We start from the raw sequence: 114,638 nt of genomic DNA, 5'->3' as shown, positions 1-114,638 counted from the left end.
CCATCGGCTATATGTTCTGGGGGGGCGATGAACAGCAGCAAGGTTGGGGCTGGTTCGGCCTGATCTTGCTGGGGGCGTTGAGCGTGGTGGCTTGGCAGGTCAACCGGCTGATCGATCGCGGCTTGTTGCGACGCTTCCAGAACCAGGCGCTGATCGAGCATTTGCAGCTCGCCCAGACCAAGAGTGACCAGCTTAATTTCGAACTGGCCAAGGAAATCGACCAGCGCCGCCACGCCGAAGAAGAACTGCGCGAAGCCCAGGTCGAACTGGAAAATCGCGTGGCCGAGCGCAGCCAGGAACTGAGCGCCGCCACCCAAGCCTTGAGCAAGAGCGAAGCGCGCCTGGCGCTGGCGCTGAAGGCCAGTGAACTCGGACTGTGGGACTGGAACCTGCAAACCGATGAGGTCCATCACACCCAGATTCAGGAGCTGTTCGGCCTGGCGCCGGAGTATGTGACTGCCATGCTCAGTCACCTGCGGCCGCGGCTGCATCCGGACGACGTGCCGTCTCTCAAGCGCGCGTTGGTCGAGCATTTGAAGGGCCGCAGCGAGGATTACCAGATCGAATACCGCGTGCGCCACGGCGACGGCCACTGGGTCTGGATCGAAGACCGTGGCCGGGCGGTGGAGCGCAGTGAAAATGGCCGGGTGATTCGCATGGTCGGCACCCGCCGCGACATCAGCGCCAGCAAAGGCCAGGAAGAACAGCGACAACTGGCTGCGACGGTGTTCGAAGCGGCGAGCGAAGGCATCGTCATTTTCGACCCGAATTACGCGCTGATCGCCGTAAACCAAGCCTTCAGCCGGGTGACCGGCTACGACATCGAGGACATGCTCGGGCGCAACGTTGTCGAGCTGCCTTGCAGTCGGGATGCCCGTCGGCACTACGCAGTGATTCATCAATCACTGGAGCAGCACGGCAGTTGGCAAGGCGAACTGGTGGAAACCCGCAAGAACGGCGAACTCTACCCGCAGTGGCTGCAACTGAACGCGGTGCGCGATTCCCGGGGAAAGGTCAGTCATATTGTCGGCTTCTTCGCCGATCTTTCCGCCCGGCGCGAATCCGAAGAGCGCATGCGCTACCTGACCCACTACGATGAGCTCACCGGCCTGGCCAACCGCTCGCTGTTCCACGAACGGCTGCGCGAGGCTCATCAGCGGGTGCGTCAGGGCGGCCGGCGCAGCCTGGCCTTGCTGCACATCAACCTGGATCGTTTCAAGCTACTCAATGACAGCCTCGGCCATGAAATCGCCGACCAGTTATTGCAGAAAATGGCACGGCGGCTGGTCAATGCGTTGCCTGAGGCGGACACCATTGCGCGGCTGTCCGGCGATGAATTCGCGGTGTTGTTTGATGCTTACGGCAACCTGTCGAGCCTGGCACGGGTGGCGACACGCTTATCGACCAAACTGCGCTTGCCGGTGACGGTGGATGGGCATGAATTGGTGGTCAGCGCGTCCATGGGCATCAGCATGTTGCCAGACAACGCGCGGGAGATTTCAGCGTTGGTCAGCCAGTCGAACATGGCCATGCAACACGCCAAACACCTGGGCGGCAACAATTTCCAGTTCTACACCGACAGCCTGCAAGCCAGCACGCTTGAGCGGTTGCAGCTCGAAAACCAACTGCGCAAAGCCATCGAAGAAAAGCAGTTGAAGGTGTTCTACCAACCGAAACTCTGCCTCGCCACTGGCCGGCTGAACGCGGCCGAAGCCTTGGTACGCTGGGATCATCCGACCATGGGCCGGGTGCCGCCAAACGATTTCATTGGCTTGGCCGAGGAAACGGGGCTGATTGGTCCGATCGGCGAGTTCGTGTTGCGCCAGGCCTGTTGGCAAGCCTGCGAATGGCAGCGGCAAGGTCTGGCGCCGATTCGGGTGTCGGTCAACCTGTCAGTGCATCAATTGCGTCAGGGCAAACTGGTCAGTCTGGTGCGTCAGGTGCTGGAGGAAACCGGTCTGGCGCCGCATTACCTGGAACTGGAACTGACCGAAAGCCAGTTGCTGGACAGCGTCGAACACATCATCGCGACCTTCCAGCAGTTGCGTGATCTGGGCGTGAAACTGGCGATCGACGATTTTGGCACCGGGTATTCGTCGCTGAGCTATCTCAAACGCATTCCCGTGGATTACGTGAAGATCGATCAGGCGTTTATCCGTGGTTTGGGGGAGGGCAGCGAGGATGCGGCGATCACCCGGGCAATCATCGCCATGGCCCACGGCTTGTCGCTGAAAGTCGTGGCGGAAGGCGTGGAGCGGGAAGAGCAATTGGAGTTTTTGAAAACCGAAAGCTGCGATGAAGTGCAGGGGTATTTGATCAGTCGTCCCGTGGAGGCGGTTGATCTGGCCGAGCTGTTGCTCAAGGACGTAAACCCTTTGTAGCAACTGCCGAAGGCTGCGTTCGGCTGCCAAGCAGTCGTGAATAGGCGTTATGCGGTTTAACAGGAAAATTTGGTATTCAGGTTTCACGATTGCTTCGCAGCCGAACGCAGGCTGCGCCAGCTGCTACAAAGGCCAAAGGTGCTACATGGAGCGCATAACGCGTGGAATGGGGATATCGAGTTACGCATTGAGCAGGCAAAAAGCCGATTCATGTAGTATAACTACAAGCGTGCTACATCCCCGGCACCTGCCAATAACAAAGAGTCGACCCCTTTGAATCTGCTGCAACACATCGCCCAGTCACGCCACCTGTTACGCAAGTCGGAGCTCAAGGTCGCTGACCACGTGCTGCTTGATCCTGCGGCGGTGATGCACAGTTCCATGGCCGACCTGGCCCACAGCGTGGGCATCAGCGAGCCGACCATCGTGCGCTTTTGCCGCGCCATCGGTTGCTCCGGTTTCCAGGATTTGAAGCTGAAGCTGGCGCAGAGCCTGGCGGCTGGTGCGAGTTTCGGGCAGTTCGCGATTCATGAAGACGATTCGGTCGCTGACTACAGCCTGAAAATCTTCGACACCACGTTGCACACGTTGATGGAGGTTCGCGAGAAGCTCGATCCGGTGGAGTTGCAGCGGGCGGTGTCGTTGATGTCGCAGGCCCAGCGGGTCGAGTTCTATGGCTTTGGCGCGTCGGGCGCAGTGGCGGCAGATGCGCAGCACAAATTCTTCCGTTTGCTGCTGACGGCGGCGGCGTATTCCGACCCGCACATGCAGGCGATGTCGGCGGTGACCCTGAAGCCGACCGATGTGGCGATCTGTATTTCCCAGTCCGGGCGTTCCAAGGATTTGTTGATCACCGCGAACCTGGTCCGTGAAAGCGGCGCCTCGCTGATCACCTTGTGCCCGAGCCAGACGCCGTTGGCCGAGTTGTCGACCGTCAACCTGGCGATCGATGTGCACGAAGACACTGAAATCTATACGCCGCTGACCTCGCGAATCGCCCACCTGGTGGTGATCGACGTGTTGGCGATGGGCGTGGCCATGGCCCGCGGGCCGAGCCTGGTCAACCACCTCAAGAGCGTCAAGCGCAGCCTGCGCAGCTTGCGGTTGTCGCCTAAATCGGTGAAAGCGCTGGACGACTGAAGTCGTCGTAAGGTCGTTCCGACCTTAATCGCGAGCAGGCTCGCTCCCACATTGGAATGCGAGCCCCTGTGGGAGCGGGCTTGCTCGCGAAGACTGACTCAAAAACGCCACATCTCCCGGCAATATTCACACCTCTGTAACCCACCCGCAGCCAAACCGTCATCCCCCTCGTTCATCGTGTAACTCCCGTACTCGCCTTGGGAGACCCGAAATGGCCCAGCCCTACGAAGAACGCAACAGCGCCCTGAAAACCCGTCGCCAGCAAGAAGACCAGCGCCGCATGGAATTTCGCCGCGCTATCGAAGATCGCTGCGAACGCCGCCAGCTTCTGGCCGAGATCGGTGATTTCCCCGAGGATCTGGAACTCAACTACTGGCAGGCAGCACCGGCAACTTCCCGTCGAAACGCTCAACCAGCGCGCTGATCTGCACCCGTTCGCTGCGAATAAACGCAAGGAATGCGTGCGCTACCGGTGACAGGCGTTTTGCCTTGGCCTGCACCAGGCACCAGCTGCGATACAACGGCAGCTCTTCGACCGGCAACTCAATGAGTGCGCCGGTCGCCAACTCAAGGTTCAGGGCGTGGCGCGTCAACAAGGCCAGGCCCAGACCCGCCAACACACACTCACGCTGAGCTTCCGCCGACGCGACCTCCTGGGTCTGGGTGAAGTGCACGCGCTTCTCCTTGAAATACTCTTCGCAGGCCATCCGCGTACCGGAGCCCGGCTCGCGCATCAATAGCGTGTAAGGCTCCAGATCCTGCAAACGCAGGGGCCCCATGTGGCACAGCGGATGATCCGGCGGCGCCACGGCCACGATCGGGTTATTGAGGAATGGCAGGAATTCCAGGCCCATGTCCTGCGGCACCATCGACATGATCACCAGGTCATCGCGGTTGTCCGACAGGCGCCGGATGACTTGGCCACGGTTGACCACCGTCAGGTGCAGGTTCACTTCCGGGTGCTGGCGCTTGAATGCGGCAAACAGATGCGGCACGAAATACTTGGCGCTGGATTCCACCGCGAGTTTCAGCTGGCCCTGCAGTGAACCCTGCATGTCCGACAGCTGCATATCGAGGTTTTCCAAACGCCCGAAAATATCCCGGCTGGCGCGCTGAAGCGCTTCCGCCGCCTCGGTCATGTAGAGTTTTTTGCCGACATAATCGAACAAAGGTTGACCAATCAGCTCCTCAAGTTGACGAATCTGTAGGCTCACGGCAGGTTGTGTGAGGGACATTTCGTCAGCCGCACGGCTGTAGGACCTCAAATCACAGACTTCATTGAAAATCTGCAATTGACGCAATGTCATACGCATCAATGACTTACGCATTATTAAAGGGCTCCGGCCGCAGGCTGATGCGCCAACTATAAGTCTTTACTTATGCCTGACCCAATTATTAATCATTTTTGTTAATCCCTTGTGGGGGCTAGTGTGGGGCTGCGACTAAATTGAAACATTTAGTCACGCGTCGACCTGGTCTAGCAGGTCGTGGGTACCACCGGCTCAAGGGAACCTCCAAGTGATAACAAAGATCCTGATCGCCAACCGTGGTGAGATTGCCGTACGAATCGTGCGTGCCTGCGCCGAGATGGGCATTCGCTCGGTCGCGATCTATTCCGACGCCGACCGCCATGCCTTGCATGTGAAGCGTGCGGACGAGGCCCACAGCATCGGTGCCGAGCCATTGGCCGGTTACCTGAATGCGCGCAAGCTGGTTAACCTGGCTGTGGAAACCGGTTGTGATGCGTTGCATCCCGGCTACGGATTCCTCTCGGAAAACGCTGAGCTGGCCGACATCTGCGCCGAGCGCGGCATCAAATTCATTGGTCCGTCGGCTGAAGTCATTCGCCGCATGGGCGACAAGACTGAAGCCCGCCGCAGCATGATCAAGGCCGGCGTGCCAGTCACGCCGGGCACCGAAGGCAACGTCGCGGATATCGCCGAAGCCTTGGTCGAAGGTGACCGTATCGGTTATCCGGTCATGCTCAAGGCAACCTCCGGTGGCGGTGGTCGTGGTATCCGTCGTTGCGACAGTCGCGAAGAACTCGAACAAGCATTCCCACGGGTGATTTCCGAAGCGACCAAGGCCTTTGGTTCGGCGGAAGTGTTCCTGGAAAAATGCATCGTCAACCCGAAACACATCGAAGCGCAGATCCTCGGCGACAGCTTTGGCAACGTGGTGCACCTGTTCGAGCGTGATTGCTCGATCCAGCGTCGCAACCAGAAGCTGATCGAGATCGCCCCGAGCCCGCAACTGACCCCGGAACAGCGCGCTTACATCGGCGACCTGTCGGTGCGTGCGGCCAAGGCCGTGGGTTACGAGAACGCCGGTACCGTGGAGTTCCTGCTCGCCGAGGGCGAGGTGTACTTCATGGAGATGAACACCCGGGTGCAGGTGGAACACACCATCACCGAAGAAATCACCGGCATCGACATCGTGCGTGAGCAGATCCGCATTGCGTCCGGCCTGCCGCTTTCGGTGAAACAGGAAGACATCCAGCATCGCGGTTTCGCGCTGCAATTCCGGATCAACGCCGAAGACCCGAAAAACAACTTCCTGCCAAGCTTCGGCAAGATCACCCGTTACTACGCGCCCGGCGGCCCCGGCGTGCGCACCGACACGGCGATCTATACCGGCTACACCATTCCGCCGTTCTACGACTCCATGTGCCTGAAACTGGTGGTGTGGGCGTTGACCTGGGAAGAGGCGATGGACCGTGGCTTGCGCGCCCTCGACGACATGCGTCTGCAAGGGGTCAAGACCACCGCCGCGTATTACCAGGAAATCCTGCGTAACCCGGAATTCCGTAGCGGCCAGTTCAATACCAGCTTCGTTGAAGCCCACCCTGAACTGACCAACTACTCGATCAAGCGCAAACCCGAAGAGCTGGCCCTGGCCATCGCCGCCGCCATCGCCGCCCACGCAGGCCTGTGAGGAACAGAACAATGAGCAAGAAAATCCATGTAACAGACACAATCCTGCGCGACGCCCACCAATCGCTGCTCGCCACCCGCATGCGCACCGAAGATATGCTGCCGATTTGCGACAAGCTCGACAAAGTCGGCTACTGGTCGCTGGAATGCTGGGGCGGCGCGACCTTCGACGCCTGCGTACGTTTCCTGAAAGAAGACCCGTGGGAGCGCCTGCGCCAACTGCGCGCGGCGTTGCCTAACACGCGTCTGCAAATGCTGTTGCGTGGTCAGAACCTGCTGGGCTACCGCCACTACAGCGACGACGTGGTCAAAGCCTTCGTCGCCAAGGCTGCAGTCAACGGCATCGACGTGTTCCGCATCTTCGACGCCATGAACGATGTGCGTAACCTGCGCGTGGCCATCGAAGCGGTGAAAGCCGCCGGCAAACATGCCCAGGGCACCATCGCCTACACCACCAGCCCGGTGCACACCATCGAGGCGTTCGTGGCCCAAGCCAAGCAAATGGAATCCATGGGCTGCGACTCGGTGGCGATCAAGGACATGGCCGGTCTGCTGACCCCGTACGCCACCGGCGAACTGGTCAAGGCGTTGAAATCCGAGCAGTCGCTGCCAGTGTTCATTCACTCCCACGACACCGCTGGTCTTGCCGCGATGTGCCAACTCAAGGCCATCGAAAACGGCGCCGACCACATCGACACCGCAATCTCCAGCTTCGCCTGGGGCACCAGCCACCCGGGCACCGAATCGATGGTCGCCGCCCTTAAAGGCAGCGAGTTCGATACCGGCCTGAACCTGGAGCTGCTGCAAGAGATCGGTCTGTACTTCTACGCCGTGCGCAAGAAGTACCACCAGTTCGAAAGCGAATTCACTGCCGTCGACACCCGCGTTCAAGTCAACCAGGTGCCGGGCGGGATGATTTCCAACCTGGCTAACCAGTTGAAAGAGCAGGGCGCTCTGAACCGCATGGCCGAAGTGCTGGCCGAAATTCCGCGTGTTCGCGAAGACCTTGGCTTCCCGCCGCTGGTGACCCCGACCTCGCAAATCGTCGGCACCCAGGCGTTCTTTAACGTGCTGGCCGGCGAGCGCTACAAAACCATCACCAACGAAGTGAAGCTCTACCTGCAAGGCGGCTACGGCAAGGCACCGGGCACCGTGAACGAGAAGCTGCGTCGTCAGGCCATCGGCAGCGAAGAGGTGATCGACGTTCGTCCGGCGGACCTGCTCAAGCCGGAAATGACCAAGTTGCGTGCTGAAATCGGTGCAGTGGCCAAGTCGGAAGAGGACGTGCTGACCTACGCCATGTTCCCGGACATCGGCCGCAAGTTCCTCGAAGAACGCAACGCTGGCACCCTGACGCCTGAAGTGCTGTTGCCGATCCCAGAAGCGGGTGGCGTGACCTCGGCCGGTGGCGAAGGTGTGCCGACCGAGTTCGTCATCGACGTCCACGGCGAAACCTACCGCGTCGACATCACCGGTGTCGGCGTCAAGGCCGAAGGCAAGCGTCACTTCTACCTGTCCATCGACGGCATGCCGGAAGAAGTGGTGTTCGAACCGCTCAACGAGTTCGTCAGCGGCGGCAGCAGCAAACGCAAACAAGCCACGGCGCCAGGCCACGTCAGCACCACCATGCCGGGCAACATCGTCGATGTGCTGGTCAAGGAAGGCGACACCGTGAAAGCGGGCCAAGCCGTTCTGATCACCGAAGCGATGAAGATGGAAACCGAAGTCCAGGCTGCCATCGCCGGTAAGGTCACCGCCATCCATGTAGCCAAGGGCGACCGGGTGAACCCGGGCGAAATCCTGATCGAGATCGAAGGCTGAGTTAACAGCCTCGATACACCGCTTTAAACCTCGGGGGGGCATGTGCTCCCCTTTTTTTTGCGCGGTATTCAGGAGGTATCACAATCCTTGTGGGAGCGGGCTTGCTCGCGAAGGGGCCGTATCAGTCGACATCCATGTTGACTGACAAACCGCTTTCGCGAGCAAGCCCGCTCCCACAGGTTCCACGGTGTGTCAGCGGTTGGTTAGAACGCCATCCGCCACTGCCCTGTTACGCCGTGATTGCGGCTATCACTGCCGATTTCGCCGTTGAGGCCGACGCCCACGGTATGGTTGGCCGAAAGCCCAAGATCCAGGCCTGCATCCACCAGCAGGCTGTTGCGATCCAGCTCCGCACCGTAAACGGTGTAGTTGCTACCGCCAGTGACCAGTCGTTGGCGGGTGTGGGTGTAGATGTCGCCGTACGTGTGCTTCCAGCCGGCACTGAATCGCGGCGTCAGTCGCATGCCGTTATCCAGGGTGTCGACCTTCGTCAGACGCAGGCCAACGGTGGTGTTTACATTGCTTTGGGATTGCTCATGGACCTTCAGCGCCGCAGCCCCACCTTTTTCGGTATAGCCGTCGCGCTGGTAGCGTTGATAGCCAAGGCTGGCGAACGGTTCGATGCTGACGTTGGCGCGTCCCAGGTTGTATCCCACTTCGGCGAAGGCTTGTTGGGTACTGGAGTCGTAGCTGCCTTTGGGACGATCGCTGAAACCGGTGAACGCTACCCGGCGTGCAGTGCTGCCGTCGTGGCTGCTGTAAGTCGCGCCGAGACGAAGTGACATCGGACCGTTTTGACGCAACGCATAAGCGCCCAGGTGCCAGCTGTCGAGGTTGCCGTCGAGTTCGCGGCTGTCCAGCTGAGTCCGGGATTTGCCGCCCATTAACCCCAGTCGCCACTCTTCATCAATGCTCCAGTCGGCGCCAAGTAGCAGGCCTTTGGTCGAGTGTTGCAGGGGGGTAACGTCGCGATCCAGTTTCCCGCCGTGGCCAAGTGCTTGCAGCCAGACTCTGCCATTGTCCTCGCTGCCGGCTGCCAGACGCGGCGAGTTGTTTCGTTGATTGAGGTTGTCGGTGCCCAACTGATGCATGGCCGAGAGCATGCTTCCGTTGACCGGATCAACACTGCTCAGGGTGGCTTTGGCGAGGTTGGCGTTGCTGGAGCCGGCGAGTTGCTCGAGGGCGTAGGAGGCTGTTTCTTGGTCAGCGGCAAGCAAGGCAGTGATGGCGGAGTTGGTCGGGGTGGATGATTGCGGCACCGTGCCGGAAGTATTTTTGACAGTGGTTGATTGTGGCGCTGCGTTGGAAGTGTCGGCGACAGTGGCTGGTTGTGGCGCTGTGCTGAAAGTACCCACGTAGTTAGATGGTTCCGGAGCTGAAGCTGGAGTGTCGGTGTTAATGGATGGCGTCACGTCTGCGACGACGGGATTTACGATGTCGGAGGGGACTTGAGCTTCCGGGACGCGTTGCGGCTCGGTGATATTTTTGCCGAACTCCCGTCCGTTGTCGGAAGTGGCAAGGCTCTCAAAAGGCACATCGTTACGGGCGTAGGTCAGGCCAACACTCTTTTTGTTGTACCTAAGCGCCGGTGCCATAAACGCCAGGTCATTGAGAACTTCACCGAATTTGCCTTCGACCTCATTGGCTTCGATGATGGTGTAGCGATTGCTTTGCAGGTATTCACCCGGCATCGCGACGATTTTCAGCGTGGAGCCGCCGAGGCTGGCAGTGCCGTCGACCTTGATCGTTTGGCCTTTGCCATCGGGATTGACCTCATAGGCCAATACACCTGTCTTGGAAAGGCTTAAGTCCCCTTTGACCCGTGGGGCGCCGTGTAATTTATTAACGTCGACGCGACCGTGTACTTGCAAGCTGCCGACGGTCCCGGAACCCGCGAAAGTGCCGCTTTCCATGACATCGATGCGGCCATCTATGTTGCCTTTGTTGAAGAGCTGTCCCACCGCAATCGCACGGCCGAGGATTTTCCCGTCGTTGGTCAGGATGCCGTCATTCAACACAACCACGCCGTCTTTGAAATCGCCCTTACTGGTCAGCGTCCACGAGCCCTGCTGACTGATCAGGCCGGTGATGTTTTTTGTTTCGCCCAGAACACCACCGTCAGAGGCATCAAGGTGTATGACGTTGATTCCTCCTCCTCCTCCATCAGCCGGGCCTTTGATGCTGCCACCGTTCTTCATGATGATGAGGTCGTTGGCGTCTGTTCCTTTCACAAGTCTCTCAGGTGAATCGATCACATTCTGAACGGCGTTGTGAACCTGGATGAAGGTCGGAAGAAGAGCCTCCAGATCGCTTCTCAACTCGGACTCCTGCCGCTCTATTATCTTGGCGTCGACTGGTGGTTCGGTGTTGTTGGACAGCTCTTGAGCGTTCGAAAATTCAGCGCATCCCAAGGCCAGCGTAATGGCCAAGGCGAGGTGCTGTGGTCGGAATTTGTGTTGATCGAGCATCGGGTTCAGCCTCTTTAGGGTGAGGCCAAACTGTAAAATTCGATGCGATTTCAGGATGCCGGGCATTTCCGGGCGTTGTGAAGGGCGCAGAGACACCGCTTGTAGCCGAATCAACATCGAGCTTCGACCGCGAGCGATTTCACCCGGTTACCAAGCGTCTTTCCCTACAACAATCCCGGAAGCTTCGATTGGCGAAAACTCAGAAACTCATCTGCCACTGCCCAATCAACCCATGATTGTGGCTGTTACTCCCGATCTCGCCGCTATAACCAACACCCACGGAATGCCGCGCTGAAATCCCCAGGTCCAGCCCGGCCTCAAGCACCATGCTGTCACGATCCAGCGAACTGCCATCGACGCTGAACGCGGTGCCGCCGACCACAAAGGCCTGGCGAGTCGAGCTGCTGACATCGCCATACGTATGCTTCCAGCCCGCACTCATGCGTGGGGTCAGGCTCATGCCGTTGTCCAGGGTGCTGAGGTGCGCCAGGCGTACGCCGAAGGTGCTGCTGAAGTTGTCCTGGGTTTGTTCGTCGACCTGCAAGGCAGCGGCGCCGCCCTTTTCCTTGTAGCTGTCGCGGTGGTAGCGCTGGTAGCCGAGGTTAGCGAAGGGTTCGGCGCTGAGGCGACCGCTGCCCATCGCGTAACCCAGTTCAGCGAAGGCTTGCTGGCTGTCGGCGTCGTAGTCGCCTTTGGGCCGATCACTGAAACCATTGAACGCGACGGTGCGTTTGCTTTCCCCTTGGTGGCCGCTGTAGGCCGCGCCGAGGCGCAGGGCGAACGGGCCGCTTTGGCGCAGGGCGTAGACGCCGGCGTGCCAGCTCTCGACATTGCCGTCGACGCCGGTGGCATCCAGATCGGTTTTCGAATAACCGCCAAGCACACCCAGGCGCCATTGCGGATTCAGTGCCCAGTCGGCACCGAGCACGCTGCCTTTGGTGCGCTGTTCCAGACCGCTGTTGCCGTGCTCGCCATCGAGCTTGCCGTAGCCGCCGATGGCTTGCAGCCAGAGTCGGCCTTGGGCATTCGGGTCGTTGAGGTTGCGCGCTTCGGACGGTACGCCGGTGGACGCGAGGGCTGGCGTATCCCGTTGATCGAGGCCCACCAGCAAACCTGAACTGCCGCCCATGTGCTGCATCGCCGACAGCATGCTGCCACCGATCTGGCTGCTCGCGCCAAGCGTGGCACTGGTCAGGTTGGCGTTGCTCGCGCCGGCCAGTTGCTCGATGGCCGCGCCAGCTGTGGCGTTGGTGGTGTTGAGCAGTGCGTTGTAGAGCGCGTTGTTTTTGCCGATCGAGGCCAAGCTGTTGGCGGCGTTGCTGCCGTTGCCGGTGGCGGCGAATTCGTTGAAGGCGATGTCGTTTCGGGTGTAGGTCAGATCGACCTGGGTCGAGGTGTACGCGAGGGTTGGCGTGAGGAACGCGTAATCACTGGTGACCTTGCCGAACGTGCCGTTGACGCTCGCGGCTTGCAGCACGGTGTACTGACTTTGCCACGGGTAGGTGCCGCTGCCGGGGTTCACCGCCAGGGTCGCGCCATTCAGGTTGGCGATGCCACCGACCATCACTGGCGCGCTGGTGCCGTCGGCGTTGACACCATAGGCCAGGGTGCCGCCGCTGCCGAAGGTCAAATCGTGAACGACGGCCGCGGTGCCGAGTTGCGTGTTGGTTTGCATCGTACCGTTGACCAACAAATTGCCCACCGAACCACCGCCGGCATACACACCGCCCTGGTCCACCGTGAGCGTGCCGGCAATCCCGCCCTGGTTGATAAGCGTCGCACCGTTGCGCACCGCGCCGCCGTCACTGAAATCACCGCTGCCGGTCAGCGTCCAGGCGCCTTGCTTGACCTCCAGCCATTCGAAATTGCGACTGGCGCCAAAACTGCCGCCCGCCACATCGTCCATCACCACCCGGTCGTAACCGGTCCCGCCATCGACCACGCCAACGAAGCGGCTGCCGTTGCGCAAGGTCAGGCTGTCGTTGCCGCCGCCCAGATCCAGGGCCAGGCCGTTGCTGCCGCTGATTGTGCCGCCGTTGATCACGCTGTCGGCGAATTCCCCGACGAATTTCACACCGAAGCCGTCGAGGCCCTGGATGGTGCCGTAGTTTTCCAGCGTAGTCGCTGCCACACCCGAACCGCCGCTGCCGTCGTCGACCAGGATTGCTCTGTTGGCGCCGCTGATCAGCGCACCTTTGGCGTTCAAAATAGTGCCGCCGCCCAACGCGATACCTTCGCTGCCGTTGGCGAAACCACCCTTGTCCACGCCACCCGCGCCGACGCCCTGAATGGTGCCGTAGTTTTCGATGTGGGCGATGTTGTCGATGTCCACGCCATCGCCGTCACCGTTGGGTTGCAGCCCCGAGTAGGCGCCGGTGATCGTGCCGTGGTTGATCACGGTGCCGTCGCCATCGGAGCCGAAGCCCGAACCGTTACGGCCGGTGATCTGCCCGTAGTTGACCAGCGTGGCGCCAAGGTCGGTGGTGATGCCGTGGCGTCCGCCGGAAATGGTGCCGTAGTTGGTCACCGTCACGCCGGTTGCGGTATCAATGTCGATGCCATCGAACTTCTGGTCGGCGTTGTGAGAATCGCCCGTCGAAATCTCGCCATAGTTGGTGATGGTCGCATTGGCCCCGGTCTTCATGCCGTCGCTGGCGTCCCCACGAATCAGCCCGCCCGCGCGGTTGATGATCGTGGTTTTGACGCCGTCGCTGCGCAAGGCATCCAGGTCCAGCCCCTGGCCGGTCGTGGAGCGAATGATGCCGCTGTTATCGATCAGCAAACTGCCGCTGGCGAAGTTGCTGTCGATGCGCAACGCGTCGTTGAACCCGAGGATCTGCCCGCCGCTGCGGTTATAGAGGCTGTAGTTGCGCGCCTGGGTCAGATTGCCGCTGCTGTCGATCGCCCGGCCACCGGTGGAAACGATCTTGCCCGCGTTATCGATCACCACACCGGCGCCGCTGGTGCTGTCTTTCAGGGTCACGGCCTTGCCGCTGTTGGTAATGCTGCCCGGCGCCGAGATCGTCAACGTGTCGCTGCCACCCAGGGTTTGCGCGGCGGTGGTGGCGGTGTCGATCTGTACGGTTTTAGCGTGGGCGGCGGAGGTGCTGATCAGCAGGGCGATGGTCAGGGCGAGACGCTGGGGCGAGAAGGGCATGGGTGGACAGCCTTTTTGTTATAAGCGGGCCGTCTGGTATAGCGGAGGGTTTTTACAGAATGATGTATGTATCGCATTTAAATCTGCATTGTTTTGCGTTTTCTTGGCAATGAATGGCCTTGTATCTGCATTTTAATGCGTATTTAGATCTGCCCAAGCCAATAAATTGCACTATATTGCATGTGTGGTTTAAAAAAGCTCTCAAGAAATGCATTTAAATGCAGGTGGTGGAATGTACAACCTGACTTTACAGATATTCAGGGCAGGAAAATGGCACGACGCCATGGTCTTAAGCTTCGATAGTCCTGAAAAAGGTTTCGAAAGTCGATGTAACTTCGGCTACGAAACTCCCTACCTCGTTGAGAATATTGAGGACCTTGGATCACCTTTTGCCAAGGCAGTGAGCGCTAGGTTTCCGTTGGACTGGGAGGGTAAGCGATCCAATGCCCCAGCATTTGTACATGACATTGCCCCTGCTGGTGCCGCCAAGAAATTTCTGCTGGCACGCATAGGTCAGGACAAGCCTGCAGAAATCAGTGCCGATCTTTACTTACTGGCCCAAAGCACCCCAGCACCGATTGGCAATATGCGCATAAAGGAATCCGCTGAAGCACTAGATCAGCGTGAGCCAATAGGGTTTAAACGCCAGGATGTCATCAGTCGTGATAACCGGTTTCTTGAATATGCCTATGAGCAGGGCGCTGCAATTGGCGGGGCAACGGGCGCCGGTGGCGAGGCACCGAAGCTTTTGCTGGCTCAGGGCAAGGACGACAATCTATATCCCGATGCAGTACTGGACGACGCAGACGTTGCCCAGCATTGGTTTGTGAAGTTCTCTCGCAATAAAGGAAACAGGAACGATCAGGACATCCTTAGAAGCGAGTACCACTACTACAAAGCATTACAAACGTTAGGCATCGACACGGTAGCTGCACAGGGTTTGGCCTTGGAGGAAGCTACCAAACCCAGCTTGTGGATGCAGCGTTTTGACCGTCAGGTAACCCCTCAGGGTGTTGAGCGTTTTGCCGTGGAATCGATCTACTCTTTGGCTCAAATAACCACACCCGGTAGCTCAATGGACCACATGGAGGTTATCCGGCTGCTTGCGGGACTTTGGCGTGATGCTGGGCAGGCAGATCAAATCCCGGATCTTGTTGCTGATTACCTGCGACGGGACCTGATCAATAAAATCCTCGGCAATTCGGATAACCACGGGCGAAACACCGCAATCATTCGTGGCACGGCCTCTTTTCGTTTGGCACCCATTTACGATTTGGCACCGATGGTAATGGACGAAGAAGGCGTTACAAGAACGACCAAGTGGCCGAGAGAGTTGGAGAGGGCGGGGGATGTAAATTGGCGTGGTGTTTGCCAGGCATTGGCCGATATCGCTGATCCAAATGACCCGCTGGCAGCATTGGGTGACTGGCCGGGTTCTTTTGAGCGCCTGCGCGAAGATGCCAAACGCCTGCTGGCACTCCCGGACATCTTGACCGCCAGTGGCTTACCCGACACAACAATGAATCACCCGCAAATTGCTTTGAAAAATCTGGGACAGCGTTTGAAAGAATGGGATCTGAAATGAGCATGACCGTTGCCGAGCGCACTGTGCTCATAGAAAACATTCAGGATGGGCTTGCCCAAGGCACTCTTGAAATAGGCGAAGCAGTCCGTCGATTACGGGTAGAGGTCACCGGCCTGCACCAAACCCAGTTCGCGAAGATGTGCAAAATCTCTGTGCGCACACTCGTGCATATCGAGCATGGAGAAGGAAATCAGACGCTGAAGTCGCTCAATTCTGTGTTCAAACCGTTTGGCTTGAAGATGGGCGTGGTGCGGATTCGACGGGATTTCAGCTAAGTCGGTAGCAAGGCATTACCGAAGGCGAATGCGTTCAAGATCAAAAGATCGCAGCCTTCGGCAGCTCCTACCGGGAGTCGTATTCCAACCTAGCTACGACTCAAATACGCCTTGCCGTAATGCCGCTCCATCCTCGCCTGAATCAGCTCCAGCCCAATCGACATCACCCAATAAATAATCGCCGCGGTCGTCAGCATCTCGATGTAGCGATAGCTCGAGCGCCCATACGATTGCGCCAGAAACATCACTTCCCAAACCCCCATCACCGAGATCAGCGACGAGTCCTTGAGCATGGAGATGAATTGGTTGGTGGTTGGCGGGATGATGGTGCGCATGGCCTGGGGCAGGGTGACGCGCCAGAAGATTACGGTTTCGCGCATGCCCAGGGCCAGGGAGGCTTCGCGTTGGCCGTGGGGGACGCCGAGGATGCCGGCGCGGAAGATTTCGCTCAGGTAAGCGCCGTAGTTCAGTGACAGGGCGATGATCCCGGCGGCGATGGCGCCCGGTACGACACCGAGTTGTGGCAGGCCGAGGTAGATCAGCAGAATCTGGATCAGCAGCGGTGTGCCACGAAAGAATGACGCGTAGAAACTCGCAATGCCGAACGCCACCGCGCTTTTCGACAGCCGTCCCAGGGCGGTGATGAAGCCCAGCAGCGACGACGCGATTATCGAGCAGGCGCAGAGAAACAACGTCAGCGCCGCGCCTTGCAGGAAGCCGTTGGGCGCCAGGTGCAGGCCGACGAGGTTGGGCAATTTGTCGAGGATGATCGAGAACTTCAGGTCGAAGCTCAGGAAGAAACTGGCGAACAAGCCAAGCATCGCCGCCCAGGTCAGGTACAGCCGCGTGCGGAATCCGAAGATCCGTTGCAGTCGCGACTCAGTCACCGGTTGCGGCGGCTGGGGAGGTGTCGGGAAAGAAGTCATTTGCTGATGTCGGCGCCGATCCATTTTTGCGAGAGCTTGCTCAGGGTGCCGTCCTGTTTCAGCTGGGCGAAGACTTCACGCACTTTGCCGTCCCACTGTGCATCGCCCTTTTCGATGGCCACCGAATTCGGCTCGGAGTACAGCGGGTCGCCCGCCAGTTTGAAGCGTTTGTCCTCGTTCAGGCGCGGTTGCGCGGTCACCAGATTGGTGAGGATCGCGTCCAGTCGAACCCCGGCGCCGAGGCCCAGGTCCTGAAACGCCACGTTATCGGTGTCATACGGGGCGATCTGCACGTCCTCGAACGGGTACTGCAATTGCGTGTCTTCGGCGCCTTCGATCACCAGGTTTTTGTTCAGGTAACTTTCGTAGCTGGAGGCGCTGGTGAGGCCGACTTTTTTGCCACTCAGGTCCTTGGCGTTGTGGATGCGGTCATCCTTGGCGTTGACCACGATCACCGCCGGCGAAGCGTAGTACTCCACCGGAAAATCGAACACTTCGGCGCGGGCCTTGCTCGGGGTCATGGAGCAGATGCAGATGTCGTAACGACCGCTCCAGCGGCCAGCGGCAATCACGTCCCATGACGGGGTTTCAAGACGCAGTTTCACGCCGAGTTTCTCGGCCACGGCTTTGGCCACATCGACGTCGAAACCATCGAGTTGGTTCTGGTCGTTGAGGAACGAGAACGGCGGATAACTTTCCATCAGCACGCCCACCAGTTCTTTCTTTTGTTCGACGCGATCCAGCGTGGCGCCGCCGAAGGCTTGTGTCGAGGCAGCCAAAATCGTCAGGCCCAGGGCCAATAGCGGTTGGAATTTCACAGTCGATCCCTGATAAAAAAGTGGTTGTTATTAACCATATGTTACGTATTAAATAGTTATAAGAACGACTCTGGTAGTGAGTTATTTTCATAAGCATATGAGTGAAAAGCATATGGGCGCAGGAAGCACAGTGATTCTGGACGGCGGCATGGGCCGTGAGCTGCAACGCCGAAGGGCGCCGTTCAGGCAGCCCGAGTGGTCGGCCTTGGCCTTGAGCGAGGCGCCGCAAGCGGTAGAAGCGGTGCACGCGGCTTATATCGAAAGCGGTGCCAACGTCATCACCAGCAACAGTTATGCGGTGGTGCCGTTTCATATTGGCGAGGAGCGTTTTGCCGCAGAGGGTCAGGCCCTGGCAGCACTGGCCGGTGAACTGGCGCGGCGCGCGGTGGACGCGGCAGGCAAACCGGTGCGTGTGGCCGGCTCGTTGCCGCCGCTGTTTGGTTCCTACCGACCGGACTTGTTCGACGCTGCGCGGGTGACAGAATTGCTGACACCACTGGTGAAAGGCCTCGCGCCGCACGTTGACCTGTGGCTGGCGGAAACCCAGAGCTCAATCGTCGAGGCGCGGGCGATCCACGCCGGTCTGCCGAAGGATGGCAAGCCGTTCTGGCTGTCGTTTACCTTGAAGGATGAAGACACCGACGACGTGCCGCGTTTGCGTTCTGGTGAGCCGGTGGCTGAAGCGGCGGCAGTGGCGGCAGAGCTGGGCGTCGAGACCTTGCTGTTCAACTGCAGCCAGCCAGAAGTGATCGGCGCGGCCATCGATGCGGCGCGGGCAACGTTCGAGCGATTGGGTGTGAGTATTCACATCGGCGCGTACGCCAATGCCTTCCCGCCGCAGCCGAAAGAGGCCACGGCCAACGACGGGCTCGACCCGTTGCGCGAGGATCTCGATCCGCCGGGTTACCTGCATTGGGCGGCAGATTGGCAGAAGCGTGGGGCCAGTCATTTGGGCGGGTGCTGCGGGATTGGGCCGGAGCATATTGCGGTGCTGGCTCAAAAACTCGTGTGAAGCCCATCGCGAGCAAGCTCGCTCCCACAGGGTTTTGGGTTGACCACAAAATTGTGATCACCCGCTATCCAATGTGGGAGCGAGCTTGCTCGCGAAGGCGTCCGTCCAGGCGCCGCTAATTTACCCGCGGCACTCAGCCAACGTTTTCACCTGCCCCGAATCGGTCTGGTTTTCATCAGAAAGCCACTGCTCAAACCCCGCCCCAATCGCCGGCCATTCCGAATCCAGAATCGAATACCACGCCGTATCGCGGTTCTGTCCCTTCACGACCATGTGCTGGCGGAACACCCCTTCAAAACTGAAGCCCAAACGCTCAGCCGCATATTTGGAGCGGGCGTTGCCGTTGTTGCACTTCCACTCCAGACGCCGGTAGCCCATGGCGAACGACTCTTTGGCCAGCAGGTAAACCGCCTCGGTGCTTTTCGGCGAACGCTGCATAGGTGCGCCGAAAGTGACGTGGCCGATTTCGATTCGGCCCTGGGCCGGGACGATCGACATCAGGCTGAGGATGCCCTGCACATCACCGCTGGCACGATCGATCACTGCGAAGAAGTACGGGTCGCTGTTGGCCGCGTGGTTGTTCAGCCAATCGTTGAACACGCTGCGCTCCGGGAACGGGCCGTAAGGCAAGTAATCCCAGAGTTTCGGGTCGGCGCCGGGGCCTTGCAGGGCTTTGAACAAACCCTCGGCGTGACGCGCCGGGTCGAGTTTTTCCAGGCGAATAAAGCGCCCTTCGATCAGTTGGACCGTGGGGGCCGGGGCGCCTTTCCAGTCCGCGAGTGAAGTCGACATTGTTGTTCTCCTTGAACCTTAAAGGGCTTTGCGAAACTGGATGAAACCGGGGCGTTCGGCGATGCGCTCGTAGAGCTGGATCGCGGTGGCGTTGGTTTCGTGGGTCAGCCAGTGAACCTTGCAGCAACCGTCCGCCTTGGCGGTGGCGTAGACGAACTCGATCAGCTTGCGACCGACGCCGGTGCCACGGGTTTGCGGCTCTACCAGCAAGTCTTGCAGGTAGCAGGAGTTTTCGATGCTCCAGTTCGAGCGATGGTAGATGAAGTTGACCATGCCCACCGCTTTGCCATCGGCCCAGGCCAGGGCCGAGTGGGTGGTTTCATTCGGGTCGAGCAGGCGTTGCCAGGTGCTTTGACTCACGGCTTCGGGTAGCTCGGTGTTGTAGAAGCGCAGGTAGGCTTGCCACAACGGCAACCATGCGGCGTGGTCGTCGGCGCTGACCTGGCGGATCTCGATCTGACTCATGTTCATTCCTTAACGCATCAAGTGGGCGAGGGCCTGGTCTTGCGCGTCGGGGCTGGCGGCCAGCCCTTCGCGCACACCGGCGATGTCTGCGGCGCTGCGGTTCTGGCTCAGCTTGCGTTTGCCTTCCAGTCGCTCGATCGGCAGGGCAAAACCGACGATGGCCCTGAGCATGCCGTCGATGTAGTCGGCGGGGGCGTCAGCGACTTTCCATGGCTGAGTACGATCCGCTTCGTGGCGATCGGTGAGGGCGCTGACCAGATTGAGCAGGCGATCGGCGTCGGTGAAGACTTCAGCCACGCCATAAGCGTGCACAGCAACGTAGTTCCAGGTCGGCACGACTTTGCCGTGCTCGGTTTTGGCCGGGTAGAACCCTGGGCTCACGTAAGCGTCAGCACCGGCAAAAATCACCAGCGCCTCGGCGCCGTTTTGCAATTCCTTCCATTGCGGGTTGGCCTTGGCCAAGTGTCCGTAAAGAGTGCCATTGGGGCCTTGTTCGGCATCCAGTAGCAACGGGATATGGCTGGCTTGCAGGCCTTGCTCTCCATGGGTGACCAGCACGGCGAGGCGGGTAGCGAGTATCTGCTGATGCAGGTCCTGCAAATCGTCGATGGCAAAGCTGCTTGGCGTGTACATGGAAATTTCCCTTGGCGAATGGCTTCATCCTAGGCAGGCTATTGGTCTGTTGTAAGAGCCATTCAAGACCAATTTCATAGGTCCATTGTTATGAAGGATGCGCCGCTTTCCTTGTCCTTCAACCCGGCCGGCATCGAACTCGATCCGCGCCAGGGGTTGAGTCGTCAGCTCTATCAGGCGTTGCGGGTGCGCGTACTCGACGGCCGACTGGCCAGCGGCACGCGATTACCGGCCAGTCGCGACTTGGCGGCGGCGCTGTCGATTTCCCGTAACAGCGTGGTCCGCGCCTACGATCAGCTGTATGCCGAAGGCTTTATCGAAGGTCGGGTTGGCGACGGCACATACGTCGCGCAATTGCCGCAAACCGCGATACCGGCCAAAAAACTATCCACAAAAGTATCCACAGGGTTGTCAACAGGGTTACCCACAGCCTTATCCACAAATTGGCTGGATTTACCTGTGATTCCATCCAGTAAAGTTATCCACAGCGGTGCGTTGGAGCGGGTTGAAAAGAACCATTTGGCCCTGCCGCCGAGTGGTCCGCCGAAGGCTTTTCGGGTGGGCGTGCCGGCGTTCGATCTGTTTCCGTTCGAGGTTTGGGCCAAGCTGAATGCGGCTTTCTGGCGCAAACCGGATTTGCAGCAGTTGTGTTATGGCGACCCGGCGGGCGATGAAAGATTGCGCGGAATGATTGCCGCGTATTTGCGCAGTTCCCGGGGTATGCAGTGCACGGCTGAGCAAATTGTGATCACCAGTGGCGCGCAACAGGGAATTAGCCTTTGTGCACAGCTGCTGGTGGAGCCGGGCGATGGCGTGGCGATCGAGAATCCGGGGTATCGCGCGGCGGGTCATGCCTTTGCGGTGGCCGGTGGCAAATTGCACGGCGTATCGGTGGACAGCGAGGGGATCAATTGCGCCGAGCTGGAAGGGCTGGAGGATTGCCGACTGGCCTACGTCACGCCATCTCATCAGTACCCGACCGGGGTGATCATGAGCCTGGCCCGGCGCCTGGAATTGTTGGCGTGGGCCGAGCGCACCCAAGGCTGGATTGTCGAAGACGACTACGACGGCGAGTACCGCTACAGCGGCGCGCCGTTGGCACCGTTGGCGGCACTGGATCGGCAGGGGCGGGTGTTGTATGTCGGGACGTTTGGCAAAGTGGCGTTTCCGGCGTTGCGCCTGGGTTATCTGGTATTGCCGCCGGGTTTGGTGGATGCGTTTTCCCGTCGGCGTGCGGTGGATGTGCGGCACTCGGAAGTCAGTACTCAGGCCGTGATGGCCGAGTTCATCGCCGCCGGGCATTTTCAGCGACATATTCGGCGTATGCGTCGTGCGGCACTGAGTCGGCGTAATACGTTGCTGGCCGGTTGGCCGAAAGACATTCCCGGCGTGGGCAACCTGCCCAGTGTGGCGGCGGGGTTGCATTTGACGGTTTCGGTCGAGAGCGTGGCGCGTGAGTCTGAACTGGTGGCGCAAGCGGAAGCGGTGGGGGTCGAGATCAATGCGTTGAGTGGTTATTGGCTGCCGGATTCGACCCGGCCAGCGGATCAGCGTGCGGGGTTGGTGCTGGGGTTTGCTGCGGTGCCGGAGGCTGATATCGAGTCGGCGTTGATGCGGTTGCGTTCTGCTTGGTGTCGCTGATCAGCCAATCACCGAAATCCTTGTGGGAGCGGGCTTGCTCGCGAAGACGGTGTGTCAGTCGACATTTTCGTTGACTGACACACCGTCTTCGCGAGCAAGCCCGCTCCCACAGGTGCTGTGTCTTCCACAGGTTTTCTACGGATCAAGTCCCCGACTTGATCTTGGTCCAGGCCCGGGTCCGTGCCCGCTCGGCATCACGCGGCAGCGGTTGCAGGGTGTAGAGCGTGCTCATCGCCGACTCGGTCGGGTACAGGTTCGGGTTGTTGCGGATCGCCGGGTCGACCAGTTCCGTGGCGTCCTTGTTCGGGTTCGGGTAGCCGACAAAGTCGCTGACCGGCGCAATCACCTGGGGTTGCAGCAGGTAGTTGATGAAGGTGTAGGCGTCTTCCGTGTTCTTCGCGCCTTTCGGAATTGCGAGCATGTCGAACCAGATCGGCGCGCCTTCTTTCGGCAGGCGCATATCCACGACCACGCCGTTCTTGGCTTCTTTGGCGCGGTTGGCGGCCTGGGAGAAGCTGCCGGAATAACCGACCGCGACGCAGATGTCACCGTTGGCGATATCGGCCATGTACTTGGACGAGTGGAAGTACGTGACGTACGGCCGGATCTTCATCAGCAGCGCTTCAGCCTTGTCGTAGTCCGCAGGTTTTTTACTGTTCGGGTCCAGGCCGAGGTGTTGCAGGGCCAGCGGCAGGATCTCCGACGGCGAGTCGAGCAGGGCGACGCCGCACTGCTTGAGTTTGCTGATGTTCTCTTCCTTGAAGATCAGGTCCCAACTGTCCACCGGCGCGTTGGCGCCCAATGCAGCCTTGACCTTGTCCGGGTTGAAGCCGATCAGGATGGTGCCGTACATGTACGGCACGGCGAATTTGTTGCCCGGGTCGTTGGCTTCGATCAGCTTCATCAGCTTGGGATCGAGGTGGTTCCAGTTCGGCAGTTTGCTGCGGTCCAGCGGCTGGAACACCCCGGCTTCGATCTGCTTGGCGAGGAACACGTTGGACGGCACCACCACGTCATAGCCGGAGTTGCCGGTCAGCAGCTTGGCTTCCAGCGCTTCGTTGGTGTCGAAGATGTCGTAGACCAGTTTGGTCTGGGTGTTCTGCGCCTTGAAATCTTCGAGGGCTTTGGGGGTGATGTAGTCGAACCAGTTGTAGACGCGCAACGTTCGTTCTTCGGCGTGAACGGCACCGCTAAGTACCGTCGCGCATAGCGCTGGAGCGATAAAACGCTTGAGTCTGTTCATTCTTCTAATTCCTCATTGGGCGCTTTCAAAACCTTCGAGAACGTTCACGGCATTGATGCCGATTTCCTCTACCGCGTAACCGCCTTCCATCACGAACAGCGTCGGCTTGCCGAGCTTCGCGATGCGCTCGCCCATGGCCAGGTAATCCGGGCTGTCGAGCTTGAATTGGGAGATGGGGTCGTCCTTGAAGGTGTCGACGCCCAGGGACACGACGACGATGTCGGCGCCGTACTTCTCGATCTCTTTACAGGCCTGATCCAGCGCTGCGCTCCAGGTATCCCAGCCCGAGCCGGCGGGCAACGGGTAGTTGAAGTTGAAACCTTCACCGGCGCCTTCACCCAGCTCATCTTCGTAGCCGAGGAAGAACGGGAATTCGGCTTCCGGGTGGCCGTGGATCGAGGTGAACAGCACGTCGCTGCGTTCGTAGAAAATCGACTGGGTGCCATTGCCGTGGTGGTAATCGACGTCGAGGATCGCGACTTTTTTATGGCCCTGATCGAGGAATGCCTGAGCGGCGATGGCGGCGTTGTTGAGGTAGCAATAACCGCCCATCAAATCGCTGGCGGCATGGTGTCCCGGCGGGCGGCACAACGCGAAGGCACTGCGGGCGCCGCGCTGGATGGCGGCTTGGGCAGTCAACGCCACTTGCGCGGCGCTGTACGCTGCTTGCCAGGTGCCGGCAGTGATCGGCGCGCCGCCGTCGAAGCTGTAATAGCCGAGCTGACCATGCAGGCTGGTGGGTTTGATCCGACGCAGAGTCCGCGCCGGCCAGGTGTAGGGCAGCAAGTCACCGTCGGTATTGAACTCGGTCCAGCGCGCCCAGGCACCTTTGAAGAAGTCGAGATAGTCGCGGTCGTGAATGCGCTGGATCGGCCCCAGGCCAAAATCCTGCGGCGCTTCCACCGGACCGAGGTCGCGGTCTTGCACGCGCTGTAGAACGTGGTCGGCACGCGAAGGCATTTCGAAGCAGGGCATCAATTGCCCGTCCATCAATTCACAACGGCCGTGGTGCAGGTGGTGGTCGTCCGAGTAGATCGTCAGCATTTCTTATTCTCCGCAGGCTGATTCGGTTGAACACAGTCTTGCGGGGCGAGGCGTTTGGGAGAACGGCAGGAAAGGCCAAAAGGGGATCGATATGGCCAAAAGGTTTGACCGAAATTCGCCCCTTATTGGCGCGAGAGTGCCCCGGACTTGGGCATGGAATACAAACCCCTGTGGGAGCGGGCTTGCTCGCGAAAGCGGAGTGTCAGTCAAATCAATGTCAACTGACACACCGTCTTCGCGAGCAAGCCCGCTCCCACATTGGGATATCAGTGGGGCCGGAACTGGCTGGGCGCCACGCCACTCCAGCGCACAAACGCGTGGCGGAAACTCGCGGTCTCGCTGAACCCCAGCGCTTCGGCGATTTGATAGATCGGCAATTGATCCTCGCAGAGCATCTGCTTGGCCTGCTCGAACCGCAGCTCATCCAGCAACTCTTGATAGCTGCAGCCCAAATCCTTGAGATGCCGGCGCAACGTCCGCGCCGAGCACTTCATCTGTTCCGCCAGCCCCTCAAGCCCCGGCGCCGCATGTAACTGCGCGCTAAGCAACTGGCGAATCCGCCCCAGCCACGCCTGACGTCCGGTGAACTCGGTGTTCTGCTTGCGGCAGCGTTCGGCCATCGCCTGATGGGTGATCACATCGGCTAGCGGCAGCGGTTGTTCGAGCCACTGTCGGTCGAAGGCAAACGCGTTGTCCCGCGCCTCGAAGCTCAGCGGGCAATCGAAATGTTCGGCGTAGGTTGCCTGATAGTCCGGCGCCGCATGTTCGAACCGTGCGGCCAGCAGCGGCAACGGGTGGCCGAGCAGGTCGTCGCAGATGACTTTCAGCGATACGAGGCAGAACTCGGCATTGAACACGGCCAGTGCCGGGTTCTCCCGGTAATCGGCAGCGACGAACCAGATCCGTTCGCCGTCGTCTTCCAGGCTCAGTTCGAAAAGTGTTCCCAACAGCGCCGGATAACGTATCGCCAAGCGCAAAGCGTCACCGAAGGTGGCACTGGTGAGCAGCGCATAACCGAGCATGCCGTAGGACGAAACGTGCATTCGCCGGCCCAGCTCCAGGCCAATGTCACGCTTGAGCGCGACCGCGTTGGCGCAGACCTGCATCTCTTGATTAGTGGTAATGCGCGTGTCCGCCCGGTTCAGATCCGCGGCGCTGATGCCGCTGCCGGCCAACAATGCCTCGCTGGACAAGCCTTCAGCCTTGAAGGTATTGAGCACCAGTGAGACGGCGTTGAGGGTGGTGAGGTGGGAGTGGAGCATGCTCGCGTCCGTTCATGAGGTCTGCTTGAAGGGAGCAAGTTGCATGCCGCTGCGGCTGGCGCCGGCTTGCCGATGATTGCCGTTTGGTGCAACCTGCCTGCCATTCACCCTCCGGGTGGTGTCGCAAAAAACCATAAAGGACTAGGTATGACATTCACTCCAACGCGTTGCATTCTCCTTGCTTCCAGTTTGTTGCTCAGCTCGCTGTGCTTCGCCGAGGGCGAGCCGGCTAACGACAGCAGCATCAAGGACTCGGCCAAGGCTGCGGTCTCCTCGGCGATTTCAGCCGGCAAGAACCTGTTGGGCGGGGTCAGTGAAGGGGTGCTCGATGGGCGTCAGTCGGCGCAGGGCGTTGACGGTGCTTCGATCGTTTCCTCGCGTGAGCAAATGAAGGACCGCATCGATGTTCAGGTACTCAAGACCGAAGCTGCCGGCGACACCTTCAATGTGACCTTGGGCTTCAAGAACAGCAGCGACAGCCAATTGCGCTTGATCAACCTCAAGCAGACCGGCGCCTTGCTGGCGATTGATCAGGACGGTTACGCCAATGGGCTGACGACCAGTCTGGAAAACCCTGATCAGGTCACCGTGCCGCCGAAAGCAGCGGTGCGGCAGAAATTCATTTTTGAAGGACCGATCGAGACGTCCACCGCGGTACGGGTGTGGGGTCAGGACTATCAGGTCAAGAAGTAATCCACGCGGCCAGCTGACTCCTGCAAAAAATGCAGGAGCCGGCTCGGTGGATCAGCTCAGCTCACCGCACAGGTCCAGCTCGACCAGACGCCGCACTTCAGCGCGATCAAGCCCGGCACCCAACAACGCATGCAACTTGCCGAACGCCGCCTCGCGAGTCATTCCGCCGCCCGAAAGCACGCCGACACCGCGCAAGCGACTGCCCGCCTCGTAAATATCCAGCTCGACGCCGCCTTCATGGCACTGCGTCACCGCGACCACTACCACGCCGTTGTCTCGCGCACGCGACAGAGCGGCGAGAAACTCAGGATTGTCGCTCGGTCCGGTGCCGCTGCCGTAGCATTCCAGCACCAGGCCCTGAATGCCACTGTTCAGAACGCCATCCAGCACCTCGGCGCCAATGCCGGGGAACAGCGGCAGTACAGCGACTTTCGCCAATTGTTTAGGCTGGTTGTAGGTCAGCGGCGCCGGCAGCGAAGTTGCTTTCACGCCTCCACCCTGACGCTCCAGACGCTTGAACGGATGACGACCGAAACTGCGCACCTTCGCGCAATGGGTCGGGTCCAGCAGTTCGCCGTGGAAGTACAGGTGCACGCCAGGCGCCAAGCCATGGCCGAGAGCAACCAGCGCGCCGCTGAGGTTTTCCCAGGCGTCACTGTCAGTCACGCCGGCCGGTAGCATCGAGCCGGTAAAGCAGACGCGGGCATGCAGACCGAGCAATTGAAAGCTCATGGCCGCCGCACTGTAGGCCAGGGTGTCGGTGCCGTGCAGGATCAGCACGCTGTCGCAGCCCTGGACATCAACCGCGTCGACCACCGCTTCGCGCAATTGCTGCCAGTAGTTCGGGGTCATGTTGGCGCTGTCGATCAGCGGGCTCATCTCGCGAAAGCGCCACTGCGGCACTACGAGTTCAGGCTGGCTGTGCAGGTAGTCGCGCATCCGCGCTTCGAAACCGGACGCCGGGGCCAGGCCATTGGCGCTGGCTTGCATGCCGATGGTGCCGCCGGTGTAGAGCACCATGACGTGCTGGGCGGCAGGGTAGGTCGAGGAATTCATGGAGACTCTCCGAGAACAATGAGTTCCTGTGGGAGCGAGCCTGCTCGCGAAAGGGCCAGCACATTCAACATCAATGTTGACTGGGCAACCGCTTTCGCGAGCAGGCTCGCTCCTACATGGTATTGCGAACTTTAACCGATCAGCGTTGCGCTGCGGTCACGCCTTGCGGCTCAGCTTCAGCCTTGGTGGCGGCAGCTGGCGGGTTGGCAGGCCAGGCTTTCAGGTCCAGGTCCAGATCCGGGAACTTGCTCGAATCGAACACCGGGGTCTTGATGCCGGCAGCGCGCTGGTCATCGTAGTCACGCAGGATGCGCATGCCGATCTTGAACAGCAGGAACAGCGCGATCAGGTTCACGAAGGCCAGCATGGTCATGGTGATGTCGGCGAAGGCGAACACTGTGCCGAGGTTTTCGATGGCACCCCAGAAGATCAGCACCAGTACCAGGGCACGGTAGCCGATCAGCGCTGCGCGGTTTTCACCGATCATGAAGCGCAGGTTGCTCTCGCCCAGGTAGTAGTTGTAGAGGATCGAGGTGAACACGAACAACGACAGGGCCACGGAGATGAAGCTGCGGCCCCAGTCACCGACCACAGCGGCCAGGGAGTTCTGGGTCAGGGCAATGCCGTCGCCTTCGAAGCCCGGGGTGTAGAAGCCCGAGAGCAGGATCAGCAACGCGGTGCAGGTGCAGATCACGAAGGTGTCGAGGAACACGCTGAACGCCTGAACCACGCCCTGAGCAACCGGGTGCTCGACCGAAGCGACTGCCGCCACGTTTGGCGCACTGCCCAGGCCGGCTTCGTTGGCGAACACGCCACGCTTCACGCCCATGACGATGGCGCTGCCGATCAGGCCGCCGAAGGCCTGGTCGAGACCAAAGGCGCTTTTGACGATGGTCATCAACATGCCTGGCACGTGGTCGAATTGCAGCACGATCACGTAGATGGTCACGCCGATGTACACCAGGGTTTTCACCGGTACCAGCAGGTCAGCGACCTTGGCGATGCGCTTGATGCCACCAATGAACACCAGGCCCAGCAATACGGCCAGCGCCGCGCCGGTGTACGTCGGGTCAAGGTCGAAGGCGTTTTTCAGCGAGTGGGTCACGGCGTGGGATTGCAGACCGTTGAAGGCGAAGCCGAAGGTGATCAGCAGCAGGAACGCCATGATCATCCCCAACCAGCGTTTCTGCAGACCGTGCTGGATGTAATAGGACGGGCCGCCACGGTAGGTGCCGTCGGAATCGCAGCGCTTGTAGAGCTGGCCGAGGGAACATTCGAAGAAGCTGCTGGACATGCCGACCAGCGCGGTCACCCACATCCAGAACACCGCACCTGGCCCACCGAGGGTCACGGCGATGCCGACACCGGCGATGTTGCCCGCACCAACGCGGCCAGCAAGGCTGAGCATCAGGGCCTGGAACGAACTGAGTTGACCGGCGCTGCTTTTGAGGCTGTCGCGGAACACCGCGAACATATGGAAGAAGTGGCGCAATTGTACGAAACGCGAGCGGATCGTGAAGTAGCTACCGAGCCCGACAATGAGCACGATCAGTACTTTCCCGGAGAGGAAGTCGTTGATGACTTCGAGCATGGATTATTCCTCGCTGTTTTTTGTTTAAGCAAATGCTGGAGGGATAGAAACATCGCGTTACACCGGTGCACGCAGGGCACGGTAAGTGAGGCGAAGGTTCGTCTTGGTTCCAGATTGCGGGTTTGTTATTAGTTCGGGTTTCGCATGGGTTTGGGCCTCGTTACCGACGACCGCTCACGCGAAGAGGGGCGGCACTATACCTATCAGTGCGTTGCCCGTCTGCACGATTGTGGTGCAAGCGATGAAACGAAGCTTTGAAACACCCGACGTTACCGGCGTCGGGCTTATGTGAAAGCTGTTTCATGTGGGAGCGAGCCTGCTCGCGAATGCGGAGTGTCAGTCACATCGATGCTGGATGTAACACCGCTTTCGCGAGCAGGCTCGCTCCCACATTTCTCAGCTTTCAAGCATTCTGTTGTTGCCGCAAAAGAGTTAAAAAAAAGGGCTTGGAGAGTGAATCCCCAAGCCCTCAAAAGGTGAGAGGTGTCTAGTCCCTCGACCTGGTGAGCGTGTGCAACGTTCGATCAAGCCTTCAGCGGGACCAGACGCGGAGCAATCATGTTTTCCGGGCGCAGGATGTCGGCGAGCATTTCGTCGTCGAGCAAGCCTTCTTCGCGCACCAGTTCCAGCACGCCGCGGCCGCTTTCGAGGGCGATACGGGCGATGCGGGTGGCGTTTTCATAGCCGATGTACGGGTTCAGCGCGGTGACCAGGCCGATCGAATGCTCGACCAGTTCGCGGCAGCGCTCTTCGTTGGCGGTGATGCCGACGATGCAGTGCTCGCGCAGCATGTCCATGGCGCGTTGCAGCAGGCGGATCGAGTCGAAGATCTTGAACGCGATCAGCGGCTCCATCACGTTCAGTTGCAGTTGGCCGCCTTCGGCTGCGATGGTCAGGGCCAGGTCGTTGCCGATGATCTGGAACGCCACCTGGTTAACCGCTTCCGGGATGACCGGGTTGACCTTGCCGGGCATGATCGAGCTGCCTGGCTGACGCGCCGGCAGGTTGATTTCATTGATGCCGGTGCGTGGGCCGCTGGACAGCAGGCGCAGGTCGTTGCAGATCTTCGACAGCTTGACCGCGGTGCGCTTGAGCATGCCGGAGAACAGCACGAAGGCGCCCATGTCGGAAGTGGCTTCGATCAGGTCGGCGGCTGGCACCAGCGGTTGACCGCTGATCAGGGCCAGGCGCTGAACGGCCAGGTGCTGGTAACGCGGGTCGGCGTTGATGCCGGTGCCGATCGCGGTGCCGCCCAGGTTCACTTCAGTCAGCAGTTCCGGGGCCAGCGTCTTCAGACGGGCCAGGTCTTCGCCCAGAGTAGTGGCGAAAGCGCGGAATTCCTGGCCGAGGGTCATCGGCACGGCGTCTTGCAGTTGGGTGCGGCCCATTTTCAGGACGTGAGCGAATTCCTGACCTTTGACAGCGAACGCCTGGATCAGGCTGTCGAGGCTGGCCAGCAGCGCGTCGTGACCCAACAACAGACCCAGGCGGATCGCCGTCGGGTAGGCGTCGTTGGTCGACTGCGCCATGTTCACGTCGTTGTTCGGGTGCAGGTATTGGTATTCGCCTTTCTGGTGACCCATGGCCTCCAGCGCGATGTTGGCGATGACTTCGTTGGCATTCATGTTGGTCGAAGTGCCAGCGCCGCCTTGAATCATGTCTACCACGAACTCTTCGTGGAAATCGCCGCGGATCAGTCGTGCACAGGCTTCGCTGATGGCAGCGTGCTTGGCTTCGCTCAGATGACCCAGCTCGCGGTTGGCGTCAGCAGCGGCTTGTTTAACCATGGCCAGGCCGACAACCAGCTTCGGGTAATGCGAAATCGGAACGCCGGAGAGACGGAAGTTGTTCACCGCTCGCAGGGTCTGGATGCCGTAATACGCTTGAGCGGGTACTTCGAGTACGCCAAGCAGGTCTTTTTCTGTGCGGAAAGATGCAGCGGAGGACATGATAGAAATCATCTCGATATGGACCCGGTCTGTGCCGGAACGCTGTGAATGCTAGGCTTGTGGAGAATTTTGGGCCAATGCTGTTAAGCGCTGGCCTATGCACATTCGGCATAATGCCCATGTGACGCCGCGCGTGCGGCGAGCGTGTGACCTAATTTGGTGCGTGTCCGGGAGGACGTGATGAATCTGGAAAGCAAATGGCTGGAGGACTTTAGTGCCCTGGCCGCCACCCGCAGCTTCTCCCAGGCTGCCGAACGCCGCTTCGTGACCCAGCCTGCATTTAGCCGGCGAATCCGTAGCCTGGAGGCTGCGCTGGGGCTGCAATTGGTCAACCGATCGCGCACGCCGGTGGAGCTGACGGCGGCCGGGCAGTTGTTTCTGGTGACTGCACGAACGGTGGTCGAGCAACTGGGCGAAGTGCTGCGTCATCTCCATCATCTGGAAGGCGGGCAGGGCGAAGTGATGCAGGTTGCGGCTGCTCACTCCTTGGCGCTGGGATTTTTCCCGCGCTGGATCGCGCAATTGCGCAACGAAGGTCTGAACATTGCCACGCGTCTGGTGGCGACCAACGTCGGCGACGCCGTGCACGCGCTGCGCGAGGGCGGTTGCGACTTGATGCTGGCGTTCTACGACCCGGACGCGGCGATGCAGATGGACCCGGAAATTTTCCCGTCGCTGCATTTGGGTCAGACTGAAATGCTGCCGGTGTGCGCAGCGGACGCCGACGGTAAGCCGCTGTTCGACCTGGAAGGCGAGGCCAGCGTGCCGTTGCTCGCCTACAGCGCCGGGGCGTTTCTCGGGCGTTCGGTGAACATGCTGCTGCGCCAGCGTGCCCTGAGGTTTACCACCATCTATGAGACCGCCATGGCCGACAGCCTGAAAAGCATGGCGCTGGAGGGGTTGGGCATTGCCTGGGTGCCGCAATTGAGCGTGCGCGCCGAACTGGCTCGCGGTGAATTGGTGGTGTGCGGCGGCCCGCAGTGGCATGTGCCGCTGGAGATTCGTTTGTATCGCTGCGCGCTGGTGCGCAAGGCGAACGTGCGGTTGCTGTGGCGCAAGCTGGAAGGTGGTGCGGCGCAGGGTTCTTAGCCACACCAACTAACCCCTGTGGGAGCGGGCTTGCTCGCGAATGCGGTGGGTCAGTCGACATTGATGTTGCCTGACACGGCCCCTTCGCGAGCAAGCCCGCTCCCACAAGGAAATGGTGGTGTAGTTGACTGACTCTTAAGTCAATAAAACCGGTACTTTGCGCCGTATGACAGATGGTCGTTTCGGGGGCTGTTTATCTGCTTCATTGAGGTATACTGCGCGGCCTTCGGCCGGTTCGTCCGGCCATTTTTCGTACAATCAAGCCACGCAAATTGCGTGGCTTGTTGTTTTTTGACGCGCCTGCGGGCGCCCAGAGAGAAGAGGCACGACGATGAGTGCACTGGTTGGCGTGATCATGGGCTCCAAGTCCGATTGGTCCACCCTTAGCCACACCGCCGATATGCTGGAAAAGCTCGGCATTCCTTACGAGGTGAAAGTGGTCTCTGCCCACCGCACCCCGGACCTGCTGTTCCAGTACGCCGAAGAGGCTGAGGCGCGTGGCATCGAGGTGATCATTGCCGGTGCCGGTGGCGCAGCCCACCTGCCTGGCATGTGTGCGGCCAAGACCCACTTGCCGGTGCTGGGCGTTCCCGTGCAGTCGTCGATGCTTTCGGGCGTCGATTCGCTGCTGTCGATCGTGCAGATGCCTGCGGGCATCCCGGTTGCCACCCTGGCCATCGGCAAGGCGGGTGCGATCAACGCAGCCCTGCTGTCGGCAAGTATCCTGGGCGCCAAGCACCCGCAGTTCCATGCGGTGCTGAAAACTTTCCGTGCTGAGCAGACAGACAGCGTCCTGGACAATCCAGACCCACGCATCGCCTGAGGTTGTTGACGATGAAGATCGGTGTAATCGGTGGCGGCCAGTTGGGTCGCATGTTGGCGCTGGCGGGTACTCCGCTGGGCATGAACTTCGCTTTCCTGGACCCGGCTCCGGATGCCTGTGCCGCCGCATTGGGCGAGCATTTGCGGGCCGATTACGGCGATCAGGATCACCTGCGTCAGCTGGCCGATGAAGTCGATCTGGTGACTTTCGAGTTCGAAAGCGTCCCGGCCGAAACCGTGGCCTTCCTGTCGCAGTTCGTCCCGGTCTACCCGAGCGCCGAAGCCCTGCGCATCGCTCGTGATCGCTGGTTCGAGAAGAGCATGTTCAAGGACCTGGGGATTCCCACCCCGGCGTTCGCCGACATTCAGTCGCAAGCGGATCTGGACGCTGCCGTGGCGTCGATCGGTCTTCCGGCCGTGTTGAAAACCCGCACCCTGGGTTACGACGGCAAGGGCCAGAAAGTCCTGCGCAAACCGGAAGACGTGGTCGGCACCTTCGCCGAACTGGGTAGCGTGGCCTGCCTGCTGGAAGGTTTTGTGCCATTCACCGGTGAAGTCTCGCTGATTGCCGTGCGTGCCCGCGATGGCGAAACCCGCTTCTATCCGCTGGTTCACAACACCCACGACAGCGGCATCCTCAAGCTGTCCGTGGCAAGCACCGATCACCCGCTGCAAGCCCTGGCTGAAGATTATTCCAGCCGGGTGCTCAAGCAACTGGAGTACGTCGGCGTGATGGCGTTCGAATTCTTTGAAGTCGACGGTGGTCTCAAGGCCAACGAAATCGCCCCGCGCGTGCACAACTCCGGGCACTGGACCACCGAAGGCGCCGAGTGCAGCCAGTTCGAAAACCACCTGCGGGCCGTTGCCGGTCTGCCGCTGGGTTCGACGGCCAAGATCGGCGAGAGCGCGATGCTCAACTTCATCGGCGTTGTTCCGCCGGTAGAGAAAGTCATCGCCATCGACGATTGCCATTTGCACCACTATGGCAAGGCGTTCAAGGTCGGCCGCAAGGTCGGTCACGCCAATCTGCGTTGTGCAGATCGCGAGACGCTGGCGGCGCAGATCCTTAAGGTCGAAGCCCTCATCGCCGAATAGTTTCATGTGGCAGCGGCGGAACCTTCAGTGTCCGCCGTTCTCTGATGGCAGGATGCCAAAGTCTGACTAGGCTTTCGCATAACCAACCAATCAGAGGGAAATGCCATGGGAATTATCGGAACCATCTTTATCGGCTTGATCGTCGGCCTGCTGGCTCGGTTCCTGAAACCGGGCGATGACAGCATGGGTTGGATCATGACCATCCTGCTCGGTATCGGCGGTTCGCTGGCGGCCACCTATGGCGGCCAGGCGCTGGGCATTTACCAGGCTGGCCAAGGCGCAGGCTTCATCGGTGCACTGGTCGGTGCGATCGTGTTGCTGGTGATCTACGGCCTGATCAAAAGAAACTGATTCAAGCGACAAAGTCCTCTCGGCTGCGCAGGCCGAGAGGGCTAGAATGCTCGCCGTTGCACCGTCCTTTTCTTTGTCGAGCACCTCCATGCGCCGTCTTCTGCTGACTTTCCTTTTACTGGGTGCGGGACTTGCCCATGCCGGCGAACTGCCGGAAACCGATTGGCTTGAACTGATGCCCAAGTCGGACCAGAAAGCCCTCGAAGCCATGCCCGAAATCGACCACAACACCCCCGAAGGCGATGGCACCTTTACTTCAAAAGGTGGCATGAAGCAGAGCAAGGGTTTGCCCGCGGTGATGTATTCGACCAAAACCGTGCCGTCGATGAACGACAAGAACATCCGCATCGGTGGTTATCCGGTGCCGCTGGAATCCGACGCCAAGGGCCGCAGCACGCTGTTCTTCCTCGTGCCCTACCCGGGCGCCTGCATCCACGTGCCGCCACCGCCGCCCAACCAATTGGTGCTGGTGCGTTATCCGAAAGGTTTGAAGCTGGACGATATCTACACACCGCTGTGGGTGACGGGCACGCTGAAGATCGAGAAGGTCAACAACGACCTGGCTGATGCGGCGTATGCGCTGGATGCGGCGAAGGTTCGTGTAGTGAAAGAGTCGGATTTGTAAGCGCCAGTCAGCCTGGCAAAGATCAAATGTGAGAGCGGGCTTGCTCGCGAAAGCGGTGTATCAGTCAACGATGATGTTGAATGTTACGCCCTCTTCGCGAGCAAGCCCGCTCCCACAATTGTTTTGCGGTGTTGCTTACAGCGGTTTGCTGGCGATGCTCACGCCGAGCGTATGACTGGCACCCGCCGCCAGGTTCACTACATCATCCATCACATTCGCCGTCTCAATGCATAGCATGCGTTGCCAGCCATCGTCGGCCATGTCGCTGAACGCCGCTGCGCGATCAATCCACGGGTTCCAGATCACCGCCGTGCGCGAACCGCTGCTGGTCAGCTCGATGCGCCGCTCCCAGGCCGGGTCGACAATGCTCAGCTTGGCCGGGGTATTGAGGTAGATACGATCCGTCTCGCCGGTGAAAGCCAGATCGCCGGTCTGCGTGGCCGTGGCCCAGTCCTTCGTCGTATCGATGTAACTCAAGCCATCAAGCCCCTCGACCTGCACGTTGCGCACATCGCTGACGGCGAAATAACTGTGCAGCGCCTGGCTGATCGATACGGTTTCGGTGCCGCGGTTATGGCTGGTCAGGCTGATGTGCAATTGCTCATCCAGGCGAATGCTCAACGTCAGATCCACCTGATGTGGCCAGCCCGGGAAGCCGCCTTCGGGGTAGGGCAGGACGAAGTCCACCTTCAGGCTCTCGCCTTCGGCTTCGATGCCACCCAATTCCCAATCCGTCGCCCGGACAAAACCGTGAGCGCCGGCCGGTTCGTTGCTGACGCGCATCGCCTGAACGCTCGGCGGGTTGCGTGCAAAGTTACCAAACCACGGCCAGCACACCGGCACACCAGCGCGGATGCTCTTGCCGGTCTTGAACACAGCCTCGTCGTTGAGCCAGATCAACGGCGGTTGCCCGGCCAATTGATAACTGAGGATGTGCGCGCCTTGCTGGGCCACCAGCAATTCGGCCTGATCGTGGCGAATGCGCCAGCAGTTCAGTTCATCCAGTTTGACGGCTTCAACGTTTGGCGTGCTCATGGGGACAACTCTCAATTTGGAACAGGACTGCAATGGACCGCAAAATGCGCGCTGTGTTTAACGCGCTCTTGGCGGGCACGAACGGGTCCGACCGCTGCCGTCGATGGCCACGAACACAAATACCGCCTCAGTCACTTTACGCCACTCACTGGACAACGGATCGTCGCTCCAGACCTCGACCATCATCTGGATCGAGCTGCGGCCGATTTCCAGCGCCTGGGTATAGAAGGAGAGCTGAGCGCCCACCGCCACCGGAACCAGGAACGCCATGCGGTCGATCGCAACGGTCGCCACGCGGCCACCGGCGACTTTGCTGGCCATTGCGGTACCGGCCAAATCCATCTGCGCCACCAGCCAGCCGCCGAAAATATCGCCAAAGCCGTTGGTTTCGCGTGGGAGCGCGGTGATTTGCAGGGCCAGGTCGCCTTGCGGGATTGGATCTTCTTGTTCGAGCTCTATCATGCCGGGGGTGCCTCTGACCCGTGACTCTACGTTGGTCTTTCAGGTGAATAGCCGTCTTCAAGAAAAACGATTCAGCCCGAACATACTACGTTCGTTACGTTTTTCGTAAGGCGCCTAAAGGGAAACTCTGCGAAATCGCCTGTGGAGCCTGGCAGGCGTTTTCGCACAGCAACCCTTACAAACTGTTGCAAGATTGCGAGTATATCGGTCGGTAGACTCCGAGACGACCGTCCGGTTCTCATTTCGACCGTCAAATACGCACCTCTATGTGCTTTTTCGAACAATTTGCTATCGTGCCGGACCTGCCCAAGCCTCCGCCAGCGTTGTTGGGGTTGCAGATCCGACTATAAGAGAAGCCCTTGCCATGACCACAGCGCCCTCGAGCACTGCGCAGCCAACGCAATCCGCACGTCCGTTGACCCGCAACGATTACAAGACCCTGTCGCTGTCTGCCCTGGGCGGTGCGCTGGAGTTCTACGACTTCATCATCTTCGTATTCTTCGCCACGGTGGTCGGCAAGCTGTTCTTCCCGGCCGACATGCCCGAGTGGTTGCGCCTGATGCAGACCTTCGGCATCTTCGCAGCCGGCTACCTGGCGCGGCCGCTGGGCGGCATCGTCATGGCGCACTTCGGCGACCTGCTGGGGCGCAAGAAGATGTTCACCCTGAGCATTTTTATGATGGCCGTGCCGACCCTGATCATGGGCCTGCTGCCAACCTACGCGCAGATCGGCATGTGGGCGCCGATCCTGTTGCTGCTGATGCGGGTGATCCAGGGCGCGGCGATTGGCGGTGAAGTGCCGGGCGCCTGGGTCTTCGTTTCCGAACACGTGCCGCAGCGGCACATTGGCTATGCCTGCGGCACCCTGACCAGCGGTCTGACGGCTGGCATCCTGCTGGGCTCATTGGTGGCCACGGCAATCAACAGTATTTACACCCCGGTGGAAGTGGCGGATTACGCTTGGCGGATCCCGTTCCTGCTGGGCGGCGTATTCGGTCTGTTCTCGGTCTACCTGCGCCGCTGGCTCCACGAAACCCCGGTGTTCGCCGAACTGCAACTGCGCAAGGCCCTGGCCGAAGAAGTGCCGCTGCGCGCGGTGTTGCGTGACCATCGCGGGGCGATCCTGATTTCCATGCTGCTGACCTGGCTGCTGTCCGCCGGCATCATCGTGGTCATCCTGATGACCCCGACCGTGCTGCAAACCGTCTACCACTTCTCGCCGACCACCGCGTTGCAGGCCAATAGCCTGGCGATCGTGTTCCTGAGCCTGGGTTGCGTGGCGTCGGGCGCGCTGGCGGATCGCTTCGGCGCGGGCCGGGTGTTCGTGTTCGGCAGTGCATTGCTGTTGCTGAGTTCGTGGACCTTCTACCACAGCCTGTTCAACCACCCCGATTGGTTGTACCCGATGTACGCCGTGACTGGCCTGCTGGTCGGCACCATCGGCGCTGTGCCGTACGTGATGGTCAAAGCCTTCCCGGCGGTGGTGCGCTTTAGCGGCCTGTCGTTCTCCTACAACCTGGCCTACGCGATATTCGGCGGGTTGACCCCGATGATCGTGACGTTGCTGCTCAAGGAAAGCCCGATGGGGCCTGCCTACTACGTGGCGATTATTTGTGGGGTGGGGATTTTGGTGGGTGCTTATCTTTGGAAGAAGGGGCGTTAAGCCGACTTCTCGTATTGGCTGTACCGACGCCTTCGCGGGCAAGCCTCGCTCCTACAGATCACACGGACTTGTAGGAGCGAGGCTTGCCCGCGAAGAACGATGACGCGAATCATCTTGTAATAGTCGATGCTGGCCTTTCATCCAATTGTCATATTTCAGCCATAGAGTGTTCACACGGCCTGCTGATACTTGGCCCCGACTTAACACACCCTATCTGCTAGGAGTAAGGCATGAAACTGAAGCGTTTGATGGCGGCAATGACTTTTGTCGCTGCTGGCGTTGCGACTGCCAACGCGTTCGCCGCTGTTGACCCGTCGATCCCGAGCTACACCAAGACCACTGGTGTGTCGGGCAACTTGTCCAGCGTCGGCTCCGATACCCTGGCCAACCTCATGACCCTGTGGGCTGAGAACTACAAAAAAGAATACCCGAACGTAAACATCCAGATTCAGGCCGCTGGCTCCGCCACTGCGCCACCTGCGTTGACTGAAGGCACCTCTAACCTGGGCCCGATGAGCCGCAAAATGAAGGACACCGAACTGGCTGCCTTCGAGCAGAAGTACGGCTACAAGCCAACCGCAATCCCGGTTGCCGTGGACGCCCTGGCGGTGTTCGTGCACAAAGACAACCCAATCCAGCACCTGACCATGGAACAAGTCGACGCGATCTTCTCCTCGACTCGTCTGTGCGGCGCTAAATCCGAAGTCAAAACCTGGGGCGACCTGGGCGTGACTGGCGACCTGGCCAACAAGCCGGTTCAACTGTTCGGTCGTAACTCGGTTTCCGGCACCTACGGCTACTTCAAAGAAGAAGCCCTGTGCAAAGGCGACTACAAGCCAAACGTCAACGAACAACCAGGCTCGGCTTCGGTCGTGCAGTCGATCAGCTCCTCGCTGAACGGTATCGGTTACTCGGGCATCGGCTACAAGACTGCTAGCGTGAAAACCGTAGCCCTGTCGAAGAAAGGCAGCACCGAGTTCATCGAAGACACCGAAGAAAACGCACTGAACGGCAAATACCCGCTGTCGCGTTTCCTCTACGTTTACGTCAACAAAGCCCCGAACAAGCCTCTGGCCCCGCTGGAAGCCGAGTTCGTGAAACTGGTTCTGTCCAAACAGGGCCAGGAAGTTGTAGTGAAAGACGGCTACATCCCACTGCCGGCCAAAGTTGCTGCAAAAGCACTGGCTGACCTGGGTCTGGCGGAAGGCGGCGCTGAAGTCGCAAAGAAGTAACACCCTAGGTCCGGGGCACGCCCCGGACCTGTGTAGGAGCTGACGAGTGAAACGAGGCTGCGATCTTTTGATCTTGCAGTTAAAAGCCAGATCAAAAGATCGCAGCCTCGGTGCCCTCGACAGCTCCTACGCCCTCCAAAATTTCCGGTCCTCTGCCAGTACCCTCTGGCGGCGGATTTGTTGCGTCACTGCATTGTCATCTTTCTGTCATACAGGATCGCTAGGGTGTGCGCATGAATGATCTGGCCAATTCCACCATGACTACTAATCCCCCCAAGCGAATTGACTTCAATACGCCTGAGCTAAAACGCAAGCGCCGTATCCGTGCGCTCAAAGATCGCCTGACCCGCTGGTACGTCCTCGTCGGCGGCCTCGCCGTTCTTGGCGCGATCACGCTGATCTTTTTCTTCCTTGCCTACGTCGTCGCGCCGCTATTCCAGGGTGCCAGCCTGACCGCCAAGGACGCCATCACGCCTGCCTGGATGCAAGACGCCGGCAAACCGCTGATGATTTCCCTGGAAGAACAGAACCAGGTCGCCATGCGAGTTTCCGACAAGGGCCAGGCGCTGTTTTTCGACATCGACAGTGGCGCTGAACTCAAGCGCGTCGATCTGCCGATCCCGGCCGGCACCACCGTAACTTCCATCGGGGAAGACCAGCCAGGTCATCCGCTGGTTGCGGTAGGTCTGTCCAACGGTCAGGCGCTGGTGTTCCGTCACACGTATAAAGTCAGCTACCCGGACAATAAGAAAACCATCTCGCCGGCCATCGATTTCCCGTACGGCGACACCCCAATTGCGCTGAACGAGGCGGGCGGTGTGCTGGAACACGTCAGCCTCAACGCCACCGACACCACGCTGATGCTGGTTGGTTCCACCGGTTCGCAACTCAATGTGCTGTCGCTGACCAGCGAAGAAAACATGATGACCGGCGAAGTCACCACCGAGCAGAAGCGCATCGATCTGCCGCAAATGACCGAGCCGGTGAAGAACATCTTCGTCGACCCGCGCCAGCAGTGGCTGTACGTGATCAACGGTCGCGCCCAGGCCGACGTATTCAGCCTGCGCGACAAGAGCCTCAATGGTCGCTACAAATTGCTTGAAGACGGTGAAGCGCAAATCACCGCCAGTACGCAACTGGTGGGCGGCATCTCGCTGATCATGGGCGACTCCAAAGGTGGCCTGGCCCAGTGGTTCATGGCCCGCGACCCGGATGGCGAGCTGCGTCTGAAGCAGATCCGTACCTTTCAGATGGGCACCACGCCCATCGTTGAAATCACCGCCGAAGAACGTCGCAAAGGCTTCATCGCCCTCGACGCCTCCGGCAAGCTCGGCGTGTTCCACAGCACCGCCCACCGCACTTTGCTGGTGGATCAGGTGGTCGAAGGCCAAGGTATTTTTGGTCTGTCGCCACGGGCTAACCGTGTGATCGTGGAAGCAGGCGGCAAAATTCAACCGCTGCTGCTCGATAACCCGCACCCGGAAGTGTCCTGGAGCGCGCTGTGGAGCAAGGTCTGGTACGAGAACTACGACGAGCCTAAATACGTCTGGCAATCGACCGCCGCCAACACCGACTTCGAACCCAAGCTGAGCTTGTCGCCGCTGACCTTCGGTACCCTGAAAGCCGCGTTCTACGCCATGCTGCTGGCTGCACCACTGGCCGTCGCTGCGGCGATCTACACCGCGTACTTCATGGCCCCGGGCATGCGCCGCAAGGTCAAACCGGTGATCGAACTGATGGAAGCGATGCCGACGGTAATCCTCGGCTTCTTCGCCGGCCTGTTCCTCGCACCGTATGTAGAAGGGCATTTGCCGGGCATCTTCAGCCTGCTGATGCTCTTGCCGGTCGGCATTCTGGTGGCCGGTTTCATCTTCAGCCGCCTGCCTGAGTCGATCCGCCTGAAAGTGCCGGACGGCTGGGAAGCCGCGATTCTGATCCCGGTGATCCTGTTTGTGGGCTGGTTGTCGTTGTACATGAGCCCGTACATGGAAACCTGGTTCTTCGGCGGCGACATGCGCATGTGGATCTCCCACGACCTGGGCATCACCTACGACCAGCGCAACGCATTGGTAGTCGGTCTGGCCATGGGTTTTGCGGTGATCCCGAACATCTACTCCATCGCCGAAGACGCCGTGTTCAGCGTACCCCGTGGCCTGACCCTCGGTTCGCTGGCCCTCGGTGCCACGCCGTGGCAGACCATGACTCGTGTGGTGATCCTCACCGCCAGCCCGGGCATCTTCTCGGCGCTGATGATCGGCATGGGCCGCGCGGTCGGTGAAACGATGATCGTGCTGATGGCCACGGGTAACACCCCGGTCATGGAAATGAACCTGTTCGAAGGCCTGCGCACACTGGCGGCCAACGTCGCGGTGGAAATGCCCGAATCGGAAGTCGGCGGCAGCCACTACCGCGTGCTGTTCCTCTCGGCGCTGGTGCTGCTGTTGTTCACCTTCGTCATGAACACCCTCGCGGAACTGATTCGTCAGCGTCTGCGCAAGAAATACTCGTCGCTTTAAGAAAGGTAGAAGTCTGTGAAACAGAACTCCCTGAAAGGATGGTTCAAGAGCGGCGCCCCCGGCGTCTGGATCAGCGGTGGCGCGGTGTCCATCGCGGTCATCATGACCATTGGCTTGCTGGCAGTGATTGCCGTGCGCGGTCTGGGCCACTTCTGGCCGGCGGACCTGATTCACGCCAATTACGACGTGCCGGGCCAGGCCAATCACCTGGTCATCGGTGAAGTGGTGCAGAAAGAAGAAGTGCCCCGCGAGCGCCTGAAAAGCGCTGGCCTGCCGGTGCCCGATGTGGGTCCGGAGTTCATGACCCGCGAGCTGATCAAGGTCGGCAACCGTGACTTGAACGGCAACGACTTCACCTGGATCGTCGGCGAGTGGCTGACTAACCAGACGACGCCGCCAGAGCTGATGACCATCGAGCGTCGCGAGTGGGGCAACTTCTACGGTTACCTGGTCAACGTCAAACAGGACGGCAAGGTGATCGCCGAGGGCGAAGCGGCTTGGCCGGAATTGCAGGCTCGTGTCGATCGCGTCAACAAGCTCGCGGCACAGCTCAAGACCCTGGAGAAATCCGACATCGGCGCGATCAACGCCGGTCTGGAACGCATCCGCCTGCACAGTCGCAAACTGGAACTGGCCGGCAAACTGGACGCCACCGCACAAGCGGACATGGATGCAGAAAAGGCTGAACTGAATGCCCGTTACCAGGACATCGAAGCACGCCTCAGCGACCTGCACGCCCAGTTCAACCGCGACAGCCTCACCGCTCGCGATGCCAACGGCAAAGAGCTCGAAATCGGCATCGGCAAAGTGGTTCACGCCTACCAGCCGAACGCCATGGGCACCGTTACCAAGGTCGGCTTCTACTTTGGCAAGGTCTGGGAGTTCCTGTCCGACGACCCGCGTGAAGCGAACACCGAAGGTGGGATCTTCCCGGCGATTTTCGGCACCGTGATGATGACCCTGATCATGGCGATGATCGTGACGCCGTTCGGCGTGCTGGCGGCGGTTTACCTGCGTGAATACGCCAAGCAGAACACCCTGACGCGGATTATCCGCATCGCCGTGAACAACCTGGCAGGCGTTCCGGCCATCGTTTACGGCGTGTTCGGCCTGGGCTTCTTCGTCTACGTACTCGGTGGCTCGCTGGACCGGATCTTCTTCCCCGAAGCCTTGCCGGCGCCGACCTTCGGTACGCCGGGCCTGCTCTGGGCCTCGCTGACCCTGGCGCTGCTGGCGGTGCCGGTGGTGATCGTGGCCACCGAAGAAGGCCTGGCGCGGATTCCTCGCACCGTGCGTGAGGGCTCGTTGGCCCTTGGCGCGACCAAGGCTGAAACCTTGTGGAAGATCGTGCTGCCAATGGCCAGCCCGGCAATGATGACCGGCATGATCCTCGCCGTGGCCCGCGCCGCTGGTGAAGTAGCGCCGCTGATGCTGGTAGGTGTGGTGAAACTGGCACCGTCGCTGCCGGTGGACGGCAACTACCCGTACCTGCACCTTGATCAGAAGATCATGCACTTGGGCTTCCATATTTATGACGTCGGCTTCCAGAGCCCGAACGTCGAAGCGGCCCGACCGCTGGTGTACGCCACCGCGCTGTTGCTGGTGCTGGTGATCGCCACGTTGAACCTGTCGGCGGTCTACATACGCAACCACCTGCGCGAGAAATACAAAGCGCTGGATAGCTAATCACGCCGCTCCCCGTAGGAGCCAGGCTTGCCGGCGAAGGCGATTTCAAGGACGCCTTCGCCGGCAAGCCTGGCTCCTACAGAACGGCAACACCGCTGGCCCATTTTTGTGAGGCTAGCGGCCAACCGAACCGAATTTGTTAGCACAGGGAGCCTCCCATGCAGCACGAAACACATACCCACGGCATCAACATGTCTGCCCTGGGCCGCGACAAACAGAGCCTGAGCCTCGAGCAGGAAACCGTGGCCATTGAAGTGCCGGGCCTGAGCCTGTTCTACGGCGATAAACAAGCGCTGTACGACGTCAGCATGAACATCCCGAAACAGCGCGTGACGGCCTTCATCGGCCCGTCCGGCTGCGGCAAGTCCACGCTGCTGCGGACCTTCAACCGCATGAACGACCTGGTGGACGGTTGCCGCGTCGAAGGCGCGATCAACCTCTACGGCAACAACATCTATCGTAAGGGCGAAGACGTGGCCGAGCTGCGTCGCCGCGTCGGCATGGTGTTCCAGAAGCCGAACCCGTTCCCGAAAACCATCTATGAAAACGTGGTCTACGGCCTGCGCATCCAGGGCATCAACAAAAAGCGCATTCTCGACGAAGCCGTTGAGTGGGCGTTGAAAGGCGCGGCGCTGTGGGACGAAGTCAAAGATCGTCTGCATGAGTCGGCACTTGGCTTGTCCGGTGGTCAGCAGCAACGTCTGGTGATCGCCCGCACCATCGCCGTGGAGCCGGAAGTGCTGCTGCTCGACGAACCGTGCTCGGCACTCGACCCGATCTCCACGCTGAAAGTCGAAGAGCTGATCTACGAACTGAAATCCAAGTTCACCATCGTCATCGTGACCCACAACATGCAACAGGCCGCGCGGGTTTCCGACTACACGGCGTTCATGTACATGGGCAAACTGGTGGAATTCGGCGACACCGACACCTTGTTCACCAATCCGGCGAAGAAGCAGACCGAAGACTACATCACCGGTCGTTACGGCTAGGAAGCTGTTGTTGCTCACTGAACTGACGCTGCGGTCCACCGCACCTTACCGGACGCTCCAAGGACGCCAACATGATTAGTAAAGAAGGCCTTACCCATCACATTTCCCAGCAGTTCAACGCTGAGCTGGAGGAAGTGCGCAGCCACCTCCTGGCCATGGGCGGGCTGGTGGAGAAGCAGGTCAATGACGCGGTGACCGCGCTGATCGAGGCCGACTCCGGCCTGGCCCAGCAGGTGCGTGATATTGACGACCAGATCAACCAGATGGAACGCAATATCGACGAAGAGTGCCTGCGTATTCTGGCCCGTCGTCAGCCCGCGGCGTCTGACTTGCGTCTGATCATCAGCATTTCCAAATCCGTGATCGACCTGGAGCGCATCGGCGACGAAGCGACCAAGATCGCCCGTCGCGCCATTCAGCTGTGCGAAGAAGGCGAAGCGCCGCGCGGTTACGTCGAGGTTCGCCACATCGGTGACCAAGTGCGCAACATGGTTCGCGATGCGCTGGACGCCTTTGCCCGTTTTGACGCTGACCTGGCGTTGTCGGTGGCGCAGTACGACAAGATCATCGACCGCGAATACAAGACCGCCCTGCGTGAACTGGCCACCTACATGATGGAAGACCCGCGCTCTATCTCGCGGGTCTTGAGCATCATTTGGGTGCTGCGTTCCCTGGAACGGATCGGCGATCACGCGCGCAACATCTCCGAACTGGTGATTTACCTGGTGCGCGGCACCGATGTGCGGCACCTGGGCCTCAAGCGCATGAAAGAAGAAGTTGAAGGCACAAGTGGCGAAACCGCTAATGTTCCGGGCAAAGCTGACGATAAGTAAGATTGCCTGAGAAAAGCGCCCGGCCTTTTGGCCGGGCGTTTTTGTTTGTGGTTTTGAATTCGAAAGCAGCACCCGCGAACGAAAAGTCCCGGCGTGACTGAAGGTTTTTGGCAATGTGCCATCAGCAAAGCGGTATGCTTGCCGGGATTTTTTAAAGGGGTTGTGGATGAGTAAGGTCAGTGTGTTGGTCGTGGACGATGCGTCGTTCATTCGTGACCTGGTGAAGAAGTGCCTGCGCAACTACTTCCCGGGTATCCGGATCGAAGACGCGGTCAACGGCAAAAAGGCTCAGGCGATTCTGGCGCGTGAAGCGTTCGACCTGGTTCTGTGTGACTGGGAAATGCCGGAAATGTCCGGCCTGGAATTGCTGACCTGGTGCCGCGAGCAGGACAACCTCAAGACCATGCCGTTCGTGATGGTGACCAGCCGTGGCGACAAAGAGAACGTGGTGCAGGCGATTCAGGCCGGGGTTTCCGGTTACGTCAGCAAGCCGTTCACCAACGAGCAACTGCTGACCAAGGTCAAGCAGGCGTTGAACAAGGTCGGCAAGCTCGACACGTTGATGAACAGTGCCCCGAGCAAGATGAACTCGGCGTTCGGCAACGACTCCCTGAGCGCATTGACCGGTGGCAAGGCTGCCGTGGTCGCGCCATCGGCCGCTCCGGTCAACCCGTTTGCCAAGCCTGTCGCCGTGGCCGCACCGGCGACCGCCGCTGCGCCGTCCCGTGGTTTGCTCAACAGCCCGCCGGTCAAGGCACCTGCTGCCGCTTCGGCCGCACCCGGCGGTGGTCGTGGCCAGGGCCAGTTGCGCCTGTCCAGCGGCACTCAGCAATGCGTGATCAAAGCCTTGAGCCTCAAGGAAGCGCTGCTGGTGGTAAAACGCACCGACATCCTGCCGCAAGTGCTCGAAAGTGCGGTGCTGGACCTGGAGCAGGGTGACAACGCTGAAACCGCCCGTCTGAACGGCTACCTGCACGCCATCGTCGCCCACGAGCCAAAACCCGACAGCGACTGGTTGCAACTGACCTTCCGTTTTGTCGATAAGGATGCGCAGAAGCTCGACTACATCTCGCGCCTGATTGCCCGTGGTACGGCGCAGAAGCATTTCGTTCCAGGCGCGTAATCTTCGTCGCCTGCCAATACGCCTTCGCGGGCAAGCCTCGCTCCTACAGGTGTCGTGCCCATTGCGGACGACACCAATCCCGTAGGAGCGAGGCTTGCCCGCGAAGGGGCCATCAAATGCACCGCACCACTTTCTGATCCGATCGTTCCCACGCCCCGCGTCCGCTTCACAGGAAACGCAGAGCGTTCCTGGCTGCATTCCCACGCAGAGCGTCGGAGCGATCATTTGAAACATCTGCCGACTACGCTGGTCCATCTCAGCTGCTAGGCTCTTCCCCAGGCCTTACTCGACAGACTCTTGCCCATGCTCGCGCGCCTGCTGTTTTTCTGTGGTCTTTTCGTGGCCTCCACCTCGGCTGTGGCCATGACCATTTACAAATCCACCGATGCCAATGGCGTGGTCTCTTACAGCGACCGCCCCACGAAAGGCTCCCAGGTGTTTGTCTTTCGGGACCGGATGGTCGAGCACCTGGAGCGTCAGGTGTACCTCGACATCAAGAAGCAGAAGGGCGTGGATGTGGTGTTTGTGCGCAACGACCTGTATGCGCCGGTGGAGGTCGAGCTGAGCTTTGCCGGGTTGAGCAACGTCAAGGGGGCGCCGAGCCAACCGATTCGCCGGGTCTTGCCGGCACGCAGCAACTCACGCCTGGCGCTGCTCACGGCGATTACCGGCGGCAAGCCGCTGGTGTATACCCCGAGCTTCCAATATTCCATGGGCGACCCTTCAGGCGCCGCTCAGAGCTATCGTTATCCCTTCCCCTGGCGTGGCGGGCCGTTTCGCTTGAGCCAAGGCGCCAATGGCCAATACAGCCACTTCGGTGCCAAGAACCGCTACGCGATGGACATCGCCATGCCCGAAGGCACGCCGATCATCGCGGCGCGGGCCGGGATGGTGGTGAAAACCGAGAATGGCCAGAGCGGCCGTGGCAATGATCCGTCGGGCAATTTCGTGCGGGTGTTGCACGATGACGGGACCATGGGCGTGTACCTGCACCTCAAGCAAGGTTCGGTGAGCGTTCGCGAAGGTCAGCGAGTGGCGGTGGGCAGTGCGCTGGCGTTGTCGGGCAACACCGGTAACAGCAGCGGGCCGCACTTGCACTTTGTGGTGCAGCGCAATACCGGGTTGGGGTTGGTGTCGATTCCGTACCAGTTCAATCAACCGGTGGGAGCGTTGCCCAACTTTGCGTTGGGCAAGCAATGAAGGCGATGAGATCAATTGTGGCGAGGGGGCTTGCCCTCGTTGGACGGCGGAGCCGTCCCAAAACCATGAATGCGGAATGTCAGGGACTATGCGGTTGAGGGGTTTAGGGGCCGCTTCGCAGCCCAACGGGGGCAAGCCCCCTAGCCACAAAGGCCCGCCGACAATCAATCCAGCATCAAAACCTTGGCCAAAATAATCTTCGGCCCTTTCATCTTCTTGATGATGATCCGCAGACCTTCGACTTCCAGCACTTCTTCCTCTTCCGGCACCCGTTTCAGGGTTTCGTAGACGAGCCCTGCGAGGGTTTCGGCTTCGATGTGGTCCAGGTCGATGCCCAGCAGGCGTTCAACCTTGAACAGCGGCGTGTCGCCTCGCACCAGCAGCTTGCCCGGCTGGTACGCGAGGATCCCGCGCTCGGCCTTGCGGTGTTCGTCCTGAATATCGCCCACCAGCACTTCCAGCACATCTTCCATGGTCAGGTAGCCGATGATGTTGCCGTCGGCTTCTTCGACCACGGCGAAGTGCGAGCCGCCCTTGCGGAACTGCTCAAGCAATTGCGACAGCGGCATGTGGCGTGAGATGCGCTCCAGCGGGCGGGTCAGCTCAGCCAGGTTGAAGGACTCGGGAATGTGGTCCAGGGCCGCCAATTCGAGCAGTAAATCCTTGATGTGCAGCAGACCGACGAACTCCTGGCGCTCGCTGTCGTACACCGGATAACGGCTGAACTTGTGGCGACGGAACAGCGCGAGGATTTCCTTGAGCGGCGCGTTGAACTCCAGCGTCACCAGGTCTTCCCGGGAGTTGGCCCAGTCCACCACTTCCAGCTCACCCATTTCCACTGCCGAGGCCAACACACGCATGCCTTGGTCGCTCGGGTCCTGGCCACGGCTGGAGTGCAGGATCAGTTTCAGTTCTTCACGGCTGTAATGGTGCTCGTGATGCGGGCCGGGTTCGCCCTGGCCGGCGATCCGCAGGATCGTGTTGGCGCTGGCGTTGAGCAGGTAAATGGCCGGATACATGGCCCAGTAGAACAAGTACAGCGGCACGGCGGTCCAGAGCGACAGCAGCTCCGGTTTACGGATCGCCCACGATTTGGGCGCCAGTTCACCAACCACGATGTGCAGGTACGAAATCACGAAGAACGCGGCGAAGAACGACACGCCTTTGATCACTTCGGCCGACTGCACGCCCACGGCGCTGAGTATCGGTTCGAGAATGTGTGCGAACGCCGGCTCACCGACCCAGCCCAGGCCCAGCGAGGCGAGGGTGATACCCAACTGGCAAGCCGAGAGGTACGCATCGAGCTGACTGTGCACGGTGCGCAGGATGTGTCCGCGCCAGCCGTTTTTTTCAGCGATGGCCTCGACCCGGGTCGAGCGCAGTTTGACCATGGCAAATTCGGCCGCAACGAAAAATCCGTTGAGCAGTACCAGGATCAGAGCAAAAAGAATCATGCCGAAATCGGCGAAGAGTGTCGCGAGGGTCAAGCCAGGGGATGGGTCCATGATGGAGTTTTGCGGGTTCCGTGTATTCAAAAAAGAGGGGGATGCGGTGCCTGAAAGGGCAGGCACAAGTCAGCCAATGTAGCGGCTGACTCGGTGATTGCCTAGTGGCGAGTGCTGGCCGGTATCAGTCGGCGGCGCTGATAACCCGGGATTTGGTCACTTGGGCCGGCGCAAAATGGCAGGTGAATGTGCTGCCATGCCCCGGCACGCTGCTGATTTCCATCCGCGCGCGGTGACGCAGCAGCACGTGTTTGACGATCGCCAGCCCCAGGCCGGTGCCGCCGGTGTTGGAGTTGCGGCTGGAGTCGACGCGGTAGAAGCGTTCGGTCAGGCGCGGCAGGTGTTTGCTGTCGATGCCAATCCCGGAATCCTGCACGCTCAGGTGCGCGCCTTGATCGTCGCCCCACCAGCGAATGCGGATATTGCCTTCGGCCGGGGTGTACTTCACCGCGTTGAACACCAGGTTGGAGAACGCGCTGCGCAATTCGGCTTCGCTGCCCTTGAGCAAAATCGCCGGGTCGGCTTCCAGGGTGATCTTCTGATTGCGTTGACCGGACAACTGCTGGGCATCGCTCTTGATTGACTTCAGCAAGCCATCAATGGATACGGGCTGGTTGTCCGATGGGTAATCGGTGGCTTCCAGCTTGGCCAACAGCAGCAAGTCATTGAGCAATGTCTGCATGCGTCCGCCTTGCTGCTGCATCTGCTGCAAGGCACGGGTCCAGCGCGGGTTCACTTCCTCGACGTTGTCGAGCAAGGTTTCCAGGTAGCCGCAGATCACGGTCAGCGGCGTGCGTAGTTCGTGGGACACGTTGGCGATGAAGTCTTTGCGCATCTGCTCCAGCTGATGGATACGCGTCACGTCGCGCACCAGCATCAGGTGTTCGTTGTTGCCGTAACGGGTGATGTACAGCTGAATGCGCAGGCGATCATTGATCGGCGAAGGGATTTCCAGCGGTTCGGCGTAGCTGTCCTGCTCGAAGTATTCCTTGAAGCGTGGATGGCGCACCAGGTTGGTCACCGGTTGGCCGCTGTCTTGCGGGGTCTTGAGGCCCAGCAGGGTTTCGGCGGCGCGGTTCCACCATTCCAGGTTGCCGTCGCTGTCGAGCATGATCACCGCGTCTTTCAGCGCGGCGGTGGATTCCTGGACCCGGTCGATCACCGCTTGCAGGCGCCCGCGCACTCGTTGGTCGCGGCGTTGCAGGTGGTAGATGCTGTCGAACACTTCGCCCCACAGGCCATAGCCATCGGGCGGTGCTTCATCGGGTTTGTGCAGGCGCAGCCATTCGTGCAGGCGCAAAAGCTGTTTGAGGGTCCAGGCCAGGTAAAGGCCCAGGCCGGCCGCGAGGCTCCAGCCGTAGTAGCCGGAAATCAGGCCGATCACCAGGCAGGCGGTGACCAGCAACAGCATGTGGCGAATCAGGGTGCCATGCCAGTTTTGGTTCACGAAAAATATGCGTCCTTGTCAGCGAGCAGGGCCATCAGCTCAGGCCTTGGTGGAAAACCGGTAGCCGGTGCCGCGCACGGTTTGTACCAGATTTTCGTAGGCATCGCCGAGGGCTTTGCGCAGGCGCCGGATGTGCACGTCGACCGTGCGTTCTTCGACATAGACGTTGCCACCCCAGACCTGATCCAGCAACTGGCCACGGGTGTAGGCGCGCTCCTGGTGGGTCATGAAAAATTGCAGCAGGCGGTATTCGGTCGGCCCCATCTCGGCAGGCTTGCCGTCAATGGTTACGCGGTGACTGATCGGGTCCAGTAGCAAACCGCCGACTTCAATCGGTGTTTCGCCATCGGTCGGGCCGGCGCGGCGCAGTACGGCTTTGAGGCGTGCTACCAGTTCGCGGGGGGAAAACGGTTTGGTGATGTAGTCGTCGGCACCGACTTCCAGGCCCTGGATCTTGTTGTCCTCTTCGCCCTTGGCGGTGAGCATGATGATCGGAATACCCCCGGTCAGCTCATCGCGCTTGAGACGTCGGGCCAACTCGATGCCGGAGGTGCCGGGCAGCATCCAGTCCAGCAGGATCAGGTCCGGCTTGCGGTCGACGATGATGGCATGGGCCTGCTGGGAGTTCTCCGCCTCCAGGCAGTCATAGCCGGCCATTTCCAACGCAACGGCGATCATTTCGCGAATGGGCGCTTCGTCGTCGACGATCAGAATGCTCCTGCCAACCATGCCTTAATCCTCTTGTCATTTAACTGTCTTGCGCCGCATTAGATAACGGAATTATTGCAGTCGTGTGACAGTATTTTAGTCGAGCGGCGATTGTCATGATCCTGGGCTAAGCTCTAATTCCGAATCCTGACAACCACAAGAGAAGGTTTCCATGACTCAATACACGTTCTCCCTTAAGGCTCTGATGTTGGCTGCTGCTCTGGCTTTGCCGGCAATGGCCTTCGCTGCCGACCCAGCCATGATGAAGGGCGGCATGATGGTCGATCACAAGGGAATGACTGTTTACACGTTCGACAAGGACGCTGGCGGCAAGTCCATGTGTAACGGCGATTGCGCCAAGAACTGGCCGCCGATGATGGCCCCGGCGGGTGCCAAGGCCGAAGGCAAATGGACGGTCATCAAGCGCGATGACGGCATGATGCAATACGCATACGACGGTAAACCGTTGTACACGTTCGCGAAGGACGAAAAACCTGGAGAAATGAAGGGTGACGGCATGAAGGATGTCTGGCACGTCGTCCACGAGTCGCAGAAGTAACTGATTCGGGTAACGGCAAATCTGCCCCGGTTTCGGGGCAGATTTGGCTTAGCGCAGCGCGTAATCCAGAACGATCCCGATAAAAATTGCCAACCCGGCCCAGTGGTTGTGCAAGAACGCCTTGAAGCAACGCATCCGGTCCTTGCTGCGGGTGTACCAGAACTCCCACGCAAAACAGCCCGCCGCCGCCAGTAATCCAAGGTGGAACCAGCCACCGAGCTGGAATTTCGACCCCGCCAGCAGCAGGCAGCCCAAGGCCAGACCCTGCAACGTCAGAATGATCACCCGATCGGCATCACCAAACAGAATCGCAGTGGATTTCACGCCGATCTTCAAGTCGTCGTCGCGGTCGGTCATGGCGTAATAGGTGTCGTAGCCGACGGTCCACAGCAAATTGGCAATCCACAGCAACCACGCCGCTGCCGGCAGTTCACCGGTCTCGGCGGTGAAGGCCATCGGCATTCCCCAGGAGAACGCCGCGCCCAACACGACCTGCGGGTAATAGGTGTAGCGCTTCATGAACGGGTAACTGAAAGCCAGCGCCAAGCCACCCAGCGACAGCCAGACAGTTGGGGCATTCGTGCACAGCACCAGCAGAAAACTCACGCCCATCAGCAGCGCAAAAAACACCAAGGCTTCCTTGGAGCTGATCTTGCCGCTCACCAACGGCCGTTGTTCAGTGCGTTTCACGTGACCGTCGACCTTGCGATCCGCCCAGTCATTGATCACGCAACCACCGGCGCGAGTCAGCACCACGCCGAGGACGAAAATCACGATGTTGGCCAATGATGGCGAGCCCTTGCCGGCAATCCACAGCGCCCAGAGGGTTGGCCACAGCAGCAAGTAGATGCCGATCGGCTTGTCCATGCGGGTCAGCTGAATGAAATCCCAGGCCCGGGGATTCAAGCGGTTCAGGGACTTGAGCAGGCTGGTGTACATCAGCAATTCTCCGGATGGGCGCGGGTGGCAAGCCACAAGGTCGGCAGGAAAATCTCGGCCACCAGCACGCTCAAGGCGCCACGGTCGAACCGCGAGCGGCGGCCCCACAGCTCCGGTGCCCGGGATTCCAGCGGCAGCCATTCCTGAGGATAGTGGCAAACCTCGATGGCTTGGCGCTGGAATGCCCGATCACAGAACAGCAGTTCACCCAGTGAGCGGCTACCCAGTTCGTCCATGTGCAACCCGTCACCTTGCAACGCACTACGCGCCGCCACGCTACGAGCGAACACCCAGGCTTGGCCGTTGCCGCGCAGATACACCTCGCGCACCCAACCTTCGCTGCCGTCGGCCAGGTCCAGCGCGGCACATTCGTCGGCGCGCAACGCTTGCCAGCCTTCGAACAATGGCGTGACGCTGAAGCGATCATTCGACAGACGGATCAGGCGTCGGGTCAGGGAGCCTTCGTCGAACAACCAGTCGAGGGTAGACGCGTCGGGGCGGGGTGCGAGTTGGCTTTGGGGGAGCCAGAATGGGGCTTTTGAGTGCGGCACAGTGAGTCATTATTGGCAGCAAATGAGGCGGCGAGCTTACCATGACAGCCGGCGATTTTGATTGAGCCGGCCCGCTGTTGCGCCGAACAGGCTTGCATCTGCCGGGCTCGATCAGTACAAAACGCCCTGAGCCGGACGGCAGCGCTTTACCCATCGACCGTTCGCGCCGGCAAAAGCCTGAATCCTGAGGAAGTAATTGAATGAAAAAGTGGCAATGTGTGGTCTGCGGCCTGATCTATAACGAAGCCGACGGCTGGCCGGATGACGGCATTGCACCGGGCACCCTGTGGCAGGACGTACCGGAAGACTGGCTGTGCCCGGACTGTGGCGTGGGCAAGATGGATTTCGAAATGATCGAAATCAACTAAGACAAAAAGAGGAGTAGGGAATGAACGCACCTGTCGTGATCGTCGGTACTGGCCTGGCTGGCTACAACCTGGCCCGGGAATTTCGCAAACTCGATGGCGAAACCCCGTTGTTGCTGATTACCGCCGATGATGGGCGCTCCTACTCCAAGCCGATGCTCTCCACCGGTTTCGGCAAAAACAAGGACGCCGACGGCCTGAGCATGGCCGAACCGGGGACCATGGCCGAGCAGTTGAAAGCTGAAATACGCACCCACTCCCGCATCAGCGGCATCGACCCTGGCCACAAGCGCCTGTGGATCGGCGAGGAATCGGTGATCTACCGCGACCTGATCCTCGCCTGGGGCGCGGAAACCGTGCGCGTGCCCATCGAAGGCGACGGCGCTGATGCGGTGTTCCCGATCAATGATCTGGAAGACTACGCACGCTTTCGCGCCGCTGCGGCTGGCAAGCGCCGGGTGTTGCTGCTTGGCGCCGGTCTGATTGGTTGTGAGTTTGCCAACGACCTGATCCTCGGCGGTTACGAAGTGCAATTGGTAGCACCGTGCGAACAGGTCATGCCGACCCTGCTGCATCCCGCAGCGGCCGCAGCGGTCCAGGCCGGGCTGGAAAGCCTCGGTGCACGCTTCCACCTCGGGCCGGTACTCAATCGCCTGCAGCGTGTGGCTGACGGGCTGGAAGCGCACCTGTCCGATGGCCAGGTCATCCCGTGCGATGTGGTGGTCTCGGCCATCGGTTTGCGTCCACGAATCGACTTGGCGGCTGCCGCAGGCATCCAGGTCAATCGCGGCGTGGTCGTCGATCGTCACCTGAAGACTTCCCACGCCAATATCTACGCCCTGGGCGACTGCGCCGAGGTCGATGGGCTGAATCTGTTGTACGTGATGCCCCTGATGAGCTGTGCGAGAGCGCTGGCGCAAACCTTGGCAGGAAACCCGGTGGCGGTGAATTACGGCCCGATGCCGATCACCGTAAAAACCCCGGTCTGCCCGCTGGTGGTTTCGCCACCGCCACGGGGCGTCGAGGGCGTCTGGACGGTCGAAGGGCAGGGCGCCGACATCAAGGTGTTGTGCCGTGATGGTTCGGGCAAATTGCTCGGTTATGCCCTGACAGGCGCAGCGGTGATGGAAAAACTCGCTTTGAACAAAGAGCTTCCGCCCCTGCTGGCGTAAATACCGGTCGTTCTGTCGGAATCACCCCGCTTTTGCCCCTACAAACGTCGCGCCGAGACTGGCGCGGCTCTTCCGTGCGTGCCATCCTCACCCCGTCTGCCGCAGAGTAGAGCACCTGCGGCGCCTTGGGCGCTGTTCCAACGAGAACAGCACGGACATAACAACAAAAAACCGTCAAAGGGGCTTCACTAATGCGTAAACCAGAACTCGCCGCTGCAATCGCTGAAAAAGCAGACCTCACCAAAGAGCAGGCCAACCGCGTTCTCAACGCCGTTCTCGAAGAAATCACCGGCGCTCTGCACCGCAAGGACAGCGTTACGCTGGTGGGCTTTGGTACCTTCCTGCAACGCCATCGCGGTGCTCGCACCGGCAAAAACCCGCAAACCGGTGAGCCTGTGAAAATCAAGGCAAGTAACACCGTTGCCTTCAAGCCAGGCAAGTCGTTGAAAGACAGCGTTAATCCATAATTGCGGCGAACTCCCTGAATAAAGGGGAGAACCGTATTGAAAAATGGGCCTGCCGATTAAGTCGGAGGCCCATTTTTTATGGGCGCCGTCTTCTGTCTATATGCAGAGTATGGCCGACTGATTAATACACGCCGCAAACAGAGAGGATTAGGGGAGTTATCCTCGAATTCGTACCTGAATTCAGCCTATATAAAAGTGCCGTCATCGCGATGGTGCTTTTATAGTTTGCTGTTTTCCTTCGTCACTTTGTTCATTGATGTGTGCAACCTTTCAGACATTTCCTACATTTATCATTTTTTATTCTTGTCATGCTTTGCGCCAATCGTACGGGCCGAATCGCCAATGATTGTTGGGGATCAAGCAAGGGCTCTGGATCAATGGTTATGCGAAGGAAGCCGGGCAGATGAAATATTAAACTGACATCAGGGGAGTCCCTGAGAGATATAGGGATATCTCCTACGTGAAACAGAGAACACTTCGCCTTGTTGTTTAATCGGATGCTTGCTAGTGGCCATCATAGTGATTACGATGCGCCCACTTGCAAGAGCCCGAACTCAATTGGATGAGACCCATCGACGCTCTTTGATACAGTCTGCCGCCGTTGAAACTCCAATGGGCGTGTGACCGTAATCCTAAATAAAGGCCATGGATGTCCTACTCAAGCAAACTTTCCGCCCATTATCTTGAGCTCGCAAAAGCCTCTGTTTCCATAGAGAATTTCGCGGGCGAGGATGTTCGCTTTTCAAGTGAATATGAAGCGCTGGAAAGCGAGCTGGCCAAAGCTCAATCGATGCACGAAGCCGGTCAGATCGACTGGCTGAAAATCCGTGAAAATAGCGAAAACCTGCTGCGCACCCAGTCCAAGGATTTGCGGGTCGGCGCCTGGCTGACCTGGGCTTTGTACCAGCGTGAATCCTTTCAGGGGCTGCTGGCGGGCCTTGGTTTGCTGCACCATTTGTCGGAAAACCACTGGGCCGAAGTTCACCCGAACAAGGCTCGCACCCGCTCCGCTGCCATCAGTTGGTTGGTACCGCGTCTTGAGCAGGTGCTGACCGAAAATGTCGCGATCAAAGAGCAGTTGCCCATGTTCCGCCGGATGGTGGAGCACCTTGAAGGTCTCGACGCCGCGTGCACCGAGCACCTGGGCGACGATGCGCCGTTACTCCTGCCGATCTCCCGCCGCCTGAAAAACATGGTGCAGCGCGCCGCTGATAACCAGCCGGAACCCGGTGTGGTGGGGGCCGCCGTCGCTCAGGTCAAGCAGGCTGCGACCCAGTTGTTCACGCCTGGCGCACCGATCGACAACGAGAAAGAAGCCCACAAGGCCCTGCGCGCCCAGCAGGAAAGCGCCCGTCCGCTGTGTGCCTGGTGGCTCAAACAGAAAGCCACAGACCTGCGTGCTCTGCGCCTCAATCGTACGTTGCTGTGGTTGCCGATCGACGCGGTGCCCGAGCGCAACGCCGAGCAGATCACCATGTTGCGCGGCTTGCCGGCGGACAAGCTCAAGGCCTATCAGGATCGATACGACCAGGCCAAATACGCGGACCTGCTGGTGGAACTGGAGGCAAGCCTGGCGAAGGCGCCGTTCTGGTTCGATGGCCAGCGAATGGTCTGGGAATGCCTCCAGGGGCTGAACGCCGAGATGGCAATGCGCGAAGTGGAAATCCACTTCGCGCTTTTGATTCAGCGCCTGCCTGGCATCATCGAACTGCGTTTCCATGACGGTGCGCCGTTTGCCGATCCGGCCACTCGCGCCTGGGTCAGCGCTAACGTCATGCCGCACCTGCAAAGCGCCAGCGCGCCGCGCAAAGTCGAAGTCGTCGACAACCAGCCGGCCTGGGAAGTGGCCCTGGAAGAAGTCCTGCCGATTTTGCGCAAGGACGGCCTCAAGGCCGCGGTGCAGATCCTCAAGCAGGGCCTGCAAGGCGCCCAAGGCGGGCGGGCGCGATTTTTCTGGCAGTTCGCCTTGGCGCGGCTGTGCTTCATGGCCAAAAAGTACGAACTGGCCAGGACCCAACTCGAAACCCTTGACCAAACATTACAGGACTCAGGCCTGAACGCCTGGGAGCCCGATCTTGCGCTGGAAGTGCTGCATTTACTGCATAGCTGCTGCGAGTTGTTGCCGCAGAACCATGCCGTACGTGAACGCAAGGAAGAGATTTATCGCAGGCTGTGCCACCTCGATCTCGAAGTGGTACTCGAATAGGCCCCAGGGCCACAACCGCAAGGAGAAAAGCCATGGCCAAAGAAGGCTCGGTAGCCCCCAAGGAACGCATCAACGTCACCTTCAAACCTGCCACCGGTGGTGCTCAGGAAGAGATTGAACTGCCGCTGAAACTACTGGCAATCGGTGACTACACCCACCGCAAGGACGAACGCAAAGTCGAAGATCGCAAGCCGATCAGCATCGACAAAATGACTTTCGACGAAGTGTTGGCCAAGCAAGAGCTGAGCCTGACGTTGAGCGTGCCGAACCGTCTTCAGGAAGAAAGCGACACTGAAGAACTGGCCGTGAAACTGCGCGTCAACTCGATGAAGGACTTCAACCCGGCCAGCCTGGTCGAGCAAGTGCCTGAGCTGAAAAAACTGATGGAACTGCGCGACGCGCTGGTGGCCCTCAAAGGCCCGCTGGGTAACGCGCCTGCGTTCCGCAAAGCTATCGAAGGCGTTCTCGCCGACGACGAATCCCGCGGTCGCGTATTGGGTGAGCTGGGCTTGAACGCCGCCGCCCAGGACGCCTGAGTCTCTATCAGCCAAGGAAGCCAACACAATGAGCACTAGCGCAGCACAGCAAAAGAGCAAAGAGAATGGCGAATACAGCATTCTCGACAGCATCATCGCCGAAACCCGCCTGACGCCGGACGACGAAGCCTACGACATCGCCAAACGCGGTGTGTCGGCATTCATCGAAGAGCTGCTCAAGCCGCAGAACAACGGTGAGCCGGTCAAGAAGGCCATGGTCGACCGCATGATCGCCGAGATCGATGCCAAGCTCAGCCGTCAGATGGACGAAATCCTGCACCACCCGGACTTCCAGTCCCTGGAATCCTCGTGGCGTGGTCTGCAGTTGCTGGTCGATCGCACCAACTTCCGCGAAAACATCAAGATTGAAATCCTCAACGTCTCCAAAGAAGACCTGCTGGACGATTTCGAAGATTCGCCGGAAGTGATGCAGTCGGGCCTGTACAAGCACATCTACACCGCTGAATACGGTCAGTTCGGTGGTCAGCCGGTTGGCGCGATCATCGCTAACTACTACATGTCCCCAAGCTCCCCGGACGTGAAGTTGATGCAGTACGTGTCCAGCGTTGCCTGCATGTCCCACGCGCCGTTCATTGCCGCGGCCGGCCCGAAATTCTTCGGTCTGGAAAGCTTCACCGGCCTGCCGGACCTGAAGGATCTGAAAGATCACTTCGAAGGCCCGCAATTCGCCAAATGGCAGAGCTTCCGCGAGTCGGAAGACTCCCGTTACGTTGGCCTGACCGTGCCGCGTTTCTTGCTGCGTAACCCGTACGATCCGGAAGAAAACCCGGTCAAATCGTTCGTGTACAAAGAAACCGTTGCCAACAGCCACGAGCACTACCTGTGGGGCAACACGGCCTACGCGTTCGGCACCAAGCTGACTGACAGCTTCGCCAAATTCCGCTGGTGCCCGAACATCATCGGCCCGCAGAGCGGTGGCGCGGTTGAAGACCTGCCGTTGCACCACTTCGAAAGCATGGGCGAAATCGAAACCAAGATTCCTACCGAGGTTCTGGTTTCCGACCGTCGTGAATACGAACTGGCCGAGGAAGGTTTCATCTCCCTGACCATGCGCAAAGGCTCCGACAACGCGGCGTTCTTCTCCGCGAGCTCGGTGCAGAAGCCGAAGTTCTTCGGCATCAGCGCAGAAGGCAAGGCTGCAGAGCTGAACTACAAGCTCGGCACCCAACTGCCGTACATGATGATCGTCAACCGCCTGGCTCACTACTTGAAAGTGCTGCAGCGCGAGCAACTCGGTTCGTGGAAAGAACGTACCGACCTCGAGCTGGAACTCAACAAGTGGATCCGCCAGTACGTGGCCGACCAGGAAAACCCGAGCGCCGAAGTACGTGGCCGTCGTCCGCTGCGTGCAGCCCAGATCATCGTCAGCGATGTCGAAGGCGAGCCTGGCTGGTACCGCGTCAGCCTGAACGTGCGTCCGCACTTCAAGTACATGGGTGCCGATTTCACCCTGTCGCTGGTTGGCAAGCTGGACAAAGAGTAAGCGGAGCCTAACTCATGACTGGATACGGCAGCCTTTTCGAACGCCTGGGTGGCGACGCGGACAAACGCGTCGGCTGGAGCCGCGAGGTCTCCGCCATGGCGTCCGTGGCTGCCCATCTGGCCAAGATGCTCAGCACCCGTGCGGGCAGCGTGCAAACGCTGTCCGATTACGGGCTACCCGATCTCAATGACATGCGTCTGAGCCTGCACGACTCCCTGAGTCAGGCCCGTCTGGCCATCGAAAATTTCATCGAAGCCTACGAGCCACGCATGAGCAACGTGCGTGTCATTTCCCTGCCGCGTGATCACGATCAGCTTCGCCTGTCCTTCAGCATCGAAGGCCTGCTGGAAGTTGATGGTTTCAAGCGTCAGGTCAGTTTCGCCGCGCGCCTGGATGGCAGCGGTCAAGTGAAGGTCACTTAAGGAGATTCGTATGTCCGGCAAACCCGCAGCACGCGTCACCGACCCCACCGCTTGCCCGCTCCCCGGCCACGCCACCAACCCGATCGCCGCCGGTTCCGGCGACGTCTTCTTCGACGGCCTCGCGGCCGCCCGCCAAGGTGATGCCTCAGCGTGTGGTGGTGCGATGTCGGGTGGGTTGGCGACGACGGTTTTGATTAACGGTAAAGCGGCGGCCACGGTTGATTCCGTGGGGACGCATGGCAATAAGGTTACGGCGGGTTCCGGGACGGTGATTATTGGGAATTCGCATTCGCCGGCGCCGTTCTCCGGGATTGTTGCAAGCGCCCTTGGAGCTGTGGTCGCGGCGTTGATTCCCGAAGCCAGTGCCGAGGAAAAGAAACTCGATTACCGGCTAAAACTGAAGTCCGGCGGCAACTCGACCCTGACGCCGCTTGAGGTGCCAGATTTTGATGAAATCAAAAGTGGTGCCACGAAAAACCTCGAGCTGATCGATTTCCTCATAAACAACCGCAAAGCCGCTGCCGACACCGTGAAGCTGGAAGTGCTCGACGGTGAGAAAGTGATCTACACCGAAGCCAACACCGCGCCGTTCTTGCCGACGGGTGAGCATCCTTGGCAATGGGATGGCTACGACACCGCGGGGATTCTCGATACCCGCGTGTTGAAAAGTAAGAGCCTCAAAGTGCGGCTGACCGCGACTCAAGGTGGTGAACAGCAGGTCACCGATCTGCCGCTTGAGTGCTCGGCTGCAAAAGTGAAATGGGTCGATGTTCGGGTTGATAGGAATGCAAAGACTGTTGATGTGGTGCTGAGGCCCACGTTTTCCGACGGCGGTTCCAGTGGCTCCACGAAGGGAGTACCAACGACGCCCTATGCAACCCTGGAAGGTTTTGCCAAAGAGGGTATCGAGCGTTACTGGTCGCGCAATGGCAGTCGTGGGCAGGGCATTGCAAGCGGTATTACTACCAGCAAGGGCGTCTACAAGGTAACGGTGACGGCTGACGTCAATGCCCAGCCTTCAGCCAACAAATTCCCCCTCGTCGACAATCTGTCCAAAGAGTTCGGTCGCTCTACCAGCCTGGCGTTCTTTCGCAAGATTCATCACAACATGGGCTATTTCTACGACGGTGAGGTCACGACCGGGCTGGGCAATGTCGCTATCGCTACGCGCGAGGCCAATGATGATTTCAAATACACCGCCGCCCATGAGTTCGGGCATTTCATTCTGAACGAATACGGCGGTGGCTTGATCCCGATGTATTCCTGGACTCACAAGGATTCTTCAACGCTGACGCAAAGTAAAAAACCTGATCATCCTTCGCCGGTGACTGGCGAAATGGATGTCATGAACTACTACAGCGATAACCGCCCAAGGGACTACGCCAGCCGTGTCGCTGCTGCCGAACAGGACGTAAAAAGTCTGCTCTGGTTGGCCAGGATCGCATTCGATGATTAAGTATCTCGGCTGCGCCGCGTTGCTATTCCCGCTGACGGCCTGCACATCGCAGCAACTCTACCGCGACGAAATCTATTTGCAAAACAGCTGCGCGAGCCCCTTGACGCTAAAGGCTTCACACTTTTCTAACTGGGGACCGGTAGTTGGCGACTATGTAACACCGGTCGGCGCCCGGCAAATCATCGGTAGCTATATCTCGTACGACGAAGATTCGGTGGTGCGCATTGACGATAACTACGAACTGCTGATCAACACGACTGACGGCTCGAAGGTCATTCATGCACCTGCGCTGAGGGCGATCCTTGAAGGTACAAAACCTTCGAAACAGGGCGACGTCAGTGCCTGGACGATCAACGATGCGTCGATCTGCCCATGACAAAAAAAGGAACGGTTCCAAGTATTTCTGTAAGCCAGGTTTCGCAAGGGCATATGGATGAATCTCGGGCGCGGAACGAATGAATATTCGAAAAAGGGGACAGTCCCTATTATTGATGATCGCGCTGTTACCGTTATTCGTCGTTCTTGGGCTGAAAGTGCAGAACTCATGGGCCGCAAAACCCTTGCACATCGATTGGAATGATTCGGGCGAGTGTTACATCGCGACATATACGCCTGAATACAAAGTGCTGGGTGCCGTAGCCGGGCGTGTCTTTAAATATTTCAGCAGTCCGTATTTTTATCGTGTTTATACAAAAAATGATGAAATGTTGAAAACGTCCGAGTGGAATCTCGGGATGAGAGAAGGCAATGCCGGTGTCGCTCCAGAATTTCGGGGTGAGATGATTGTATATCCTGGCTCTGAGGGCTGGGAAAGTTGGGTAATTCCAGAATGTCGCTGATATCTGTTTCTAAAAAAGGCCACTGCCCTCGTATCTCTGCAAACGAGCCCGCTGGAAAATGACCTATTCAAGCTATTTCAAGGGGGCGGTATGGGTGCCCGCCGTTTTGTTGCCGCTGTTATTTATTGCGGACACTCTATTGCCTCCTGCAACACCTTTCGGAGGGTGGAAGCAGTTTTTTCATATGTTTATATTGTCTTTTGGCGTGGGCGCCTATTTCCTATTTGCATTTTGGGCATCGCGAGTCATCGATCGAAAAACCGAGCGTGAAGTCTTCCGGCTTGCGTGTTGGGCGCCGGTTATCTTTATTCCCTTCTATGCAGCGCCGTGGTTTCTGTACGGCGTGATTTATTTAGTCAGTGGCCACTTGGCGGGTCTCAGGCTAATGGTTGAGTGGTTGGCGTATATCCCTTACTTACTGGTCGCGGGGTACTTTTGTTCGATAGTCACAATTGTAATTTATCTAATAATCAAAAGATTTCTTCCGAACGATGGGGCTGTTCCTGCTATCTCTGTTAACCCGATTTCGCAAGGGTATATGGATGAATGTGGGGCATTGAATAAATGAATATTCGACGCTTGGTTGAACTGATCTCACATTTGATAGTGTGTGCTCTATACGTTCCTCTGCATAACTATGGTGTTGACCTCTACATCGATTTGTATGGCGGGCTAACGTCCAGAGGAATTGGTATTGGTATGACCAGCGAGCTGATGGTTCAATATTTTATATTGATGAATGCCATTGTCTTTCTTATACCTAGGTTGAAATTCAAGCTTGTTTTTCTTTCTTTTATGTTGGCCATGATTCTTTTTTATTTTTTGCCGCACTATCCCGTTCGTGCAATGGCATACACGTTGTTGGGCGGTTCACTGACGATTGCGGCGATATGGGTTGGTCAGGTGATTGATCGTGACCAAAAGTCGGAAAAAGGGACTGTCCCAAACATCGTGATGTTGAGTTGCACAGGTCTTTTGGCATGCGGCATGTCGTTGCCAGCTTTGGCTGCGCAGCAGGTTTATCGCAACGATGTGTATTTCCTGAACACCTGCGGTGTGCCGTTGGAGCTGTCCCTGGCGCATGACTCCAACTACGACGATCAGCCTCGCCGCTTTACGTTGGGCCCAGGCGAGCGTCGTTCCATCGCCAACTACACGTCGGCCGGGAAGGACGTTGCGGGGCAGATAAGTGATCGGTACAGCTTGTCGATCAAAACCGCCAGCGCCGTCAAAACCATTGATGCGCAGACGTTGCGCGCGGCGTTGGCGAGGGTTGAGAAGGTCGAGGACAAAGCAGTACGTGCATGGACGATTGAAGACCGTTCGTTTTGCCCGAGCGGGGCATCGCAGTGATCTGGGTAAAACGCTTCTTCATGGCGGTGGAATTTCTGGCCTGCATCGCCAGTGTTTTGGTGGTTTCCCGGATGGGTTTTTACAGGATGAAAGGGAAGAGGGATTTTGGGTGATTGATCGTGGCGAAGAATCGCGTGGCAGCGCTTGAACATGAATAGTCAACGAGTGATCGGGTTGGTCGTCCATGGGATGGCTTGCGTGCTCTATATCGTGATGAATGGCTTCGCCGTGCCGATCTATAAAACCCTGGTCGGCGGGCTGACCTCCCGTGGCGTCGCCATCGGCATGGGCATGTACCTGGTTTTTTACTTTTTCGTTTTCCTGAATCTAGTTTTGGTTTTCATCCCTCGCCTGGCCATCAAGTTTGGCGTGGCGATCTTCATGATGGTCTCGATCCTGGTTTACCTGCTGCCGCAGTACCCTGTTCGCGCCATGGCGTATTGCGCGCTGGCGGGCGGTTTGACCGTTTCCGCGATTCTGGTGACACGTGCCCTCGATGCAGCGGTTACCCGTTGGCGTGCAACTCAGGGAGTGGCCAGGTTGTGAGGCACACCAGGTTATTCATATCGCTCGGCGCACTAGCCGTCGCCGTCGCCGTCGCGACGGTGATCCTGGCCTGGGCGACGCCAGTGTTTTCCAACGCCTTTATGTTGCTGATGGACCGAGCGAATTTCATTCCCCGCGAGTCGTCGATCTGGACTTTCGAGCCCTACGAGATCAACCAGGGGTCGAGCAATTACTGGCTGTATGGCGAGGATACGCAGCGCTATTACTACTTCGCCTACACCCCCGACGCGCCTTATCGCTCAATCGCCAAGCGCAATCAGTGCGCGGGCTTCGACAGGCGCGATGTGCGCACCTGGTGTATGCCATGACGCGTTCGATGCAGGTGTGGAAATGGCTCAGTCATGTGCTGAGCGCCATCGGTGTGTTGACGATCATCGCGCTGGTGACGCTGTTCATCTCGCTGCGCCCCTCCAACCCTTCAGCGCCCGTGCTGCCGGGTCACCCCGATGCGGTATGGCGCGGGGCGCAGGATGGCGGCTTTTTCATCGAGATCACCCGCTCCAATCCGCCGGATTACTTTGTGCAGGTGCGGCTTGAAACCGGTGATCTCAACAGCGAGGGCTGGATCCGGTTCCAGACCCCTGACGGCAAACCGCTGACGATGGCGCGGGTCAACAGCGCCGATGGCGAGTACCTCTATGTCGACTCGTATCTGCCCATGACACCGAACAAAGGAGGGGCTCGTCCATGAGCCTTCGCTCCTTTGTGACGTCTGTGTTGGCAGCGGGATATCTGTTGTTGGTCGGCTGCACGACTCAACTGACGTACATCTACCAAATTGACCTGTTGAATACCTGCGGCGTGCCGCTGCAGATCGAATCGCAGAACGCCAGCAACTGGCTGCCGCTGATGGAGCCGCGCGTCCTGGCACCGGGCAAGCACTACGCCGTGGCCAGTTACTTGTCCTACGACGAAGACGGCGACATACAGGTTGATTACAATTTCTCGCTGACCGTCAAAGGATCTGAACAAACGCGTCTCTTCAGTGCGGATGACATACGTTACGCCCTGCTTGGCATCAAGCGTGAGCGCGATGGCAATCACCGTATCTGGACACTCAAGGATGGAGTCTTTTGCCCATGATCAACGTATCGGACGAGATGCGTGGTTACCTGATGTACGTGGCCGACAGTGATCTGTTCGGCGGCCTCGCGATGCTGAGCCTGCTGTTGGTAGTCACGGCGATCAGCCGACGGCTGCGCCAGTCGCGGCTGCATCGCGCGCTGTCGTTCATGGTCCTGGTTTCACTGGTCGCGATCGAAGTCGCCGGCAGCTGCTACTCCTCAGTGAGCCCGGCATGAACACCCCGATCCGAATGCTCATCAGCGTGTTGATCCACGGCCTTGGCTGTGTGGCTTACGCGATCCTGAATGACGCGGTCGTGCACGCCTATAAAGCATTCAACGGTGGTTTCACCACCCAGGGCGTCGCGATTGGCGGGGCCAGTTACGCACTCTTTTATATCTTTGTGACCATCAATTTGATCGTCGCGCTGATTCCGAACCTGTTGGCCAAGCTGCTGTTGCTGAGCGTGATGGTGGGTTTCATCCTGCTCTGGATGATGCCCGAGAATCCGCTGCGCGCGTTGTTCTACGGCGTGGCCCAGGGCTCTGTCACGTTCATGGCGATTCTGACGACGCAGGTCATCGAATTGCGTTGGGCCCAGAGGGCGATGAATCGCCGCATCGGACAAAACCCGGCCGCAGGTGTTTGCCTGTGATCAGTCTGAACCGTCGCCTGTTCCTGGGAGCCGCCCTCTGGGTGCCGATCATCGCGTTCGAGGTTCTGCTTCAGTTCGATTCGAACGTGTGGTCCCCGAGCGTATTCAACTGGGAGCAGTTCCTGACGATGCACGTTCTCGCGTTCGGGGCCCTGGCCTATATCGTTTTTGCCGCGTGGGCAACCCGAAGGCTGAGCAGGACAACCGAACAACAGATCGTGAAGAAAATCTGGTGCGCGCCGCTGATGTTCATCCCTTTTTACGCGGCGCCATGGGTGATCGGTGGGCTGGGTTTTTTGCTTTTTGGGCACCTTTCCGGGCTCGGAATGATGGTGATGTGGGTGGCGTTTTTGCCCTACCTGCTGGTCGTCGGCTACGTCATTTCCGGGCTGACGGTTGCGCTCTACAGGACGTTTTATTCATGAGATTTCATACCAGGCAGGTAACCCGTGTCCTTTAACCACTACTACCAAAGCGAGCTCACCGCACTTCGCCAGTTAGGTCGTCGATTTGCCGAGCGTAGCCCGGCGTTGGCACCTTTCCTGGGCCAGGCTGGGCGGGATCCGGACGTGGAGCGGTTGCTCGAGGGCTTCGCCTTCCTGACCGGGCGCCTGCGCCAGAAGCTCGATGACGAGTTGCCGGAACTCAGCCATTCGCTGATGCACTTGCTGTGGCCCAACTACATGCGGCCGCTGCCGGCGTTCAGCATCTTGCAGTTCGACCCGCTGAAGCGTTCGGGTCCTGCGTTGATGGTGGAGCGCGACACACCAGTAGAAAGCGTGCCGATCGATGACGTGCGCTGCCGCTTCCGCACCTGCTACCCGACCGAAGTCTTGCCGCTGGACCTGGCCGCGCTGAATTACTCGGTGAAGGGCGACGGTTCGCTGCTGAGCCTGCGTCTGGAAATGAGCGCCGACGGTCACCTCGGCGAGCTGGAGCTGAGCCGCTTGCGCCTGCACTTTGCCGGTGAGCGCTACATCAGTCAGATGCTCTACCTGAGCCTGTTGCGCAACCTGGAAGGCATCGAGCTGATCCCGCTGGACGGTGCCGGCAAGCCAATCAACGGCGTCAACGGCACGCCGATGGCGTTCAAGATGCCCGGCGACCGCGTGCAGCCGGTGGGTTTTGCCGAAGAAGAAGCGCTGATCCCATACCCGCTGAACACCTTCCGTGGTTACCGCTACCTGCAGGAATACTTCGCCTTCCAGGACAAATTCCTGTTCGTCGATATCAATGGCCTGGACCTGCTGAAGGCGTTGCCGGAAGACACCCTCAAGCAGGTGCGCGGTCTGGAGTTGCGCTTTGACATTCGCAAGAGCGGTATCCAGCGTCTGCGTCCTACCCTGGACAACGTGAAGCTCTACTGCACGCCGATTGTGAATTTGTTCAAGCACGATGCACTGCCGATCCGCCTCGACGGCAAGCAAGATGAATACCTGCTGCTGCCGGCCGAATACGACCTGGGAAACTGCGGGGTGTTTTCGGTGGAAACCGTCACCGGCTGGAAGCCCGGCGGCCTCGGTTACCAGGAGTACGTGCCGTTCGAATCCTTCGAGCACGACCCGAGTTTCGACGTGCCCAACAGCCGTCCGCATTACAGCATTCGCCAGCGTTCCTCGTCGTTGCACGACGGCCTCGACACCTACCTGAGCTTCGGCATCCGCCACACCGAAGCCCACGAAACCCTGTCGATCGAGCTGATGTGCACCAACCAGAACCTGCCGCGCAAACTCAAGCTTGGCGACATCAGCCAGGCCTGCGAAGAGACGCCGGAGTTCCTGAGTTTCCGCAACATCACCCCGGCCACCCCGAGCTACGCGCCGCCGCTGAACCGTGACTTCCTCTGGAAGCTGATCAGCAACATGTCGCTTAACTATCTGTCCCTGGCCGACGTCAACGCGTTGAAGGTGATTCTCGAAACCTACGACCTGCCGCGTTACTACGACCAACATGCAGAAAAAGTCAGCAAACGCCTGCTGGGCGGGCTCAAGTCGATCAAGCACCAACACGTGGACAGATTGCACCGAGGGTTGCCGGTTCGCGGGTTGCGCACCGAGTTGACCATCGACCCGGAAGGGTACATCGGCGAGGGCGACCTGTTCGTTTTTGCTTCGGTTCTTAACGAGTTTTTCGCGCTTTACGCCAGTCTCAATTCGTACCACGAGTTGCGCGTAAAAAGCACACAGGGAGAGGTGTACCAATGGACGCCACGTATGGGCCTTCAGCCGCTTCTTTAAGCGGACTGACCCGAGGAATACGCGAGTACTCGCTGTTTCAGGCCGTGCTGTTGGTGGTTGACCGGCTGCGCGAGGCCCACCCACACCTGAGCCAGGACGACTTGTACGACCAGCTGGAATTCCAGGCCAACCCGAGCCTGGGTTTCCCTGGCAGTGACGTCGATCGCGTGGAGTTTTTCACCGAGCACGGGCACCTGCGCGCGCGGATGCGTTTCAACCTGATCGGCCTGGTCGGCTCCGGTTCACCACTGCCGGCGTTCTACGGTGAACAAGCCCTGGGCGACAGCGAAGACGGCAACCCGACACGCAACTTCCTCGACCTGTTCCACCATCGTCTGCAACGGCTGATGCTGCCGATCTGGCGCAAGTACCGCTACCGCGCAAGCTTCGAGAGCGGTGCCCTCGACCCGTTCTCGGCGCAGTTGTTTGCGCTGATTGGCTTGGGTGGCGAAGAGATTCGCAAGGCCCAGGAACTGAACTGGAAACGCCTGCTGCCGTACCTCGGCCTGCTGAGCTTGCGGGCGCACTCGGCGGCGCTGATCGAAGCGGTGCTGCGTTACTACTTCAAGCACGCCGAGCTGACCATCGAGCAATGTATCGAGCGTCGCGTGGAAATCCTCGACGAGCAGCGCAATCGCCTGGGCCGCGCGAACAGCATGCTCGGTGAAGACCTGGTGCTCGGTGAACATGTACGCGACCGCAGCGGCAAGTTCCGGATTCACATCCGCGAACTCGACTGGCTGCGCTTTCACGAATTCCTGCCGATCGGTTTCGGCTACCAGCCGCTGTGCGCGCTGGTGCGGTTCACCCTGCGTGACCCGCTTGATTACGACATTCGCCTGGTGTTGCGCCAGGAAGAAATCCGCGAACTGCGAATCGGTGAGCAGAACGCCTGTCGCCTGGGATGGACCAGTTGGCTCGGCCGCGAAAAAGCGGACGGCGTGGTGACCCTGGGCAGCAAAATTCATTAAGGACAGATGACCAATGAGTAACGTAGACCTGCAACAACTGATTCAGGCGCTGGACGCCGAAACCCGTCGCGACCTGGAAAGCTCGGCCGAGCGCTGCGTCGCCCGTGGCGGCAGCAAGATCCTCGTCGAAGACCTGCTACTGGGCCTGCTGGAGCGCCCGAATGGTTTGCTCGCACGCGCACTGCAAGATGCCGAAGTGGATGCCGGCGAACTGAGCGCCGCGTTGCAATCGCGGGTCGAGCACAGCGCTTCGCGCAACCCGGTGTTCGCCCCGGAACTGGTGCAATGGCTGCAAGACGCCTTGCTGGTGGCCAACCTTGAACTGGGCCAGACCCAGGTCGAGCAAGCGGCGTTGATCCTCGCCCTGTTGCGTAACCCGATGCGCTACGCCGGTAGCCGCTACCAGGTGTTGCTGGCCAAGCTGGACATCGAGCGTCTGAAAGAATTTGCCCTGTCGCAGAAAGAGCAACCGGCCACCGGCAAGTCTGCTGTGCAGGGTGAGTCTTTGCTGGAGCGCTTCACCCACAACCTGACCCAACAGGCCCGCGACGGCAAACTCGACCCGGTGCTGTGCCGCGATGGCGCGATTCGCCAGATGGTCGACATCCTCGCCCGTCGCCGCAAGAACAACCCGATCGTGGTCGGTGAAGCCGGTGTCGGTAAAACCGCTATCGTCGAAGGACTGGCCTCGCGCATCGCCGCCGGTGAAGTGCCGCAAGTGTTGAAAGGCGTCGAGTTGCTGTCCCTGGACATGGGCCTGTTGCAGGCCGGTGCCAGCGTTAAAGGTGAATTCGAACGTCGCCTCAAAGGCGTGATCGACGAAGTCAAAGCCTCGCCAAAACCGATCATCCTGTTCATCGACGAGGCCCACACCCTGATCGGCGCGGGCGGCAATGCCGGCGGTTCCGACGCGGCCAACCTGCTCAAGCCAGCCCTGGCCCGTGGCGAGTTGCGCACCATCGCTGCCACCACTTGGGCGGAGTACAAGAAGTACTTCGAAAAAGACCCGGCCCTGGCCCGTCGTTTCCAACCGGTGCAACTGCACGAACCGACCGTCAGCGAAGCGGTGACCATTCTGCGTGGCCTGGCCCAGGTCTACGAGAAGAGCCACGGCATCTACCTGCGTGATGACGCAGTGGTCGCAGCGGCCGAATTGTCCGCCCGTTACTTGGCCGGTCGTCAACTGCCGGACAAAGCCGTCGATGTACTCGACACCGCGTGTGCTCGCGTGCGCATCAGTCTCGCCGCCGCCCCGGAAAGCCTGGAGCGCCTGCGTGGCGAACTGGCTGAAGGTGGTCGTCAGCGCCAGGCCCTGCGTCGCGATGCCGAGGCCGGTTTGCTGATCGACCATGAATCGCTGGACGCTTTGGAAGCGCGTCTGGAAGAAGCCGAAGACGAAAGTGTCGCCCTGGAAACCCTCTGGACCGAACAGAAAGAACTCGCCGAGCGCTTGCTGGACCTGCGTCAGCAACTGGCCAAGGCTCGGGTCGCCGTAGCCGTCGAACCAACCATCACGGTTGAAGAAGACGCCGAAGGCACCGTCATCGAAACCCTCGAAGTGCCTGTCGACGAAACCCAAACCGTCGAAGCACTGGAAGCCGCACTCAACGAAACCCACAAAACCCTGACGGCACTGCAAGTCAAAGAGCGTCTGGTGAGTTTCGAAGTTTGCCCGCGTCTGGTGGCTGAAGTGATCAGCGCCTGGACCGGCGTGCCCTTGGCGCAACTGGCCCGCGAGCACAACGCCAAGGTCGCGAGTTTCGCCACTGACCTGCGCGTGCGCATCCGTGGCCAGGAACAAGCGGTTCACGCGCTGGATCGCTCGATGCGTGCCACTGCTGCCGGCCTGAACAAACCCGATGCCCCGGTGGGTGTGTTCCTGCTGGTTGGCCCGAGCGGTGTCGGCAAGACCGAAACCGCCCTGGCACTCGCGGACTTGCTGTACGGCGGCGATCGTTTCATCACCACCATCAACATGTCCGAGTTCCAGGAGAAGCACACCGTCTCGCGCCTGATCGGTGCGCCGCCGGGCTACGTTGGCTACGGCGAGGGCGGCATGCTCACCGAAGCCGTGCGCCAGAAGCCTTACTCCGTCGTGCTGCTCGATGAAGTCGAGAAAGCCGACCCGGACGTGCTCAACCTGTTCTACCAAATCTTCGACAAAGGCGTGGCCAACGACGGCGAAGGGCGCGAGATCGACTTCCGCAACACGCTGATCCTGATGACTTCGAACCTGGGCAGCGACCTTATCGCCGAGCTCTGCGAAAACGGCGAGCGGCCGAGCGCCGAAGTCCTCGAAGAAACCATTCGCCCGGTACTCAGCAAGCATTTCAAACCGGCGCTGCTGGCGCGGATGCGCGTGATTCCTTACTTCCCGGTGGGCGGCCCGGTGCTGCGCGAACTGATCGAAATCAAACTCGGTCGTTTGGGCGAGCGCCTGAACCGTCGTCAGCTGGATTTCACCTGGTGCCAGAACCTCGTCGATCACCTGTCCGAGCGCTGCACTCAGAGCGACAGCGGCGCGCGCCTGATCGACCATTTGCTGGACCTGCATGTGCTGCCGCTGGTGGCCGACCGTTTGCTCGATGCGATGGCCACTGGTGAGAGCCTCAAGCGCGTTCATGCAACGCTCGACGGCAACGCCAGCGTGATCTGCGAGTTCGCCTGAGGTGGGTGTGATGTTCACTCAAGTGCCGCAACCACTGGTCTATGCCGAAGCCTTGCTGGCGCAGTTCGCCAGCCTGTCGCGGGCGGCGGACGGTGCTGCGCTGCTGGGTGACTTCGTGCGCGGTCTGGCCGAGCTCAGCGGTTGCGAGTTGACCCAGTTGTACCTGCTGGACGCGACTCACACGTGCCTGGGGATGAACGCCGAGTGCCTTGACGGCGTCCTGCAACCGCGCGAATCGGCGAGTCTGTCGGCGGATTTCAACGGTGAACAACTGCTGCAATTTTCCCTGTGCCAGAACCGCGTGGTGTGCCTCGGCGAGTTGAGCGGCAGCCTGCACGAAACCACGTTCCTGCCGAACCAGGCCACGCCGTGGCAGTCGCTGCTGTGCGTGCCGCTGGTCAATCAGCAGAAGGCCGTTGAAGGCTTGTTGTTGTGCGCCAGTCACCGACACATCGACCTGCAAGGCTTTGCCGATTCCCTCGGGCAACTCGGTTCATTTGTGCTGGGGCAACTGCATTTGCTGCAACGTTTGCGGCAACCCGTGAGTGAATTTTTGCCGAGCCCGGCCAGTGTCCCGAGCATCAGCGGCTACGGCCTGGTGGGCAAGAGTGCGGCCATGCGCCAGACCTACTCGCTGATCAGCAAAGTTCTGCACAGCCCGTACACCGTGCTGTTGCGCGGTGAAACCGGTACCGGCAAGGAAGTCGTCGCGCGAGCGATTCACGATTGCGGCCCGCGCCGGTCCCAGGCATTCATCGTGCAGAACTGCGCGGCGTTCCCCGAGAATCTGCTGGAAAGCGAGTTGTTCGGCTACCGCAAAGGCGCCTTCACCGGCGCGGATCGTGACCGCGCCGGGCTGTTCGATGCGGCCAACGGTGGCACGTTGTTGCTCGATGAAATCGGCGACATGCCGTTGTCCCTGCAAGCCAAGCTATTGCGGGTATTGCAGGAAGGCGAGATTCGTCCGCTGGGTTCCAACGACACCCACAAAATCGACGTGCGCATCATCGCCGCGACCCACCGGGATTTGGCGGTGTTGGTCAGTGAAGGCAAATTTCGCGAGGACTTGTACTACCGCCTCGCGCAATTTCCGATTGAGTTGCCGGCCCTGCGTCAGCGCGAAGGCGACATCCTCGATCTGGCTCGCCACTTCGCTGAAAAGGCCTGCTCGTTCTTGCAACGAGATGCGGTGCGATGGTCCGAGGCGGCGCTGGATCACCTGTCCGGCTACGCCTTCCCCGGCAACGTACGGGAACTCAAAGGTCTGGTCGAACGTGCGGTGCTGTTGTGCGAGGGCGGCGAGCTGCTGGTCGAGCATTTTTCCCTGCGCATGGAAGCCATGCCTGAAGACAGCAGCGGCCTGAATCTGCGTGAACGCCTGGAGCAGGTTGAACGCAGCCTGTTGCTCGATTGCCTGCGCAAAAACGACGGCAACCAGACCCTCGCCGCCCGCGAACTCGGGCTGCCGCGCCGCACCCTGCTTTATCGCCTCGGGCGCCTGAATATCAATTTGGGTGATTTCGATGGCTGATCTCAGTTTCCGCATTCTGATTGGAATGCCACCTGTGGCCAGCGAATTCCTTGTGGCGAGGGAGCTTGCTCCCGCTGGGATGCGCAGCAGCCCCAAAACCTGCGCCGCGGTGTTTCAGTTAAACCGCATTTGCTGTTTTACGACTGCTTCGCAGCCGGGCGGGAGCAAGCTCCCTCGCCACACGGATTTGCGTCAAGGCCTCTGGCTAGAGCGCTTATACCCACCTCATTCGCTTCTAACAGCGCCGCCCGAAAGGGGCGGCGCTTTGTACTTTGTCTACCTCTGGAGACCCTCTGATGCCTGTTCGTCACTGGCAAGCCGTCCTGCTGACCCTCGTCGTTTTATGCGGCCTCGGCGGCTGCAGCGGCAATTACAAATTCAACGACAACACCTATCGCCCATTGGGTGATCCGCAGGCGGTCAATCGCGGCAAGTGACCGCAAGGAGCATCATCATGGAACTGGTTTTCGAAATGCTGAACACCAAGCAGTTCGTGCCCACGGATTTGTGCCAGAAGACCTTCAAACAGGCTGGTGGCGTGATTGGTCGGGGCGAGGATTGCGACTGGATCATTCCGGACCGCAAGCGTCACCTGTCCAACCATCACGCGTTGATCAGCTACCGCGAAGGCACGTTTTACCTGACCGATACCAGCAGCAACGGTATCCAGGACAGCGAAAGTGGTGCGCGCCTGCGCAAGGGCGAAGCCATGCGCATCGAGCACGGTAGCGTGTACGTGCTGGGCGACTTCGAGATTCGTGCGCGCCTGGTCCGCGACCCGGCAACCTTCGACGTTGAAGTCGGCCGTCCGCAGGCGGCGGGCAGCATCATTCCTGACGATGCGTTCCTCGACCTCGACCCGCTGAACGCCCTCGATCAGCAAGAGCGCGTTTACTCGGAAATCGACGAGTTGATCTCCCCACGCACGGCGCCCGAGGACCCCCGTCAACGCGCCGACTACGCGCGCATCGACATGGAAAGCCTGATGGTTCCAGAGTTGATCGACGCCCCGGCCGAACCTGCGCCAGCCCCGGCGCCAAAAGCTGTCGAGCGTCAGAGCGAAGGGTTCTGGGAGCACTTCGGTGCCGCGCTGGGTGTGGACCTCAAAGGCCTCGACCACGACGCCCGCGAAGCCCTCGCGCTGAACGCCGCACGCCTGCTCAAGCAGAGCGTCGGCGGTTTGCAGCAGAGCCTGCGCACCCGCAGCGAGCTGAAAAACGAACTGCGTTTGGCCCAGACCATCGTTCAGGGCACCAACAAAAACCCGCTGCGATTCGCCGTTGATGCCGGTGAAGCGCTGGGCATTTTGCTGCAGCCGAACAAGCCGGGCCAGTTGCCGGCCGAGCAAGCGATCTCTCGTTCGTTCCGTGATTTGCAGGCGCACCAGGTGGCCTTGCTGACCGCTAGCCGCGCAGCGGTTCGCGGCACGTTGGAGCACTTCTCGCCCGAGCAGTTGACCTTGCGCTTCGAGCGCGACAACAAACCATTACTCGCCACGTCCGGCAGCCGCTGGAGAGCTTACGGGCGTTATCACCAGGCCCTGCGTCAGGACGATGACTGGAGCGAGCGCCTGCTGGCCCGCGACTTCGCCCAGGCCTACGAAGAACAGATCCGCCTGATTTCCTCCCTTCACAACGACCACCAAGGATGATGCGCATGTCTCGCTGCTCGACCGCTTTTTTCAAGACGCTGACGGCATTCGCGGCCCTGGTGCTGCTGGCCGGCTGCTCGTCGCTGTCGCCGTATTCCCACGTCACCAAACTCAACCTGAAGCTGACCGCCAGCGATCAACTGAACCCGGATCTCAACGGGCGTCCGTCGCCGATCGTCGTGCGCCTGTTCGAACTCAAGCACCCGGTGGCTTTCGAGAACGCTGACTTCTTCAGCCTGTACGAGCGCGCCAAGGAATCCCTGGCCCCGGACATGGTGGCCACCGAGGAACTGGAACTGCGCCCGGGCGAAACCGTCGAGCTCAAGCTCAGCGTGGAGGAGGGCAGCCGTTACGTTGGTGTTCTCGCCGCCTACCGCGACCTGCCGGAAACCAAGTGGCGCTACACGGTGCAAGTCACCCCGCTGGAAGTCACCGAGGCTGACTTGACCCTCGACCAGTCCGGCATCCGCAACACCAATGAAACGCTCGCCAAGGCGGTTGACTGATCATGAACTCCCATAAAGTCATTTGGCAGGAAGGCATGCTGCTGCGTCCGCAGCACTTCCAGCACAACGATCGCTACTACGACCATCAGATGAAGACCCGCACCCAGTTGCTGGGCAGCTACACCTGGGGCTTCCTGAACCTAGACATCGACTTGCAGTTCCTCAACATGGGCAAACTGGTGATCAGCCAGGCCTCGGGGATTTTGCCGGACGGCAGCCTGTTCGAACTGGGCGGCAACACCGAGCCGTTGGCCCTGGACGTACCGCCGAACACCGGCAACACGCCGATCTACCTGGCGCTGCCGCTGGTCACGGGCAACCACATCGAAGCCCGTCGCCCGGAACAATCCGACGTGCTGGCGCGTTACACCGCGTATGAATCGGAAGTCGCCGACTCCAACGCGGGCGACGATTCTTCCAGCCAGGTCAGCTGCGCACGCCCGGACTTCAAACTGTTGCTCGGCGAGCAGCAGAGCGACCAGGCCTACGTGAAGCTGAAGATCTGCGAAGTGCTCGACACCACGCCGGACGGCGTGATCAGCCTCGACCCGGACTTCGTGCCGACCTATATCCAGGCGCATTCCTCCAGCTACCTGCTGTCGTGCCTGAAAGAAGTGATCAGCATGCTCGGTCACCGGGGCGACACCATCGCCGACCGGATCCGTTCCAACGGCAAGGTCGGTGGCGCTGAAGTCGGCGACTTCATGATGCTGCAACTGATCAACCGCACCGAACTACTGTTGCGCCATTACCTTGGCCTGGAGCAGGTCCACCCGGAAGAGTTGTATCGCACGCTGCTGACCATGCTCGGCGATCTGGCGACCTTCTCCAGCGACAGCAAACGCCCACGGCTGGACAGCCGTTACCAGCACAGCGACCAGGGCGCGAGCTTCCGAAAACTGATGGAAGCGATTCGTCAGGTGCTGTCGATGGTGCTCGAACAGCACGCCATCGAACTGGTGTTGCAAGCGCGTCAGTACGGGATCATCGTCTCGCCGTTGCACGACCACAAACTGCTGGGCTCGGCGTCGTTCGTGCTCGCGGCCAGTGCCAACTGCGATTCCGAAGAACTGCGCCACCGCTTGCCGGCGCACCTCAAGGTCGGCCCGGTGGAGCGTATCCGCCAACTGGTCAACCTGCATCTGCCCGGCATCAAGGTCAAACCGCTGCCGGTGGCCCCACGGCAGATCGCGTTCCACTCCAACAAAACCTATTTCATCCTCGAACTCAGTTCCGAAGACCTGGCACAACTCGAGCGCTCCGGCGGCTTCGCGTTCCACGTGTCCGGCGAATTCGCCGAGCTTGAACTGAAATTCTGGGCCATCAGGAACTGACCGACATGATCAAGGACACGGAATACAACCAGGACGACAAAACCGTCCTGCTCGACCGCCAGGGCCACGGCCCGGCGCAGAGTCCACTGACAGACTTCGCCGCACCTCCGCGTTTCGAACAGCTCGAAGAACGCATGATTTACGCCGCGCGTTTGCGTCCGGCCGAAGCGTTCAACATCAGCCTCAATTCGCTGGTGGCCGCAGGCTCTGACCTGTTGTCGGAAGTGGTGCGCCTCAAGCACAGCGACACCCGCGAAGACATGTACGCGCTCAACGAGCGACTGACCTCTGCGCTGAAGCTGTTTGAAGTGCGCGCGCTGCACAACGGCGCCGAAAGCAGCCAGGTGATGGCTGCCCGTTACGTGCTCTGCACCGTGGTCGACGAAGCCGTCGTGACCACACCGTGGGGCAACGAAAGCGAATGGTCGCAGATGAGCCTGCTCAGCAGCTTCCACAACGAAACCTTCGGTGGCGAGAAGTTTTTCCAGCTGCTGGATCGCCTCTCGAAAAACCCGGTCAAGCACCTGCCGATGCTGGAGCTGATGTACCTGTGCCTGTCCCTGGGCTTCGAAGGCAAGTACCGGGTGCAAGCCCGCGGCATGCTCGAGCTCGAAGGCATCCGCGACGCCTTGTATCGCCAGATTCGTCAACTGCGCGGCGACGTGCCTCGTGAGCTGTCGCCGCATTGGGAAGGCTTGAACGATCAGCGCCGCAGCCTGGTGCGCATCGTACCGGCGTGGATGGTGGTGCTGTTTACGTTGGTGTGCCTGGTGGTGATGTATTCGGGTTTTGCCTGGGTACTGGGCGAGCAACGCGAAACCGTTCTGCAACCTTATCAGCAGCTAGATCCGGCCGCGGTCCAGCCGCAGTCGCAGCCGTAAACAGGGACGTGTGATGAAAAAGTTTTTCAAGAAAGTCGGCGCATTCTTGCGCAAGACCTGGGTCTGGACCCTGTTGGTGGTGTTGTTCCTCGCGCTGCTGGTGTGGTTCGTCGGGCCGCTGCTGGCCGTTGATGACTACAAGTTCTGGGAAGGTTCGACCTCCCGCCTGCTGACCATCAGTGTGCTGTTCCTGATCTGGGGCCTGACCATGGTCTTCGTCAGCTGGCGCGCGGGTGTTCGCAAGAAAGCCATCGAAGACACCGAAGACGGCCAGGATCGTATCCGCCGTGAAGAGCTGATCGACGAAGAGCAGAAAGAACTGAAGGTGCGTTTCAAGGACGCACTGAAAACCCTCAAGACTTCGAGCCTGTATCGCGGTCGCAGCGAGCGCTGGCGCAGTGATTTGCCCTGGTATTTGCTGATCGGTCCACAGGGCAGCGGCAAGACCAGTTTGCTGGACTTCTCGGGCCTTGAGTTTCCGATCAACAAGATCGACCGCAAACTCACCCGTGACACCCTCGGCACCCGTCATTGCGACTGGTACTTCGCCGACCACGGCGTGCTGATCGACACTGCTGGCCGCTACCTGACCCAGCCGGATGCCGAAGTCGATGGCAGCGCCTGGAGCACTTTGCTCGACCTGCTGCGCAAGCGTCGCCGCAACCGCCCGTTGAACGGCGTGCTGGTGACCATTCCAGTGGAAACCCTGCTGGGCGGCAGCGAGCAAGACCTCGACACCCTGGCGCGCCAGGTGCGTGCGCGGTTGCAGGATGTGCATCAAAAACTGCACGTCGATGTGCCGGTTTACCTGGTGTTGAGCAAGGCTGATCGCCTGCTCGGCTTTGACGAGTTCTTCGATCAACTGACCCGCGAAGAAAGCGATCAGGTGCTCGGCACCAGTTTCCGCAAAGAGCAAAGCGGCACCGACGTTGCCGTGCTGCGCGCCGAGTTCGAAGAGCTGCTGCGTCGCCTGAACAGCCAAGTGATCATGCGCATGCACCAGGAGCGCGATACCCAGCGCCGGGGCCGCATTCTCGACTTCCCGCATCAACTGGGGCAGATCGGCGAGCGTCTGTGCCTGTTCGTCGACATGGCGTTCACTGGCAACCGCTACCAGCGTGTTAGCCAGTTGCGCGGTTTCTACCTGACCAGCGCACCGCACCTGACCCAGGAAATGGACCAGACCACCGCGGGCATCGGCGCCAATCTGGGGATAAACGCTGGCGTGCTGCCGACCCTGCGCAGCGGCCGTTCGCGCTTCATTCACCATTTGCTCAGCCGCGTGATTTTCCCGGAAGCCGATCTGGCTGGCCTGGACAAACGCGAACGCAGCCGCATCCACTGGGGCCAGCGTGCCTTGTACGTGGGCGCACTGGCAGCGCTGGCACTGTTCGGCATGCTGTGGGCGGGCGGTTTCTCCGCCAACTACGAACGCTTGGAAAACCTGCGTTCCTTGGCGCAAAACTGGACGCAATCGCGCTTGGCGTTGACCGCCCGTGATGACTCCATGGCAGCGCTCAAGACCCTCGACGCCAGCTACGCGGCGACTCAGGTCTTCCCGAAAAAAGGTGACGTGGGTTATCACGAGCGCGGCGGTCTGTACCAAGGCGAAGAGACCAACCCGGTAGTCAAGGCTGCCTACGAGCGTGAGCTTGAAGTGCAATTGTTGCCACGGGTCGCGACCCTGCTGGAAGGGCAGATCCGCGCCAACATGAAGGACCGCGAACGCTTGCTCAACAGCCTGCGCGCGTACCTGATGCTGAACATGAAGGATCGCCGCGACGCGGGCTGGCTCAAGGATTGGGTCGCCACCGAGTGGTCCCAGCGTTACGCCGGCAACACCGCGGTGCAGAACGGCTTGAACACTCACTTCGAGCGTTTGCTGCAGCAGCCGTTTATCTACCCGCTGAATGATCAACTGGTGGCCCAGGCGCGTCAGGTCTTGCGTAGCGAGTCCCTGGCCAACGTGGTTTACCGGATGCTGCGCGAGCAGGCCCGCAACCTGCCGGAATACCGTTTGAGCCAACACATGGGGCCGCAGGCTTCGCTGTTTGTCGGCACTGACTACGTGATCCCGGGGTTCTACACCCAACAGGGTTATCAGCAGTACTTCTCGGTCCAGGGCGCTTCGCTGGTCAGCGATATGCTGCGTGACAACTGGGTGCTGGGCGAAGGCTCGGGCATCAGCGGCATGGACTTGCGTCGCCTGATGGTCGAACTGGAGCAACTGTACTTCCGCGACTACGCCAACTTCTGGAGCGAAGCCGTGGGCCAGGTTGCATTGCCTGCGATCAGCGACTTCAGTGAAGGCGCCGAGCAACTGGCGGGCCTGACCTCGGCTAACTCCCCGGTACTGCAACTGCTGGTGGAAGTGCGCGAGAACACCCGGTTCCCGGCAGACGTCGAGCCGGCTGATCAAGCGGCTGATGCCGCTGGTGCACTGGCCGATCAGAAAGGCAAATTGGGCAAGCTCGGCAAACTGGCTTCGGCCGCAGCGGACAAGGCGTCCGACATGGCCGCCGCGAAGAACCTGCCGGACACCGCGAAGAAATCCCTGCAACGGCGCTTCGAACCACTGCACCGTCTGCTGGATGACAACAACGGCCCGGCAGCTGATTTGACTCCGGCACTGACCGCGCTCAACGACCTGCAACTGCAAGTGGCAAGCCTGGCTCGCGCCAGTTCGCCGGAGCAGGCTGCATTCGAAATGGCCAAGACCCGCATGGGCGGCCAGCGTGATGCGCTGAGCAACCTGCGCAATGCGTCCAACCGTTTGCCGCGTCCGGTCAGTGTCTGGTTCAACGTGTTGGCCGAAGATACCTGGCGCCTGGTGCTCAACGATTCCTACGCGTACCTGAACCAGCGCTACCAGAGCGAGCTGTACGGTTTCTATGGCAAGGCGATCAACAAGCGTTATCCGTTCAGCGCCCACAGCACCAGCGACGTGGCGATCAGCGACTTCCGCGAGTTCTTCAAGGCCCAGGGCATCGTCGATCGCTTCTTCGACACCTACATGCGCCCATTCGTCAGCGGCGATCCGGGCAACTACCGCATGCGCAGCGTCGATGGTCACAGCCTGCCGATCTCCAAGGTCTACCTCGACCAGATGGCCGCGGCGCAAACCATTCGCCAGAGCTTCTTCGCCGAGAACCCGGCCGAGCCGCAAGTGCAATTCAAACTGGAACCGTACACCCTCGACCCGGCTGTCAGCCGTTCCGAGTTCAAGTTTGGCGACAAGACCATCGAATATCGCCACGGCCCGATCGTGCCGGTGTCGTTCAAATGGCCGACCGATGCTGAAGACGGTCGCACCAGCCTGGTCCTCGACAAAATGGTTGGCCGCCCGATCGGTATCGAGAAGAACACCGGCCCATGGTCGCTGTTCCGTCTGTTTGACCTGATGCAGACCGAGTACCTGAACGGTCGCGACGTGCTGGTGCTGAAAGCAGACGTAGGCGGCCTGCGCGCCAACTACTTGCTGTCGAGCCAACGCACGCCGAACCCGTTCGACATGGGCGTGCTGCGTACCTTCCGTATGCCGGTGCAACTCTGATGCTGGTTGCCAGTCCCTGGCGCAGCGCTGCGCGTACCGATCCGGGCAAGGTTCGGGCGCGCAACGAAGATGCCTTCCTCGACTCTCCACAGCACGGGCTGTGGGTGGTCGCGGATGGCATGGGCGGTCATCAGGGGGGCGACATTGCCAGCCAGTTGATCGTCGCCAGCCTGGCGGAATTGCCGGTGCAGGACGATTTCGACGAACGACTCAAAGGCATTCGCCAGTGCTTGCACTGGATCAACCGCCGCTTGGGTCAGGAGTTGACCGTCACGGCCGGTCGCCACGACAGCATCATGGGCAGCACCGTGGTGGCGCTGCTGGTAGAAGGCAGTCGCGCGGCCTGCATCTGGGCCGGTGACAGCCGTTGCTATATGTGGCGTGGTCAGCGCTTGTATCAGCTGTCCAAGGACCATTCGCTGCAACAGCAACTGATCGACGAGCAAAACATGAGTGTCGAAGACGCCCGCGCCCATCCATCGGCCCATGCCCTGACCCGTGCGGTCGGGGCAGCCGATGTGCTGACGCTGGACGTGCTCGAACTCGAGGTTTACCCCGGCGATACGTTCCTGTTGTGCAGCGACGGTTTGTACCAAGGGCTCAGCAGCGATGCCCTGGGCAACGCCCTGAGCCTGACCGCGCCACACGTTGCGCTGGAACGTCTGTTCGACGGCGCTTTGCGTGGCTCGGCCCGCGACAACCTGACTGCCGTGGTGATCCGCCAATGACTGAACTCATGCGACCGATTGACGACCTGCTGGTGAGCGAAGAGCAGGACAACAACCTGACCTACTTTGCGTTCGCCAAATCTCTAAACGGAGAGCCGCATAAGGCTGAACCTGCGCTGGCGCCAACAAGGGCCAGCGTCGGTGAATTGCCCGACGTGCTCGCAGGCCGTTACCGCATCGAGCGCCTGCTCGGTGCCGGTGGCATGGGCGCGGTTTACCGCGCACGGGACTTGCTGAGTGAACAGTTCGGCGATCCCGACCCTTACATCGCGCTGAAAATCCTCAGCGAAGAATTTGCCGAATCGCCGGACGCCAGTGCCTTGCTCTACAGCGAGTTCGCCCTGACCCGACGATTGCGCCACGATAACGTGCTGCGCTTTCACACCTTTGAAGTCGACACCGACTGCCAGCGTGCCTTCATCACCATGGAACTCATGCGTGGGCTGACCCTGGACAAATTACTTTGCGAGCGGCCACTGGGCCTGCCGTGGAATGAACTGCGCGACATCGCGCTGCCGCTGCTCGACGCGCTGGCCTACGCCCACGCTCGCGGCGTGCTGCACGGTGACATGAAGCCGAGCAACGTGATGCTCAGTGAAGAAGGCGTGCGCCTGTTCGACTTCGGCCTCGGCCAGGCCGAGGAGGGCATCCTGCCCGGCCTGCCACACCTGAGTCGCAGCCGCTTCAATGCCTGGACCCCCGGCTACGCTGCCCCGGAACTGCTCGAAGGTCAGCCGCTGACCGCCAGCGCTGACGTCTACGGCGTGGCGTGCGTGCTCTACGAACTGGCCGGCGGCAAACACCCGTTCCGCCGCTTGTCCTCGACCCAGGCCCGGGACGAACGCCTGGAGCGCGAACTGCGCGCACCCAAGAACCTACCGAAACACTGTTGGCCAGCCCTGCGCAAAGCACTGACCTTCAACGCGGCTGATCGTACGGTCAGCGCCGCCCAATTACGCGACGCCTTGGGCGCCACTTCGTCCTGGTTGCAACGCCTTCGTCCATCGGCGTAACGGATGACACTCGAACAGGGATCGACCAATGTTCAACCCAGCTAACGAAACCCACTTCAGCCTGACCGTTGAAGACTATGTGGGCGACCTGCAAGTGCTGTCGTTCACCGGCACCGAAGGCATCAGCCAGCCGTATCGCTTCGACCTTGAACTGGTCAGCGAAAACCCCGACCTGGACCTGGAAAAACTCCTGCACAAACAGGCGTTCCTGGCGTTCGACCCACAAGGCTCCGGCATCCACGGCCAGATCTACCGCGTTGCCCAGGGCGATGCCGGCAAACGCCTGACCCGCTACAAAATCTCCCTGGTGCCGCAACTGCGATACCTGCACCACCGCACCAACCAGCGCATCTACCAACAGATGTCCGCGCCAAAAATCATCGCGCTGATCCTCGAAGAACACGGCATCAAGGGCAACGCCTACAACTTCCAGTTGAGCGTTACGTGCCCGGACCGTGATTACTGCGTGCAGTACGATGAAACGGATCTGCACTTCGTCCAGCGCTTGTGCGAAGAAGAAGGCATTCACTACCACTTCCAACACACGCCCAAGGGCCACTTGCTGGTGTTTGGCGACGACCAGACCGTGTTCCCGAAACTCGGCCAGCCGACGGCATACGTGCAAGGCAGCGGCATGGTCGCCGAAGAGCCAGTGATCAAAGGCTTCAAGCTGCGCCTGGAAACCCGCACCGGCCGCGTCACCCGTCGCGACTACGACTTCGAAAAACCACGCCTGCAGCTGGAGTCCGCCTACAAACCCGATGGCGAAAACACCGAGCCGGACCTGGAAGACTACGACTATCCGGGCCGCTTCATCGACCGCGCGCGCGGCAAGTTCCTCAGCCAACGCGCCCTGGAACGCCACCGCGCCGACTACCAACAAGCTGAAGGCCACGGCGACCAAACCCGACTGGTCAGCGGCCACTTCCTGGAAATGTCCGACCACCCGCGCACCGAGTGGAACGACCTCTGGCTGCTCACCGAAATCTTCCACGAAGGCAAACAGCCGCAAGTGCTGGAAGAATCGGTGCCCAGCGACACCACCGACAATAAAGACGACTTCCACCAGGGCTACCGCAACCGCTTCCTCGCCACCCCGTGGAACGTGTTCTACCGCCCGGCGCTGCAACATCCCAAACCCCGCGTCCTCGGCAGTCAAACGGCGATGGTCACCGGCCCCAAAGGCGAAGAAATCCACTGCGACCAGTACGGCCGTATCAAGGTGCAATTCCACTGGGACCGCGAAGGCCAGGCCGACGACAAAACCAGCTGCTGGATGCGCGTCTCCTCAAGCTGGGCCGGCGACCGCTACGGCGCCATCAGCATCCCGCGCGTCGGCATGGAAGTCCTCGTCACCTTCCTCGAAGGCGACCCCGACCAACCGCTGGTGACCGGTTGCCTGTACCACAAGGAAAACCAGGTCCCCTACGAGCTGCCAGCCAACAAAACCCGCACCGTGTTCAAAACCCTCAGTTCACCGGGCGGCGGTGGCTACAACGAACTGCGCATCGAAGACAAGAAAGGCGCGGAACAGATCTACCTGCATGCCCAGCGGGATTGGGATGAAAACATTGAGCATGACCAGAAGATTCGCGTCGGCAATGAACGCCACGACACGGTGGAGAAGAACACCTACACCGAGTTGAAGGCGGAAGAACATCGCACCACGGTTGCGGATCGGAAGATTGAAACGCGGATGGATGACCACCTGACTATTGGGCAGAACCAGCATGTGAAGTTGGGGACTGCGCAGCTGACGAGTGTCGGGAAAGAGATACATCTGAAGGCTGGGGACAAGATTGTTATTGAGGCTGGGATGGAGCTCACCGTGAAGGCGGGTGGGAGCTTTATCAAGCTGGATGCCGGTGGGATTACGGTTGTTGGGCCCGTTATCAAAATCAACGCTGGTGGGTCGGCGGGGTCTGGCACGGGGATTGGGATTAAACCGCCAGTGTTGCCGGGGGCTGCGGATCAGGATAAGGCGGGGAGTTTGATGGATCAGGCGTTGGGGAATGCGCTGCCTGAGAAGGTTAAACCGAAGGCTTTTTTTGTGTTTTCTGAGTGATGAATTTCGTGATGACAACAAATAACTACGTAAGGCAGATGAAGTGGTTTTCCATTGCGCTGTTGAGCTTGGGGATGAGTTCGTGTGCCTTTGCCTCTTCGTCCAGCACCGCCCAATGTCCGAGCAGCAGTTTTGCTGAGTTCGTCAAAGCTTTCTCATCCGAGCCAGAGATACAGAAAGCCTTTATCGCATCTCCTGTGAAGCATGTTCACGTGACGGCTGATGGAAAAGTACCGAAGGTTGTCGAGCGGAGCCTGAACGCGATTGCTGCTAATGAATTGAAAGTACTACTTCCGGAAAATGCCGCCAAATCGAATCTCAAGATCGAAATCAAATTACCGAACAGGGTGATCGTTCATGATGAGGCGGCCCATTATTTGAAGATTTTCGTCTTTAAGCATGGTGACTGTTGGGTTCTGAACAGAGTGGAGGATTGGGCACTCGATGCCGTGATGGATGAAATTACTCAGTCTGAGAAATCAATGCCTGGGGAGTTAGAGCTTAAAAAAGGCGTGATATTCGACAGGCTAGTCAATAAGGCTTCCCCTGAGTCTGGCATCTATTTGTACGCCGCAGCATTGGATAGCTATTTAGATGGTGCCCGAAAAGGATCGGCCCAAGCTGCAGCCGCTGCTGCGGGAATCAGCCTTGCTGGACAATCACCGCGATTGGAAAATGCCAGGATTCTGGATCTTTTAGTTCAAGCATCTAACAGCATCCCTGATGTAGCCGTGACGCTCGCACTATTTTATTGCGATGAAGGTGATTACGAGAGTAAACGTGCTTGTATCGATCCGCAAAAATCAATAGCCACCTTGGAGAGCGCTTCGACGCGGGGTTCAACTCAAGCGCTTATTAGGCTGGGCGAGGTTTACGAAGGCGACACCGTTGTTCCTTCTGATCTACCTCGGGCAGTAGCGTGTTATCGGGAGGCTCAAAAATCTGACCTTGAGGCCACTACTTCCGCTATTGACCGCTTGGCGGCCAAAGGGGTCGTCATGGATAACTCAATTCAATGTGTTAAAGCAGGAAGCTTCCGATGAGTACTGGATTACTTGCGCAACCGGCGCCCGCTGCTGCACCTGCACCTGCACCCGCTCCAACACCTGTTTCGGCAGACCCAACCCCCCTGTTGAACTTTCAATACCCATTCCGAAAGGCGGACGGAAAACAGTTCATTGATGCTGAGGAAGTCTACAAAGCACTTGAGGGTGAAAAGTCGGGGCATTACTTACTGGGTAGCAACAAGTTTTGGCATGGTGGTATCCACATCACCGACCAAAGTGCTCCTCAGTGTGTCCTAAATGAACCAGTACGGTGCATGGCCGATGGTGAAGTCGTTGCCTACCGACTCAATAAGGACTATCTGGAGTCAACGTTCGGTGACGGCAATACTGCGAAGAAACTGAAGTATTCCAATTCCTTCTGTCTGGTGCGTCACGAGTACAAGTCGCCACCCAATCCGGAAGAAGGACCGAACAAGGGCAAGCAAAACAAGTTGAATTTCTACAGCTTGTATATGCATTTGTTACCGTATGACCGCTATCCGTTATCACCGGAAGAAAAACCTAAGCCCAAAGTGACCATGACGGTAAATGACTTCAAGGCATATGACGACTTTCCCGAATCAAGTAGTGTTCAATCGCCCGGGAAGTTGTCTGCTGCTACGAAGCTTGAGGTGTTGGAGCAGAGAAGTGTTGATAATGTTACATATGCCAAAGGAAAAATCCTGTCCGGCAGTGTGAAAAACGGGTCACACAAAGTTCGTGGAGCAGGGAAGGAAGTATGGTTCGCTTATTTGAAGGATGGCGTCCCTTACCAAAACTCCAAACCCAAACGTATTTGGCTCGCAGACGATGTACCAGAACGTGCAAAACCAAATTACTGGCAAGGCAAAGTGAAAGCCACGGCAGTTAATAAGCTCGATCTGTATGGGGAGCCTGCGACTCCCCAAAACGGCCAGCCGGCAGGCGATCGGCTCGGCACCATGCAGCTTATTCCGGGCAGCGTCGTTGAGTTTGATAGTAAAGAAGTGCTCAATCTCAACGTTGCAGGCACCATTCGCCGAATGGCTAAATGTACAAAGGTAAGCGGTGATGTAGCTGCCACAGGCTGTGTACCTGACACCTTTTGGGCATGTGTAGAAAATGCAGCAGATTACCGGATGCTCGATTGGACGTCTCTGACGCCTACGAGCTTCGATTCAGTTGAAACTACGAGTACCGGAATCAAGGCGGGCGATCCGATTGGGTATCTGGGCAGGACTGAAAACCTCCTCGATGAATCAGGTGTTACAGATAGTAAATTCCAGGTACACATTGAGATATTCACCGCAGAGGCCGACGTCAAGGATTTCCTCGATAACCTCGCCGGTTTGAAGATTGGAAAGCAGTATCTGCACCTTCCTGTCGGAACCAAACTCAAGAACAAAGCTCCTGCCATTGGCACAACTGACCCGCTCAAGAAGGAGCACGCGATTGATTTGAGCGAGGCTCCGATCCTCAAGGAGGGTACTGACGATTGGTACGATGTCCGTGTTGTCGGGGAAGACCAACCAGTTTCTGGACTGATCAAAAAATCTGACGCTGAGATGATCAGTCAGCATGATTGGACGAAATTGGGTTTCCGTATAGTTGAAGAGTCCAGCGCCTCTGCTGATGGTTTTCTTGATCCAGAAGACATGCCACAGTTTTTTAAGGACCTCTTCACAAAAATCGATAAAAATGGCAACGGTGACGTTGATCCAAGTGAACTCGCTGATGCCTTAAAAGATGCTGATACGAGAAGTCAGTGGTCGAAGCTTATTGCTCGTCACCCAACTGAGTGGAGGTTTAAAGCTGATAATGCGAAATGGAGTCGATTGGACAAAATACTGGAGGCGGCTCCAAAATCACTGAAGCATGAAAGAGAAAGAATAGACAGTCTGGTTTTCTGGGAAGAGCTTTCGGAAAAGCCTAAGTTGGCGGATGGAATGGTTTGGCATTTTCATACAATTGGCTTCTTAGGTAACTTCTTAAGCCGCTCATGTATCCCTCTAGATAGAGCTAAAGAAATTGCTTTGTTAGTCACCTCTGGTTACGAGGGAAAGGATAAACTAGATTATGAGGCACTTGCGGATAATACCGATCAGCAAGGCACGTCATTTGGTATAATTCAGTGGAACTTTGGGCAAGGAACGCTTGGGCCATTATTGTTGGCCATGAGGGCAGCGAATCAACAAAAGTTTGATAATAGTTTCGGTGCAAATATGAATCTCCAATCGCTATTGTCGGCGATGAACTCAGCAAATATTCCTGCGCAAAAGAGCTGGGCTCAAGGTGTTATTTCAAACAATCGCGCAGGATGGACTTCCGCTTTTACGACGCTTGGCCAAGTTGATGAGTTCAAAAAAATACAACTGGACTTCGCTGCTCACTATCAAGAAAAAATTAAGTCGTGTATCGCTCTAATGCGTGAATTAGCGCCTCATCTAATGGTGAAAGTGCAATTGCGGACATATTGTGCTCTGTTTGATTTGTGTGTTCAGCAAAATAACCTTACGAGCGCCGAGACGTTGATTCGAACGGAGTTCGCTTCGGCGAATATAACAACACAAAAAGAGCTTCTTATATTTGTTTGTAAGAAGAGAGCTGAAAAGGCTTTGGAACAATACAGGGCGGATGCCTTTAGTCGGCGCATGGGGATTATTTCGGGTCAACAAACTACCATAACAATGAGTGGGCATACCAAAACTAAAGAAAATAAAAACTTCTCGGCAATTATAGAAGGAGATGTGTGTGAGATTTAAACTGTTATTTACTATGGGGCTAATGGTTTTAGCTGGCGATGCATCGGCTGGTGCTGGCAAATTAACTTGCGATCCTGATACTAATATTTGTAATGTCTCTGTTGCCGAGAATTATTGCAGCTCTGGTGAAGTGGCCAACACCAGGTGGGATATTCGGACTGATCAGTATGTACTAAGTTGCGAGTGTGACTGCACATCGCAAGAAAATACTTTTTGGCTAGTAGGAATAGCTGATGGTTTTTCTGTAAAAACAGTTGATGCAAGTAAAGTTTTAAACTCTGCGGAGCTTCAAAAAAATCACTCAGGCGTTCCAGATATATTTGGGTTGGTGCCTTACTGCTCAACGCCAAGAGAGTCGGATAGCGCGCTAATAAAGCTGCGGAAAATACCAACCCCTGACGGCGCACCGCAACCATATTGTTATTCGATTGATGATTCGCCGTTGCCAGAAGCCTGCCTCACAGAGGATTGTAAAGCAAAAAAAGAGCTAGTTAAGCGAGTCGCTTTACTTGTCAAGCCGGAAGTTTTGAATGAGTTCAAAAGAGCTACGGCTAAAATTTATAATGATGAAATAGGTTTTCGTGATTTTCCCAAGCGAGGATTTATTGAACGGTACATCTCAGAGTACGGTTACTCCAAAGCTGATCAGCAATCCTACAACGATATTGCATATTATTGGCAACAGGCTGGATTCAATGATGACGCTATTTGGTTGCTAGAGAAAGTAATATCTAGTAGTCCTGATCGTGTGGTTGCGTACCTCAATCTAGCAGATGCTTATTGGGGTAGGAATGAAGCACTAAATGCTTCAAAAAACTATAAAAAGTATTCAGAGTTAATGGCTTTGTCAGGAAAGCAGCAAAAAATTCCTTCTCGTGTTAAAGAGCGAAGTAAACTCTAGCCTAAGAGCGAAAGGGTAGGTCTAATTATGAGGTAGGGTAGCCATTTTTTCGATAAATAAATGCCTCCCTATTTTGATTAGAAAATTGCCGACCGGTACCATAGGTTAATAGTGGATGAAAGAAACTATATGGGGTAAGAAATAAAAACCATCGCTATCTGGAAAAACACCCAATGAGGTATTGCCTTTTTGTGCTATTTTTTCTGTTGGCTGCTTGCGGCGATTCAGACAATATAGTGAGTAAAGCGATGGCTGATAATCAACCATTGATTCAGATTCAGCTACATCAAAACATCAAGGATCTGATTTCAAACAGCCCCTTGAAGTTTGAGGAGGAGTGTATGGCGCAGGTGCACATGTGCTGGTACAAGATTGGCGCGTCTTTTAATAGCGAGACCCTCCCTTCAGTAGTTGTAGATAAAAATCTGAAGCTTGATCAAGTGGCCAGTATCTCTATTGCGGTTGATAAAGATGTAGGGCATGACATAGAAAATATTGAGTTGTCGATAAGGAGTTTGCCTGATAACAGCAAGCATGAAGCCTATCAGGCTTTTTTGTACGAATTGATGAAGGAAATCAAGTTGGCTGGTTGGAAGCATTATTACTCTCCTTCAGATCACAGTATTTCAGGGTCGCAAATTGATAAAGTTGCTACACCCAATAAAGTTTTGGGTGACTATGTATTGAGTCATCCATGGTTGGATCCGAACTATAAGATTGATCTTGCATGATACACACTTAAGTATCTACGGTGATGATGGTAGCTATTTCGGCTACTGGGCCTTTGAGGCGGGCGCCATCGCTTTTTTATACGGTATTGATGACAGCATAGTCGATCAAACAGTCTATCCAAGGGATCTGGTTGAGTATGCTCGAAACTATACTGGATCGACAGACTTGCCAATGAACGTATTGACGCCGCAAAGGTAGATTTAAATGTTTAATAAATATCAAGCCACTGCATTGCTCGTTTTGTTGTTTATACAGCCTTGTCATGCTGACGAAGTCCAGGCCCCGCTGGATATTACTGGCGCCAATGGAAGTTTGCTGCAATTCAAAAGCTGGCATCAGCATGGTGGCTGGACCGACATAGAATATAAAGGGCCTGGCGGTGCATTCAGGATATACGATCTGCCAAGTACGCTCGCACCTTCAGGTATAGGAAGGGTAGTCAGTTCAGACGCTGAGTCGGTTTCCCCGGGCAAGAAGTTTATTCTGGTCTATCGGACCGATTTCGGCGATGTCATTGACGAGCAAGGTAATGCTGTAAATTCCGAACAGACTCACTGTGAAGCGGTGTCTCTGGAGAATGGTTGTGTCAAGGATGTGGGTTCGGTGTTCCAGTGTGAAGGAACCTGGGTCGGCGATAAATGGAAGGATGTGAGAGGGGAGGTTTTTGATTTCTCTAAAGGAGGCATGTCGCCGAACTACTTGGTCAAAGAAATTTCCGGCTCGTCCTCAAATGAGTTTCGTGCTAACTCATTAATGGATTTGATTTTTATGGGTGTTCCTTCCTATATGGCTTGCTACCCACCCGAGAAGAACATCTCTGAATATAATGATATCGGGTTCTATTTCGCACAGGGTGGTCAGCACTTGTTGGCGATGCAGATTTATAATCGATTATTAAGTTTGGCCCCTGATCGAGTGCCATTGAAGTTGAATGTTGCTGATTCTCTTTGGGCATTAGGTAGGCGGGATGAAGCTAAAACCTTTTATATTGCCTATCGAGACGCCATGCTGAAGAAAGGGGCTGTGAGTAAACTGCCAAAGCGGGTTGATGAACGATTGAATTAAGAAAGGTTTATTTGTCGCGGTTATCAACAGTCTGTGCAGCGGAGAAAAATATTGAGAAGGGCCTGCTTGTTACACATATCTATAGTCGTCTATTTTGTCGCTATGCCTGTTTTTTCGTCCGAGGTTAGTCGTACAGTCGTCGATGTAAGTAATGAACCAGGCTATTCTGCTTTCGCTTCCGGAAAAACAATAGCTGCGATACATCAGGGTAATTGCAATTACTCCATGGCCTTGCTTGAAAATCAGCATGTAAAGCTCAACTCGCCAGATGTCGTATTTCTCGAGTCAAAGACAATTCCGCAAGACCCGCATTGGCCGTATCTGGCGCAGGCGGAAATGTCTGCGGGCTATGACTGGCATTTTGAAGAAAACAAGAATTTCAAATCAAAATGGTTTGGGCTGATGTGTGAGGGCGTGGAGGATTTCGACTCGCTTCGTTCTGATGGAAATGTAAGCTCAGATGAAGTTAGCCCAGAGCTTCAGCTTGTTAAAGAGGCTAATAATCTTGCGTGCCCTGCGACGCTGAATGAAAAAGGTTGGGTGCCAAATAACAAGGCCGGACAGGCACATGAGTACGTCTTCCAAGAGCTGGCCGGTGCCAATTGGTCGGGGTTTATCGTTGGTTTTAAGGGTAAAGCTAAAGACAGTTTCAGCCGTGTCAATTTCTGCATGGTCCACGAAGGGAATGTTTTGATGGGCTCAGCGGTCAATAAATTGGAGCCGCTTTGGCTTAATAATAAAACCTTTGAGGAGATCCAGGCTACGTTAAGGACCGTACAGTTTTTGCCTTGATTCTGTCAGATGTCGAAGTACTCCATTTTTAGTTTTTAAAAAGGCAGCGCCAACATGCGATTTATTATTTTCTTTGCACTCATTTATACATTTGCATTGCCCGCTACCGCCGCATCTTCCAATTTGAAAGTAGAGCGCTCATTGCCTGCTGCCATGGTCGCCGCCATCGAAGTGGAAAATCATATGTCGGCACAGGAGCTTCGCCTGATACCCAACGGTTCGGTGAGTTGGAAGGGGAGTGTTGTCGGGGCGGCGGCGTATGAGGACTCGATAGGCAGTTGTTCAATTTATACCTATCAGGGCGGTGTACTGGGCGAGGTGTTTTCGAACGTACCCTGCAAGTTTAAAGGCCCGCCGAAGCTGAAATCCGACAGGAAAGCTGCGCTGCCGGATGTTGTGTACGAGTTGGAGGTTTACCTGCCCAACCGAGGCGCGATGGTGAACCACATCGTGGCGCTGTATTTCGATGCTGAGAAAAACGCTTTTTGCTCAAGCAGCGCGCTCGCAGACTGGTATCTGTCGGGGGGAAAAAACATGATGCCTGATCTTCAGGATGGTACGTGTGAGGTTGGGGCTGGCTGAGCGCATTAAGCCGCAGCAAGAAGGGGACATTAAGTCCCCTTCGTACTTTTACTATGCGGCGGCCCGGTGTCCCCCGGGATCTGGCGAATCAATTTGATCCAGTGCACGCTCGACCAATAAACGTACCCCATCCGCCAATCGACTCAGCGCCAAGGCTACCGAGCGGCGTGTGCCTTCCACATCGTCGGCCAGATCCGCAGCGATGGCGCTGATGGCCAGCAGGTCTTCGGATGCATTGGCCAAGAGCGTCTCGGTGTGGAGGTCTTCGGAGGCGGCGAATAGTGCGCCTTTGCGGGGCTTGGGTTTGGGTTCGCCTCGGGGTTTGGGCCGAGGTGGTAGTCGAGGGCGCGTTCGGCGGCTTCGTGGAGTTTTCTGGAATCGAGGGATTCGTAGGGGGATGTGGATAAGTCGTCTGGGGGATTCGGTGTTGGCTTGATCATCGATGTATCTCCTGGAATTTAAGAGACTGGCACCGTTTCGCTTTGCACTTCGAAAGAGGTGGCAGCTGTGCGTTGGTGTGCAAGACCGGTCCAGGAACCCGGCAGACCCGAGGGTCTCCGACGCACAGCCACCATAACGATTCGCGAGCATAAGAAAACGCTCGATGAATTGCCATAATCGATTGAGCACCTGGGCCGGACTTGCACGTCCGAGTCACCGATTTTGCGGTGACGAACAAAGGTTATCCGCATGAACACAACGCGCCTAGTTCACCAACACCCCCACTTATCGAAGGAAATATCCGATGGTTTTGCAGGCAATGTAAGCGGATGATCCGACACTTTTAAACGTAACCAGCGCACCGCTTAAACAAGGGCTTTCGAGTGATCGACATGGATTGTTTTGTGAAACAGCGCGGCTTCGGCGCAGCGCTGAAGGCTGCTTTTGTACTGAGCCTGTTCCTGGGTGGCGCGAATGCATTCGCTGAAGGCCAACCTTGCCCGTTCGATGTCCCGCAAACAGATCTGAAAGTCGCGAGCTGCGTGCAGGAAGGGGACGTGAACATCCTGAAACTCGTGCCCCGCAACGAACCTGAGTCCACCAACGACTTCGACAACCTCCCCACCTTCATCGTCTCTGGGAAAAACCGGCAGGACATTTTGGCGGTTGTCGGAATCGACAGTGCACGGCGTTACAACAAGCTGATCGAAGTGCCTCATGCTGAGGGACTCAAGGAGTTTTCGGACGCTGCGCCCACCGCAAAAGCGTTAATGAAGCAGCGAGGCTGGACGCTGTTGGACATGAAAAACGTTATCTACCCTGGCCCGGAAGATGTTGAGGGGTTTTCATTAACCTGCAACACACTTCAAGCAGAAACAGCCCAGGGTTTTGTCGTGGTTTCGCAGTGCAACACCTTTTATGAAGAAGGTGTATCCGACTTGAAAAAACTCCTGGCCCGAATCACCTGCGAACCCCCAAAAAGCGAAGCCTTCCCTGCGCTCAATACCGACTCAGGCACCATCGTTTTCAACTACACCAAACTGCCCGAAAACGAATCCCAAGACCCCGACGACGTGGCCATCGACGTCGATTTTGTGAATTGTGCTGACGGCGCTAAAAAGAACATTGCGGGGCTTCCATTTTTAGCGGCCACGGGGGCGGTCAAAGCCGCTTTCTTCGCCACAACCAAACCCGGCGCAGAACCCGAGCTAATCATCATTCACGCGGTCGGAATCAGAGCCTATACCGGCGTTAATTACTTGGGCGATTACTACACCGTTCACATCTACGCCAACACGCCAGCGGGTTACGTCAGGGATGAGCGACTGTCGACCTACTTCGGCAATGGCGGCGATATTGCGCGCGATGCCGAGTCGGAGGAGTTGGTCTACACGTTCCCCTACAAAACCGCAGACGACATCGTCGCCAAACTCAACTCCGCCGCCTACAAACACTGGGCAGCGGGTGACGAGGTGAAGCTCACGATCAATAAAAAGGCCCCGATTTACAGTTCGCCGGTATTAGCTGATGTCACGAAGATGTATTTGATCCAAGGTGATTCGGTCTTGCAGGAAGGGGCTGAGGCCGGGTTCCTGAAAATCATGTTCAAAACGCCCAAGGGGAAAGCGATTCGGGGCTGGGTTCTGTGCGGTGATGCCGACGGTTGTTAGTCGAGGCTCCGGTTGCACGGTCAGAGGTGAAACGGGCTCGGTGATTCATCACTAAGGCCCGCGTTTTCCTTTAGACTTGCGCCCTTCAAGGAAGCCCTCAGGACACGGAATGCCAGTCCCCTCAAACACACTTCGCAAAGCCCTTGTCGCTTGGCTATCCGCCGCCGCCCTGGTGCATCTGTTCGTCAGCATCATCCTGACTTGGGTCGGCCCTTCGGGATGGCTCGACGTCTACCTGCAAAACGTCGACTACGCCTTCTGGACGGACCTGCCACCGCGCGCCGCCCGCGAACAACAACTCTGGTGGCTCGCCGTGTTCGGCGCGACGCTGCAAAGCTATTCCCTCTACATGTTCGCCCTCGTGCGAATCGGCAATCGCCTGAAAACCCCAATGGCGTGGGGCTGGTTGATCGCCGGCATCGTGATCTGGGCGCCGCAGGACATGTGGTTTTCCCTGACGGCGCAGCTCTGGGTAAACCTTTGGATCGACGGCTTCGCGCTGCTGACTTTATTGCCGCCGCTGTTTTGGCTCTATCGCCACGACCGCCGCACCGCCTCTTCAAACAACCCACCGAGTGACGCCGACCATGCCTGATTTTTCTCTTCTGGATTGGGCGGTCGCGCTGCTGATTGCCCAGGCTATTCTGGGTGCGCTGGATACCCTTTATCACCACGAACTGACGGTTGCGCTGCCGTATCGGCACAGTGCGCGGCTGGAGTTGTCGATCCACGCGCTGCGGTCGTGTTTCTACGGGGTTCTGTTTCTGGGCATGGCGCATCTGGCGTTCCAGGGCACATGGGCGATTGTGATTGCGCTGCTGTTTGTCCTGGAAATTTGCCTGACGCTGTGGGATTTCGTGGTTGAGGATCGCAGCCGCAAGCTGCCGGCCATTGAGCGGATCATGCACACGGTTTTGGCGGTGAATGGCGGCGCGTTTTTCGCGTTGTATGGCGTGCAACTGGCGCAGTGGGCGAGTCTGCCGACGGGCCTGTCCGCGATTGATCTCGGCTGGCGTGGCTGGTTGCTGACGTTGTTTGCGATTGGCGTGACGGCGTCGGGTATTCGCGATGGCTTGGCGGCGCTGCGCATGCAGCGCGAGGGCAAACCTTCTAACCCGTTCGCGGGTGGCGCTTATAAGCGCGTGCTGGTGACCGGTGGCACCGGGTTTATCGGCGAAGTGCTGGTCAATCAATTGCTCGATGCCGGCCACACGGTCAGCGTGCTGGCGCGTGATCCGTTGAAAGCCGCGTACCTGTTTGATGGGCGCGCCCGTTGCCTGCGTTCGCTGAGCAAACTCGGCCACGACGAAACCTTCGATGTGGTGATCAACCTAGCGGGCGCGCCGGTCGCCGGGCCGCGCTGGAGTGCCAAGCGTCAGGCGCAATTGATCGCCAGTCGGGTCAATACCACCTACGCGCTGATGAGCTGGCTGAAGAACGCCAAGCACAAACCGGCGCTGTGGGTGCAGGCCTCGGCCATCGGCTATTACGGCGTGCGTGATGCCAGCGAAAGCCTGGATGAAGGCGCGAGCAAGGGCGACGGTTTCATGGCCGAGTTGTGCGCCAAGTGGGAAGCCGCGGCGCAACCGGCCACCGAGTTCGGCGTGCGTCAGGTGGTGCTACGTTTGGGCGTGGTGTTTGGCCCGGGTGGCGCGTTGTTGCCGTTGCTGATTCCGTTTCGTCTGGGCTTCGGTGGGCGCATGGGCGATGGGCAGCAGATCATGAGTTGGGTGCATCGCGACGATGTGATTCAGGTGATCGCCCGAGCCTTCGACGACAACAGTCTGAGCGGCACGTACAACCTGGTGGCGCCGGATGCGATAAGCCAAGGCGTGTTCGCCGAGCGCGTCGGCAAAGCGCTGAAGCGTCCAGTGTGGTTCCACATTCCCGCTGCGCCAGTGCGAGCGCTGGCCGGTGAGATGGCGCAGTTGTTTTTCGACGGTCAACGGGTGGTGCCGAGCAGACTGACCGAAGCCGGCTACACGTTCCGTTATCCGACCCTCGACGCTGCCCTGCGCGATCTGGCCTGAGGACTGTTGATGAGCAAGCCTGTGATGTACCTGCTGGCCGGCAACGGTGGCGCCGCCGAATGGTGGGATGACGCGCTGCCGCACTTTCAGCGCTATCAGGTGGTGCCGCTGGAATTGCCGGGTTTCGGCGACAATCCACAGGCACCTTGCGAAGACCTCGCGGCGTACGCTCAGGCGTTGCTGGCGATGACGGTGCAGGGCAGCGCGATCATGGCGGTTGGGGTCAACGCATTGTTGGTGTTACATGCGCTGCAACGTCAGCCTGGGCACTTTTGCCGCAGTGTGTTGCTGGCGCCGGTCGGGGCATTCTTGTGGCAACGGCGGCTGCCGGCATTGATGTCGCCGCTGCCGATTCGCAAGACCATTCATTGGTTGCTGGCGAATAAACCTGCGGTGTTCGCACACAAATTTTCCAACCAGACCTGGACGCCCGCGCAGTACCAGCGCATGGGCGCCGGATACGCTCGCTGCCGTGCGTTTGTGCCGCACTGGGACTTGGTGCGCGCCGACACTGCGTTGCCATTGCTGGAGTGGATCACCGACCCGGTCGAACTGGTCTGGGGCGATCAGGACAACGTGCTCGGCATCGCCCAGGCTGCGGCGTGGTCGGCGATTCTGGCTCGTGCTGATCTGACCATCTGCCTGAAAACCGGTTGGGGCCATTACCCGTGGATTGACTCGCCCGCTGAGTTCGCCGCGTGGCTGGAGTCGGGAGAGCGCGGATTCGTCGCGCACACCAAGGGCGGTCGATTGCGTCTGGCTGAGCTGGCCGGGCAAGCGGTGCCACCGGCGCTGTCACTCAACGATGCTCTCGATTCGCGGTTGCCTGCGTTCCTTGCCAGCCAACCGGACGCCACGTGGGCGGTGCGTTCCTCCAGTTATGGCGAGGATCAAGCCGACGCGGCGAATGCCGGGTTGAGCACCACGTTCCTGCGGGAGCCGACAACCAACGTGCCGGCGCGCATTGCCGAATTGAGCACGGCGGGTGTGGAAGAAGTGGTGGTGCAACGCTTCATCACACCCAAGGTGTCCGGGATTGCTTTTGTGCGGCACTTATCGGTTGAACTGGAGTGGGTCGAAGGTCACCTTGAGTCGCTGGCCGATGGTCAGGTGAGCCCCGAGCGCGCGATCATTTCCCGTCTCGGCGATTCGTGGAGCAGCGACACGTTCAAGCCTGCCCACGGCCTGACGGCGGACCAGTTGTGGCGCTTTCTACAAGGCGTGTTGCGGGTCTTTCACTACGTGCCCGGCGACGTCGAATGGGCCTGGGACGGTCAGCAACTCTGGCTGCTGCAATACCGGCCGATCAGCGACTACGGCTGGCGTCGGCACCTGACTGCCGCCAACATCGCCGAGATCCTGCCGCCGCAACCAAGCGTTTTCGTGGAGTACGCGCAACGGCGTGCGGCGGCGAGTATTCCGGCGATCATGGCGCGTTGGGATTCGCGGGTGTTGCAGGACAACGAGCCGTTTACTGCGGTGTTCGGCGGTGCTTCGTATATCAACAATGATCTGTTTTTGGCGCGGCTGGCGGACTGGGGGATTTCTGCCAGCAGCTATGCCGGTGAGGTCGGCGGCGCGACACCGCACCTGCCTTGGCGACCGCTGCGAATACTTCGCTCGTTGCCACTGTTCTTACGCATGCAACGCATCGCGCGCGGGCATTTGCTGACGTTGGAAAAGCGCCTACGCCGATTCGATCAGGAGCTATCCGAACTGATCGCCCAAGGTGCCGATGGCCAACAACTGGCCGACTGGTTCACCCGGTTTTATGTGTTCGTGGTGCAAGGCAATCTGTGCATTGCTACGTCGTTGGCCAGTAGCGGCGGCGACCTGTTTGGGCGACCACCAACGGCGTATGACAACCTTGAAAACAGCCCGCATCGGCTGCCTTGGGAAACCGATCCAGGCACACCACGCCCGGCGCCGACCGACCTGCCGTTGCAGGCTTTCCCACAATGGTCGGGGCTTATCCGTGTGGCCCATTCCACCGGCCTGCCGGGTCTGCGCGGTTACTACCTGCAAGTGCGCGAGTGGTATCGCGACAACCTGATGCGGGTGTTCTTCCGGCTGCACCACGCCATGCCGATGGCGGATCGAGCGCACTGGTTTGCTCCGCATCCAGACAGTCGAGCCCGCGACGGCAGCTTCTGGCAGGACGGCCGCGAAGGCACCGAGCAGGCGACGGGCTTCATGATTTATCCGGGGCAGGTGCAGGGCATTTTGGGCGACGACATCTTGCTCGAAGACACCCTGGACCCCGGACGCCACGCGCACTATCAGGCCGCGCGGGCGGTGATTGCGCGCATGGGCGGGCGCTTGTCCCATGGCTCGACCTTGTTGCGTGAACTGCGCAAACCTTCGGCGGTGTTGCCTCAAGTCGATGTGGCGTGGCTGGGGTGTGAGGTGCTGTATCGCGATGGTGAACTGACGTTGGTGAAGTAGTTTTTGATGAAAAGGAATTCTCTTGTGGCGGGTTTGAAGCGTGGGTGTCTGGCGTTGTTGGCGCTGGTGATGTCGTCGGCGGCGTTCGCGACGGAGTCGGGTGCGGTGCAATGCCCCAGCGCCAATTTTGCGGAGTTCATCACCGCGTTTACGGCGAACACGGACACTCAGCCAGCCTTTGTCGCTTCGCCGGTGATGGAGCTGTCGGTTGTCTCCACCGGGTCGAAACCCCGGGTGGTGAAACGACAAGTGCCGACGTTGGCGCCGCGATCGTTGGTCGAACTGTCTGCGGATTACATCGCCAAATCCGGGCTGAGCCTGGAGGTTAAGCTGCCCAACTATGTGTTCGTCCGCGACCACAAAGGCGAAGTGCTGAAGGTCTTCACGTTCAAGTTCGGCGACTGCTGGAAATTGGTGCGGGTCGAAGACTGGTCACTGGAAAAAGTGCTGTCCGCGCAACAAGGGGAGCTGCGCGCTTCGCCGGGTGCCCGCGCCCTCAAGAGAGGCGCAATGTATGACGCTCTGACGAATGAGTCGGGGTATCCGGCCGATGTGCAATTGTATGTTTCGTCCCTGGACAGTTACCTGGACGGTGCCGCCCAGGGTAATGACCAGGCCGCGTATGCCGCCGCGTCGGTCAGCCTTTCAGGGCAGGCGCCGCGTCTGGACAACAGCAAAATCCTCGAACTTTATATTCAGGGTTCCCGGACGCTCGCGCAGGCCAGCCATGCGCTGTCAGGGTTTTATTGTGACGAAGGCGAGTATGGCGACCCGCGCCCTTGCGCCGACCCGGCAAAATCCCTGGCGGCGTTGAAAAGGTCCGCTGCGCAAGGTGCGCCCTATGCGCTCAACGACCTCGGCAGCGCCTTTCAACGTGGCACGCTGGGCATTCAGGATTCGCAACGAGCGCTGGCCTGTTACCTGGCGGCGGCCAACATGGGACAGGAAGGTTCGCGCACCAACGCGGAACAACTGATTGCTCAGGGCATAACAGTTGACGCGGCCAAGCCGTGCCTGTCGCAAGAAACTGCTGAAGACCCCCAGGCATTGGCCTGCCCGTCGAAGAATTTCGAGGCGTTTTTAGCCGACTTCATGGAAAGCCCGGTCATTCAAAAAGCCTTCACCCGCGTCCCGATGAAAAAGCAGATCACGGTGGACGCCGAGCCTGAGCCGAAGCAGGTCAGTACGTTGCTGGATCGCGGCGAGCTGATATTCCCGCTGATCCCAGAGGCGAAGGCGCGCGAGATGCAAGGGCTGACGCTAGAGGTCGTGGACAAGAGCGACACGTCGGTGACGGTGAAACTGCAAAAGCCGGATACGGGCTATCAAGTCATGTACCGGTTCAGTTTTGATGGTTGCTGGGGACTGGACGAAGTGCAGGATTTCTCGATTTGAATGCCGGGTCTATTTCAAAGGATTTGAAGTGAAAAGATTGCTGCTGTTGGTGATTGGCGTGCTGCCGTTGACGGCTCACTGCGAGGTTGTGTCGGAGAATTATTGTTTTGGGATGTATGAGTCGAACACGGTGAAGTTTGAGCTTCGAACTTACTACGACACTACGAACAAGTGGCAGGGTGGTTTTGTTAAATACGCGTCATCCGGTGTGCCGATTCCTCTGGTTTTAACCGACAGCCAATCTGAAGAAGTGAGCCCGGATAGGCCATGGGAGGTCACAAGAACATGGTCTGAAGTGCTTGAGGGAACGGTGACAGGTACATACGAAATGGTGAGCCAGGGTGGGATGATCATTTCGATGAGCTACACGAAGAAGTCGAACGGCAAGGAGTACGGGTTTTTTTATACACCCACCGAAGTCTCTTTAGAGAAAGGTTGCCAATGGGAATAGTCAGTTTGCTCAGGAGTTACAGCATGAAAGGACTGTCGATTTTATTGGGCTGCATCCTGGCCGGTGCAGCCTCTTTATCTTTCGCCGCCGATCCATCCTTCACAGACTTCAACGTCACCCAAGTGTTTGCCGGTCCAAACCACGCCCTGGCGCCCCAGGAAAACAGCAACCAATGGATGGATGAAGCGCGAGCACAAGCCCTCGCCGGCAAGGTCAATTTCGCCGGGCACTACGTTCTGCACAGGGTTGGCTGTGGCGGCAGCACGATGTGTGTCGAGGTGCTGGATGCGCAGACGGGAGAGGTCGCGACGGGCCTGCCCAATGCCTATGACGGCAACTTGCTGACGCTGTCTTACCAGCCCGACAGTAACTTGATCATCGTCTCCGGCATCACCGCCGACACCGAAAAAGACATAAAGGGCAAACGCCTGAAGAACCGCGACCGGACTCGCTATTACGAGTTTGTGAACAACGAATTCCGGCTGTTGAAAATCACCGACTCCTAAGCGATTCGGCAAAGACTAGACACGTTCGAAAGACGGACAAGGATGATAGGGATGCAGCGCTTTATCAGGTTTTTCGTGGGGTCGATATTGGGTGGCTTGCTGATCGTGCCCAGCGCGCAGGCGGCTCAAACAGCCGAAAACGAGGGTGGTTGTTATGGCTACCTGACCGAACTGGTCCGAGGCAGCAACTTCCCGTTTCTGTATCTCACCAAGGACAAGGTCAACTTGCTGATCGATGACGACGACGGGGAAACCGTTCGCGCGAAGTTGTTCTACGACACCAACGGCACCGGCACCATTGGCTGGATCAAGTACACCCCGGCCACCCAGGCATTACTCAATACCTCAGCGGAACTGGATGAGCCTGTGGCGCTGTCCTTTGATTCCAAATTTGCCCAAGGCTATGCGCGATGCCTGGCCAGAACACAGGCGGGTTAGAGCCTTGAGGACGTGTTCGATGATTCAGCGTTTTTGCGTGGGCAGCGTTTCGGCACTGTTTGCATTGGCGGTTTTTGCTGCAGCACCGGATGCCTATACCCAGCGCGACGTCATGCAGTGCGGTGGCGTCGAAGTGGCATTGGTTTCGTCTTGCCGGTCGGTGACGGTGCAGGACGATCAAGATCACCTGCTCCCGGTGTGCTCCGACCAGACAATCAACATCAACGGCAAAGTGCTCAGACGCAACATCGGCAAGGTCTCCCAATTGACCAAGGACGGCACCACTGTCTCGATGTTGGAAAATGTGGTGGTGGCAATGGATTGCATTAAAGGCGCCAAAGGAAGTCTGGTCGCTATCGGTGGCTACGGCGGTTGCGGGTCGTGTCCAGAATGGCACGGCTACTACTCGATGGCGGGCAAGTTGGAAATGTATTCCTACAGCAACTCCTACCGCTCGTATGGCTCGAAAGGGTCGTCTGAAGCGTTGATCAAAACCCATGGTTTGACCGCGAAAGACCTTCGTGAAGAAAGTCCGGGCGTTAAGAGGATTAGTTATGGGCAGCCGTAATCTCGCGGTGCTGGTCTTGGGCTTTTTTATCGCGGCGAATTGCTTGGCTGAAGATGTTTGTAAAGAAGTCACCCAAGGCGTGTCGGTCTACAGGTGCTCGGAGTCCAAACGGAAAGCCGCCGATGTGCAACTCAACGTCAGCTACAAAAAGTTGATGGCGCGGTTTGAGTCTCAACAGCGGGTTAATCCAGAGCAAGGGAAGGTCTTCATGGCCATGGCTAGGGATTCCCAACGCGCCTGGCTCAAATTGCGCGACACCAATTGTCCGCTTGAGGCCACGGATATTGAGCCGGATGCAGAGGCCTCTTTCACGACGATCAACTTCTGCATTGCCAGAATGAGCAATGAGCGTGCGGCGTATCTGGACGGGATTGTGCGGGACTAGTCAAAACAAGGGAGTTGTCTTTGAAAAAGTTTTTGATGTTGATGTGGCTGCTGTTTCCCCTGGCTGCTCATAGCGCAGTGAAAACAGAGATCTTCTGTTTCAAGGCTCAGGACGGCAAGGCTATGAAGTTCGAACTGAGGACCTACTACGACCCCGCAGCCAAGTGGAGCGGGGCGGCAGTTAGGTATGCGACGTCCAAAGAGTCGATTCCGCTGGCGCACAAAAGCACCGAGCAAGAAGAACTGTCCGAGGGCCGGCCTTATGAGTTCACCACGACGTGGGTCGAAATCATTGGCGGCGCAGTGACGGGCGAGTACGTCATGGTCCGTCAAGGTGGGCGGATTGACGGCATGTCGTACACAAACGCTAAAAGCCAGAAGCGCTATATGTTTGAGCATGATCCGGTGATCGAATCTTCCCCTGAGAAGGGGTGTCAGTGGTGAAGCTGTTTACCTTGAAAATTTCAATGTTCTTGATGGCGCTATTGAGCTTTGGCGCTGGCGCCGCTGAGTTGGTTTTTCCACACGCAACGATCTGTGAGCCTTATGGCAAGGCGCCCGGTAGTTGTTCGGTTGCCTTGAATTCAGACGGCTTTATTTTAGATGCCGGCTCAGGAAAGCGACTGCTCGACGCCCCGGAAGACACGGGCTCGATATTAACAAACGCGCTGTATCGATCCGGCAGCCAATACATCCTGGACAGTGAAAATTACTCTTCCGCCAAGTCGCGCCGTTGGGTGGTCTTCAGTTATGACGGTAAAGAGATCGTCCTGAAGCATGTCTACATTTTTTCATTAGCGATCTCCATGCAGGTTGGCCCCTACTGGCATGGCTATGACTGCCGTCCGGTCAATGCGAAGTTGGTCCGTGCGGGGGGACTGTTGGAGTCGTCCCTGGAGACGCTCTGCAAGGATGTCGAAGCCAACGTGGTCACGATTGCGGATCATCCCTCCGCGCCTTCGGCCGCAGGTTCGCTGGCGGTCAGTGTGCCGGTGTACAGCGACGGGCAACGCAATGGCGCGGCAACTTACGTGTTTGAAGGGACGGATGAGCCTGAGTTTTTGAAGATGGCGTGTGACGCAGGCTGCGCGCTGCCCTTGAAAGAAACGGCTTCGCTGAGTACGGGTGAAGTAGCGCGACCGAGTGCCAGCGCCAACCCGCCAACGGTGATCAAACAGCAACAGGCCAGTTTATTGGGTGATGCATCCCGTCAAAACGTGTCTGTGCTGTCCGGTGATGCCGGGGCAACTTACCGTCGCTTGCGGATCACACCTGAACATGGCGCTGGTGACGACATCCTGCTGGATACCTCCAAGGCGTTGCCATTGATCAAGAGCCAATACTCGACGGCCATGAGCGATGTCTTCAGCGTCAACATCATCAACAACCCGGCAGGCGTGCTGAAGGTCATCGATATGCAAGGTGACACCGTGTCGGTCAAGCAGCCTTCTGCCGAAGCCGGGAGCGCCCTTGTACTGGTCAGTAGCGAAGAAGATAACGCCGTTTATAACTTCAACCTGGTGTTTCGCTACAACAAAAGCTCCAGGCAGTTCGAGCTGAAACATGTATTGCAGGTGGTCAACAACGAATCCTGCGATCACTCGCTTGTCAGTGTTCAAGAAGTACCCAAAAGCCTGATCGGTGAAATGTCCTTGGCGTCTTTCGATGGTCGCAAGATGTTTGAGCAGTTGTCTGACTTGCGCATTAAAGCTGCCGGCGATTACAAAAAATTGATGATGACGGACGTCGCGGAACAGCTCGACAAGGCGTTGGCGCTGTATCGAAAAGGGCAGACCGAGGCCGTCGCGGAGTTGATGGGAAGCTTCCTGATGTACAACAGCGCAGGCCAATGCGATCCACACGGCTACATCGCTTCAAAGTACGACTTTCCTCAGTTCCCCGGCTGGTCTAACGACTTGGGTTTTCTATTCGGTGAGACTGGTTATTACGAAGAATCTGTCGAATTGCTGGACGCGGTAATTGCCCAAAATCCCACCCGCACCGTGGCCTATCTGAACCTCGCCGACAGTTACTGGGGCCTGAAGAATAAAGCGTTGGCGGCGCAGGCTTACAAACAGTACGCCTCGTTGATGACCGACGCGGGCAAGGCGTCGAAGATTCCTGCGCGAGTGGCTGAGCGTAGCAGTGGAGTGGTGGAATGAACGGATGCAGAAGGGTGTTTCTGAATTTCGCAGGCGTGGTCCTGGCGGCGTCCATGTCCCCGGTTTTCGCCCAGTCCAACTGCAATCGCGACAGTTTCGAAACACCTGATTGGCTGGTGTGCAGCCAGCAAACTTTCGATTCTCTCGACGCGGCATTGAACGATCAATACAAAAAAGCGCTGGCCAACTTGACCCCTGGCAACAGGAAGCTGTTGGTTGATGTGCAACGCAGTTGGGTGAAGTTCAAGGAAGAATACTGCGAGACGCTTTATCAAAAGGCTGAGGCTGGTGAGGAGGCGGCACTCAAAAAGTGGTCTTGTCTGCTGCACACCACTAATGGCCGGCTGAGCGAATTGATGTATTTGCAGACAGGGATGACCAATGATGGTTTCTACAACGCGACGCTAGCGATGGTGGGTAAAGACAATGCCATGACGAGGGAGGCGGCGGCGCAGCGGTTGGGAGGCGAGGCGTTGGTTGACCCGGTTTGGCAGCACTACGTGGCTGGCCATTGTGAGATGGCTTTCGGCCTGTTCCGAGAAGACCTGGATCTCTGCGGGCAGCGGATGCGTTTTCAGTTGACCATCAATCGTTGATCGTGGGCGGTGGAGGCGTTTGTATCGTCAGTTGAAACGTGACTTGGCAGTCATTGGCGCCAAAAACCGCACCATCTTCTGCAAACACAAGCCAATAGTGTCGTTATCGTCTGAAGCCGCTACACTGCGCCGGCCGTTCATTTTTCTTTGAGGCTGTGCGCATGAAATTTCGTTTTCTTCTGTGGATGCTGGGTTTGTTGATGGGTAAGGCCAGTCGGACTAATCCTGCATTTCAACAGCAGTTGGGTGACAAGGAATTGGTGTTCCAGCTACAGACCCTGGACGGGAAAGTGGCGCGGCATTTCCTGGTGAAGGATCAGCGTATTACCAGCAAGTCCGGTGTATATGCCGAGCCGGCGTTTGCGATTGCCTTTAAAGACGCGGCGTATGGCTTTGCCACGATGCAGGCGAAGAACAAGCAGTTGGCGTTTATGACCGGGATTCAGGACAAGTCGATTCAGATCAAGGGCAACCCGGCGCTGGTGATCTGGTTCCAGGGGTTGACCAAGTATTTGAAACCGCGAAAAGCCAAGCCTATGGCTTGAGAGTAAATTAGACCGAACTACCCCCGACGCGGGTAAGTCTTGCAGCAGATCTGTATCTGTGGGTGTGAGATTTACCCGTCATTGCCTGATTTCCTCCCGATACGACGTTGGCTCGTTGCGCCATAAATTAGTCTCGCAAAGACAATCTTGCTGTCATTTATGACAGGTCCCTAAGTGCACTTCCTCGTGTTTAACTCGCGCAATGCCGGTTACTCATTCTTTAACGAGGAAGTGTACATATGAGCCACCTTTCAGAAAAAGCTGCTGCGGCAAACGGACTTGATCCCTCATTTGCAGACGGCGGGGTACTAACATTGCCATCGCCAGGACTTGAGGGCGATCACTCCATACTTGTTCAAGCTTTACCGGAGGAAAAATTACTTCTGGTTTTTAATGCGTCAGATGACGGTTTTATCAAAATCGCCCGGTTAGGCTCTTCCGGAAAACTTGATGATACGTTCGGTCAAAATGGGGTCGTAGATATCCCTTTCCTCAAGGAAATGAGCTTTGCACCGAGCAGTATTCATTCGCTACAAAGCGGCGGCTGGATCATTGTGGGGCGGGCAGTTCCCGATTCATTCTTTGACCTGGAAAGTCTGGCTGTCGTGCGCCTTAACCCAGATGGCACGTTAGACAGTACATTTGGCGTTAGCGGCATCGTTATTATCAAGATTGAGGATTTGGGTGATAACAAAAAATGGGAAACGGCCAAGCTTTGGGTCGATAAAGTCGATGAGGAATCTGATGCCAAACTGCCGGGATTGCTGAACTTGAATGTGTTTTCAGCCATAGAACCGTTACAGGGACGAAATAAAGAAAAGGTATTGTTAAGCGCTTCGATCGCTTTTGGTTTTGACGATATTCAGGGGATTGTTCTACGTCTGGATGAGCGGGGAGTTCTGGATAGTCAATTCGGTGGAACAGGTTATGTTCTGGTTGACGTTCCGGGGATTAACTTTCTTTACAACTACGCCCGCGGCGTGATCGTTCAACCTGATAAAAAAATTGTTATCTGCGGGTACTTTGACCGAGGTGTCGACGTGCTTAGCGAGGCATTCGTCATTCGTTACAACGAAAACGGTACGGTAGACACTTCGTTTGGTCCTGAAAAAAATGGCGTGCTGATTATTTCCAGTCCTGGTGGGCAAGGAAGTTTGCTTCTTAGTCGGATTTTCTTGAAAAAGGACGGTGGAGTACTTGCCGTCGGAGGTGGGGAGACACAATCCGAAAGCCAAGCCTTGATTGTCAATCTCAACGAAAGTGGCAGTTACAACCTGGTTTTTAATGATGGGAAGCCGCATTTCGATCGGTTGGCCATTGGGCACACGTGGGGAAGCTGTGCTGTACAGAACAATGGAGAAATTGTCGCTACCGGGAGTATTGGAAGCAACTTTGATAACGAATCCAGAGGGCAACTGGTCGCACGTTATTTGCCGAGCGGAAAACTGGATGGGGCGTTTGGAGAAGGCAGAGGCTATGTCGAATACAGTAGCCGGGAGGGAGATCTGCTTCGGAGTACCGCATTCATGGAAGACAATCGAATCGTTACCAGTACGCTGGTGCTTCACGATAACGGGAGCGTGAGCGGCTTTTTGCTTCGTTTTCTGGGATGAGCCGCTGCCAAGCTTGAGTGAATACGTTAGACCGAGTTGGATTCTTCGCGGGCAAGCCTGTTGGGGTCCAGTTTTTTTGGACCACTCCGTAGGAGCGAGCGGTGCGACGATTCGACTTGCCCGCGAAGCTTTTAAGCTTGGGTGAATTGCGAAGCCAATTCGCGCAGCAGTACTTCAGCTTCAAGCACTTTGCTGACCACATCATTGGCCTTGTCTCGGGTCAAGCCAAGCCGCTCCAGCAGCGCATCCGGAATATCCTCATCCGGCCCTGACCCAATCCCGCGACTACGCAGCAAGCGCACCGCCAGGCACACAAGGTTCGGGTATTCGGCATACGCGCCGTCATAGCTCGGGTCGTGCTGGAAGCGCAGCGCCGTGGCCAGCTCGTCCGGCATGTCCCAGTAGCGCATCAACCAAGCGCCGATCTGTTCGCGGCTGATACCCAGCAAATGTTGCTCGACATAGCTGTGGCACAGGTGCGGGTTGACCTCCAGGTGGCGGCAGATCAGCGAGAAGTGCGGCGGGAAGACGTGGGCCAGCAGCAAATAGCCGAAGTTGTGCAGCAGGCCGGCGAGGTAGGTCAGGCCGGCTTCCGGGCGCTGAGCGCGCGGCATGGCGCGGGTCAGGCCTTCGATAACGGCGGCGGTGTAGATCGATTGCTGCCAGTACGGCGTGGTGTGTTGCGGATGGTCTTTTGGCAGGCTCAGGGTTTTGCCGAGGGCCAGGCCCAGTGCCAGGTTGATCACAAGATCAAAGCCAAGCACGCGGACGATCGCGTCTTCCACGGAACGAATCTTGCCCGGCGAGGCGTAGTACGGCGACGCCGCCCAGCTCACGACTTGCGCGGCCAGGGCCGGGTCGGTTTCGACGACACCGGTGATGTCGTCGATGGTGGCGTTGGGGTCGACCCGCAGTTTGATGATTTTTTGCGCGGTTTCAGCCAGTGGCGGAATTTCGATGGTTGCTTCCAGGCGTTGCTGGATGCGCCGCGCGGTGAACGCTTGAACGGCTTGGGTGATTTCCTCGCGGTCATCGTCCGGGCGGTCCAGGTTCGGGCGGATGCTGGTCAGGGCTTCGCCGAAGTTGGCGGCGCTGGCCTTGGTGAGCATGGTCTTGAAGGCTTCGCTGGAGATTTCCAGCAGCACGTTCGGCTCGCCCGAGTTGATCAGCAACTTCGGCTCTCGCAGCAGGCTTTCTTCGTACAGGCACGGCGAACTGGTGAGCGCCGGCAGGCCGGGCAGCAGGCTCAGGCTGTGTTTGCCGAGCATCTTCTCCAGGCGTTCGGTCGAAACGGCGGTCAGTCGACGGCCTGTCAGTTCGGCGAGGCGATTGAGGTCCAGCAATTGGCTCTGCGGGAACAGCACCATGAGCGCGCCGACCGCATCGTCGAGCAAAACCGCCTGCACTTTGCGCGAGGCGTTCAAGCCGTGATGGTCGAGGACTTCTTCGTAGGCGATACCCAGCTTGCCGAGCAGCAGCCGAATAATTGACGGAGCGTGCGGGGTTTCGGGGACGAGGGCAGCTTCAGTCATGGTCTGTATCCGTTTGCAAACAATGGCAGGAGTATAACCAGCTTGTTTAAAGCCATGGTCCAGAAACTGCGACGGTGCTCACACTTGGCCGTATTGCTGCCCATGACGCAGCCAGCGATCGAGCAACGGGCTGACGTGATCCGGCCAGCGCTCCAGCAGCGCCTGGGCCGCATCGCGTACGGCGGGCAGCAGATCGGCGTCGCGCATCAGGTCCGCGACCTTGAATTGAAGCAGACCGGTCTGGCGCGTGCCGAGCATTTCGCCGGGGCCGCGCAGTTCGAGGTCTTTTTCGGCGATGACAAAACCGTCGTTGGTTTCACGCATGATACCGAGGCGCTGACGGCCGATCTGTGACAGCGGCGGATGGTAGAGCAGCACGCAATGGCTGGCGGCACTGCCCCGACCGACGCGACCGCGTAACTGGTGCAGTTGCGCCAGGCCGAGGCGTTCGGGGTTTTCGATAATCATCAGGCTGGCGTTCGGTACGTCAACGCCGACTTCGATCACCGTGGTGGCGACCAACAGTTGCAGGTTGCCGGCCTTGAACTCGGCCATGACCGCAGCTTTCTCGGCAGGCTTCATGCGCCCGTGGATCAGCCCGACCTTCAGCTCGCCGAGGGCGGCGGTGAGGTCTTCGTAAGTAGTTTCAGCGGCCTGACAGGTCAGCTCTTCGGATTCTTCAATCAGTGTGCAAACCCAATAGGCCTGACGCCCTTCTGCACAGGCGCCGCGTACCCGTTCGATGACTTCGACGCGCCGAGTATCGGTGACCAGCACGGTGTTCACAGGCGTTCGGCCGGGCGGCAGTTCGTCGAGGATCGAGGTGTCGAGGTCGGCGTAAGCGCTCATGGCCAGCGTCCGTGGAATCGGCGTGGCAGTCATGATTAGCTGGTGCGGGCACATCCGTCCGCCAACGCCTTTCTGCCGCAATGCGAGGCGCTGCTGGACGCCAAAGCGATGTTGTTCGTCGATGATCGCCAGGGCGAGGTTCTTGAATTGCACTTCTTCCTGAAACAACGCGTGGGTGCCGACCACCATCGGCGCACCGTTGGCGATCTGCTCCAGGGCGGCGACACGGTTTTTGCCCTTGAGCTTGCCGGCCAGCCACGCGACTTCGATGCCCAAAGGTTCGAGCCAGCGCTTGAAGGTGATGAAGTGCTGCTCGGCGAGGATCTCGGTCGGCGCCATCAACGCGACTTGATAGCCAGCTTCCAGCGCCTGCAATGCGGCGAGGGCGGCGACCACGGTTTTACCCGCGCCAACGTCACCCTGGATCAACCGCAGCATCGGTTCGTGCTGACTGAGGTCGTAGGCGATTTCGTTACCGACCCGTTGCTGGGCTCCGGTCGGCGTAAAGCCGAGGTTGGCCAGGTATTTGGCCGGCAGCTTGGTGGCTTTCGGCATCGCCGGCGCGCGCAAGGAGCGCATGCTTTCGCGCAGGCGCTGCTGGGACAATTGGTGGGTCAGCAGTTCTTCGAAGGCCAAGCGGTGCTGCGCCCAGTGATGACCGAGGGCGAGTTCATCGACGTCGGCATCGGCGGGCGGGTGATGCAGGTAGCGGATCGCATCGGCCAGCGGCGCCAGTTGATAGTCCCGGGCCAGTTCGGTCGGCAGCCAGTCGGGCAGGCTGGTTGGGCCGAGCAGGGTTAGGGTTTGCATGCACAGTTGGCGCAAACGCTGTTGGGTCAGACCTTCGGTGAGCGGGTAGACCGGTGTCAGGGTTTCATCCACCGGCGGCGGCTCATCGCCAGCGATGGCGCGGTATTCCGGGTGGTAGATCTCCAGGCCAGAGGCACCAGGCCGCGCTTCGCCGTAGCAGCGAATCCGCGTGCCGCGTTTGAGGCCTTCTTTCTGGGCATTGCTGAAATGGTAGAAACGCAGGCTCAGCCCGCCGGTGCCGTCCTGTATCCGCACCACCAAGCTACGGCGTCGGCCCATGACCACGTCGGCGCCGCTGACGGTGCCTTCGATCACCGCATCCTGGCCGGGTCGCAAGTGGCCAATCGGGACCACGCGAGTGCGATCCTGATAGCGCAAAGGCAGGTGGAAAAGCACGTCCTGGAGATTTTCCAGGCCGACCTTGGCCAATTTCTCGGCCATGGCTTCACCGACACCCTTGAGTGCCGTCACCGACACTTGCGACAACTCGGTCATGGCAGCGACTTAACCGGCCACCACCGGCGCTTGTGGCTTGGCCACCGAGCACAGGCGAATGGAGTCAGCGAGGATTTCTATCGCCTTCGGTCGCGGGAAGCTCGCGCGCCAAGCGATGGCCACGGTGCGGAACGGCACCGGCGGCGACAGTGGGCGCACGGCTATCACGCCTGGCGCGTAATGGTGGCTGTCCACCGCCGACAGCGGCAGGATCGAAATGCCGAGACCGGAAGCGACCATGTGGCGGATGGTTTCCAGGGAGCTGGATTCCACTGTGGTGTGCTTGGCGCCGTCGTTGCCTTTGCCCAGGGTCGGGCAGGCTTCCAGCACTTGATCGCGGAAGCAGTGGCCTTCGCCGAGCAGCAGCAGGCTCTTGTCGTTGAGCAGGGCGGCGTCGATGGTCTCTTTTTGCGTCCACGGGTGCTGGGCCGGCATCAGGACGTAGAACGGTTCGTCGTAGAGCGGCAGGGTCAGCACGTCGGCTTCGTTGAACGGCAGGGCGATGATGATCGCGTCGAGCTCGCCGTTGCGCAGTTTGTCGCGCAGCACGTGGGTGAAGTTTTCTTCGATGTACAACGGCATCTGCGGGGCGACCCGGTGCAGTTGTGGAATCAGGTGCGGGAACAGGTACGGACCGACGGTGTAGATCGCACCGACTTTCAGCGGCGCGGTCAGTTGGTTCTTGCCGGCCTGGGCCAGTTCGCGGATGCCTTGGGCCTGTTCCAGGACTTTTTGTGCCTGGGCCACGATGCCTTCGCCAACCGGGGTCAGGCGCACGGCGCTCTTGCTGCGCTCGAAAATCAGCACACCGAGTTCGTCTTCAAGCTTTTTCACGCCCACCGACAGGGTCGGCTGGCTGACGTGGCAACGCTCGGCCGCGTGGCCGAAGTGCTGCTCTTGGGCGAGGGTAACGATGTAGCGTAATTCTGTAAGAGTCATAGCGAGCGTCCATGAAGTTGCGGGCCAAGCATACCGGCTGCAATCGATAGACGCACGTTATCAGAGTGAGTGTGTTGAGTGACACAGGGCAATGCAGGTTTGCCGCTGACGGATATGCAAAAGGCACCTTTCGGTGCCTTTTTGGCTGTTGCATGACCTGTAGGAGCAGAGCTTGCTCGCGAAAGCGGCGTGTCAGCCAACATGGATGTTGGATGTGATGGCCTCTTCGCGAGCAAGCCCGCTCCCACATGGGACTTGCGGTGTCTTACCGACGGCGTTCCAGCGAGTAAACAAATGGTGCAACAATTTCGATGGAGCCGTTAGTCAGCATGTCGGCTGGAGGCTTGGGCAGCGGCTGGGCGCGCTTGATCATTTCCAGGGTGGCCCGGTCCAGATCGGCGTTGCCGGAGCGGCCCACCAGTTCGAACGACAACACATTGCCTTCGCCATCGACCACGAAGCGTAGGCGGTTCAAGCCTTCCTTGCCCCGGGATTGCGCACTGGCCGGGTACTTTTTGTACTTGGCCAGGTGAGCGAGCAGGGTGCCTTGCCAACTGGCCTTGGCGGCCTGCTGCGCGGGCGACGGACCTGGGGCTGGCTGTGCGGATTTCTCGGTCGGGGCCTGGGTCGGTTGCGCGTCGCTCGGTTTTTCCTCGGACGGTTTTTCCTTCGGCGGCTCCGGTTTTTTCTCCACAGGCTTGGGCGGTTGCGGCTTGGGCTTGGGTTTGACCGGTTTCGGCACGGCGATCTCGGCCTTCGGTACTTCCGCCAGTTTCGGGATCGGCAGCTCTTCCACCGGGGCCGGTGGTTGTGGCGGCGTGATCACTTTCGGCGGTGCCGGCGGTGGCGGGGCCGGAACCGGTGCCAGCTCCACCATCATCGCCTGCGGTGGCAGCTCGATCGGTGGGCGCGCGGTCCAGTTCACCGCCAGCGCAATGGCCAGGGCATGGACGCCCAGCACCACGGCCAGGCTCCCGCTGTAACGCGTCAGCTTATGGCGCGTCGTGATCATTTCTTGACTGTCTCAAGCCCGACCAGACCCACCTTCAGGTAACCGGCGGAGCGCAGGTTGTCCATCACGCTCATCAGGTCGCCGTAGTCCACGCCTTTATCGGCCTGGAAGAAGATCGTCGTATCTTTCTTGCCCTTGGTCCTGGCGTCGAGGGTGGCGCCGAGTGCTTCGGCCTTCACTTCGTCTTCACCGAGGAACAGGCGTTGGTCAGCTTTTACGCTGAGGAACACCGGTTTCTCTGGCCGTGGCGCCGGTTTGGCGCTGGAAGCGGGCAGGTCGACCTTGATGTCCACGGTGGCCAACGGCGCGGCGACCATGAAGATGATCAACAGCACCAGCATCACGTCGATAAACGGCGTGACGTTGATTTCGTGGTTCTCGGCCAGATCGTCGTCCGCGCCTTCTTTCAAATGCAAGCCCATGGCTGATTACCCTACTTTGACCACGTGGGGTTGCATGGAGCGCTCAGCGGTCGGCAGGTGATCCAGATCACGGCTGACCAGCAACAGAACTTCAGCAGAGGCGTCCGACACCTGCGCCTTGTAACCGGCGATGGAGCGGGCGAAGACGTTGTAGATCACCACGGCAGGAATCGCGGCAACCAGGCCCAGCGCAGTGGCCAGCAGGGCTTCGGCAATACCTGGAGCGACAACGGCGAGGTTGGTGGTCTGGGTTTTGGCGATGCCGATGAAGCTGTTCATGATGCCCCACACGGTGCCGAACAAACCCACGAACGGTGCGGTGGAACCGATGGTGGCGAGCACGCCGGTGCCGCTGCTCATGTTGCGACCGCACGCTGCAACCAGACGCTCGAGGCGGAAGGCGACACGTTCCT

104 protein-coding genes and 3 pseudogenes (2 of these 107 only partly in view) are annotated in these 114,638 nt (G+C 58.6%); 79 read left to right on the top strand and 28 right to left on the bottom strand.

What is annotated here, in order from left to right; translation table 11 throughout:
- The 3 genes from ACWIKB_RS02855 to ACWIKB_RS02845 form a co-directional block, all read left to right on the top strand.
- Positions 1–2,381, top strand: partial view of an EAL domain-containing protein gene (locus ACWIKB_RS02855; RefSeq protein WP_475265231.1) — the 3' portion only. Its footprint begins 493 nt before the window's first position; 2,381 of the gene's 2,874 nt are visible here — the last part of the coding sequence; its start codon lies off the left edge, out of view; the stop codon is at positions 2,379–2,381.
- A 273-nt stretch (positions 2,382–2,654) separates the two neighbouring features.
- Complete coding sequence (gene hexR / locus ACWIKB_RS02850; protein WP_008027445.1) at positions 2,655–3,521, top strand: transcriptional regulator HexR; 867 nt, start codon at positions 2,655–2,657, stop codon at positions 3,519–3,521.
- A gap of 211 nt (positions 3,522–3,732) precedes the next feature.
- Positions 3,733–3,945 carry a PA3496 family putative envelope integrity protein gene (locus ACWIKB_RS02845; protein ID WP_475265230.1) on the top strand — a complete coding sequence of 71 codons (213 nt, stop codon included), beginning with the start codon at positions 3,733–3,735 and terminating at the stop codon, positions 3,943–3,945.
- Here ACWIKB_RS02845 and ACWIKB_RS02840 read toward each other — a convergent pair.
- Positions 3,887–4,849, bottom strand: a complete 963-nt coding sequence (locus tag ACWIKB_RS02840; protein WP_054048279.1) for a LysR family transcriptional regulator — start codon at positions 4,847–4,849, stop codon at positions 3,887–3,889. The genes ACWIKB_RS02845 and ACWIKB_RS02840 overlap by 59 nt on opposite strands.
- Positions 4,850–5,039: 190 nt before the next feature.
- Between ACWIKB_RS02840 and ACWIKB_RS02835 the strand changes: the two genes are divergently transcribed.
- Together ACWIKB_RS02835 and oadA are read left to right on the top strand one after the other, a co-directional pair.
- Complete coding sequence (locus ACWIKB_RS02835) at positions 5,040–6,455, top strand: acetyl-CoA carboxylase biotin carboxylase subunit (RefSeq protein ID WP_427629169.1); 1,416 nt, start codon at positions 5,040–5,042, stop codon at positions 6,453–6,455.
- 11 nt (positions 6,456–6,466) lie between these two features.
- Positions 6,467–8,275 carry a sodium-extruding oxaloacetate decarboxylase subunit alpha gene (oadA, locus tag ACWIKB_RS02830; RefSeq protein ID WP_475265229.1) on the top strand — a complete coding sequence of 603 codons (1,809 nt, stop codon included), beginning with the start codon at positions 6,467–6,469 and terminating at the stop codon, positions 8,273–8,275.
- Positions 8,276–8,478: 203 nt separating this feature from the next.
- Here oadA and ACWIKB_RS02825 read toward each other — a convergent pair whose 3' ends face one another.
- Entirely contained in the window at positions 8,479–10,743 is a 2,265-nt protein-coding gene (locus ACWIKB_RS02825; protein WP_475265392.1) for an autotransporter outer membrane beta-barrel domain-containing protein, read from the bottom strand.
- A 199-nt stretch (positions 10,744–10,942) separates the two neighbouring features.
- Positions 10,943–13,900, bottom strand: coding sequence for an autotransporter outer membrane beta-barrel domain-containing protein (locus tag ACWIKB_RS02820; protein ID WP_475265228.1), 2,958 nt, complete (start codon positions 13,898–13,900; stop codon positions 10,943–10,945).
- Positions 13,901–14,132: 232 nt separating this feature from the next.
- Between ACWIKB_RS02820 and ACWIKB_RS02815 the strand changes: the two genes are divergently transcribed.
- Positions 14,133–15,485 (top strand): HipA domain-containing protein, encoded by a 1,353-nt coding sequence (locus ACWIKB_RS02815; RefSeq protein WP_475265227.1) that lies wholly within the window; start codon positions 14,133–14,135, stop codon positions 15,483–15,485.
- A complete protein-coding gene (locus ACWIKB_RS02810; protein WP_475265226.1) occupies positions 15,482–15,760 on the top strand; it encodes a helix-turn-helix domain-containing protein in 279 nt (92 codons plus the stop codon). The genes ACWIKB_RS02815 and ACWIKB_RS02810 overlap by 4 nt, the downstream gene beginning before the upstream one ends.
- 89 nt (positions 15,761–15,849) lie before the next feature.
- Here the strand turns inward: ACWIKB_RS02810 and ACWIKB_RS02805 are convergent, their stop codons facing one another.
- Both ACWIKB_RS02805 and ACWIKB_RS02800 read right to left on the bottom strand, forming a co-directional pair.
- Positions 15,850–16,686, bottom strand: a complete 837-nt coding sequence (locus tag ACWIKB_RS02805; protein WP_475265225.1) for an amino acid ABC transporter permease — start codon at positions 16,684–16,686, stop codon at positions 15,850–15,852.
- The gene (locus ACWIKB_RS02800; RefSeq protein ID WP_475265224.1) at positions 16,683–17,504 is read right to left on the bottom strand and encodes an ABC transporter substrate-binding protein; all 822 of its coding nucleotides are present in this window, start codon (positions 17,502–17,504) and stop codon (positions 16,683–16,685) included. Before ACWIKB_RS02800 ends, ACWIKB_RS02805 begins: the two co-directional genes overlap by 4 nt.
- 112 nt (positions 17,505–17,616) lie before the next feature.
- Between ACWIKB_RS02800 and ACWIKB_RS02795 the strand changes: the two genes are divergently transcribed.
- The gene (locus tag ACWIKB_RS02795) at positions 17,617–18,516 is read left to right on the top strand and encodes a homocysteine S-methyltransferase family protein (RefSeq protein ID WP_475265223.1); all 900 of its coding nucleotides are present in this window, start codon (positions 17,617–17,619) and stop codon (positions 18,514–18,516) included.
- A 120-nt stretch (positions 18,517–18,636) separates the two neighbouring features.
- Here the strand turns inward: ACWIKB_RS02795 and ACWIKB_RS02790 are convergent, their stop codons facing one another.
- From ACWIKB_RS02790 to ACWIKB_RS02780, 3 genes are read right to left on the bottom strand one after another with little or no spacing between them, the layout of a single operon-like run.
- Positions 18,637–19,308: a GNAT family N-acetyltransferase gene (locus tag ACWIKB_RS02790; protein WP_475265222.1), complete on the bottom strand. Its 672-nt coding sequence runs from the start codon at positions 19,306–19,308 to the stop codon at positions 18,637–18,639.
- Between the two features lie 18 nt (positions 19,309–19,326).
- Positions 19,327–19,773 carry an N-acetyltransferase family protein gene (locus ACWIKB_RS02785; RefSeq protein ID WP_475265221.1) on the bottom strand — a complete coding sequence of 149 codons (447 nt, stop codon included), beginning with the start codon at positions 19,771–19,773 and terminating at the stop codon, positions 19,327–19,329.
- 9 nt (positions 19,774–19,782) lie between these two features.
- Positions 19,783–20,406, bottom strand: a complete 624-nt coding sequence (locus tag ACWIKB_RS02780; protein ID WP_475265220.1) for an FMN-binding negative transcriptional regulator — start codon at positions 20,404–20,406, stop codon at positions 19,783–19,785.
- Positions 20,407–20,496: 90 nt separating this feature from the next.
- Here ACWIKB_RS02780 and pdxR point away from each other — a divergent pair, with 90 nt between their 5' ends.
- A complete protein-coding gene (pdxR, locus tag ACWIKB_RS02775) occupies positions 20,497–22,047 on the top strand; it encodes a MocR-like pyridoxine biosynthesis transcription factor PdxR (RefSeq protein ID WP_475265219.1) in 1,551 nt (516 codons plus the stop codon).
- 142 nt (positions 22,048–22,189) lie between these two features.
- Here the strand turns inward: pdxR and ACWIKB_RS02770 are convergent, their stop codons facing one another.
- From ACWIKB_RS02770 to ACWIKB_RS02760, 3 genes are all read right to left on the bottom strand, one after another.
- Positions 22,190–23,290 carry a polyamine ABC transporter substrate-binding protein gene (locus ACWIKB_RS02770; RefSeq protein WP_475265218.1) on the bottom strand — a complete coding sequence of 367 codons (1,101 nt, stop codon included), beginning with the start codon at positions 23,288–23,290 and terminating at the stop codon, positions 22,190–22,192.
- Between the two features lie 12 nt (positions 23,291–23,302).
- Complete coding sequence (locus tag ACWIKB_RS02765; protein WP_475265217.1) at positions 23,303–24,334, bottom strand: histone deacetylase family protein; 1,032 nt, start codon at positions 24,332–24,334, stop codon at positions 23,303–23,305.
- Between the two features lie 266 nt (positions 24,335–24,600).
- The gene (locus ACWIKB_RS02760) at positions 24,601–25,596 is read right to left on the bottom strand and encodes an AraC family transcriptional regulator (RefSeq protein ID WP_475265216.1); all 996 of its coding nucleotides are present in this window, start codon (positions 25,594–25,596) and stop codon (positions 24,601–24,603) included.
- Between the two features lie 147 nt (positions 25,597–25,743).
- On the opposite strand from ACWIKB_RS02760, the gene ACWIKB_RS02755 reads away from it, so the two are divergent.
- Positions 25,744–26,289 carry a hypothetical protein gene (locus ACWIKB_RS02755; RefSeq protein ID WP_475265215.1) on the top strand — a complete coding sequence of 182 codons (546 nt, stop codon included), beginning with the start codon at positions 25,744–25,746 and terminating at the stop codon, positions 26,287–26,289.
- Between the two features lie 51 nt (positions 26,290–26,340).
- Here the strand turns inward: ACWIKB_RS02755 and ACWIKB_RS02750 are convergent, their stop codons facing one another.
- The 3 genes from ACWIKB_RS02750 to aspA form a co-directional block, all read right to left on the bottom strand.
- On the bottom strand, positions 26,341–27,345 hold the full coding sequence (locus ACWIKB_RS02750; protein WP_475265214.1) for an asparaginase: 1,005 nt from the start codon (positions 27,343–27,345) through the stop codon (positions 26,341–26,343).
- A gap of 139 nt (positions 27,346–27,484) precedes the next feature.
- On the bottom strand, positions 27,485–28,936 hold the full coding sequence (locus tag ACWIKB_RS02745) for an alanine/glycine:cation symporter family protein (RefSeq protein WP_475265213.1): 1,452 nt from the start codon (positions 28,934–28,936) through the stop codon (positions 27,485–27,487).
- Positions 28,937–29,460: 524 nt separating this feature from the next.
- Positions 29,461–30,885 (bottom strand): aspartate ammonia-lyase, encoded by a 1,425-nt coding sequence (gene aspA / locus ACWIKB_RS02740; RefSeq protein WP_475265212.1) that lies wholly within the window; start codon positions 30,883–30,885, stop codon positions 29,461–29,463.
- Positions 30,886–31,065: 180 nt separating this feature from the next.
- Between aspA and ACWIKB_RS02735 the strand changes: the two genes are divergently transcribed.
- The 5 genes from ACWIKB_RS02735 to ACWIKB_RS02715 all read left to right on the top strand — a co-directional run bounded on the left by ACWIKB_RS02735 (position 31,066) and on the right by ACWIKB_RS02715 (position 34,867).
- A complete protein-coding gene (locus ACWIKB_RS02735; RefSeq protein ID WP_475265211.1) occupies positions 31,066–31,974 on the top strand; it encodes a LysR substrate-binding domain-containing protein in 909 nt (302 codons plus the stop codon).
- A gap of 331 nt (positions 31,975–32,305) precedes the next feature.
- Complete coding sequence (gene purE / locus ACWIKB_RS02730) at positions 32,306–32,797, top strand: 5-(carboxyamino)imidazole ribonucleotide mutase (protein WP_019694319.1); 492 nt, start codon at positions 32,306–32,308, stop codon at positions 32,795–32,797.
- Between the two features lie 11 nt (positions 32,798–32,808).
- Entirely contained in the window at positions 32,809–33,891 is a 1,083-nt protein-coding gene (locus tag ACWIKB_RS02725; protein ID WP_163910605.1) for a 5-(carboxyamino)imidazole ribonucleotide synthase, read from the top strand.
- 105 nt (positions 33,892–33,996) lie between these two features.
- Entirely contained in the window at positions 33,997–34,242 is a 246-nt protein-coding gene (locus ACWIKB_RS02720) for a GlsB/YeaQ/YmgE family stress response membrane protein (protein ID WP_003187057.1), read from the top strand.
- 88 nt (positions 34,243–34,330) lie between these two features.
- A complete protein-coding gene (locus tag ACWIKB_RS02715) occupies positions 34,331–34,867 on the top strand; it encodes a DUF3299 domain-containing protein (protein ID WP_475265210.1) in 537 nt (178 codons plus the stop codon).
- Positions 34,868–35,002: 135 nt separating this feature from the next.
- Here the strand turns inward: ACWIKB_RS02715 and ACWIKB_RS02710 are convergent, their stop codons facing one another.
- Together ACWIKB_RS02710 and ACWIKB_RS02705 are read right to left on the bottom strand one after the other, a co-directional pair.
- Positions 35,003–35,902 (bottom strand): D-hexose-6-phosphate mutarotase, encoded by a 900-nt coding sequence (locus ACWIKB_RS02710; RefSeq protein WP_475265209.1) that lies wholly within the window; start codon positions 35,900–35,902, stop codon positions 35,003–35,005.
- 57 nt (positions 35,903–35,959) lie between these two features.
- Positions 35,960–36,364 carry an acyl-CoA thioesterase gene (locus tag ACWIKB_RS02705; RefSeq protein WP_054048323.1) on the bottom strand — a complete coding sequence of 135 codons (405 nt, stop codon included), beginning with the start codon at positions 36,362–36,364 and terminating at the stop codon, positions 35,960–35,962.
- A 364-nt stretch (positions 36,365–36,728) separates the two neighbouring features.
- Between ACWIKB_RS02705 and ACWIKB_RS02700 the strand changes: the two genes are divergently transcribed.
- From ACWIKB_RS02700 to ACWIKB_RS02665, 8 genes are all read left to right on the top strand, one after another.
- Entirely contained in the window at positions 36,729–38,027 is a 1,299-nt protein-coding gene (locus tag ACWIKB_RS02700; protein WP_475265208.1) for an MFS transporter, read from the top strand.
- A gap of 230 nt (positions 38,028–38,257) precedes the next feature.
- Positions 38,258–39,259 carry a phosphate ABC transporter substrate-binding protein PstS gene (locus tag ACWIKB_RS02695; protein ID WP_475265207.1) on the top strand — a complete coding sequence of 334 codons (1,002 nt, stop codon included), beginning with the start codon at positions 38,258–38,260 and terminating at the stop codon, positions 39,257–39,259.
- A gap of 482 nt (positions 39,260–39,741) precedes the next feature.
- On the top strand, positions 39,742–41,775 hold the full coding sequence (locus tag ACWIKB_RS02690; protein ID WP_475265391.1) for an ABC transporter permease subunit: 2,034 nt from the start codon (positions 39,742–39,744) through the stop codon (positions 41,773–41,775).
- Between the two features lie 15 nt (positions 41,776–41,790).
- On the top strand, positions 41,791–43,461 hold the full coding sequence (gene pstA / locus ACWIKB_RS02685) for a phosphate ABC transporter permease PstA (RefSeq protein WP_475265206.1): 1,671 nt from the start codon (positions 41,791–41,793) through the stop codon (positions 43,459–43,461).
- 158 nt (positions 43,462–43,619) lie between these two features.
- The gene (pstB, locus tag ACWIKB_RS02680) at positions 43,620–44,453 is read left to right on the top strand and encodes a phosphate ABC transporter ATP-binding protein PstB (protein WP_007942698.1); all 834 of its coding nucleotides are present in this window, start codon (positions 43,620–43,622) and stop codon (positions 44,451–44,453) included.
- A gap of 71 nt (positions 44,454–44,524) precedes the next feature.
- The gene (gene phoU, locus ACWIKB_RS02675; RefSeq protein WP_475265205.1) at positions 44,525–45,286 is read left to right on the top strand and encodes a phosphate signaling complex protein PhoU; all 762 of its coding nucleotides are present in this window, start codon (positions 44,525–44,527) and stop codon (positions 45,284–45,286) included.
- Between the two features lie 166 nt (positions 45,287–45,452).
- Positions 45,453–46,409 carry a response regulator gene (locus ACWIKB_RS02670; protein WP_475265204.1) on the top strand — a complete coding sequence of 319 codons (957 nt, stop codon included), beginning with the start codon at positions 45,453–45,455 and terminating at the stop codon, positions 46,407–46,409.
- A 303-nt stretch (positions 46,410–46,712) separates the two neighbouring features.
- The gene (locus tag ACWIKB_RS02665) at positions 46,713–47,609 is read left to right on the top strand and encodes a peptidoglycan DD-metalloendopeptidase family protein (RefSeq protein WP_401325404.1); all 897 of its coding nucleotides are present in this window, start codon (positions 46,713–46,715) and stop codon (positions 47,607–47,609) included.
- Between the two features lie 164 nt (positions 47,610–47,773).
- On the opposite strand, the gene ACWIKB_RS02660 is transcribed toward ACWIKB_RS02665, so the two are convergent.
- The 3 genes from ACWIKB_RS02660 to phoB form a co-directional block, all read right to left on the bottom strand.
- Positions 47,774–49,114, bottom strand: a complete 1,341-nt coding sequence (locus tag ACWIKB_RS02660; protein ID WP_475265203.1) for a hemolysin family protein — start codon at positions 49,112–49,114, stop codon at positions 47,774–47,776.
- Between the two features lie 124 nt (positions 49,115–49,238).
- Positions 49,239–50,525 carry a phosphate regulon sensor histidine kinase PhoR gene (gene phoR, locus ACWIKB_RS02655; protein ID WP_475265390.1) on the bottom strand — a complete coding sequence of 429 codons (1,287 nt, stop codon included), beginning with the start codon at positions 50,523–50,525 and terminating at the stop codon, positions 49,239–49,241.
- 75 nt (positions 50,526–50,600) lie between these two features.
- A complete protein-coding gene (gene phoB, locus ACWIKB_RS02650) occupies positions 50,601–51,290 on the bottom strand; it encodes a phosphate regulon transcriptional regulator PhoB (protein ID WP_403025632.1) in 690 nt (229 codons plus the stop codon).
- Between the two features lie 151 nt (positions 51,291–51,441).
- On the opposite strand from phoB, the gene ACWIKB_RS02645 reads away from it, so the two are divergent.
- Positions 51,442–51,828, top strand: a complete 387-nt coding sequence (locus tag ACWIKB_RS02645) for a COG4315 family predicted lipoprotein (protein WP_475265202.1) — start codon at positions 51,442–51,444, stop codon at positions 51,826–51,828.
- Between the two features lie 48 nt (positions 51,829–51,876).
- Here the strand turns inward: ACWIKB_RS02645 and ubiA are convergent, their stop codons facing one another.
- Together ubiA and ACWIKB_RS02635 are read right to left on the bottom strand one after the other, a co-directional pair.
- Positions 51,877–52,767 (bottom strand): 4-hydroxybenzoate octaprenyltransferase, encoded by an 891-nt coding sequence (gene ubiA, locus ACWIKB_RS02640; protein WP_475265201.1) that lies wholly within the window; start codon positions 52,765–52,767, stop codon positions 51,877–51,879.
- Positions 52,767–53,318 carry a chorismate--pyruvate lyase family protein gene (locus ACWIKB_RS02635; protein WP_475265200.1) on the bottom strand — a complete coding sequence of 184 codons (552 nt, stop codon included), beginning with the start codon at positions 53,316–53,318 and terminating at the stop codon, positions 52,767–52,769. Before ACWIKB_RS02635 ends, ubiA begins: the two co-directional genes overlap by 1 nt.
- A gap of 200 nt (positions 53,319–53,518) precedes the next feature.
- Here ACWIKB_RS02635 and ACWIKB_RS02630 point away from each other — a divergent pair, with 200 nt between their 5' ends.
- The 40 genes and pseudogenes from ACWIKB_RS02630 to ACWIKB_RS02435 all read left to right on the top strand — a co-directional run bounded on the left by ACWIKB_RS02630 (position 53,519) and on the right by ACWIKB_RS02435 (position 92,922).
- Positions 53,519–53,686 carry a rubredoxin gene (locus tag ACWIKB_RS02630; RefSeq protein ID WP_007954349.1) on the top strand — a complete coding sequence of 56 codons (168 nt, stop codon included), beginning with the start codon at positions 53,519–53,521 and terminating at the stop codon, positions 53,684–53,686.
- 20 nt (positions 53,687–53,706) lie between these two features.
- Complete coding sequence (locus tag ACWIKB_RS02625) at positions 53,707–54,855, top strand: NAD(P)/FAD-dependent oxidoreductase (RefSeq protein WP_475265199.1); 1,149 nt, start codon at positions 53,707–53,709, stop codon at positions 54,853–54,855.
- A 191-nt stretch (positions 54,856–55,046) separates the two neighbouring features.
- On the top strand, positions 55,047–55,322 hold the full coding sequence (locus ACWIKB_RS02620) for an HU family DNA-binding protein (protein WP_003213368.1): 276 nt from the start codon (positions 55,047–55,049) through the stop codon (positions 55,320–55,322).
- Positions 55,323–55,971: 649 nt separating this feature from the next.
- A complete protein-coding gene (gene tssA, locus ACWIKB_RS02615; RefSeq protein WP_475265198.1) occupies positions 55,972–57,528 on the top strand; it encodes a type VI secretion system protein TssA in 1,557 nt (518 codons plus the stop codon).
- Between the two features lie 32 nt (positions 57,529–57,560).
- Positions 57,561–58,064, top strand: a complete 504-nt coding sequence (gene tssB / locus ACWIKB_RS02610; protein WP_027926311.1) for a type VI secretion system contractile sheath small subunit — start codon at positions 57,561–57,563, stop codon at positions 58,062–58,064.
- A gap of 28 nt (positions 58,065–58,092) precedes the next feature.
- Complete coding sequence (tssC, locus tag ACWIKB_RS02605) at positions 58,093–59,568, top strand: type VI secretion system contractile sheath large subunit (RefSeq protein ID WP_054048359.1); 1,476 nt, start codon at positions 58,093–58,095, stop codon at positions 59,566–59,568.
- Between the two features lie 14 nt (positions 59,569–59,582).
- Positions 59,583–59,990: a type VI secretion system baseplate subunit TssE gene (gene tssE / locus ACWIKB_RS02600; protein ID WP_475265197.1), complete on the top strand. Its 408-nt coding sequence runs from the start codon at positions 59,583–59,585 to the stop codon at positions 59,988–59,990.
- 10 nt (positions 59,991–60,000) lie between these two features.
- A pseudogene (locus ACWIKB_RS02595) lies at positions 60,001–60,294 on the top strand (PAAR domain-containing protein); the annotation flags it as partial.
- 1,144 nt (positions 60,295–61,438) lie between these two features.
- The gene (locus ACWIKB_RS02590) at positions 61,439–61,822 is read left to right on the top strand and encodes a hypothetical protein (RefSeq protein ID WP_475265196.1); all 384 of its coding nucleotides are present in this window, start codon (positions 61,439–61,441) and stop codon (positions 61,820–61,822) included.
- A 79-nt stretch (positions 61,823–61,901) separates the two neighbouring features.
- Positions 61,902–62,285, top strand: a complete 384-nt coding sequence (locus tag ACWIKB_RS02585) for a hypothetical protein (RefSeq protein WP_475265195.1) — start codon at positions 61,902–61,904, stop codon at positions 62,283–62,285.
- Between the two features lie 58 nt (positions 62,286–62,343).
- Positions 62,344–62,853, top strand: coding sequence for a hypothetical protein (locus ACWIKB_RS02580; RefSeq protein WP_475265194.1), 510 nt, complete (start codon positions 62,344–62,346; stop codon positions 62,851–62,853).
- On the top strand, positions 62,850–63,638 hold the full coding sequence (locus tag ACWIKB_RS02575) for a hypothetical protein (RefSeq protein ID WP_475265193.1): 789 nt from the start codon (positions 62,850–62,852) through the stop codon (positions 63,636–63,638). Before ACWIKB_RS02580 ends, ACWIKB_RS02575 begins: the two co-directional genes overlap by 4 nt.
- Positions 63,639–63,788: 150 nt before the next feature.
- Positions 63,789–64,184: a hypothetical protein gene (locus ACWIKB_RS02570; RefSeq protein ID WP_475265192.1), complete on the top strand. Its 396-nt coding sequence runs from the start codon at positions 63,789–63,791 to the stop codon at positions 64,182–64,184.
- A gap of 59 nt (positions 64,185–64,243) precedes the next feature.
- Positions 64,244–64,513 (top strand): hypothetical protein, encoded by a 270-nt coding sequence (locus tag ACWIKB_RS02565; RefSeq protein WP_475265389.1) that lies wholly within the window; start codon positions 64,244–64,246, stop codon positions 64,511–64,513.
- Complete coding sequence (locus ACWIKB_RS02560) at positions 64,510–64,896, top strand: hypothetical protein (RefSeq protein WP_475265191.1); 387 nt, start codon at positions 64,510–64,512, stop codon at positions 64,894–64,896. The genes ACWIKB_RS02565 and ACWIKB_RS02560 overlap by 4 nt, the downstream gene beginning before the upstream one ends.
- Positions 64,893–65,288: a hypothetical protein gene (locus ACWIKB_RS02555; RefSeq protein WP_475265190.1), complete on the top strand. Its 396-nt coding sequence runs from the start codon at positions 64,893–64,895 to the stop codon at positions 65,286–65,288. Before ACWIKB_RS02560 ends, ACWIKB_RS02555 begins: the two co-directional genes overlap by 4 nt.
- Complete coding sequence (locus tag ACWIKB_RS02550) at positions 65,285–65,506, top strand: hypothetical protein (RefSeq protein WP_475265189.1); 222 nt, start codon at positions 65,285–65,287, stop codon at positions 65,504–65,506. The genes ACWIKB_RS02555 and ACWIKB_RS02550 overlap by 4 nt, the downstream gene beginning before the upstream one ends.
- On the top strand, positions 65,503–65,925 hold the full coding sequence (locus tag ACWIKB_RS02545; protein ID WP_475265188.1) for a hypothetical protein: 423 nt from the start codon (positions 65,503–65,505) through the stop codon (positions 65,923–65,925). Before ACWIKB_RS02550 ends, ACWIKB_RS02545 begins: the two co-directional genes overlap by 4 nt.
- Positions 65,922–66,350 carry a hypothetical protein gene (locus tag ACWIKB_RS02540; RefSeq protein WP_475265187.1) on the top strand — a complete coding sequence of 143 codons (429 nt, stop codon included), beginning with the start codon at positions 65,922–65,924 and terminating at the stop codon, positions 66,348–66,350. Before ACWIKB_RS02545 ends, ACWIKB_RS02540 begins: the two co-directional genes overlap by 4 nt.
- A 24-nt stretch (positions 66,351–66,374) precedes the next feature.
- On the top strand, positions 66,375–68,162 hold the full coding sequence (gene tssF, locus ACWIKB_RS02535; RefSeq protein WP_475265186.1) for a type VI secretion system baseplate subunit TssF: 1,788 nt from the start codon (positions 66,375–66,377) through the stop codon (positions 68,160–68,162).
- Entirely contained in the window at positions 68,126–69,133 is a 1,008-nt protein-coding gene (gene tssG, locus ACWIKB_RS02530) for a type VI secretion system baseplate subunit TssG (RefSeq protein WP_475265185.1), read from the top strand. The genes tssF and tssG overlap by 37 nt, the downstream gene beginning before the upstream one ends.
- 13 nt (positions 69,134–69,146) lie before the next feature.
- Positions 69,147–71,801 (top strand): type VI secretion system ATPase TssH, encoded by a 2,655-nt coding sequence (gene tssH, locus ACWIKB_RS02525; RefSeq protein ID WP_475265184.1) that lies wholly within the window; start codon positions 69,147–69,149, stop codon positions 71,799–71,801.
- Positions 71,802–71,811: 10 nt separating this feature from the next.
- The gene (locus tag ACWIKB_RS02520) at positions 71,812–73,332 is read left to right on the top strand and encodes a sigma-54 interaction domain-containing protein (protein ID WP_475265183.1); all 1,521 of its coding nucleotides are present in this window, start codon (positions 71,812–71,814) and stop codon (positions 73,330–73,332) included.
- Between the two features lie 296 nt (positions 73,333–73,628).
- A complete protein-coding gene (locus ACWIKB_RS02515; RefSeq protein WP_092276060.1) occupies positions 73,629–73,769 on the top strand; it encodes a type VI secretion protein in 141 nt (46 codons plus the stop codon).
- 17 nt (positions 73,770–73,786) lie between these two features.
- Positions 73,787–74,983, top strand: a complete 1,197-nt coding sequence (gene tagH, locus ACWIKB_RS02510; protein WP_475265182.1) for a type VI secretion system-associated FHA domain protein TagH — start codon at positions 73,787–73,789, stop codon at positions 74,981–74,983.
- Positions 74,984–74,988: 5 nt separating this feature from the next.
- A complete protein-coding gene (gene tssJ, locus ACWIKB_RS02505) occupies positions 74,989–75,489 on the top strand; it encodes a type VI secretion system lipoprotein TssJ (RefSeq protein WP_475265181.1) in 501 nt (166 codons plus the stop codon).
- A 2-nt stretch (positions 75,490–75,491) separates the two neighbouring features.
- Complete coding sequence (gene tssK / locus ACWIKB_RS02500; protein WP_475265180.1) at positions 75,492–76,823, top strand: type VI secretion system baseplate subunit TssK; 1,332 nt, start codon at positions 75,492–75,494, stop codon at positions 76,821–76,823.
- Positions 76,824–76,828: 5 nt separating this feature from the next.
- On the top strand, positions 76,829–77,704 hold the full coding sequence (icmH, locus tag ACWIKB_RS02495; RefSeq protein WP_054048383.1) for a type IVB secretion system protein IcmH/DotU: 876 nt from the start codon (positions 76,829–76,831) through the stop codon (positions 77,702–77,704).
- Positions 77,705–77,717: 13 nt separating this feature from the next.
- Entirely contained in the window at positions 77,718–81,257 is a 3,540-nt protein-coding gene (gene tssM / locus ACWIKB_RS02490) for a type VI secretion system membrane subunit TssM (RefSeq protein WP_475265179.1), read from the top strand.
- Complete coding sequence (locus ACWIKB_RS02485) at positions 81,257–81,985, top strand: PP2C family protein-serine/threonine phosphatase (RefSeq protein WP_475265178.1); 729 nt, start codon at positions 81,257–81,259, stop codon at positions 81,983–81,985. Before tssM ends, ACWIKB_RS02485 begins: the two co-directional genes overlap by 1 nt.
- On the top strand, positions 81,982–82,998 hold the full coding sequence (locus ACWIKB_RS02480) for a serine/threonine-protein kinase (RefSeq protein WP_475265177.1): 1,017 nt from the start codon (positions 81,982–81,984) through the stop codon (positions 82,996–82,998). The genes ACWIKB_RS02485 and ACWIKB_RS02480 overlap by 4 nt, the downstream gene beginning before the upstream one ends.
- Before the next feature lie 28 nt (positions 82,999–83,026).
- Positions 83,027–85,063, top strand: coding sequence for a type VI secretion system Vgr family protein (locus ACWIKB_RS02475; RefSeq protein ID WP_475265176.1), 2,037 nt, complete (start codon positions 83,027–83,029; stop codon positions 85,061–85,063).
- 11 nt (positions 85,064–85,074) lie between these two features.
- Positions 85,075–86,106, top strand: a complete 1,032-nt coding sequence (locus ACWIKB_RS02470) for an SEL1-like repeat protein (RefSeq protein ID WP_475265175.1) — start codon at positions 85,075–85,077, stop codon at positions 86,104–86,106.
- A complete protein-coding gene (locus tag ACWIKB_RS02465; RefSeq protein ID WP_475265174.1) occupies positions 86,103–88,850 on the top strand; it encodes an EF-hand domain-containing protein in 2,748 nt (915 codons plus the stop codon). Before ACWIKB_RS02470 ends, ACWIKB_RS02465 begins: the two co-directional genes overlap by 4 nt.
- Positions 88,840–89,751, top strand: a complete 912-nt coding sequence (locus ACWIKB_RS02460; protein ID WP_475265173.1) for a tetratricopeptide repeat protein — start codon at positions 88,840–88,842, stop codon at positions 89,749–89,751. Before ACWIKB_RS02465 ends, ACWIKB_RS02460 begins: the two co-directional genes overlap by 11 nt.
- A 248-nt stretch (positions 89,752–89,999) precedes the next feature.
- Positions 90,000–90,482 carry a hypothetical protein gene (locus ACWIKB_RS02455; RefSeq protein WP_475265172.1) on the top strand — a complete coding sequence of 161 codons (483 nt, stop codon included), beginning with the start codon at positions 90,000–90,002 and terminating at the stop codon, positions 90,480–90,482.
- Positions 90,478–90,681, top strand: a pseudogene (locus tag ACWIKB_RS02450) (PoNe immunity protein domain-containing protein); the annotation flags it as partial. The gene ACWIKB_RS02455 and the pseudogene ACWIKB_RS02450, both read left to right, overlap by 5 nt.
- Before the next feature lie 6 nt (positions 90,682–90,687).
- Entirely contained in the window at positions 90,688–91,548 is an 861-nt protein-coding gene (locus tag ACWIKB_RS02445; protein ID WP_475265171.1) for a tetratricopeptide repeat protein, read from the top strand.
- A gap of 225 nt (positions 91,549–91,773) precedes the next feature.
- Positions 91,774–92,340: a hypothetical protein gene (locus ACWIKB_RS02440; protein WP_475265170.1), complete on the top strand. Its 567-nt coding sequence runs from the start codon at positions 91,774–91,776 to the stop codon at positions 92,338–92,340.
- Positions 92,341–92,394: 54 nt separating this feature from the next.
- A complete protein-coding gene (locus tag ACWIKB_RS02435) occupies positions 92,395–92,922 on the top strand; it encodes a hypothetical protein (protein WP_475265169.1) in 528 nt (175 codons plus the stop codon).
- Between the two features lie 51 nt (positions 92,923–92,973).
- Here ACWIKB_RS02435 and ACWIKB_RS02430 read toward each other — a convergent pair.
- A pseudogene (locus ACWIKB_RS02430) lies at positions 92,974–93,362 on the bottom strand (DUF6124 family protein).
- 393 nt (positions 93,363–93,755) lie between these two features.
- Between ACWIKB_RS02430 and ACWIKB_RS02425 the strand changes: the two are divergent.
- The 15 genes from ACWIKB_RS02425 (at position 93,756) to ACWIKB_RS02355 (ending at position 108,166) form a co-directional block, all read left to right on the top strand.
- Positions 93,756–95,033 (top strand): hypothetical protein, encoded by a 1,278-nt coding sequence (locus ACWIKB_RS02425; RefSeq protein ID WP_475265388.1) that lies wholly within the window; start codon positions 93,756–93,758, stop codon positions 95,031–95,033.
- 109 nt (positions 95,034–95,142) lie between these two features.
- Positions 95,143–95,628: a cell division protein gene (locus ACWIKB_RS02420; RefSeq protein WP_475265168.1), complete on the top strand. Its 486-nt coding sequence runs from the start codon at positions 95,143–95,145 to the stop codon at positions 95,626–95,628.
- Entirely contained in the window at positions 95,621–97,063 is a 1,443-nt protein-coding gene (locus ACWIKB_RS02415; RefSeq protein WP_475265167.1) for a TIGR01777 family oxidoreductase, read from the top strand. Before ACWIKB_RS02420 ends, ACWIKB_RS02415 begins: the two co-directional genes overlap by 8 nt.
- Before the next feature lie 9 nt (positions 97,064–97,072).
- Positions 97,073–99,508: a PEP-utilizing enzyme gene (locus ACWIKB_RS02410; protein ID WP_475265166.1), complete on the top strand. Its 2,436-nt coding sequence runs from the start codon at positions 97,073–97,075 to the stop codon at positions 99,506–99,508.
- A 24-nt stretch (positions 99,509–99,532) separates the two neighbouring features.
- Positions 99,533–100,903: a tetratricopeptide repeat protein gene (locus tag ACWIKB_RS02405; RefSeq protein ID WP_475265165.1), complete on the top strand. Its 1,371-nt coding sequence runs from the start codon at positions 99,533–99,535 to the stop codon at positions 100,901–100,903.
- Between the two features lie 28 nt (positions 100,904–100,931).
- Entirely contained in the window at positions 100,932–101,354 is a 423-nt protein-coding gene (locus ACWIKB_RS02400; protein ID WP_475265164.1) for a hypothetical protein, read from the top strand.
- Between the two features lie 23 nt (positions 101,355–101,377).
- Positions 101,378–101,860, top strand: coding sequence for a hypothetical protein (locus ACWIKB_RS02395; RefSeq protein ID WP_475265163.1), 483 nt, complete (start codon positions 101,378–101,380; stop codon positions 101,858–101,860).
- 51 nt (positions 101,861–101,911) lie between these two features.
- On the top strand, positions 101,912–102,298 hold the full coding sequence (locus ACWIKB_RS02390; RefSeq protein WP_475265162.1) for a hypothetical protein: 387 nt from the start codon (positions 101,912–101,914) through the stop codon (positions 102,296–102,298).
- 19 nt (positions 102,299–102,317) lie between these two features.
- A complete protein-coding gene (locus tag ACWIKB_RS02385) occupies positions 102,318–102,866 on the top strand; it encodes a hypothetical protein (protein ID WP_475265161.1) in 549 nt (182 codons plus the stop codon).
- Positions 102,853–103,251, top strand: coding sequence for a lysozyme inhibitor LprI family protein (locus ACWIKB_RS02380; RefSeq protein ID WP_475265160.1), 399 nt, complete (start codon positions 102,853–102,855; stop codon positions 103,249–103,251). Before ACWIKB_RS02385 ends, ACWIKB_RS02380 begins: the two co-directional genes overlap by 14 nt.
- Positions 103,252–103,271: 20 nt before the next feature.
- Positions 103,272–103,694, top strand: coding sequence for a hypothetical protein (locus ACWIKB_RS02375; RefSeq protein ID WP_475265159.1), 423 nt, complete (start codon positions 103,272–103,274; stop codon positions 103,692–103,694).
- A complete protein-coding gene (locus ACWIKB_RS02370; protein WP_475265158.1) occupies positions 103,691–105,412 on the top strand; it encodes a tetratricopeptide repeat protein in 1,722 nt (573 codons plus the stop codon). The genes ACWIKB_RS02375 and ACWIKB_RS02370 overlap by 4 nt, the downstream gene beginning before the upstream one ends.
- Entirely contained in the window at positions 105,409–106,008 is a 600-nt protein-coding gene (locus tag ACWIKB_RS02365) for a lysozyme inhibitor LprI family protein (RefSeq protein WP_475265157.1), read from the top strand. The genes ACWIKB_RS02370 and ACWIKB_RS02365 overlap by 4 nt, the downstream gene beginning before the upstream one ends.
- Before the next feature lie 161 nt (positions 106,009–106,169).
- Positions 106,170–106,553, top strand: coding sequence for a helicase (locus ACWIKB_RS02360; protein ID WP_475265156.1), 384 nt, complete (start codon positions 106,170–106,172; stop codon positions 106,551–106,553).
- Positions 106,554–106,792: 239 nt separating this feature from the next.
- Entirely contained in the window at positions 106,793–108,166 is a 1,374-nt protein-coding gene (locus ACWIKB_RS02355; protein ID WP_475265155.1) for a hypothetical protein, read from the top strand.
- Between the two features lie 131 nt (positions 108,167–108,297).
- Here ACWIKB_RS02355 and ACWIKB_RS02350 read toward each other — a convergent pair whose 3' ends face one another.
- The 6 genes from ACWIKB_RS02350 to exbB form a co-directional block, all read right to left on the bottom strand.
- Entirely contained in the window at positions 108,298–109,698 is a 1,401-nt protein-coding gene (locus tag ACWIKB_RS02350; protein WP_475265154.1) for an aminoacyl-tRNA deacylase and HDOD domain-containing protein, read from the bottom strand.
- A 78-nt stretch (positions 109,699–109,776) separates the two neighbouring features.
- Entirely contained in the window at positions 109,777–111,852 is a 2,076-nt protein-coding gene (gene recG, locus ACWIKB_RS02345) for an ATP-dependent DNA helicase RecG (protein WP_475265153.1), read from the bottom strand.
- A 9-nt stretch (positions 111,853–111,861) separates the two neighbouring features.
- Positions 111,862–112,791 (bottom strand): hydrogen peroxide-inducible genes activator, encoded by a 930-nt coding sequence (locus ACWIKB_RS02340; RefSeq protein WP_123408680.1) that lies wholly within the window; start codon positions 112,789–112,791, stop codon positions 111,862–111,864.
- Between the two features lie 265 nt (positions 112,792–113,056).
- Complete coding sequence (locus tag ACWIKB_RS02335) at positions 113,057–113,803, bottom strand: energy transducer TonB family protein (protein ID WP_475265152.1); 747 nt, start codon at positions 113,801–113,803, stop codon at positions 113,057–113,059.
- Complete coding sequence (gene exbD / locus ACWIKB_RS02330) at positions 113,800–114,225, bottom strand: TonB system transport protein ExbD (RefSeq protein WP_475265151.1); 426 nt, start codon at positions 114,223–114,225, stop codon at positions 113,800–113,802. Before exbD ends, ACWIKB_RS02335 begins: the two co-directional genes overlap by 4 nt.
- Positions 114,226–114,231: 6 nt before the next feature.
- On the bottom strand, positions 114,232–114,638 hold the 3' end of the coding sequence (gene exbB, locus ACWIKB_RS02325) for a tonB-system energizer ExbB (protein WP_475265150.1). 568 nt of this gene lie beyond the right edge of the window; 407 of the gene's 975 nt are visible here — the last part of the coding sequence; the start codon falls outside the window, past its right edge; it ends in the stop codon at positions 114,232–114,234.

Source organism: Pseudomonas sp. 5Vm1k (assembly GCF_056161485.1).
The sequence above is the reverse complement of the archived record's forward strand: the minus strand, read 5'-3'. Positions and strand labels throughout refer to the sequence as shown.

Bases quoted from the DNA above. Each gene is read 5' to 3' on its own strand.
- tssG (WP_475265185.1), top strand. From the start codon at position 68,126: ATGGACGCCACGTATGGGCCTTCAGCCGCTTCTTTAAGCGGACTGACC.
- ACWIKB_RS02645 (WP_475265202.1), top strand. From the start codon at position 51,442: ATGACTCAATACACGTTCTCCCTTAAGGCTCTGATGTTGGCTGCTGCT.
- ACWIKB_RS02465 (WP_475265174.1), top strand. From the start codon at position 86,103: ATGAGTACTGGATTACTTGCGCAACCGGCGCCCGCTGCTGCACCTGCA.
- ACWIKB_RS02760 (WP_475265216.1), bottom strand. From the start codon at position 25,596: ATGCTCCACTCCCACCTCACCACCCTCAACGCCGTCTCACTGGTGCTC.
- ACWIKB_RS02555 (WP_475265190.1), top strand. From the start codon at position 64,893: ATGAGCCTTCGCTCCTTTGTGACGTCTGTGTTGGCAGCGGGATATCTG.
- ACWIKB_RS02620 (WP_003213368.1), top strand. From the start codon at position 55,047: ATGCGTAAACCAGAACTCGCCGCTGCAATCGCTGAAAAAGCAGACCTC.
- ACWIKB_RS02425 (WP_475265388.1), top strand. From the start codon at position 93,756: ATGGATTGTTTTGTGAAACAGCGCGGCTTCGGCGCAGCGCTGAAGGCT.
- ACWIKB_RS02825 (WP_475265392.1), bottom strand. From the start codon at position 10,743: ATGCTCGATCAACACAAATTCCGACCACAGCACCTCGCCTTGGCCATT.
- ACWIKB_RS02815 (WP_475265227.1), top strand. From the start codon at position 14,133: ATGTACAACCTGACTTTACAGATATTCAGGGCAGGAAAATGGCACGAC.
- ACWIKB_RS02445 (WP_475265171.1), top strand. From the start codon at position 90,688: ATGTTTAATAAATATCAAGCCACTGCATTGCTCGTTTTGTTGTTTATA.
- ACWIKB_RS02575 (WP_475265193.1), top strand. From the start codon at position 62,850: ATGAATATTCGACGCTTGGTTGAACTGATCTCACATTTGATAGTGTGT.
- ACWIKB_RS02475 (WP_475265176.1), top strand. From the start codon at position 83,027: ATGTTCAACCCAGCTAACGAAACCCACTTCAGCCTGACCGTTGAAGAC.
- ACWIKB_RS02545 (WP_475265188.1), top strand. From the start codon at position 65,503: ATGAACACCCCGATCCGAATGCTCATCAGCGTGTTGATCCACGGCCTT.
- recG (WP_475265153.1), bottom strand. From the start codon at position 111,852: ATGACCGAGTTGTCGCAAGTGTCGGTGACGGCACTCAAGGGTGTCGGT.
- ACWIKB_RS02380 (WP_475265160.1), top strand. From the start codon at position 102,853: ATGGGCAGCCGTAATCTCGCGGTGCTGGTCTTGGGCTTTTTTATCGCG.
- ACWIKB_RS02340 (WP_123408680.1), bottom strand. From the start codon at position 112,791: ATGACTCTTACAGAATTACGCTACATCGTTACCCTCGCCCAAGAGCAG.
- ACWIKB_RS02585 (WP_475265195.1), top strand. From the start codon at position 61,902: ATGAATATTCGAAAAAGGGGACAGTCCCTATTATTGATGATCGCGCTG.
- ubiA (WP_475265201.1), bottom strand. From the start codon at position 52,767: ATGTACACCAGCCTGCTCAAGTCCCTGAACCGCTTGAATCCCCGGGCC.
- ACWIKB_RS02820 (WP_475265228.1), bottom strand. From the start codon at position 13,900: ATGCCCTTCTCGCCCCAGCGTCTCGCCCTGACCATCGCCCTGCTGATC.
- ACWIKB_RS02720 (WP_003187057.1), top strand. From the start codon at position 33,997: ATGGGAATTATCGGAACCATCTTTATCGGCTTGATCGTCGGCCTGCTG.
- ACWIKB_RS02735 (WP_475265211.1), top strand. From the start codon at position 31,066: ATGAATCTGGAAAGCAAATGGCTGGAGGACTTTAGTGCCCTGGCCGCC.
- ACWIKB_RS02590 (WP_475265196.1), top strand. From the start codon at position 61,439: ATGATTAAGTATCTCGGCTGCGCCGCGTTGCTATTCCCGCTGACGGCC.
- ACWIKB_RS02795 (WP_475265223.1), top strand. From the start codon at position 17,617: ATGGGCGCAGGAAGCACAGTGATTCTGGACGGCGGCATGGGCCGTGAG.
- ACWIKB_RS02715 (WP_475265210.1), top strand. From the start codon at position 34,331: ATGCGCCGTCTTCTGCTGACTTTCCTTTTACTGGGTGCGGGACTTGCC.
- phoR (WP_475265390.1), bottom strand. From the start codon at position 50,525: ATGCTGTTGCTGGTCACCGCCTGCCTGGTGATCGGCCTGATTTCCGGC.
- oadA (WP_475265229.1), top strand. From the start codon at position 6,467: ATGAGCAAGAAAATCCATGTAACAGACACAATCCTGCGCGACGCCCAC.
- ACWIKB_RS02520 (WP_475265183.1), top strand. From the start codon at position 71,812: ATGTTCACTCAAGTGCCGCAACCACTGGTCTATGCCGAAGCCTTGCTG.
- ACWIKB_RS02710 (WP_475265209.1), bottom strand. From the start codon at position 35,902: ATGAGCACGCCAAACGTTGAAGCCGTCAAACTGGATGAACTGAACTGC.
- icmH (WP_054048383.1), top strand. From the start codon at position 76,829: ATGATCAAGGACACGGAATACAACCAGGACGACAAAACCGTCCTGCTC.
- ACWIKB_RS02485 (WP_475265178.1), top strand. From the start codon at position 81,257: ATGCTGGTTGCCAGTCCCTGGCGCAGCGCTGCGCGTACCGATCCGGGC.
- ACWIKB_RS02335 (WP_475265152.1), bottom strand. From the start codon at position 113,803: ATGATCACGACGCGCCATAAGCTGACGCGTTACAGCGGGAGCCTGGCC.
- ACWIKB_RS02365 (WP_475265157.1), top strand. From the start codon at position 105,409: ATGAACGGATGCAGAAGGGTGTTTCTGAATTTCGCAGGCGTGGTCCTG.
- tssM (WP_475265179.1), top strand. From the start codon at position 77,718: ATGAAAAAGTTTTTCAAGAAAGTCGGCGCATTCTTGCGCAAGACCTGG.
- ACWIKB_RS02660 (WP_475265203.1), bottom strand. From the start codon at position 49,114: ATGGACCCATCCCCTGGCTTGACCCTCGCGACACTCTTCGCCGATTTC.
- purE (WP_019694319.1), top strand. From the start codon at position 32,306: ATGAGTGCACTGGTTGGCGTGATCATGGGCTCCAAGTCCGATTGGTCC.
- tssA (WP_475265198.1), top strand. From the start codon at position 55,972: ATGTCCTACTCAAGCAAACTTTCCGCCCATTATCTTGAGCTCGCAAAA.
- ACWIKB_RS02755 (WP_475265215.1), top strand. From the start codon at position 25,744: ATGACATTCACTCCAACGCGTTGCATTCTCCTTGCTTCCAGTTTGTTG.
- ACWIKB_RS02515 (WP_092276060.1), top strand. From the start codon at position 73,629: ATGCCTGTTCGTCACTGGCAAGCCGTCCTGCTGACCCTCGTCGTTTTA.
- phoB (WP_403025632.1), bottom strand. From the start codon at position 51,290: ATGGTTGGCAGGAGCATTCTGATCGTCGACGACGAAGCGCCCATTCGC.
- ACWIKB_RS02360 (WP_475265156.1), top strand. From the start codon at position 106,170: ATGAAATTTCGTTTTCTTCTGTGGATGCTGGGTTTGTTGATGGGTAAG.
- ACWIKB_RS02780 (WP_475265220.1), bottom strand. From the start codon at position 20,406: ATGTACACGCCAAGCAGCTTTGCCATCGACGATTTGCAGGACCTGCAT.
- tssB (WP_027926311.1), top strand. From the start codon at position 57,561: ATGGCCAAAGAAGGCTCGGTAGCCCCCAAGGAACGCATCAACGTCACC.
- ACWIKB_RS02785 (WP_475265221.1), bottom strand. From the start codon at position 19,773: ATGAGTCAGATCGAGATCCGCCAGGTCAGCGCCGACGACCACGCCGCA.
- exbD (WP_475265151.1), bottom strand. From the start codon at position 114,225: ATGGGCTTGCATTTGAAAGAAGGCGCGGACGACGATCTGGCCGAGAAC.
- ACWIKB_RS02840 (WP_054048279.1), bottom strand. From the start codon at position 4,849: ATGCGTAAGTCATTGATGCGTATGACATTGCGTCAATTGCAGATTTTC.
- ACWIKB_RS02355 (WP_475265155.1), top strand. From the start codon at position 106,793: ATGAGCCACCTTTCAGAAAAAGCTGCTGCGGCAAACGGACTTGATCCC.
- tssJ (WP_475265181.1), top strand. From the start codon at position 74,989: ATGTCTCGCTGCTCGACCGCTTTTTTCAAGACGCTGACGGCATTCGCG.
- ACWIKB_RS02790 (WP_475265222.1), bottom strand. From the start codon at position 19,308: ATGTCGACTTCACTCGCGGACTGGAAAGGCGCCCCGGCCCCCACGGTC.
- ACWIKB_RS02745 (WP_475265213.1), bottom strand. From the start codon at position 28,936: ATGCTCGAAGTCATCAACGACTTCCTCTCCGGGAAAGTACTGATCGTG.
- tssK (WP_475265180.1), top strand. From the start codon at position 75,492: ATGAACTCCCATAAAGTCATTTGGCAGGAAGGCATGCTGCTGCGTCCG.
- ACWIKB_RS02350 (WP_475265154.1), bottom strand. From the start codon at position 109,698: ATGACTGAAGCTGCCCTCGTCCCCGAAACCCCGCACGCTCCGTCAATT.
- ACWIKB_RS02630 (WP_007954349.1), top strand. From the start codon at position 53,519: ATGAAAAAGTGGCAATGTGTGGTCTGCGGCCTGATCTATAACGAAGCC.
- ACWIKB_RS02810 (WP_475265226.1), top strand. From the start codon at position 15,482: ATGAGCATGACCGTTGCCGAGCGCACTGTGCTCATAGAAAACATTCAG.
- ACWIKB_RS02765 (WP_475265217.1), bottom strand. From the start codon at position 24,334: ATGCTGACGATCTACTCGGACGACCACCACCTGCACCACGGCCGTTGT.
- ACWIKB_RS02700 (WP_475265208.1), top strand. From the start codon at position 36,729: ATGACCACAGCGCCCTCGAGCACTGCGCAGCCAACGCAATCCGCACGT.
- ACWIKB_RS02455 (WP_475265172.1), top strand. From the start codon at position 90,000: ATGGCTGATAATCAACCATTGATTCAGATTCAGCTACATCAAAACATC.
- ACWIKB_RS02705 (WP_054048323.1), bottom strand. From the start codon at position 36,364: ATGATAGAGCTCGAACAAGAAGATCCAATCCCGCAAGGCGACCTGGCC.
- ACWIKB_RS02385 (WP_475265161.1), top strand. From the start codon at position 102,318: ATGATTCAGCGTTTTTGCGTGGGCAGCGTTTCGGCACTGTTTGCATTG.
- ACWIKB_RS02570 (WP_475265192.1), top strand. From the start codon at position 63,789: ATGAATAGTCAACGAGTGATCGGGTTGGTCGTCCATGGGATGGCTTGC.
- ACWIKB_RS02625 (WP_475265199.1), top strand. From the start codon at position 53,707: ATGAACGCACCTGTCGTGATCGTCGGTACTGGCCTGGCTGGCTACAAC.
- ACWIKB_RS02750 (WP_475265214.1), bottom strand. From the start codon at position 27,345: ATGAATTCCTCGACCTACCCTGCCGCCCAGCACGTCATGGTGCTCTAC.
- ACWIKB_RS02550 (WP_475265189.1), top strand. From the start codon at position 65,285: ATGATCAACGTATCGGACGAGATGCGTGGTTACCTGATGTACGTGGCC.
- ACWIKB_RS02420 (WP_475265168.1), top strand. From the start codon at position 95,143: ATGCCAGTCCCCTCAAACACACTTCGCAAAGCCCTTGTCGCTTGGCTA.
- tagH (WP_475265182.1), top strand. From the start codon at position 73,787: ATGGAACTGGTTTTCGAAATGCTGAACACCAAGCAGTTCGTGCCCACG.
- ACWIKB_RS02440 (WP_475265170.1), top strand. From the start codon at position 91,774: ATGGCCTTGCTTGAAAATCAGCATGTAAAGCTCAACTCGCCAGATGTC.
- ACWIKB_RS02470 (WP_475265175.1), top strand. From the start codon at position 85,075: ATGACAACAAATAACTACGTAAGGCAGATGAAGTGGTTTTCCATTGCG.
- ACWIKB_RS02670 (WP_475265204.1), top strand. From the start codon at position 45,453: ATGAGTAAGGTCAGTGTGTTGGTCGTGGACGATGCGTCGTTCATTCGT.
- tssH (WP_475265184.1), top strand. From the start codon at position 69,147: ATGAGTAACGTAGACCTGCAACAACTGATTCAGGCGCTGGACGCCGAA.
- ACWIKB_RS02480 (WP_475265177.1), top strand. From the start codon at position 81,982: ATGACTGAACTCATGCGACCGATTGACGACCTGCTGGTGAGCGAAGAG.
- pdxR (WP_475265219.1), top strand. From the start codon at position 20,497: ATGAAGGATGCGCCGCTTTCCTTGTCCTTCAACCCGGCCGGCATCGAA.
- ACWIKB_RS02560 (WP_475265191.1), top strand. From the start codon at position 64,510: ATGACGCGTTCGATGCAGGTGTGGAAATGGCTCAGTCATGTGCTGAGC.
- phoU (WP_475265205.1), top strand. From the start codon at position 44,525: ATGATTAGTAAAGAAGGCCTTACCCATCACATTTCCCAGCAGTTCAAC.
- tssE (WP_475265197.1), top strand. From the start codon at position 59,583: ATGACTGGATACGGCAGCCTTTTCGAACGCCTGGGTGGCGACGCGGAC.
- ACWIKB_RS02845 (WP_475265230.1), top strand. From the start codon at position 3,733: ATGGCCCAGCCCTACGAAGAACGCAACAGCGCCCTGAAAACCCGTCGC.
- ACWIKB_RS02695 (WP_475265207.1), top strand. From the start codon at position 38,258: ATGAAACTGAAGCGTTTGATGGCGGCAATGACTTTTGTCGCTGCTGGC.
- ACWIKB_RS02770 (WP_475265218.1), bottom strand. From the start codon at position 23,290: ATGAACAGACTCAAGCGTTTTATCGCTCCAGCGCTATGCGCGACGGTA.
- ACWIKB_RS02410 (WP_475265166.1), top strand. From the start codon at position 97,073: ATGAGCAAGCCTGTGATGTACCTGCTGGCCGGCAACGGTGGCGCCGCC.
- ACWIKB_RS02435 (WP_475265169.1), top strand. From the start codon at position 92,395: ATGCGATTTATTATTTTCTTTGCACTCATTTATACATTTGCATTGCCC.
- ACWIKB_RS02665 (WP_401325404.1), top strand. From the start codon at position 46,713: ATGCTCGCGCGCCTGCTGTTTTTCTGTGGTCTTTTCGTGGCCTCCACC.
- aspA (WP_475265212.1), bottom strand. From the start codon at position 30,885: ATGTCCTCCGCTGCATCTTTCCGCACAGAAAAAGACCTGCTTGGCGTA.
- ACWIKB_RS02725 (WP_163910605.1), top strand. From the start codon at position 32,809: ATGAAGATCGGTGTAATCGGTGGCGGCCAGTTGGGTCGCATGTTGGCG.
- ACWIKB_RS02395 (WP_475265163.1), top strand. From the start codon at position 101,378: ATGAAAGGACTGTCGATTTTATTGGGCTGCATCCTGGCCGGTGCAGCC.
- ACWIKB_RS02805 (WP_475265225.1), bottom strand. From the start codon at position 16,686: ATGACTTCTTTCCCGACACCTCCCCAGCCGCCGCAACCGGTGACTGAG.
- pstB (WP_007942698.1), top strand. From the start codon at position 43,620: ATGCAGCACGAAACACATACCCACGGCATCAACATGTCTGCCCTGGGC.
- ACWIKB_RS02390 (WP_475265162.1), top strand. From the start codon at position 101,912: ATGCAGCGCTTTATCAGGTTTTTCGTGGGGTCGATATTGGGTGGCTTG.
- ACWIKB_RS02415 (WP_475265167.1), top strand. From the start codon at position 95,621: ATGCCTGATTTTTCTCTTCTGGATTGGGCGGTCGCGCTGCTGATTGCC.
- tssC (WP_054048359.1), top strand. From the start codon at position 58,093: ATGAGCACTAGCGCAGCACAGCAAAAGAGCAAAGAGAATGGCGAATAC.
- ACWIKB_RS02580 (WP_475265194.1), top strand. From the start codon at position 62,344: ATGACCTATTCAAGCTATTTCAAGGGGGCGGTATGGGTGCCCGCCGTT.
- ACWIKB_RS02690 (WP_475265391.1), top strand. From the start codon at position 39,742: ATGCAAGACGCCGGCAAACCGCTGATGATTTCCCTGGAAGAACAGAAC.